The sequence below is a fragment of the Burkholderia sp. AU31652 genome (genome assembly GCF_002223155.1).
Taxonomy (GTDB): Bacteria; Pseudomonadota; Gammaproteobacteria; order Burkholderiales; family Burkholderiaceae; genus Burkholderia.
On the sequence record NZ_NKFG01000003.1, the window covers coordinates 1997496 to 2091623 of the forward strand.

Genomic DNA, 94128 nt, shown 5'->3' on the forward strand with positions numbered 1-94128 from the left:
ATCAGATTCTTCAGAACCATCTGCGTGCTTGTCGCGCCTCAACGGGCCAGAAAAGGAAAATCACGGGAACAAAAAAGGGACGGCTGGACGCCGCCCCTTTCAGACTCCGCCGTTCCCGCCGCAGGCCGCGCGACGGGAACGAACCGGCATGACGGCGCTGAATCGAGCGCCATCGCCGATTAGAGCGAGTAGTACATCTCGAACTCGATCGGGTGCGTCGTCATGCGGAACTTCGCCAGCTCCTGCTCCTTCAGCGCGAGGTACGCGTCGAGCATGCCGTCCGTGAACACGCCGCCACGGGTCAGGAACTCGCGATCCTTGTCGAGCGCTTCGATTGCCTGGTCGAGGCCCGCGCAGACGGTCGGGATCTTTGCATCCTCTTCCGGCGGCAGGTCGTACAGGTTCTTGTCCGCGGCTTCGCCCGGATGGATCTTGTTCTGGATCCCGTCGAGGCCTGCCATCATCAGTGCCGAGAACAACAGGTACGGGTTCGCCATCGGATCCGGGAAGCGCGTTTCGATACGGCGGCCCTTCGGGTTCGACACGTGCGGAATGCGGATCGATGCCGAACGGTTGCGTGCCGAGTAGGCGAGCTTGACCGGTGCTTCGAAGTGCGGGACCAGACGCTTGTACGAGTTCGTCGTCGGGTTCGTGATCGCGTTCAGTGCACGGGCGTGCTTGATGATGCCGCCGATGTAGAACAGCGCCAGTTCCGACAGGCCGGCGTAGCCGTTGCCCGCGAACAGGTTCTGGCCGTCCTTCCAGATCGACTGGTGAACGTGCATGCCCGAACCGTTGTCGCCGACGACCGGCTTCGGCATGAAGGTTGCCGTCTTGCCGTACGAGTGCGCGACGTTATGGATGATGTACTTCGACCATTGCGTCCAGTCGGCGCGCTGGACCAGCGTCGAGAACTTCGTGCCGATTTCGTTCTGGCCCTGGCCCGCCACTTCGTGGTGGTGCACTTCGACCGGGATGCCGAGCTGTTCGAGCAGCAGGCACATTTCCGAACGCATGTCCTGGAACGTGTCGACCGGCGCGACCGGGAAGTAGCCGCCCTTCGTGCCCGGACGGTGGCCCGTGTTGCCGCCTTCGAATTCCTTGCCGGCCGACCACGGTGCTTCTTCCGAGTTGATCTTCACGAAGCAGCCCGACATGTCCGTGTTCCACTGGACCGAGTCGAAAATGAAGAATTCCGGTTCCGGACCGAAGTAGGCCGTGTCGCCGATGCCCGTGCTCTTCAGGTACGCTTCCGCGCGCTTCGCGAGCGAACGCGGGTCGCGCTCGTAGCCCTTGCCGTCGGCCGGCTCGACCACGTCGCAGGTCAGCACCAGGGTCGACTCTTCATAGAACGGGTCGACGAAGGCGGCGGTCGGGTCCGGCATGAGCAGCATGTCCGACGCCTCGATGCCCTTCCAGCCGGCGATCGACGAGCCGTCGAATGCATGGCCGCTTTCGAACTTGTCTTCGTCAAACGCCGAAACCGGCACCGACACGTGCTGTTCCTTGCCGCGCGTATCCGTGAAGCGGAAATCGACAAACTTGACGTCCTCGTCCTTCACGAGCTGCATGACGTCGGCGACGGTTTTACTCATAACCTCTTCTCCTGATTGAACAATTCCGGCGGACTGGGAACCGCCTCGTTTATCGAGCTGACCGGGGTCTTGCTTTGGCGCAGCGCGCCCCGATTCGACCGAATCCTATAAAGCAGCTTCCGTGCCACCTATGCGCGAGATTGGCGCGAATCGCGCCAGCGCTCGTCGCGACGGGGCTGTGCTGCGCAATTCCGGGGCTCGACTGCCCACCGCCTGCCAACCGGAAGCACCGCGATGGTGCAATCATCGCAGCGCGCTCCGTTCGCGGAATCATCTTGGTGCATGCGCACCATTCTGCACTCTTTTGGTGAGCGCGTGTGGGGTGCGCACACCGTACTCCACGCGGACATCCGTGCCGCGACGCCGCGCTAGAATGTTCGTTTGACCGATAGGAGACTCCCTGCCATGAGTACGCTCGACCAGCTTTATGCGAAGGCCGACGAACGCCGCGCACAAGCCGCGCTCAACTACGCCGGGGCGCTGCTGCCGGCCGAGGCGTTCGAACTGCTGCAGCTCGATCCGTCGGCGCGCCTCGTCGACGTGCGCACCCGCGCCGAACTCGACTGGATCGGCCGCCCGCTCGTCGGCGACGGCCAGTACCTGCACCTCGAATGGACGCGCTACCCGGGCGGCGTGCCGAACACCGAATTCGTCAACGAACTGAAGGCGGCCCTCCCGGCCGATACGCCCATCCTGTTCCTGTGCCGCAGCGCCGCGCGCTCGAAGCTCGCCGCGGTCGCCTCCACGCAGGCCGGCTTCACGAAGGCCTTCGACCTGCTCGAAGGCTTCGAGGGCGCGAAGGACGCCGAAGGCCACCGCAAGACGGTCGAAGGCTGGTGCTTCCGGAAACTGCCGTGGATCGGCGCCTGACGGCACGCCGCTCCCGCCGGTTGCGACAACCCCATCGTCGAGCCGGGCGATGACATGCCGATGACGGGCCGCGTTGCGCGGCCCGTGGTTTTTGTGCGGCTGATTGAGGGGCCGCTCAGGCGCGCGGCGTATCGGGTTCGACGACGTCGCCGCCGAGCAGGTGCACGCCTTCGCGCAGCTTCACGTATGCAGCCGCGACCGCTTCCGGCTCACCCTTCACGCCGAGGTCGATGTGGCGGCGCGCATAGATCCCGCCACGCTCCGCATCGCCGACGCTCGGCAGGCTGAACACGCGCACGCCCGGGAAATCGCGCTCGATGCGCTCCATCAGCGGCGTGAGCGTCGATTCCGGCAGCTCGAACACGTACAACGAGCGCTCCGCGTGCGGCGTCGCGTGATGCAGGTGCGCGTACTTCGTGTCGAGCACCCATTCGATCATCGGCCACGCCATCACCGGGAAGCCCGGCACGAAGTGCAGGTCGCCGACCGAGAAGCCGGGAATCCGGTTGTAGCCGTTCGGGATGATCGTCGCGCCCACCGGGAACACGCCCATGTTGAAGCGGTGCTGGTTCTCCGGCGACTCGAAATCGACCGGCTTGGCCGGATCGGTGTGCGTTTCGCGGATCCGCTCGGAAATCAGCACCTTCGCTTCCGGATGCAGTTCGAGCGGCACGCCGAGCGCGGCGGCCGCGCACTGGCGCGTGTGGTCGTCCGGCGTCGCGCCGATGCCGCCCGTCGAGAACACGATGTCGCCCGACGCGATCGCGCGGGCGAGGGTCGCCGTGATGCGCGCCGGATCGTCGCCGACGTATTCGGCCCAGTCGAGCGTGAGGCCGCGCGCGCCGAGCAGCTCGATGACCTTCGCCAGATGCTTGTCCTGTCGGCGGCCCGAAAGGATTTCGTCGCCGATGATGACGATGCCGATGCTCATGCCTGCCCCATGTCGATTGCGGTGGCGCGCGAACTCGCACGCAGGTCCTCCAGCGCGCGCAGGCAGTAATGCCCGAACCACAGCGCCGAGAAGACGAGGATGAAAGCGTATACCCAGATCATGGCCGCCGCGACGAACGGGAACAGCACCATCATCCAGACCGACGATACCCACACGAAGGTCGGCACGGTGCCGAGCAGCCCGGTCGCGACGCCGATGCCGATCAGCGGCCAGCGATGCTGCCGCACGAGCGCCCGGCGCTCGTCGCGGCTCGCGTGCAGCGCGAGCGCGTCGTAGGTCATCACGCGGTAGGTGAGCCAGCCCCAGATCACCGGCGGCAGCAGCGCGAAGAACGGCGGAATCAACCACAGCGGGATCGTGACGACCAGCACGACGACGCCGGCCAGCGCCGCCCACAGCGAATTGAACACGCTGCCGAAGAAGGTGCCGCCCCGCTTCGCCTCGAGCGCCGCGAACTGCCGGTTCGCGAGGTGCTTGATCACGACCGGCATCGAAATCGTCGCGATCAGCAGCAGCACGGTCAGCACGATCAGCGGAATCGCGAGCGACACGACCACGAACGGCGCGACGACGGCATGCAGCTGCGACATGCCGATCGCGTCGAACGCACGGTACAGCATGGCCGTCAGCACGAAGCCGTCGAGCGCGCCGCGTGCGAGGTCCAGCAGCGATTGCCACGAGAACCACAGCACGACGCCCCACAGGACGGCCGAGACGAGAAACGGCATCAGGGTGAGCCACAGCATGCGCGGATGCAGTGCACTCGCCAATGCCCGGACGAAGGAACGCAGCAAGTCGTTCATGCGAGCCTGTATCGACGGAGAAAAACGGGGAAAGGATAAACCACGCGGCCCGCATGCGCCAAAGCACATGCGGGCCGCGTGGGAGAGCCGCTCAACGTGGGAATGGCCGGGTCAGGCCGATGCCGCGCCGCGCTTGGCGGGGAACAGGCGCCGGAAGATCCGCACGAACGCGAGGCCGTGCTGCGCCCAGAAGCCTTCGCCGTAGGACACGCCCTCGACCTGGTCGCGGATCCCGGTCGGCTCGACCGTGCGGTTCCACGACGCGGTGCCGAACATCATGTCCCACCACGGGAACAGCACGCCGAAGTTGCAGCCGTACTTCGTGCCTTCGTGGCCGTAGCCGACCGCGTGGTGGCGCCGGTGGAAGATCGGGCTCACGAGCAGGCGCTCGCCGAGCCAGCCGAACGGCAGCCGCGCATTCGTATGCTGAATGCTCTGCATGAAGTTCGTGAACGCGGTCAGCACGACGAACTGCGACGGCGTCACGCCGATCACGAGCGCGATCGCCGCGAAGAAGCACGACTGGATCACGTCGTCGAGCACGTGGTTGCGGTCATCGCACCACAGCGACATCTGGCGCTGGCTGTGATGCACTGCGTGCAGCTCCCACCAGATGCCGAACTTGTGCTGCCAGCGGTGATACCAGTAGCCGGCGAAATCGAGCACGACGAGATAGATCGCGAACGTGACGATCGGCTTCGAGGTCACGCCCGGCCACAGGTAGTCGAGGTTCAGGTTCGCGACGCCGTGCAGGCGCAGCCACGCCTGGAAGTTGTCGAACAGCGGCTGCAGCGCGAAGAAGAAGAACAGCGAGTAGATGCCGAGCTTCGCGATCGCCGTGTAGATCACGTCGACCCGCACGGCCCGGCGGTTCGTCCAGCGCTCGACGGGCAGCAGGGCCTCGAGCGGGCGCAGCAGCACGAACATCAGCACCATCTGCAGCGCCCCGACGATCACCCAGTACAGCGCGTCGTAGGTGTCCTCGTCATAGTCCATCAGGTTGAACTTGAAGAGGAGCGGCTGCACGACGTCGACGTACAGCCAGGTCTGGATGTCCGAGACGAATGCATCGATCAGGTGCAGCATCGTTCTCCCCCGCCCGTCACGCGCCGTTCGCGGCGCGCCACGGCGCGCGGTCGTAGAAATAGATGCCGTGCGGCGAGCGGCCGACGGCGATCGTCTGCACCAGCTTGCGCGACGCCAGGTCGATGATCCCGACCTTCTTCGCGAAGCGGAACGTCACCCACAGCGTCTTCTTGTCGGCGGACAGCTCCATGTCGTCCGGGCCCGGCAGCAGGCCGGTGATGTCGCCGACGTTGGTGAGCGTGTTCTCGTCGATGATGCTGATCGTGTTCGCGACCCGGTTCGTGACCGCGACGTGCGTGCCGTCGGCGAGCGAGCGGAAGTTGTGCGCACCCTTGCCCGTGTAGATCTGCTTGACGACCTTCTGGTTGCGCCAGTCGACCACCGCGACGTAATCCGCGCCGGTCATCCCGACGAGCAGGTACTTGTCGTCCGGCGTGAGCCACAGGCCGGCCGGCACCTTGCCGACCTTCATCTTCCACTTGACCGTCTGCGTCGGCAGGTCGATCGCCGCGATCTCGCCGGAAACCTGCAGCGACACGAGCAGCGTCTTGCTGTCCTTCGTGAACGCGAGGTGGCTCGGCATCACCGCGAGCGGCACGCGCTTCACGAGCTTCAGGTCGCGGCCGTCGTAGCCGTAGATGTCGACGCGGTCGAGCCGCAGGCCGGCCGCCGCGAACCATTTGCGGTCGGGCGAGAAGCCGAGCTGGTAAGGATCGTCGATTCCCTCGACGGTGCGCTGCAGCTTGCCCGTCTTCGGATCGAGGAACATCAGGCTGTTCGAGACCGAATTTGCAACGATCAGCGACGAATTGTCGGGCGTCGCCATCAGGTGATGCGGTTCCTTGCCGGTCGGCATCGTGCTGACGACTTCGCGGGTCTGCTGGTCGATCAGGGAAAGCGTCGCTTCGGCCGAATTGAGGATGATGACGTTATTCGCGTGTGCGGCGGGCGCCAGCACGGCGGCGGCCAGCGCGAGCGTGCGGCCGAGGGAAAGGAAAGTGCGCATGAAGACTCACGTCGAGGAACAACCGTCATTGTAAAACGTTCAACCGGCCCGGCCGGTTGACCGAAGCCGGCATTGCGCCACTTCGACGCACGCCGCGGCGGCCCGGTCGGCCGGCGCGGCAGGCGCCGCGCGGCCGGCCGGGGCCGGCCACCGGTGCGGGCCCGGGAAACCGCTGTTGCGCTAGCGCTGCATCGACTCCCAGACCTTGTGCAGACGCTTGACAGAGACAGGCATCGGTGTGCGCAGTTCCTGCGCGAACAGCGAAATCCGCAGTTCCTCGAGCAGCCAGCGGAATTCCGCGAGCCGCGCATCGGCGACGCCGCCGCGCTGCGACACCGCGCGCTGGTACTGCTGGGCGAGCGGCAACAGGTCGGCCGACTGCTTCGCGTCGCGCGCCGGGTCGGCCTTCAGCTTGTCGATCCGCAGCGCGATGCCCTTCAGGTAGCGCGGGAAGTGCGCCAGTTGCGCGTACGGCGTATCGATCACGAAGCGCTTGCCGACCAGTGCGGCGAGCTGCTGCTGCAGGTCCGCATGCGCCTGCGCGAACGGTTTCGCCTGCGCGAGCTTCTTCACGAGCCCCGCGTATTCGGCCAGGATCTGCCCGACCAGCCGCGCGATTTCCTGCGCGAGCAGGTTCAGGCGGCTCCGGCCCTCGTCGCGGCGCGCGTGGAAACTCGCGTCGTCGTCGGGCAGCGGGTCCTGCAGGCACGCGCGGTCGAGCGCCGTGTCGATCAGCTGGTCGCGCAGCTCGTCCTGCGTGCCGAGCGACATGTACTGCATCGCCATCTCGCGCAGGCCCGGCAGGTTCTTCTCGAGGAACTTGATCGGCTCCTTCAGCTGCAGCGCGAACAGTCGCCGCAGGCCGGCCCGGTGGATGCGCGCGGCCTCCTCCGGCGAATCGAACACCTCGACGTCGCAATGCGTGCCGCGATCGACGAGCGCCGGGTAGCCGTACAGCGTCTGGCCCCGCCGGCGGATCTCCAGCAGCTCGGGCAGCTTGCCGAAATTCCACGTCGTCAGGTTCTCGTACAGCGCGGTCGCACCGGCTTCCGCCGGCGCGGCCGTCTGCGGCGCCGCGCCCTTGCCGGCCTTCGCGTTGCGGCCGGCGGCGCCCGTCGCGGCAACCGCCGACGGCGCCTGGCCGATGGCCTGGCCGTCGTCGGCATCGCCCCCCGCCGCGATCGTCGACGCCGCCGCGATCTTCTGGAACTGCTGCTGCGCCTGCGCGCCCAGCTCCTGGCGAAGCTGCGCGAGATTGCGCCCCATCGCGAGCTGGCGGCCGTGCTCGTCGATCACCTTGAAGTTCATGAACAGGTGCGCGGGCAGCGTTTCCAGCTTGAAGTCGGCCGTTTTCATCGCGATTTGCGTCTCGCCGCGCACGTCGGCGATCAGCGCCTCGACGAGCCCGCCCGCGCCGAAGCGCTCGCGGCCCATCCGCTCGACGAAGCCGGCCGCGTACTCGGGCAGCGGCACGCAATGCCGGCGCAGCTTCTGCGGCAGCGACTTCAGCAGCAACTGCACCTTTTCCTTCAGCATCCCGGGCACGAGCCACTCGCAGCGGCGCGCATCGACCTGGTTCAGCGCATACAGCGGCACCGCGAGCGTCACGCCGTCGCGCGGCGTGCCGGGCTCGAAGTGATACGTGAGCGCCATCTCGACGCCGGCCATCGTCGCCCGCTTCGGGAACAGCTCGGTCGTCACGCCGGCCGCCTCGTGGCGCATCAGGTCGTCGCGCGACAGGTACAGCAGCCGCAGCTTGTCCTCGGGCTGGCCGCCCTTCTTCACCTCGTCGCGATACCAGCGCTCGAACGCGGCGCCCGTGTGAATCCCTTCCGGAATCGCCTGGTCGTAGTACGCGTAGATCAGCTCGTCGTCGACCAGCACGTCCTGCCGGCGCGACTTGTGCTCGAGCTGCTCGATGTCGGCGAGCAGCTTGCGGTTGTGCGCGAAGAACGCGAGCTTCGTGTCGAACTCGCCCTCGACCAGCGCGCCGCGGATGAACAGCTCGCGCGCCCGCGCCGGATCCTGCTTGCCGAACGCGACGCGCCGGCGGTGGTAGATCGGCAGCCCGTACAGCGTCGCGCGCTCGTACGCGCTGACCTGCGCCGGGCGCTTTTCCCAGTGCGGCTCCGACAGCGATTTCTTCAGCAGGTGCGCGCCGATCTTCTCGACCCATTCGGGCTCGATCTTCGCGAGGCAGCGCGCGTACAGCCGGCTCGTCTCGACGAGCTCGGCCGCCATCACCCAGCGGCCGGCCTTCTTCGCGAGCACGGAGCCCGGCCACAGGTAGAACTTGATCCCGCGCGCGCCGAGATAGTGCGGATCGTCGTCGGCCTTCAGGCCGAGGTTGCCGAGCAGGCCCGTCAACAGGGCCAGATGGACCTGTTCGTAGGTCGCCTCGACTTCGTTCAGCCGCCAGCCGTGCTCGCGCACGACGGTCAGCAGCTGCGAATGGACGTCGCGCCACTCGCGCAGCCGCAGGTGCGACAGGAAGTTCTGCCGGCACGCGTCGACCAGCTGGCGGTTCGACTTCTTGTGCGCGACCGCCTCTTCGAACCACGCCCAGATCTTCAGCCACTGCAGGAATTCGGAGCGCTCGTCGGCAAACCGGCGGTGCGCCTGGTCGGCCTGCTCCTGCGCTTCGATCGGGCGGTCGCGCGGGTCCTGCACGGACAGCGCGCTCGCGATGATCAGCACCTCGCGCAGCGACTGCTGGTCGCGCGCGGCGAGAATCATCCGGCCGACGCGCGGGTCGAGCGGCAGCCGCGCGAGTTCGCGGCCGAGCGGCGTCAGCGCGTTGTCGTCGTCGACCGCGCCGAGCTCGTTGAGCAGCTGGTAGCCGTCCGCGATCGCGCGGCCGGGCGGCGGCTCGAGGAACGGGAACGATTCGATCGCGGTGAGATGCAGCGACTTCATCCGCAGGATCACCGACGCGAGCGACGAGCGCAGGATTTCCGGATCGGTGAAACGCGCGCGCGCCTGGTAGTCGCTTTCCTCGTACAAGCGGATGCAGACGCCGTCGGCCACGCGGCCGCAACGGCCCGCGCGCTGGTTCGCGGCCGCCTGCGAGATCGACTCGACCTGCAGTTGCTCGACCTTGTTCCGGTACGAATAGCGCTTCACGCGCGCAAGGCCCGTATCGACGACGTAGCGGATGCCCGGCACCGTCAGCGAGGTTTCGGCCACGTTGGTCGCGAGCACGATCCGGCGCGCGTTCGACGCCTTGAACACCTTGTCCTGGTCGGCCGCCGAGAGCCGCGCGAACAGCGGCAGGATCTCGGTGTGCGGCGGATGGTGCTTGCGCAGCGCCTCAGCCGCTTCGCGGATCTCGCGCTCGCCGGGCAGGAACACCAGCACGTCGCCGGGGCCTTCGCGGCACAGCTCGTCGACCGCGTCGACGATCGCGTCCATCATGTCGCGCTCGGCTTCGCGCGCGGTCTTCACGCGGTCGCGGCCGCCCGTGCCTTCGGCGTGCTTCACGGCCGGGCGATCCTCGGCCACCGGCCGGTAGCGCATCTCGACCGGATACAGCCGCCCGCTCACCTCGATCACGGGCGCCGGGCGCTCGTCGGTGCCGAAATGGCGCGCGAAGCGATCGGCGTCGATCGTCGCGGACGTGACGATCAGCTTGAGGTCCGGCCGCCTCGGCAGGATTTCCTTCAGGTAGCCGAGCAGGAAGTCGATGTTCAGGCTGCGCTCGTGCGCCTCGTCGATGATCAGCGTGTCGTACGCCTTCAGCAACGGGTCGGTCTGCGTCTCGGCGAGCAGGATCCCGTCCGTCATCAGCTTCACGGACGCGCCCGGCGCGAGATTGTCGGTAAAGCGCACCTTGTAGCCGACCACTTCGCCGAACGGCGTGCCGAGCTCCTCGGCGATCCGGCGGCCGGTGGACGACGCGGCGAGGCGGCGCGGCTGCGTATGGCCGATCAGGCCCGTGCCGCCGGCGCCGAGGCCGCGGCCGAGATCGAGACAGATCTTCGGCAGCTGCGTGGTCTTGCCCGAGCCGGTTTCGCCGCAGACGATGACAACCTGATGACCGGCGATCGCGCGCGCGATTTCGTCGCGCTTGCCCGACACCGGCAGGCTTTCGGGGTACGTGATCGGCGGAACCGGGTTTGGTGCGACGACCGCGCGCGGCGGACGCTCGCGGCGCGGCGCGCGCTCGCCCGTCGCAGCGGACGCATCCTTCGCGGCCGGCTGGCGCGCGTCGCGCGATGCGTCGCCGCGCGGCGCGTGTGCAGGTTTGCCCGCCGGCTGTTCCTGCGGCCGGCGCGGCGGCTGGCCCTGCTGCTGGCGTGCATCGGCCGCACCATCCGGGTGCCGGGCCGACGGCGCTTTGGCCCGCGTCGGCGCGGGACTTTTAGGTACATTCGACATGGGGGCGCATTATAATCCCGCCCATGAATTCCCAAACCGACCTCCCTCCCGCCCAGACCGGCGCCACGACGCCGCCGGCTGCCGACGACTCGACCGCCAGTCACGCGCAGTTCGTCGACTGGATGCGCTCCGTCGCGCCCTATATCCACAAGTTCCGCAACAGCACGTTCGTCGTGGGGTTTGGCGGCGAGGTGGTGCAGCAGGGGCTGCTGAATGCGCTCGTGTCCGACATCGCGCTGCTGCAGGCGATGGGTATCCAGATCGTGCTGGTGCACGGCTCGCGCCCGCAGGTCGAGGAGCAGCTGAGCCTGCACGGTGTCGAATCCGAGTTTTCGCACGGGCTGCGCATCACCGATGCGCGCGCGCTCGAATCCGCGAAGGAAGCGGCCGGTGAAGTGCGTCTCGACATCGAGGCCGCGATCAGCCAGGGTCTGCCGAACTCGCCGATGGCGCACGCGCACATCAGCGTCGTGTCGGGCAACTTCGTGACCGCACGGCCGGTGGGGATTCTCGACGGGGTCGATTTCGCGCATACGGGCATCGTGCGCAAGATCGACGCCGAGTCGATCCGTCATTCGCTCGCGAGCCGCAAGCTCGTGCTGCTGTCGCCGCTCGGCTTCTCGCCGACCGGCGAAGCGTTCAACCTGTCGATGGAAGATGTCGCGTCGGCCGCCGCGATCGCGCTGCGCGCCGACAAGATCATCTTCCTGACCGAAGCGCCCGGCATCGTCGACGACGAAGGCGAGCTGGTGCGTGAAATGTCGCTCGACGCGGCGGCCGAGCTGCTCGATTCCGGCAACGTCCAGGGCGACGACGCATTTTTCTTGAAGCATTCGATCCGCGCGTGCCGCGGCGGCGTGACCCGGGCGCACCTGATCCCGCAATCGCTCGACGGCAGCATGCTGCTCGAACTGTTCCTGCACGACGGCGTCGGCACGATGATCTCGTATGAGAACCTCGAGAGCCTGCGCGAAGCGACGCCGGACGACGTCGGCGGCATCCTGTCGCTGATCGAGCCGCTCGAGTCGGACGGCACGCTGGTGCGGCGCGGCCGCCACCAGATCGAACGCGACATCGACCACTTCTCGGTGATCGAGCACGATGGCGTGCTGTTCGGCTGCGCGGCGCTGTATCCGTACCAGCAGGAGAAGATCGGCGAGATGGCGTGCCTGACGGTCGCGCCGGAAGCGCAGGGCTCGGGCGACGGCGAACGCCTGCTCAAGCGCATCGAGCAGCGTGCCCGCGCGCGCGGCCTCACGCATATCTTCGTGCTCACGACGCGCACCGAGCACTGGTTCCTCAAGCGCGGCTTCGTCAAGGTCAGCGTCGACGACCTGCCGGAAGACCGCCGCAAACTCTATAACTGGCAGCGCAAGTCGCTCGTGCTGATGAAACAGCTCTGAGCGCAGGCACGACTGCCCTCCCCCAGTCCGATTACAGGAGAAGTACACGATGGCTCGAATGATCCAATGCGCGAAGCTCGGCAAGGAAGCCGAAGGCCTCGATTTCCCGCCGCTGCCGGGCGAACTCGGCAAGCGCATTTACGAGAGCGTCTCGAAGGAAGCGTGGCAAGGCTGGCTGAAGCAGCAGACGATGCTGATCAATGAAAACCGCCTGAACATGGCCGACCCGCGTGCGCGCCAGTACCTGATGAAGCAGACCGAGAAGTACTTCTTCGGCGACGGCGCCGACCAGGCGTCCGGCTACGTGCCGCCGACGGAAGGCTGACCGGCATCATTCGCGACGGCCGGCCGCGCCGGTCACTTCGCGGGAAACGACAAACGGCATCGTGTCATCGCACGGTGCCGTTTGCTTTTGGCGCATCCGAACCGCTGCGATGCGACACGGCCGGGGCATGCGATACCGCCGGGCCGCCGGGTCACACCGCCCGATTCAACCCACCGGCTTCAGCGTGCCGCGATCGTCCGGCGGCGGGACCGCACCGGCCGGGGTGTCGGCGGCGGCGCCTTCCGCACCCCATTCGGCCGCGTCGCTGCGTTCGGCCGTCGACAGCTCGTCCGCGCGATACCCGGTGCGATTCAGCAGCGCCAGCATGCACACGAGCGACACGAGCGCGTAAAGCCCCGATGCGACCGCGACGCCGACGATGCTGCCGGTCGAATTGAGGATCGCCTGCGCGAGCACCGGCGTGCCGCCGCCGACGACGAGCGCGCTCAACTGGTACGCGAGCGACAGGCCCGTGTAGCGGATGTTGGCCGGAAACACGCGCGCGAGCACGCCGCCGACCGCGCCATAGAACATCGCCGACGGAATCGTCGAGATGCACATGCCCGCGACGGCCACCCAGTACGAGCGCGTTGCGAGCGCATGGAACATCACGGGCATCAGCACGATTTCCGGAATCAGGATCCAGCACATCGCGCGGCGCATGTCGACCTTCGACACGAACCACGCGCCGACCGGCTGCATCAGGAACTGCACGACGAGCGAGATCGACAGGATGCCGAGGAACGTGCCCTGCGCGTAGCCGAGCTCCTTGGTCGCCCACGACAGCGCGAACGTGCTGCGGAAGTACGTGACGTTGATCACCGGCAGCGTGCCGGCCGCGAGCAGCACGACGACCCAGTGATCGCGCACGACGTCGCGCAGCGGCAGCTTCACGGTGCGCTTGCGCGCGAGCACGCGCTGCATGTCGGCCGACTCCTCGAGCTTCAGCCGGATCACCATGCCGATGATCACGAGCACGGCCGACAGCAGGAACGGAATGCGCCAGCCCCACATCAGGAACGACGGGGTGGGCAGCGCGCTCAGCGCGAAGAATGCGGCCGTGGCCAGCAGGTTGCCGGTGGGCGAGCCCTGCTGCGCGAACGCCGCATACAGGATGCTGCGATGCTTCGGCGCGTTCTCGCTCGCGATCAGCACCGCGCCGCCCCACTCGCCGCCGACCGCGATGCCCTGCAGCACGCGCAGCACGACGAGGCCGGCCGGCGCCCAGACGCCGATCTGCGCATAGCCGGGCAACAGGCCGATGCCGGTCGTCGCCAGCCCCATCATCACCAGCGTGATCACGAGCGCGGTCTTGCGGCCGACGCGGTCGCCGAGATGCCCGAACACGATGCCGCCGAGCGGCCGCGCGGCGAAGCCGGCCCAGAACGTGACGAACGCCAGCAGCGTCGCGACGCCGGGATCCATCGTGCTCGAAAAGAACACCTTGCCGAACACGAGCGCTGCCGCCGTGCCGTAGATGTAGAAGTCGTACCACTCGATCGTGGTGCCGACGAACGCCGCGAAGGCGGCGCGGCCGGGCCGCAGTTGCGGCGCGGCAGTCGGGGATTGCTGGCGGCTCATCGATGTCTCCATGTTGGTGTGTCGGGGGCGCGACTGTCGCGCGCCTTTCCCGGGTGGCCGGCATTGCGCCGCCGGCCGGCGGCGTTGCTTGACGTTGCGTTGCTTGACGTTCCGTTTCGTCGGCCGGCCATGCTCACCGGCGCGCGCGTCGGTCGGTCACGTCTGGTCGGGTGCGATCTTCAGCACGCCGGCGTCGAGCAGTTGCTGCTGGAGCGCGGGATCGACGCCGAGGCGCTCGAGCACCGCGCGCGTATCGCCGCCCAGCGCGGGCGGCGGCGAACGATAGGTGGCCGGCGTGCGCGACAGCTTCACCGGCGACGCCGTGCCGCGATACGCACCGATCTCGACGAACAGGTTCCGGTGCAGCGCATGCGGATCGTGCGCGACGTCGGCGACCGTGCGCACCGGCCCGCACGGCACGCCGGCCGCCATCAGGTCGCGTGCGAGCGGCTCGCAGGCGTGCGCGGCGAGCCGTGCTTCCAGTTCGGCCTTCAGTTCAGGCCGGTGCGCACAGCGGCTGCGGTTGTCGACGAAGCGCGGATCGCCCGCGAGCGCCGGCACGCCGAGATGCGCGACGAGCCGTGCGAACTGCCGGTCGTTGCCGACCGCGAGGAAGATCGGCACGGTCGCCGTACGGTAGCTGTCGTACGGCGCGATGTTCGGGTGCGCGTTGCCGCTGCGCGCCGGCACGCGCCCCGAGCCGAAGAAGTTCGGCAGGTGCGGATGCAGCAGCGACACGCCGCAGTCGTACAGCGCGATGTCGATCGACTGCCCTTGCCCGCTCTTCTCGCGCTCGGCGAGCGCCAGCAGGATGCCGGCCAGCGCGTTGAGGCCCGTGACCATGTCGACGATCGGCAGGCCGATGCGCGTTGCGTCGCCGTCGCGCTCGCCGTTGACGCTCATCAGCCCCGCCATCGCCTGGATCACCGCGTCGTAGCCGGGCAGCCCGCCGAGCGGGCCGCCTTCACCGAAGCCCGTCACCGCGCAGTGGATCAGGCGCGGGAAGCGCGGCTGCAGGTCGCGCACGTAGTCCATTCCCCAGCGCGCGAGCGTGCCGGGCTTGAAGTTCTCGACGAGCACGTCGGCCTCTTCAAGCAGCCGCCACAGGATCGCGCGCCCCTCGTCGCGCGACAGGTCGAGCGCGAGCCCTTCCTTGTTGCGGTTCACGCCCATGAAATACCACGCAGTATCGCCGAGGAACGGCGGCCCCCAGCCGCGCGTCTCGTCGCCGTCCGGCGGCTCGATCTTGACCACCGTCGCGCCGTGGTCGGCGAGCGCCTGCGTGCAGTACGGGCCGCCAAGCACGCGGCTCAGGTCGACGACCTTCAGGCCGTCCAGCGCGCCACGCGTCGTGCTCATCGTTCGACCTCCGGCAGCAGGTCGAGCGCGGTATCGAGCGCGATCGGCGTGCCGCGCAGCAGCGCTGCGTATGCGGGCGATTCGTCGTCGCGTGACGCCGGTGCGAGCGGATCGACCGGCAGCAGCTTGTGGCGCACGACCAGATGCGCGAGCGCGAGCCGCCGGAAATCCGGCGCGAGCCGCACGCCCTCGCACGCCATCAGCACGGCCGCACTCGCGTAGTACAGCGCGGACGCGGCCTGCCGCACGCGCGCGTCGTCACCTTCGTCAGCGACCCGCGCGAGCGCGTCGCAGGCACGCGCGAGGATGCGCCGCAGCGCCGCGCGGCTCGCATCGGGCAGCGGCGCCGCGCCGAGGCGGTCGCCGAGGAACGCGCGCAGCGCATCGAGCGCGTGCTCGCGCTGCGCGGCCCGCGCGACGTCGAGCGCGACGATGTTGCTCGTGCCCTCCCAGATCGAGCCGAGATGCGCATCGCGCACGATGCGCGCGTCGCTCCACTCCTCGATGTAGCCGGTGCCGCCGCGCACTTCCATCGCATCGCCCGTCACGCGCCGCGCATCGCGGCACGCGCGGAACTTGATCAGCGGCGTCAGGATCCGCACGCAGCGCGCGGCCTGCTCGTCGCCCGCATCGGCCTGCGGCAGCAGCAGCGCGATCTGCATGAACATCGCGCGCGCGGCCTCGGCCGGCAGCAGCATCTTCAGCAACTGGCGCTGCATCAGCGGCATCTCGATCAGCTTGCGGCCGAAGGCCTCGCGATGCGCGGCGACGTGCAGCGCCTCGTTCAGCGCGCGCCGCATCAGCCCCGCCGCGCGCACGCCGTTCGACAGCCTCGACATGTTGATCATGTCGGCCATCTGGTGAAAGCCGCGGCCGATCTCGCCGATCAGGTACGCCTGTGCACCTTCCAGCGCGATCTCGCCGCTCGCCATCGAACGGCTGCCGAGCTTGTCCTTCAGGCGCACGATCCGGTAGCGGTTGCGCGTGCCGTCCGGCAGCATCTTCGGCAGCAGGAACAGCGCGAGGCCCTTGATGCCGTCCGGCGCGCCGTCGGGCCGCGCGAGCACCATCGCGAGATCGGCATCCGCGTTCGAGCAGAACCACTTGTCGCCGGTCAGGCGCCAGAGGGCCTCGCCGTGCGCGCCGGTCTCGCGCGTCGCCTTCGTCGCGATCCGGCCGACGTCGGAACCCGCCGCCTGCTCGGTCATGAACATCGCGCCCTGGTACAGCGTGTCGAAGTCGCGTGACGCAAGCATCGGCAGGTAACGCCCGACGAGCGCCGGATCGCCGAAACGGCGCAGCGTGCGTGTCAGCGAATCGGTCATGCTGACCGGGCAGCACAGCCCGAATTCCGCCTGCACGAACAGGAACGTCAGCGCGTACTTGACGAGCGGCGGCACCGAGTCGGATCCGTGGCTCAGCGAAGCGAGCCCGAGCTCGGCATACGCGACGCGTTCGAGCGCGACATACGCGGGATCCTTGTCGATCCGCTGCACGGCCTCGCCACGCCGGTTGCGATGCTCGAGCACGGGCGGGTGCTTGTCTGCACGCGACGCCCATTCGTCGAGTTCGCCCGACACGCGTGCGCCGAGCGCGCGCAGTTGCGGCTCGAGCTCGGCGTAGCGGGCATCGCCGAGATGCAGCTTCAGCAACGCGCCGAGATCGGGATCGATGGTGAAGAAATTGATGCCCCGGCTGTCGGGGATATTGGATGCGCCGGCGTCCGGCGTGCGAGCGGTGTCGTTCATGCGTGCGTCTCCTGGGTTGCCTGCCCGTCGGCTGGAGGGGCGCCGCGGCGCCCGGCCAGTCCCGTGCAAAGCCTTCCGCAGAGCGTAGGCGCGCGATCGATAAGCGTCCAATACAGGATTTATCCGGTACGATAGATATCGCTTATCGATGCCGACGCCGCGAGGAGACACGATGGAACTGAGGCAGTTGCGCTACTTCGTGGCGGTCGCCGAGGAGCTGCATTTCGGGCGCGCGGCGAAACGCCTGTTCATCTCGCAGCCGGCGCTGAGTTTCGACATCCGCAAGTTCGAGGATGCGCTCGGCGTGCAGTTGTTCTCGCGCACCAACAAGACCGTCGCGCTGACCAACGCGGGCGAGGTGCTGCTCGGCGAAGCGCGCCGGCTGCTGCTGCAGGCGGCCGAGGCCGAACGCCTGACGGTGCGCTCCGCGTCGGGGCTCGCGGGCCGGCTGCGGATCGGCTTCGTTCATTCGATGCTGTATCGCGGGCTGCCCGATGCCGTGCGACGCTTCGAGGCCGACTATCCCGGTGTCGAAGTCGTGCTGAGCGAAATGAACACGCAGGCGCAGGTGCAGGCGATCCAGCGCGGCCAGATCGATCTCGGCTACGCGCACTGGGGCCACTTCCCGCCCGAGGTCGAATCGACGCCCGTCTATGCGGAACCGTTCGTGTGCTGCCTGCCGGCCGCGCATCCGCTCGCAAAGCGCAAGCAGGTCGCGCTCGCCGCACTGGCCGCGGAACCGTTCATCCTGTTCCCGCGCGAAGCGGCGCCGCACTACCACGACCTGATCATCGCGCAGTGCGTGAATGCCGGCTTCAGCCCGCTGATCCGCCACGAGGCACGGCTGTGGCAGACGATCCTGTCGATGATCGAGTTCGGGATGGGCATCGCGCTCGTGCCGCGCGTGCTGCAGCAGGTAAAGAGCGAGCGGCTCGCGTTCCGGCCGCTGAAGGATGCGTCGCTCGAATCGCGCACGCTCGCGCTGAAGCGTAGCGGCACCACCGAGCCGGTTGCGCTGCGCTTCGCGGATTACGTGCGCGCGTCGATCGACGCACTGCCCGCACTCGCAGGCTGAGCGAACGGCCGGCTGGCAGGTATGTGCGGGGATCTGAAAAATATTTGCAGAAAGTGCTTTACAGACCCTCAAAGCCCTGACATAATTTCAGCTTCTTTGGGCGGTTAGCTCAGCGGTAGAGCACTGCCTTCACACGGCAGGGGTCACTGGTTCGATCCCAGTACCGCCCACCAAAGAATTCAAGGCCCTGCGTCTCACGACGCAGGGCCTTTTCGTTTTGGTGCCGCGCTTGCTCCTCGGCGCAGCACGCGATGCTGCGCCGGCTTACTTACTCCGCGCGCCCCACCCGCTCCGCCGTCGCATCGAACGCGCGCTTCGCCTTGTCGACGATCTCGTCGACCTCCGCCTCGCGAATCACGAGCGGCGGCGACAGCAGCATGCGGTCACCGGTCGCGCGCATGATCAGGTTGCCGTTGAAGCAGAAGTCGCGGCAGATCGTGCCGATATCGACGTTCGCACCGAACCGCTCGCGCCGCTCCCGGTCGCGCGCAAGCTGAACACCCGCGACCAGCCCCGCTCCCGCAATCTCCCCGACGATCGGATGGTCGCCCAGCGCATCGCGCAGCCGGCGCTGGAAATACGGCCCGATGTCGTTCTTCACGCGCTCGACGATCCCTTCATCGCGCAGCAGCTTCAGGTTCGCGACCGCGACGGCCGCCGCCACCGGGTGCCCCGAGTACGTGAGGCCGTGGTTGAATTCGCCGTTGTCGATGATCGGCCGCGCGACTCGCTCGTGAATGCCGACCGCCCCCATCGGCACGTAGCCCGACGTGAGGCCCTTGGCCATCGTGATGAGATCGGGCTCGAAACCGAAGTGTTGGTGTGCGAACCATTCGCCGGTGCGGCCGAAGCCGCCGATCACTTCGTCGGCCACCAGCAGGATGTCGTACTTGCGGCAGATCCGCTGGATTTCCGGCCAGTACGTCGACGGCGGGAAGATCACGCCGCCCGCGCCCTGGAACGGCTCGCCGATGAACGCGGCGACGTTCTCCGCGCCGAGTTCGAGGATCTTCGCTTCGAGCTGCTGCGCGCGTGCCAGGCCGAACGCTTCCGGCGTTTCGCCGGCCGCCGCTTCACCGAAGAAATACGGCTGGTCGATATGCACGATGTTCTCGACCTTCGACGGCATCTGCTCGTGCATGTAGCCCATCCCGCCGAGCGTGCCGCCGGCGATCGTCGAGCCGTGATAGCCGTTCTTGCGCGAGATCACGTATTTCTTCTGCGGCTGGCCCTGCACGCGCCAGTACTGGTGCACGAGGCGCAGCACGGTGTCGTTGCCTTCCGAGCCGCTGTTGCAATAGAAGAAGTGGTTGAAGCCGGCCGGCGTGACTTCCGCGAGCATCGCGGAGAGTTCGATCACCGGCGGGTGCGTGGTCTTGAAGAACGTGTTGTAGAACGGCAGTTCCTGGATCTGGCGATACGCGGCGTCGGCGAGTTCCTTGCGGCCGTAGCCGACGTTCACGCACCAGAGGCCGGCCATCCCGTCGATCACCTTGTTGCCGTCCGAGTCCCACAGGTAGACGCCGTCGGCCTTCACGATCACGCGGCTGCCTGCACGGTTCAGCGCGCCCATGTCGGAGAACGGGTGGATGTGGTGCGCGGCGTCGAGCGCACGATAATCCGCGGTCGATTGCAGCGATACAGCGTCATTTCTATCGGTCATGTTTCCTCCGGATAACCGCGCCGCACGCTCAGACGTGCAGCAGCAAATGCCTGCGCTCCCACGAGCTGATCACGCGGAAGAACGCTTCGTATTCGGTGTCCTTCAGCGCCAGGTACGCTTTCACGAACTTGTCGCCGAGAATGCCGGCCAGCGGCGTGCAGGCCGCCATCAGCGAGATGCCCTCCTCGAGATTGCGCGGCAGCTGGTACGGCAGGTTGTAGCCGTCCGACGCGATCGGCTCGGTCGGTGCGAGCTGCTGGGTCAAGCCGAGATAGCCGGCTGCGAGCGTCGCGGCGAACGCGAGGTACGGATTGCAGTCGACGCCCGGAATCCGGTTCTCGATGCGGCGCGCCGACGCGCCCGACTGCGGAATGCGGAAACCGACCGTGCGGTTGTCGTAGCCCCACTGCACGTTGATCGGCGCGGCCATGAAGCGCGACAGGCGGCGATACGAGTTGATGTACGGCGCGAAGATCGGCATCAGTGCGGGCGTGTACTTCTGCAGCCCCGCGAGATAGCTGTGGAACATCGGCGACACCGTACCGTCCTCGTTGGAGAACAGGTTGCGTCCCGTGCGCGCGTCGGCCAGGCTCTGGTGGATGTGCATCGCCGAGCCCGGCTCGTCCTGCATCGGCTTCGCCATGAAGGTCGCGTACATGTTGTGGCGCAGCGCCGCCTCGCGCACGGTGCGCTTGAACAGGAACACCTGGTCGGCGAGCGACAGCGCATCGCCATGCACGAAGTTGATCTCCATTTGCGCGGCGCCGACCTCGTGGATCAGCGTCTCGATATCGAGCCCCTGCATCTCGCAGTATTCGTAGATGTCCTCGAACAGCGAATCGAACTCGTTCACGGCCTCGATCGAATACGACTGCCGGCCGGTCTCCGCACGCCCGGTGCGGCCGACGGGCGGACGCAGCGGCAAGTCGGGATCCGCGTTCATGTCGACGAGATAGAACTCGAGCTCGGGTGCAACGACCGGCTGCCAGCCCTTCGCCTTGTACAGGTCGAGCACGCGTCGCAACACATAGCGCGGCGAGATCTCGACCGGCGAGCCGTCGAAGTGCACGCAGTCGTGGATCACCTGCGCGGTCGGATCGACGGCCCACGGAATCAGGCAGATCGTCGACGGATCGGGCACGCACACCATGTCGGGATCGGTCACGCCGGTCAGCGTGCCGTCTTCCGGATAGTCGCCGGTGACGGTCTGCACCATCACGGCCTGCGGCAGGCGCATCGATTCGCCGGATTCGAACTTGTTGCGCGGAATGATCTTGCCGCGCGCAATGCCGGCCATGTCGGGAATGATCGCCTCGACCTCGGTGATGCGGTGCTGTCGCAGGAATTCGCTCAGTTCGGGTTGCATGATCGGCCTCTATCAGTCGACGTCGGATGCGGCCGGCGACGGCATCGCGCCGCCGGCCGCATGAATGCGATGCGTCATGCGCGCGCGACACGCCGCGCCGAATGCCGCGAAGATATCGCGCGACAGCGGCTGCTCCGCGTAGCGCCATTCTGGATGCCACTGCACGCCGAGCGCGAACGCGCGCGCGCCGCGCACGCTGACGGCCTCGACCAGCCCGTCGGGCGCACTGGCTTCGACGACGAGCCCCGCGCCGAGTTGCGCGATGCCCTGGTCGTGCAGCGAATTGACCGTCGCTTCGTGCGCGCCGCGCGCGACCCGCTGCAGCAGGCCGCCCGGCGCGAACTGCACGACGTGCGCGGGGCCGTACTGCCGTTCGAGCGGATCGGCCGGCCGCTCGCGGTGATCGTCGAAGCCGGTCGTCGCGTGCAGCCGCTGGTGCAGCGTGCCGCCGTACGCGACGTTCAGCTCCTGCATGCCGCGACAGATCGCCAGCACGGGCACGCCCGCGTCGATCGCCGCGCGGATCAGCGGCAGCGCGGTCGCGTCGCGCGCGGGATCATGCAGCGTGTCGGCCGCGCTCGCGGCGCCGCCGTAGTGATGCGGCTCGACGTTCGAATAACTGCCGGTGAACAGCACCCCGTCGACTGCCGCGACGATCGCATCGGCCGGCTGGCGCGCGCCGAGCGCGGGCAGCACGAATGCAAGCGCGCCGGCGCCGTCGACGAGCGCGGCCAGGTACTTCTCCCCCGCCGTGTGGTTCGGATGCGCACCGCGCAGGATGCGGTCGGCGGTGACGGCTACGATCGGGCGCGCACGCATGGGCGGCTCTCCGGTAATCGCGCGCGATGCGTCTGCACGCGGGACGTTGAAGGTTCGCGCCGGCGCCGCACGCGCGCGCCACGACGCGGCGCATGTCCATGCGCGATCCTGCCGCGCGGACGATGCGGCAACAGGCGGTGCGACCCGGAACGGAAGTGGAAAACGACGCTAGGGCAACAACGATGCGCTGCCGTCGCACTGCACCGCGCTGAACACATGCGCGGTCACGAGATTGAAGCGGCGCAGGCCGCGATGGGAAATGGCGAAGAAACGAGGCTCGCGCAAAAAGGCGGCACGCGTGCCGCGATCAGCATGCCGGGACGGCCCGGCCTGAGGCGGCGCGCCCGCCGACGGACTTCGCGTCCGGCGTATCGAAGGGCTGGCGGCTTTCACGATCGTACTCGACTGACTGATGAAGGCAGGACACGTGTCGCGATCAAGCGCATGCGGCAATGCCGCGCGGCGACACGTCGGCAAGGTGTCTCGCAGCGCATTCCGGCGGGTTGCGGCCACGATCGATGGCCCCGCCGCAGGTGCGCGCGTGACGACTTCCTGACATTCAGCTTATATCACCTAAAAATTGCGTCAAATTTTCAGGTGCAGATGACGACATCGAACAGACGAAAGCCATACGAAAAAAAACGGCATCGATCCCGTGGATCGATGCCGTGTTGTGCACTGCATCGGTGCGGCATGCCGCGTGCCAGCGGGCCGTGACGCGCCTGTTCCGCCGCGCTGCCGCATCCGTGCGGCCCGCGCTCAACGATGCGCGAGCGCGGTTTCGACGAGCGTCTGCAATAGCGGCACAATCCGCGCCGCACGCGTCTCGTCATACGCGTAAGGACGCGTCTCTTCCATGTACGTGATCTGCGAGAGCTCGAGCTGCACGGCCTCGACGCCGGTATCGGGCACGCCATAGTGACGCGTGATGTAGCCGCCCTTGAAGCGCCCGTTCGCGACCGCCGTATAGCCGCCCTGTTCGAGCACGCGCGCGGCCAGCGCCTCTGCCAGGCCAGGCGCGGCACTGGCGCCGCTCGACGTGCCGAAGTTGAAGTCCGGCAGGCGGCCGTCGAAGAAGCGCGGCACGTGCGAGCGGATCGAATGCGCTTCCCACACGAGCACGCGGCCGTGCTCGCGCTTCAGTCGCGCCACCTCGCCTTGCAGCGCCTCGTGATACGGCAGCCAGTAGCGATCGCGGCGACGCATGATCTCGTCGTTGCCGGGCTGCGCGTTCGCCGGATACAGCGGCGCCTTGTCGAACGTATCGACCGGCACGAGCCCCGTCGTGTCCTGCCCCGGATACAGGTTCTCGTTGTCGGGCGGACGGTTCAGGTCGACGACGTAACGCGCATGCGACGGTACGAGGATCGATGCGCCGAGGTCGGCCGCGAATCCGTACAGCCGTTCGAGATGCCAGTCGCAATCGTCGACGAAGCGCGCGTCGGCCGTCATCGTCGCGGCGATGTCATCGGGAATGTACGTGCCTGCGTGCGGAATCGAGATCAGCAGCGGCAGCGTGCCCTGCTTCAGCGTGAATACAGCCGGTTGTTCAGTCATGTCGCATCACCGTTGGAGGTCTGCCGGCGCACGCTTGCGGCGTGCGCCGGTTGCGCGCGTCAGCGCAGCAGTTGCGCCAGCGCGGCGCGGTAGTCGGCATACGCGACGGCTTCGTCGCGATGACGGCGGCCGCTCACGACGCGCTCGCCGCCCGTGTAGACGTCGAGCACCGGCGTGTCGCCGTGCTCCGCGAACACGATACCCGACAACCACGACGTGCTGTCGTGTTCGGCGATCGCCGGATGATCGGGATCGAGTACGAGCCAGTCGGCGCGGCACCCTTCACGCAGCGCACCGACACGCCGCCCGCTGGCCTGGGCGCCACCGGCGAGCGACGCGTCGAACAGGCGATCGGCGACATGCGCCTGCGACTCGCTCGCCAGCACGTTGCGTGCACGGTGCACGAGCCGTTGGCCGTATTCGAGCAGGCGCAACTCCGAGCGCCAGTCGACCGACGCGTGGCTGTCCGAGCCGACGCCGATCACGCCGCCCTGCGCGAGATAGTCGACAGCGGGGAACACGCCGTCGCCGAGGTTCGCTTCGGTCGTCAGGCACAGGCCGGCGACCGCGCGACGCTTCGCGAGCGCCGCCGTTTCGGCCGCGTCGACGTGCGTCGCGTGCACCAGACACCAGCGTGCATCGACGTCGAAGCGATCGAGCAGCCATTGCACGGGGCGCGCGCCGTACGCACGCACGCAGTCGTCGACTTCGGCCGTCTGCTCGGCGATATGGATATGCACGGGGGCATCGTCGGGCAGCCCTGCGAGCAGCACGCGCAAGCCGTTCTCGGATACCGCCCGCAGCGAGTGCGGTGCAACGCCGTAGCGCAGCCCGCCGTGCTCCGGCGCCACGCGGCGCATCGCGTCGAGCAGTTCGAGCAGGCCGTCGGGCGTATTGATGAAGCGGCGCTGGTCGTCACGCGGCGGCTTGTCGCCGAAACCGGCGAACTGGTACGACACCGGCAGCATCGTGATGCCGATGCCGGCCGCGCGCGCGGCGTCGATCACGCGCGTGCCGAGCTCGGCGATCTGCGGATAGCGCGAGCCGTCCTGCGTGTGATGCACGTAGTGGAATTCGCACACCGACGTGTAGCCGCACTTGAGCATCTCGACATACAGCCAGCGCGCGATCGCGGCGAGCGCGTCGGGCGTGATCTTCAGTGCGAAGCGGTACATCAGGTCGCGCCAGCTCCAGAAGCTGTCGGACGGATTCGCGCGGTATTCGGTGAGCCCCGCCATCGCGCGCTGGAACGCGTGCGAGTGCAGGTTCGGCATGCCGGGCAGCACGGGCCCCGCCGCGCGAGCGACGCCCGCGGGTGCGTCGGTGTCGGGCGTCACGCCGGTCAGCGTGCCGGCCGCGTCCCAGCGCAGCAGGACGTTACGGCGCCAGCCATCGGGCAGGTACGCATGGTCTGCGAACAACGTCGTGTCGGTCATGAGGCTATCCATTCATCCGGCGAAACACGGTCGTGCCGCCGCGTACGACCTGCTCGCACAGCGGCCGGCCGATCCAGTAGGCGAGCTCCGCCAGCGAGCCGACCGACCACGCGGCGAAGTCGGCCTGGCGACCGACCTCGAGCGCGCCGTGGCGATCCGCGCGGCCGAGCGCCGCGGCCGCATGGCGCGTGACGCCCTGCAGCACTTCGGGCACTGTCATGCGGAACAGCGTGCAGCCCATGTTCAACGTCAGCAGCAGCGATTCGAGCGGCGACGTGCCGGGGTTGTGATCGGTCGCGAGCGCGATCGGCACGCCGTGCTTGCGCAGCAGCTCGATCGGCGGCAGTTGTGTCTCGCGGATGAAGTAGTACGCGCCGGGCAGCAGCACGGCAACCGTGCCGGCTGCCTTCATCGCCTCGATGCCGGCTTCGTCGAGAAATTCGAGGTGATCGGCGGACAGCGCGCGATAACGCGCGGCCAGCGCCGTGCCGCCCGCGTTCGACAGTTGCTCCGCATGCAGCTTCACGGGCAGCCCGCGCCGCGTCGCGGCCTCGAACACGCGCTCGGTCTGCGCGAGCGAAAAGCCGATGCGTTCGCAGAACACGTCGACCGCGTCGACGAGCCCTTCGTCGGCCAGCGCCGGCAGCATCCGGTCGCACACTTCGTCGATGTACGCATCCGCACGGCCCGCATATTCGGGCGGTAGCGCGTGCGCGCCGAGGAAGGTCGTGTAGACGGTGACCGGAAAGCGTTCGCCGAGCTGGCGTGCAACGCGCAGCATCTTGCGTTCGCTCGCGAGGTCGAGCCCGTAGCCCGACTTGATCTCGATCGCGGTCACGCCTTCGGCGAGCAGCGGCTGCAGGCGTGCTGCAGCCTGCACGAACAGCGTCGTCTCGTCGGCCGCGCGCGTCGCGCGCACCGTCGACACGATCCCGCCGCCCTGCCGCGCGATTTCCTCGTAGCTCACGCCCGCGAGGCGCTGCGCGAATTCGTCGGCACGCGTGCCGCCGTACACGAGGTGCGTATGGCAGTCGACGAGGCCCGGCGTCACCCACGCGCCGTGCAGATCCTCGCGCTGCCAGTGGGCGTAACCGTGCGGCAGCGCGGACATCGCGCCGAGCCAGACGATCGTGCCGGTTTCGTCGACGGCGATCGCCGCGTCGTCGATCGTCTCGTCAGGATGGCCGTGCGGACACAGCCTCAGGTGATGCCAGACAGTCGGTTTCATGCGTTCAGTCTCGTTCGCCGATGGCGAGCGACACGGCGAGCAACGCGCCGCTCCCGCTCACGACGACGTCAAACGCACGCCGCGGCCCGTCGAGCCGCAGCGTGTCCATTTCTTCCAGGGTGTAGCGTGTGCCGTCGATTTCGACCGCGGCTTCGCCGGCCGCGCAATACAGCAGCACGGTATCGGCATGCTCGATGCGGTGCGCGCCTGCGCGCCATACGTCGAGCGCGCCGCGCGCGGCCGAACGGCGCGTCATCAGGTTGAAGTCGCGCGTCGCGCCGTCGTGCAGCGTCGCGTCGATCGCCGCTTCCCCCACAAAATCCGCGCGGGCCAGCGGCGCGTCGAGCACGTGGCGGGCGCCGCCTGCCTCGGCGAGCGTCATGCCCGCGCCGGACAGCAGCACCAGCGTGCGGTCGATCCCGTTGAAACGCGAGAACGGCCCGGCCGTGCCGACGTCGGCGACGCTCACGCGCCACGCGAACGCGTCGAGCGCGGCGCCCGGCGGGAACGCGCCGATTTCGCGCGTCACGCCGCCACCGTTCTTCCATGGCGACGCGACGAGATCCGCCGCGCGGATCATCGTCGCAATCGCCGGCGCCGGGTGGAGCGCCGTCATGCTCAGCGGCCGAGCATCGGCAGCTTCAGGCCGGCTTCGCGGGCCGTCTGCTGCGCGAGTTCGTAGCCGGCATCCGCATGGCGCATCACGCCCGTCGCCGGGTCGTTCAGCAGCACGCGGCCGAGACGCTCGTGCGCTTCGGCGGTACCGTCGGCGACGATCACGACGCCCGAGTGCTGCGAGAAGCCCATGCCCACGCCGCCACCATGGTGCAGCGACACCCACGATGCGCCGCCTGCGGTGTTCAGCAGTGCGTTCAGCAGCGGCCAGTCGCTCACGGCGTCCGAACCGTCCTTCATCGATTCCGTCTCGCGGTTCGGGCTCGCGACCGAGCCGGTGTCGAGGTGGTCGCGGCCGATCACGATCGGGGCCTTCAGCTCGCCGTTCTTGACCATCTCGTTGAACGCCTGGCCGAGGCGATAGCGATCCTTCACGCCGACCCAGCAGATCCGTGCCGGCAGGCCCTGGAACGCAATGCGCTCACGCGCCATGTCGAGCCAGTTGTGCAGGTGCGGATCGTCGGGGATCAGCTCCTTCACCTTCTGGTCGGTCTTGTAGATGTCTTCCGGATCGCCCGACAGCGCGACCCAGCGGAACGGGCCCTTGCCTTCGCAGAACAGCGGGCGGATGTAGGCCGGCACGAAGCCCGGGAAGTCGAATGCGTTCTCGACACCCATTTCCAGCGCCATCTGGCGGATGTTGTTGCCGTAGTCGAGCGTCGCCGCACCGCGTTCCTGCAGCGCGAGCATCGCGCGCACCTGGACGGCCATCGACTGCTTCGCGACCTTCACGATGCTCTGCGGATCGACCTTCTGCGCTTCGCGCCATTGCGCGACGGTCCAGCCTTGCGGCAGGTAGCCGTTGATCGGGTCGTGCGCGCTCGTCTGGTCGGTCACGCAGTCCGGCGTGATGCCGCGCGTGACGAGTTCGGCGAACACGTCGGCCGCGTTGCCGAGCAGGCCGATCGACACCGGCTTGCCGGTGCGCTTCGCTTCCTCGATCATGCCGAGCGCCTCGTCGAGCGTCGTCGCCTTCTTGTCGACGTAGCGCGTCTTCAGGCGGAAATCGATGCGGGTCTCGTCGCATTCGACCGCGATCATCGAGAAGCCGGCCATCGTCGCGGCCAGCGGCTGCGCGCCGCCCATGCCGCCGAGGCCGCCCGTCAGGATCCAGCGGCCCGACGGATCGCCGTTGAAGTGCTGGTTCGCGACCGAGAAGAACGTTTCATAGGTACCCTGAACGATGCCCTGGCTCCCGATGTAGATCCAGCTGCCGGCCGTCATCTGGCCGTACATCATCAGGCCCTTGCGATCGAGCTCGTGGAAGTGATCCCAGTTCGCCCAGTGCGGCACGAGGTTCGAGTTCGCGAGCAGCACGCGCGGCGCATCCTTGTGCGTGCGGAACACACCGACCGGCTTGCCCGACTGGATCAGCAGCGTCTCGTTCTCTTCGAGATCCTTCAGCGACGCGAGGATCTGGTCGTAGCATTCCCAGTTGCGTGCCGCACGGCCGATGCCGCCGTACACGACGAGCGCATGCGGGTGCTCGGCGACTTCCGGGTCGAGGTTGTTCTGGATCATCCGGTAGGCCGCTTCGGCCAGCCAGGTCTTGCAGACTTTCTCGCTGCCGCGCGGCGCGCGGATCGTGCGCGTCGGATCGAGACGGGGATCGATGTGTTTCGGATGGTTCATGACGACTGCTCCCGAAGGAAAATGACTATCAAATAGGAATCAGAAATGCCCGGTGAAGCGATAACGGCTGCCGGGATGCCACAGATTCGCCACCGAGGCGACGACGCCCTGCGACCAGGTGCGTCGATGTAAAACCAGACACGGCTCGACGTCGTCCATCCGCAGCTGCTCGCGCCGCTCCGGCGCCGGGGCCGCCGCTTCGATCCGGTACTCGACGCGCTGCAGCGGAGCCGCGCGCATCAGGTACAGGTTCGGCGTCGTGTTCGTGAAATCCTGCTCGGCGTAATCCGGCGCGACCGCCGGATTCACCCATCGTTCTTCGAGCTGCACGGGCTCGTCGTTCTCGAAGTGCAGCACCTGCGAATGAAACAGCTTCGTGCGCACGGCGACCTGCATCTCGTCGGCGAGCGCGTCGTCGGCGCGGATCGTGTCGAGGCCGAGCACGCTGGCGTGATACGCATGCCCGCGTGCGCCGACTTCCTCCGAGATGCTGCGGATCGCCACCAGCGTCGACTCGTACTTCGGCCGCGCGACGTAGGTGCCCGCCCCCTTCATGCGCGTGAGCACCTGCTCGGCCGTCAACTCGCGCAGCGCGCGGTTGACGGTCATGCGCGCCACCTTGAATTCGCGCGCCAGCTCGTTCTCGGACGGCACCTGATCGCCCTCCTCCCACTCGCCTGCGTGGATGCGGGCCAGGATGAAATCCTTGATCTCCTGGTAGACCGGCGCGCTCATGGGCTTACTGTTCCGACGCGAACGAGAACGGCGCGACCTTTGCGAACGCGCGCTCGCCGACCAGCTTGGCGATCACGGCGATGTCCGGTGCGAAATAGTGATCGAGCTCGTAGTGCGCGACCTTGGCGCGGATCGTTTCCATCACCGGCGCCAGCTTCGGGCTCGTGTGGTACGGCGCGCGCAGGTCGACGCCTTGTGCGGCGGCCAGCAGTTCGATCGCGAGGATGTGCTTCGTGTTGTCCGCGATGTCGGCGAGCTTGCGCGCGGCGAACGTCGCCATCGACACGTGGTCTTCCTGGTTCGCCGAGGTCGGCAGCGAGTCGACCGATGCCGGGTGCGCGAGCGTCTTGTTTTCCGATGCGAGGGCGGCCGCCGTCACGTGCGCGATCATGAAGCCCGAGTTCACGCCGCCGTCCCGCACGAGGAACGGGGGCAGGCCCGACAGCGTCGCGTCGATCAGCAGCGCGATGCGGCGTTCGGCCAGCGCGCCGATTTCCGCTGCGGCGAGCGCGAGGTTGTCGGCCGCGAACGCGACGGGTTCGGCGTGGAAGTTGCCGCCCGACAGCACTTCGCCGGTATCCGGGAAGATCAGCGGGTTGTCCGACACGGCATTCGCTTCGACCAGCAGCACGTCGGCCGCATGGCGCATCTGGTCCAGGCACGCGCCCATCACCTGCGGCTGGCAGCGCAGGCTGTACGGGTCCTGCACCTTGTCGCAGTCGCGGTGCGACTGGTTGATCGGCGAGCCTTCGAGCAGGTCGCGGTACGACGCGGCCGCGTCGATCTGGCCTTGGTGGCCGCGCAGCTCATGAATGCGTGCGTCGAACGGCTTCACCGAGCCGGCTGCGGCGTCGACCGACAGCGCGCCGGCGACGAGCGCGGTGCGGTACAGGTCTTCGATCGCGAACATGTTGTCGAGCGCCAGCGCGGTCGATGCCTGCGTGCCGTTCAGCAGCGCCAGGCCTTCCTTCGCCTGCAGCGTCAGCGGCGCGAGGCCCGCGACGCGCAGACCGTCGAGTGCGCTCGCACGCTCGCCGCGGATGAACACTTCGCCGACGCCCAGCAGCACGGCCGACATGTGCGCGAGCGGCGCGAGGTCGCCCGATGCGCCGACCGAGCCCTTCACCGGGATCAGCGGCAGCACGTCCGCGTTGAACAGCTTGATCAGCGCGTCCATCACTTCGCGACGGATGCCCGAGTGGCCGCGGCCGAGGCTCGACAGCTTCAGCGCCATCAGCAGGCGCACCGACGAGCGTGCCATCGGCTCGCCCACGCCGACCGCGTGCGACAGCACGAGGTTCTTCTGCAGCAGTTCGAGCTGGTCGTGCGGGATGTGCGTGCTGGCCAGGCGGCCGAAGCCCGTGTTGATGCCGTAGGCCGGCTCGCCCTTCGCAGCGATGTCGGCGACGGCCTTCGCGCCGGCGTCGATCTTCGCGAAGCTGGCCGGGTCGAGCGCGAGCTGCACGGATTCGCGTGCGATCTGGCGCAGTTGCGGGAGGGTCAGATGGCCGGGGGTCAACGTAATCATGTGAGCAATCCTGTCTAGACAAGTTCGGAATGGATTGAAGTGTAGCCACGCCAACTTGTCTAGACAACCCGTTTTTCATCGATTTCGACTCGGGAGTTTCCCTGATGCCCGGCGCGGCCCGCCGCATCGGCCCGTGTGATCCGGCGCTTAACAGTTGTTGCAATTATTTTGTTTTTGGCAACATACGCATCAACATTCGCCATGGAGACCGCCATGCCCTTCCCGTCACGACTCGCCATCCGGTTCGGCCGCCCCCTGCTGTTCGCCGCGTGCGCACTCGCGTGCGGCGCGTCGCTCGCCGCGGAGCCGCTGTCCGGCACGCTCGAGAAGATCCGGCAGAGCAACCTGATCTCGATCGGCCACCGCGAAACGTCGGTGCCGTTCTCCTACACCGACGCGAACGGCAAGGTCATCGGCTTCTCGCAGGACCTGTGCGACCGCGTGATCGCCGCCGTGAAGGCGCGCATCGGCAAGCCCGACCTGCAGGTGCGCTTCATCCCCGTCACGTCGCAGAACCGCATTCCGCTCGTGCAGAACGGCACCGTCGATCTCGAATGCGGCGTCACGACGAACCTCGCCGCGCGTCACGCGCAGGTCGCGTTCTCGACCACCCTCTTCGTCGCGACGACGCGCCTGCTCACGCGCACGAGTTCGGGGATCCGCGACTTCCCCGACCTCGCCGGCAAGACGGTCGTGACGAACCAGGGCACGACGTCCGAACGCCTGCTGCGCAAGATGAACGAGGAAAAGAAGATGAACATGCAGATCATCAGCGCGAAGGATTACGGCGAAGGACGCCTCACGCTCGAATCGGGCCGCGCGGCCGCGTACATGATGGACGACGTGCTGCTCGCGGGCGTGCGCCAGCTCGCTGCGAAACCGGCCGACTGGCAGATCGTCGGCACGCCGCAATCGTCGGAGGCCTACGGGTTCATGCTGCGCAAGGACGATCCGCAGTTCAAGGCGCTCGTCGACGGCGTGCTCGTGCAGTTGATGAAGCACGGCGAGATCGACGCGCTGTACGACAAGTGGTTCATGAAGCCGGTGCCGCCGAAGGGGCTGTCGTTCGACTTCGCGATGAGCGACGTGATCAAGGCGCGCTATGCGGCGCCGACCGACGCGCCGCTCGAATGAGCGCCGCGCGCTGACTGCGGCTCACGCACGCGTCCACGCGACGCATGCCGCATAGCCGGGCGCCGCGTCGAGCCACGCCGCATCGAACGCCGCGACGCCGGCGGCGGGCGCGGCCGGCTCGACGATCGTCGTCGCGGGGGTCGCGCCATCGCGCGGCGGCATGACCGCGAACGCGCTCAGCCCGCCGACGATGCCCGTGCCGAGCGCCTTGAGCAGCGCCTCCTTCGCACTCCAGACGCGCATGAATGCGCCGGCGCGTTCGGCCGGCGGCAGGCTGTCGAGATAGGCGGCCTCGGCGGGCGCGCAGACTTCGCGCGTCAGCGCACGCCAGTCGGTCGCGCGGTTGCAGCACTCGATATCGACGCCCACGCGCCCCGCGGGGGCCCACGCAATCAACGCATGATCGCCCGCATGCGACACGTTGAAGTCGAGCGACGCGCGATGCGCGCCGTCCAGCGACGGCCGACCCGATGCATCAACGACGATCGCCACCGCCCGCGGCGCGATGCCGAGGGCCGTGCCGAGCACGTCGCGCAGCGCGGCGCGCGTCGCGGCGCTGCGCACCGTATCCTCATGCCGCATGAAGCGTGCGGCCCGCGCGCGCTCGCCGTCGCTCAGGGCCGCATACGCTGGCGACGCAAGCGGTACGCACCAGTCGAAATCGACACGCGCGATCTGCACGCCGGCGCGCGCCGCGGCGGGCGGCGCGTCGAGCCGCTGCATGCGCCAGGCGCGGGAGCTTTCAGACGGAGAAACGGAATCGGGCGGGACGAGCATCGACGTGCGGCGGCCTGTGGAAGGAAACGTCCGATGTTAATCGATCAGGCGACATGGCGAACCGTTGCGGCCCGCCGGCGTCGATGCCGAGCGCCGGCGCTTGTCCTCTCGGCATGCGCCAAGCATGACGAGGCCGCCCTATCGCCCGTTCGCTGCAACGCCCGGCACGCCGCTGGCGGGCCCACGCCCGCGCGATGCCGGGTGAATCGCATGCACGTTGCCCGGCGCATCGGCCGGCAGCACGCCATGTTGCAGCCAGTAGAGCGCGAGCGGCCACAGTGTTTCGGTGAAGCGGCTGTGGAAAAACGCGAAATGGCCGATCGCGTCGACGCCGATGTCGGCCGGCGCGATCCGCAGATGCGTGACGTCGCTGCCCGTGTAGTAGCCGACCAGCCGCTCGATCGCCGCGACCGTGCCGAACCCGTCGTCGTCGAGGCCAATCGCGAGCATCGGCGCCGACAGCCCCGCGAAGCGGGCGGGCAACGCGGCGCGGCTCGCGGCGGGTTCGGCGAGCGGGCCGCTCGTATAGCCCTCCTCGAAGCGTGCCTGCGAGCGCACCCACGACAACGCGACGCCGCGCGGCGTGTCCTCCATCCAGCCGAGCCGCTTCGCGGGCACGTAGCCGAACACGGCCGCGAGCACCGGCATCGCGACGTGCCACTTCCACCACATGCGCCGCCGTTCGGCCGGCCGGTAATCGCGCCAGTACGCATACTGCGCGCCGACCGTCACCGCATGCCGCACGTGGACGTTCGATGCGGCGAGCCCCAGCGCGAACCCGCCGATGCTGTGCGCGACGACGTCGATCGGCTGGCCCGGAAACGCGTCGCGTGCGTAGCGCAGCGCGGCTTCGCAATCGAGCCGCCCCCAGTCGAGCCAGTTCGCGCGCAGCTTCGCGAGCTGCGCCGGGCGCGACCCGCCGATGCCGCGATAGTCGTAGACGAGCACGTCGCGCCCCTGGGCGAACAGCCAGGCCGCGAAACGGAAGTAGTAGTCGCAACGCACCGACGTCGCGCAATTGATGACCGTCACCGGCCGCACGACACTGCCGCCGCGATGGCGCCATACATGGCCGCGCAATGCATAGCCGTCGGCCGCGCGCAGCGTCACCGGCTCGGGCGGCAATGCGTCCGCCGCGCGGGTGCCCTGCGTCTTTTCGCTGCCTTCGTTCGAAATCGTCATCGTGTCTCCGGTCCCATGCTTCGCGGTCCGTCCGGGTGAGCGCGTCAGTGCCTGCCCACGTCCATGCTTCGCAGCCGGCCGGGGCGTCGCCCGCCCTATCCTTCACCGCCCGCACCAGCCTCCATTGAACTTGACGTGCCCCGCGTTCTCAACCAATCTTGCTGCTCCGTTCGCATGAGTCACGCGCATGTCAACGCCGCTCGTCCGTCTCCCGTCGCTCGACCTCGTCCGCGGTTTCGTCGCCGTCGGCCGCCGCATGAGCATCACGCTCGCCGCGCAGGACCTCTGCGTCACGCAATCGGCGGTCAGTCGCCAGGTACACGCGCTCGAAGCGCACCTCGGCGTCGCATTGCTGCAGCGCGGCTACCGGAAGATCGCGTTCACGCCGGAAGGCGAGCGGCTGTTTCGCGTCGCGGATGCGGCACTGCACGGGCTGCAGGACACCATCGCCTCGCTCGCGGCCACGCGCGAGCGCCAGCCCGTCACGATCACCGCCAGCATCGGCGTCACCGCGCTGTGGCTGCTGCCGCGGCTCGGGCGGCTGCAGGCGCGCCTGCCGGAGATCGACCTGCGCGTCGCCGCGAACGACAAGGTACTCGATTTGCGCGCCGAAGGCATCGACCTCGGCATCCGCTATTGTCCGCGCGACCGCGCGCCGGCCGGCGCGCTGCGCCTGTTCGACGAGATCGTCGTGCCGGTCGCGCATCCGGCGCTCGCCGCGCGGCCCGTCACGAACGCGGCCGCGATCGCCGACCACGTGCTGCTCGAATTCGACGGGCCGCCGCAGCCGCAATTGCAGTGGCGCGCGCACCTGCACGCGGCCGGGCTCGGCGACGCGCGCCCGAAAGGCGTGCTGCGCTTCAACCAGTACGACCAGGTGATCCAGGCGGCGATCGCGGGCCAGGGCGTCGCGCTCGGCCGGCTCGCGCTCGTCGCGCCGATGCTCGCGGACGGGCGGCTCGCAGTGCTCGGGCCGCACACGCAGGCGCTGACGGATGCGTACGGCTACTGGCTGTTCCAGCACGATCCGGCCCCGCGCCGCGAAGTCGCCGACGTGCGCGACTGGATGCTCGCCGAAGCGGCCGAATGCGATACCGCGATGCGTGCGCACGGCGCGGCGTCAGCGTAAGCCGGCGCGGCCTTTGCGAACAAACCTGACCGCTGCCGGGCGCCTGCGCCCCACTCCGCGCGCCCCACATCGCATTCCTGCCACGCATGCCAACCTGACCGAATGATCGCTTGAGCGACGACGGGCACGATCGTCTAATCGGATCGAGCGCGGCCGTGTTGCCGCGCGCCTTCATCCGGAGACACGCATGACCCCGATCGAGCAGGAAGTCCGCCGCCGCTGGCTGCCCGTCCTGGCCGGCGGCCTGATCATGGGCGCCGCGCTCGGCATCCGCCACGTGCAGGGCCTGTTCCTCGCGCCGGTGTCGCTCGACCACGGCTGGTCGCGCGAAGCGTTCGGGCTCGCCCTCGCGCTGCAGAACCTGATCTGGGGCGTCGCGCAGCCGTTCACCGGGATGGTCGCCGATCGCTTCGGCTCGCTGCGCGTGATCGTCGCCGGGATGCTGCTGTATGCGGCCGGGCTCGTCACGATGGCGCATGCGGCGACGACCGGCATGTTCACGGTCGGCGCCGGGCTCGTGATCGGCATCGCGCTGTCGGGCTCGGCGTTCGCGTCGATCTATGGCGCGCTGAGCCGCCTGTTTCCGCCCGACCGCCGCGGCTGGGCGCTCGGCGTCGCGGGCGCGATCGGCGGGCTCGGCCAGTTCTGCATGGTGCCCGTCGCGCAGACGCTGATCGGCGGCATCGGCTGGCGGCACGCGTTCATCGCGCTGGCGCTCGTCGCGGCGCTGCTTGCACCGCTCGCCCTGCTGCTACGCGACCGACCCGCGCGGGCTGCCGGCGCCGCCGGCCCCGACCAGTCGATCGGCGAAGCCGTGCGCGAGGCGTTCGCGCATCGCGGCTTCTGGCTGCTGAACGCGGGCTTCTTCGCATGCGGCTTCCAGCTCGCGTTCATCGCGACGCATCTTCCCGCGTACCTGCTCGACCACGGGCTGCCGGCACGCCACGCGAGCGTCGCGCTCGCGCTGATCGCGCTCACCAACGTGGCCGGCACCTATGCATGCGGCCATCTCGGCGGGCTGCTGCGGCGCAAGTACGTACTGTCGGTGCTGTACCTCGTGCGGGCGCTCACGATGGCCGCGTTCGTCGCAGCCCCCCTGTCGCCCGCGAGCGTCTTCGTGTTCGCGGCCGTGATGGGATTCACGTGGCTCGGCACCGTGCCGCTGACGAACGGCGTGATCTCGCAGATGTTCGGCGTGCGCTACATCGCGACGCTGTTCGGCTTCGTGTTCTTCGGGCACCAGCTCGGCAGTTTCTTCGGCGTCTGGCTCGGTGCGGTGGTGTACGACGCGACGCATTCGTACATGCCGCTGTGGATCGGCTCGATCGCGCTCGGCATGCTCGCGGCGTTGCTGCACCTGCCGATCAACGACGCGCGCGTCGCGCGCCCGGCATCGGGCAACGCGGCATGGGCATGATCCGCGCGGCGCTGGCCGCCGGCACGCTCGCGTTCGTCGCGTGGTGCGGCGCGGCCTATTTCAGTTCGGGCGTCGTGTACGCGCTGCTCGAACACGTCGCGTTCTGCAATTGATGCGGCCGTCCGGCGCGTGCGGTCAGCGGCGCTTCGGCAACGCCGCCAGCGCATCGAGCGCACGGGCACGCGCGGCCGCATGCTCGACGAGCGGCGCCGGGTAATCGACGCCGAGCCGCACGCCGGCCGCGTCGAGTTCCAGCGGCGACGCTTCCCACGGCGCGTGGATCGATGCGTTGTCGAGGCCGGCAAGCTCGGGCACCCAGCGCCGCACGTACGCGCCGTCCGGATCGAACTTCTGCCCCTGCGCGACCGGATTGAAGATGCGGAAATACGGCGCGGCGTCGGCGCCGCAGCCGGCCACCCACTGCCAGCTCGCCGCGTTGTTCGCGGGATCGGCGTCGACCAGCGTGTCCCAGAACCACGCTTCGCCCGCACGCCAGTCGATCAGCAGGTGCTTGATCAGGAACGACGCGACGACCATCCTCACGCGGTTGTGCATCCAGCCGGTCGTCCACAGTTCGCGCAGGCCCGCATCGACGAGCGGATAGCCGGTCAGCCCGCGCTGCCATGCGCGCAGCGCGGCGGGATCGTCACGCCACGGCATCGCGTCGAACTGCGCGCGGAAGTTGTCGGTCGCGAGCGCCGGGAAGTGGTACAGCAGCGTGTAGCTGAACTCGCGCCAGCCGAGTTCGCTCAGGAATTTGTCGGCGTCCGCGGCAACCGCCGCGCCGCCCGCGCTCGCGGCACCCTGCACCGCGTGCCACACCTGTCGCGGCGACACGTTGCCAAAGCGCAGGAACGGCGACAGCCGGCTCGTCGCGGGACGGTCGGGAAGATCGCGCGCGTCCGCATAGCCGGCGAGCGATGTCGTCAGGAACGCGTCGAGCTGCGCGTGCGCGCCGGCTTCGTCGGGCATGGGCCACGCATCGCGCAGGCCGCCGGCCCAATCCGGCGAATGCGGCCGCAACGCAAGCGCGTCGAGCGCCAGCGCGCGGTCACGCAGGGTTTTCGGCCACGGATGAAACGCGATCCGCTCGGGTTCCGGCAGCGGCGCGGCGACCGTGCGATCCCGTCGCGCCGCACGCCAGTACGCGGTGAACACCTGATACGGGGTGCCGCCGCCCGTCAGCACCTCCCACGGCTCGTTCAGCAGGCTGCCGTTGCTGCTCTCGACCGTGACACCGCGCGCCTTGAGCGAGGCCTTCAGCGCCGCGTCGGCGTCGCGCTGCGGTTGCGCGTAGCGGCGGTTCCAGTACACGGCTTGCGCGCCCGTGTCGTGCACGATGCGCTCGATCTCGCGCGGCGCGTCGCCGCGCAACAGCAGCAGGCGCCCGCCATGACGCGCGAGCGCCGCGTCGAGCCCGGCCAGCGACCCGTGCAGCCACCAGCGCGCCGCGCCGCCGAGCGTTCGTCCGGCGCCGTCGCCCGTGTCGTCGACGAATACGCAGATGAGCGGCCGGCCCGAATCCACCGCGCGCGTCAGCGCGGGCTGATCGGTCACGCGCAAATCGTCGCGAAACCAGACGATCACGGGAGCAATGGACGACTTGGCGGACACGGGCACCTCGAAGACGAAAGCGGAAAGAGACCCGTATTGTCGCGGCTGCGCTGCGTGGTGTCGACGTTCTGCGTGCATGATGCGCCGGCGCGCCCCTGCCGCCGACCGTCGCGGCGATCGCACCACCCTGCCGCCCCGGTGAAACGCCTTAGTCCATTCCGACGATTCTTCGCCGCGTGCGCCGGCCTACGCTCGATGTCGGGTGCGCTGCGCTGCGCGGCACGTGCCGGCGAAAACGCCCCCGCACGTCCCGAGCCACACCCGTCACGCGCGCCGACCGATACCGGCGCGACTCCTTGCGACTGCCGCGACGCGTCCCGCCACCCGGGTAGGCGCGGTTTCATCCGATCCGATACATCGCCATGACCAAACCCTCGAATCTCGTCACCTCGATCACCGTCGACATCGACGCACCGGCCTCCGTCGTCTGGGAAGTGCTGACCGACTTCCCGCGCTACGGCGAATGGAACACGTTCTGCGTCGGCTTCGAAACGACCGGCAGGCTCGGCGATTTCGTGCACATGCAGGTGCGCATCCCGGGCACGGAGACCGTGATTCCCGTCAATGAGATCCTCGTTGCGTACGAACCCGAACGCCTGCTGTCGTGGGAGCAGCGCCCGACCGACGACAACAAGGACGCCGCGCGCCGCGACCAGTACATCGACGCGATCGGCGCGGAGCGCTGCCGCTATTTCACGACCGACCAGTTCCTCGGCATCAACGCGGACACGATCATGCAGAACCACGGCGCTTGGGTGAAACAGGGTTTCGACCAGTGCGCACGCGACGTGAAGCAGCGCGCCGAGGCGCTCCACGCGGCACGCCGGCGCAACGGCGCGTGACCGGGAGCCGCCGATGCCCGATCTGCAAACGCTGTCCGACCATCACGACATCCGCGAGCTGATCGTCGCGTATTCGAGCGCGATCGACACGCGCGACTTCGACGCGCTCGACGCGGTGTTCACACCCGATGCCGCGATCGACTATCGCTCGATGGGCGGCATCGCCGGCCGCTATCCGGAGGTGAAGGCCTGGCTGCGCACCGTGTTGCCGCAGTTTCCGCAGTACCAGCACATGGTCGCCAACCTGTCGATCCGGCTCGACGGCGATACCGCACGCGGCCGCACGATCTGCTTCAATCCGATGGAAGTCGCGCTGCCGGACGGCGGCACGCAGGTGATGTTTCTCGGGCTCTGGTACGTCGACCGTTTCGCGCGCACTGCGCAAGGTTGGCGCATCGCCGAGCGCGTCGAGGAACGCTGCTACGGTCACAACGTGCCGGCCGTGCTCGCGGGCGCGACCGGTTGATCCATTCGCGATGCGCGCGTCGTGCGCAGGTGCACGGCGCACGCATCGTCGCAGCCCGCTGCGTCAATCGAGCCTGAACGCGGCCTCGAATCGCTCGGCAAATGCGTCGAACTCGGTTTCCGGCAGATGGTTGATGCCGCCCGCGCGCTTGCGCCCGCCGCCGGTCGGAAAGCCGCGACAGAATTCGTCGGCGCCGAGCGGCCGGCCATCGGGCACGCGCACGCTGACGACGAGCCCGCCGTCCGCGCGCGGCGACAGCACCGCGAGCGCCGCATGCGGCGCGTTGCGCATCCGTTCGTTCGCGAGCATGCCGGTCGCGCGCCGCGCCCACGGATGATCAGGCATCCGGACCAGCGTCGCACCGGGCACCTCGCGCAGCGGCGCGAGTGCGCACGCGCGCGCCATGTCGTCGCGGTAGCCGTCGCGCAGCGCGGCGAACACGGTTGTCGCGCGCACGAAATCAAGCGGGTCGACGCACGGCAGCATCGCATCGGCGAGCGCGGCCGGGTCGAAATGCAGATCGCCGACACACTCGCCGTACGCGTTGTAGTTCAGGTAGAGCCCGAGTTCGGCGAGCGTGTCGCGTTGCGCCTCGTCGATCCCGTGCTCACTCGCCAGCGCGTGGCCGAGCGCCGGCAACTCGTCGCCGAACGCCGCGACGATCGCCCAGCGCACGTGCCGGCCGTCGAGATAGCGGTTCACGATCGCGCTCGTGCACACGTCGGCCGCCGTGTCGATATGCGCGTCGAAGCGTGGATCGTCGGGCAGTTCACCCGCGAAGTGATGGTCGAAATAGCGGACCGTCGCGCCGTCGCGCAGCAGCCGCGCACACGCGTCGCGATTCTGGTCGTGCGACACGTCGAGCACGGTGACGATGTCGCCCGCCCGCGCGTCGATCCGCTGGAGCAGCTTGATGTCGCGTTTCACGCCGGTCACGAGCGTGCCGTGCACGCCCTCCGCGAGCCGCAGCTGCTGAAGCGCGCACAGCCCGTCCGCGTCGCCGTTGAATGCAAAGAAGTGTCGTGTTTCGTGGTTGTCCTGCATGATCCTTTGCTCCATCGTCAGGGCATGAAATCGCCGCCATTCGCGTCGAGCGTCGCGCCCGTCACCGCATTTGCATAGTCCGACGCGAGGAACAGCGCAGCGCGCGCGCAGTCGTCGTCGGTCGGCAGCTTCGCGAGCGCGATGCTCGACGCGATCGGCGCGATGACCTGCTCTTCCGTCATGCCGTACTCGGCAGCCGCCTGCCGGAAATACGTCTGGGTCGGCACGCCCCACATCCACCCCATGTGGATGCTGTTCGCACGAATGCCGTGCACGCCGAGTTCGCGCGCCAGGTATTTTGCCGCAACCGCGAGCGCCCCCTTCGATACAGCGTAGCCGCCTTCCCCTGCAAACGGCTTGCGGGTCGCCTGCGTGTTGATCATCACGATCGCGCCGCGCTTGTGCCGCTTCATGTGCGGCACGACTTCCTGCGTGAGCGCCATCGTGCCGAACACGTTGGTGTCGAACACCACGCGCCAGCCATCCAGGTCGGCCTCCTCCACCGGTTCCGGAAACGTGCCGTGCACGAATGCGCTGTTCACGAGCGCGTCGATCCGGCCGAAGCGCTCGACGGCCTGCGTCGCGAGCTGGCGGCATTGTGCACGGTCGGTGATGTCGGTCTGCACCTTCAGCACGTCGCAGTCGACGCCGAGTGCGTGGATTCGCGCTTCGGCGTCATCGAGCTTTTCGAGCGTGCGCGCCGCGACGACCACGCCGCGCGCACCCTCGCGCGCGGCCTCGACGGCGAGCTTCACGCCGAGCCCGGGCCCGATTCCGGAAATCACGACGATCTTGTCCTTCAGCAACATGGGTTGTCTCCTGGTTGTCGTTGATCTCGCGAGCAATGGCCGTCAGCCGGCTGCCCGCAGGTGCCGCGCGCGATACGCGGCGAAGTCGCGCGCGAGCTGTGCATCGGTGAAGCCGAAGCGCGCGATCGAATAGTCGTGCGGGGCTCGCTTGTCGCGGCCGTTGCGCGCCATCCAGTCCGTCATCGCCGTGCGCTGCCGTGCATCGAGCGGCATCCCGGCAAACGCGTACACGGCCTCGGCAACGCCGAGCGGATTCGACACCGTGTCCTCGAAGCGCACGTCGAGGAAGCGGTCGGCCGGCAGCGCATCGCGCGCGGCCATCGCCGCACCGATCGCGCGTGCCATCCCCGCGTTCCACTGCGCACCGACGGCAAGCGGATCCGGATCGTCCGCATACATCTGCCACAACGTGTGCGCCATGCTCGCCATCGACGGAATCGTCTGCGCCGGATCGCGATGCGTGAGCACGACCTGCGCACGCGGAAACACGCGGCACAGCACGTCGAGCGCATGCAGGTGCTGCGGCGTCTTCAGCAGCCAGCGCGCAGCCGGCGCGACGCCGCGCTGCGCCTTTTGCCATTGCAGGAACTGCAGCATCCGCCTCAGGTACGTATAGACCGGCGTGAGATCCTGCCGCGCGAGCCACGCGGTGTAGCGCGGCACGTTCGCGTACGAATCCATCGCACACACGAACGCATGCTCCATCAGCATGAACTCCTCGTCCGCGAGCATCGCATCGAGCGGATGGATCGTCAGGATCTGCGGAATGCAGTCGATCATCGTCGCGACCTCGGCCCGCGCACGCGCGATGCGCACCGTCGGCTCGGCGAGCGTCTCGCCTGCAAGCGGCGCCGGGTAGCGGGTTTCCCACCACGCGGCCGCATGGAAGCGCGGGTCGACGGCCAGCAGGCGCTGCAACAGCGTCGTACCGGTGCGCGGCAGGCCGACGATCACGAGCGGATCGTCGATCGCGATCTCCGCGATTTCCGGATGACGCCGGAAGTAATCCTCGATGACGAGCCGGTTCACGAGCTGGCCGACGAGCTTCTCGCGCATCATCTCCGCGCCGCGTGCGGACAGCTTCGCTTCGTCGATCAGCGACGCGCACATCACGTCGAGCGCTTCGCGATACGGCCCGTCACCGAATGCGGTCAGTCCGCCCGCGCGCGACACGGCTTCGGCGATCAGTCCGTCAGGCGCGAGCAGCGTGCGGGTTCGATCCAGCGGTGCGTTCATGCGGCCTCCTTCAGCGTCGCGAGCTTCACCACCCGCGTGCGCGGATGCACCGGCTGCGCGGCGCCCACCCAGCGCCAGCAGATCGTGCCGGTGCGATGCCCGGCCGTATCGAGCCAGTTCGCATCGCCCGGCCGTGCGGCCGCGACGACCACCGTCACGCCGCCGTCCGCATTCAGCCGCGCGCTGTGCTTGTTCACGCAGATATCGAAGTGCCGGTAATCGAGCGATTCCATCCAGTAGTTGTTGAGCTGCACGTTCCAGAAGTCGCAGTCGGGTACCGTGTCGACGTCGATCACGAGTGCTTCGTCATCGGCCAGCGACCAGCACGAGTGGTAGTAATAGATGTTCGGATCGCCGCCGACCGACTGGCACAGCGCCTGGTCGGCGGGCGGCAGCGCATTCACGTGCGACCGGTAGCTCGCGGCCCAGTCCGCGAACAGCTTCGACGTCTGCTCGACGAACTGCGCGGCGCGCGTGAGGCCGCCCTGCAGCACGAGCGGGTCGAGCGGCGCCGGGCGATCGTCGGCGCCGATGCGCTCGATCTTCAGTTGTGCCGGCGTTTCCGCGCGCCGGTCGAGGAAGGTCTGGCGCACCAGCAGCGCGTTGGTGCCCGGCTCCATGCGCACCCAGTTGCCCGCACGCGGCGTTTCGCTCAGCACGATCTCGAAGCTGCCGTCCGGCGCGATATCGAGCTGCTTCGCGTCGAGAAAGCCCGTCTGCAGCATCTTGCCGTCGGTCTCGTAGCCGCCCTTCTGCGTGCCGAAGCTCAGGTAGGCCACCGTGCCGCGCCGCCCCGTCACGCGATATTCGCAGCGGCCGTCGAGACGCGCGTACTGGTACAGGTTGTCGGGATTGTCGGCGCCGATCTTCGCGGTCTCGTGCGACGGCGAGAAAAAGCCGGGCCATGCGCCGTCCGCGAACTCGACGTGCATCTCGAGCGCGATGCGCATCAGCCGGCTCAGGTAGCGGAATCCTTCCGCGCGCGTCAGCGGATCGTCCGGCGCCTCGGCGCGCAGGATCTGTTCTCCGCTGCGTTTCAGGGTGTCGCAGAAGTCGGCCCAGGTCTGGCCCGAAAGCAATTGCGTGGCACGTTTGTCGTCCGTCATGTGTCGTCTCCGCCGATGGTCGAGCGCTCACCTTAAGCGTCGCCGTCGCGCGCCACTTCGTCCGGGTGGACTAAGGAAAGATCCGCGTCACCGCCGTGCCGCGGCTTAGTCCACCCGGACGAAGATCGGCATGCCGATCGCCCGATACCGTCGGTGTCATGCACGAAACGCCGCACATGTCGCGCGGCGCCGGCATGAAACAAGGAGACGAACGATGTTGACCCACTTGGAGCGGCTGGAGGCCGAAAGCATCCACATCATGCGCGAGGTGGTCGCCGAGAGCGAGAACCCGGTGATGCTGTATTCGATCGGCAAGGACAGCTCGGTCATGCTGCATCTCGCGATGAAGGCGTTCTACCCGGCGAAGCCGCCCTTTCCGCTGCTGCACGTCGATACGACCTGGAAATTCCGCGAGATGATCGCGTTTCGCGACGAGACAGCCACGCGCCTCGGCCTCGACCTGCGTGTGCACATCAACCCTGAAGGCATCGCGAACGGTATCGATCCGTTCACGCACGGCTCGGCCGTGCACACCGACGTGTGGAAGACACAGGGGCTCAAGCAGGCGCTCGATCACTACGGCTTCGACGCCGCGTTCGGCGGCGCGCGCCGCGACGAGGAGAAATCGCGCGCAAAGGAGCGCATCGTGTCGCTGCGCTCGGAACAGCACCGCTGGGACCCGAAGCGCCAGCGCCCCGAACTCTGGTCGCTGTACAACGCGCGCAAGCGCAAGGGCGAAAGCCTGCGCGTGTTCCCGATCTCGAACTGGACCGAGCTCGACATCTGGCAGTACATCCAGCTTCACGATATCCCGATCGTGCCGCTCTACTTCGCGAAGGAACGGCCCGTGGTCGAACGCGACGGCGCGCTGATCATGGTCGACGACGAACGCCTGCCGCTGCGCGAAGGCGAAGTGCCGCAGATGCGCAAGGTGCGCTTTCGCACGCTCGGCTGCTATCCGCTGACGGGCGCGATCGACAGCGACGCGACGTCGCTCGACGACATCCTGCAGGAGATGCGCGAGACGCGCACGTCCGAACGGCAAGGACGACTGATCGACAGCGATTCGGCCGGTTCGATGGAAAAGAAGAAACAGGAGGGATATTTCTGATGGCACACGTTCTCACCGTGCCCGAGGCAAGCGCCGCCGGCGAAGCGCACGCACCAACCCAGGACCTGCTGCGCTTCATCACGTGCGGCAGCGTCGACGACGGCAAGAGCACGCTGATCGGCCGCCTGCTCTACGAATCGAACATGCTGTTCGACGACCAGCTCACGCAGCTCGAGGCCGATTCGAAAAAGGTCGGCACGCAAGGCGGCGAACTCGATTTCGCGCTGCTCGTCGACGGCCTGTCGGCCGAGCGCGAGCAAGGAATCACGATCGACGTCGCGTACCGCTTCTTCGCGACCGCGCGACGCAAGTTCATCGTCGCCGACACGCCCGGCCACGAGCAATACACACGCAACATGATCACCGGCGCGTCGACCGCCGATCTTGCCGTGATCCTGATCGATGCGCGCAAGGGGGTACTCACGCAGACGCGCCGCCACAGTCATCTCGTCGCGCTGATCGGCATCAAGCGCGTGGTGCTCGCGATCAACAAGATGGACCTGGTCGACTACGACCGCGCCGCGTTCGAGCGCATCGACGCCGACTATCGTGCGTTCGCGGCCGAGCTCGGGCTGGCGGAGATCGTCAGCATCCCCATGTCGGCGCTGCGCGGCGACAACGTGATCGCGCCGAGCGCGCGGATGCCGTGGTACGCGGGGCCGACACTGATGCAGCATCTCGACACGCTGCCGCTCGCCGCACGCGTGACGCGCGACGAGCCGTTCCGGCTGCCGGTGCAGTGGGTCAACCGCCCGCACCTGAACTTCCGCGGTTACGCGGGCAGCATCGCATCGGGCGAGGTCCGCGTCGGCGAGCGCGTGCGCGTGCTGCCGTCCGGCAAGGAGAGCCGCGTCGCGTCGGTGATCACGCAACGCGGCGAAAGCGACCTCGCGCGCGCCGGCGAAGCGGTGACGCTCACGCTCGCCGACGAGATCGACATCAGCCGCGGCGACATGATCGCGCGCGCGGATGCGCCGCCTGAAGTGGCCGACCAGTTCGAGGCGACGCTCGTGTGGATGCACGACGCGCCGCTGCTGCCCGGCCGCCCGTATCTCGTGAAGCTCGGCACGCAGACGGTCGGCGCGACCTGCGCGACGCCGAAGTACAAGATCGACGTGAACACGCGCGAGCATCTCGCGGCGCGCACGCTCGCGCTCAACGAGATCGGCGTGTGCAACCTGAGCCTCGACCGGCCGGTCGCGTTCGACCCATACGACCGCAACCGCCACACGGGCGGCTTCATCGTGATCGACCGCGTCACCAACGACACGGTCGGCGCCGGGATGCTGCACTTCGCGCTGCGCCGCGCGCACAACGTGCACTGGCAGGCGGTCGACGTCGACCGCGCCGCGCGTGCCGCGCAGAAGGCGCAGACGCCGCGGATCGTGTGGCTGACGGGCCTGTCGGGCGCCGGCAAGTCGACGATCGCGAATCTCGTCGAGAAACGGCTGCATGCACTCGGCAAGCATACGTACCTGCTCGACGGCGACAACGTGCGGCACGGGCTCAATCGCGATCTCGGCTTCACCGAGGCCGATCGCGTGGAGAACATCCGGCGCGTCGCCGAAGTCGCGCGGCTGATGCTCGACGCGGGGCTCATCACGCTCGTGTCGTTCATCTCGCCGTTCCGCGCGGAGCGCGACATGGCGCGCGCGCGGGTCGGCCAGGACGAGTTCGTCGAGGTATTCGTCGACACGCCGCTCGCGGTGGCCGAGGAGCGCGATCCGAAGGGCCTGTACAAGAAGGCGCGGCGCGGCGAGCTGAAGCACTTCACGGGCATCGATTCGCCGTACGAACCGCCCGCGCAGCCCGAACTGCGCGTCGACACGGTCGCCGAGTCGCCGGAAGAAGCGGCCGATCGGATCGTCGCGTACCTGCTGCGCGAGCGCGCGGCATAAGCGCGGCAATCGGGCAGCCCGGCAGTTGGCCGACTGCCCGCGTCGCCTACTCCGTTCGGATGACGCGGGCCGCCGGGCGGCCGGTATGCTGGTCCGGGAATCCTTCATCCCGACCAGGAGAACACGAGCATGCCCATCGCGCTGGCGCCCGGCGACCCGGCCGCGCACGACGGTTTCGACGACGCGGCGTGGACGGCGCGCGAACTCAGCGCGTGGCTCGGGCTCGTCTATCAGGGCCCGTCAGAGACAACCCCGTGGGCCGGCTTCCTCGAAGCGGTTCGCGCACGGCTCGACGCGCGCTTCACGACGCTGGTGCTGCGCAACCCCGGCGGCGCACGGCACGGGCTCATCATCAACGCGTCGGCGCATGGCCCGCTGCTGCCCGGCGAGCCGTCGTACAGCGAGCAGTTCTACGCGCTGTGCCCGTTTCTCGACCAGCCGCCCGGCCAGGTCTTCACGGCCGACCGGCTGTTCGGCGAAACCGCGTGGCGCGCGCACGATTTCTACCGGCAGTACCTGCAGCCGCTCGACCTGCGCTACATCCTCGGCGCGAACCTGCGTGGCGAACGTGGCGTCGAATGCGCGTTCTTCGTGAGCCGCGCGCACGGCGGCCGCGATTTCGACGCGGCCGAGCGCGCGCAGGTCGCGACGCTGCTGCCGCACCTGCAGCGGGCGGTCGAGCTGCACGCGGCGTTCGACGTGCTCGATGCCGAACGCGCGCTGTATGCGGGCACCGTCGACCGGCTCGACGTCGGCACCGCGATCGTCGACGAGGACGGCCGCGTGATCAAGCGCAACCGCATCGCCGAGCGGCTGATCGAGCAGCAGGACGGGCTGTGCGTGCGCCAGGAGCGGCTCCACGCATCGTGCCCGCTCGACGAGCGCCGGCTGCAGAAGGCGCTGCAGGCCGCGCTCGAGCATTTCCGCGCGGGCGCGCTCGCGCGCATCGAAGCCACCACGCTGTCGCGCCCCGGCGGCGCGATGCCGTTGAGCGTGCTGCTGCGCCCGCTCGCGCCCTACCGCGGCGCCGAGGACCGGCAGCATCGGCCAGCCGTCGCCGTGTTCGTCCGCGATCCGGCGTCGTCGCCGCAGACGTCGCGCGACATGCTGCACCGGCTGTTCCGGCTCACGCCGATGGAAACCGAAATCGCACTGCTGCTCGTCGACGGGCTGACGCTCGACGAAGCGGCCGCCGCGACCGGCATCACGAAGAACACCGCGCGCGCGCACCTGCGCGGCATCTTCGCGAAGACGGGCGCGACACGGCAGGCCGTGCTCGTGAAGACGCTGCTCAACAGCGTCGTGTCGATGGCGTAGCAAAGGCGACGGCAGCCGCCGGACGGGCGGCCCGTCCGATGCCCCCCGCGCGCAGTGCGGGCCGCGACCGAAGACGCGGCAATGGGCGCCTACCCGCCTCATGTCATACGTCATCAGACATGAACGAGTCACTGACGCTCCTCATGAAATTCCCCAATTTCTGGGCAATTTCCGGGTAAACCCGCGACGTCTTCATCGACACTCAGGCGTACCATGTCATACGACGACATACTACACAAACCGCCACCCGGATGCCGACGCGGGCCACCGCCCCGTCCGCCGCCGCCCGACCGGAGACACGCTTGAACCCGCCCTCGCCCGCCCTGCCCGGACGCGACCCGCTCGCGTCCGCCGTCTCGAAAGTGAAGTGGCACGTGCTGCCGCTCGTGCTGATCATGTTCATCGCGAACTACATCGACCGCGTGAACGTCGGCTTCGTCGATCGCCACCTCGAGGCGTCGATCGGCATCGGCGCGGCCGCGTACGGCCTCGGCGCCGGGCTGTTCTTCGTCGGCTACGCACTGTTCGAGGTGCCGTCGAACCTGCTGATGCAGCGCTACGGCGCACGCATCTGGCTGGCCCGGATCATGGCGACGTGGGGCATCGTCGCGGCCGCGATGGCGTTCGTGTGGAACGACACGTCGTTCTACGCGCTGCGCTTCCTGCTCGGCGCGGCCGAGGCCGGCTTCTTCCCCGGCGTCGTGCTGTACCTGTCGCAATGGCTGCCGCCGCAGGAGCGCGGCAAGGCGATGGCGATCTTCCTCGGCGGCTCCGCGTTCGCGTCGGTGCTGTCCGGGCCCGTTACCGGCGCGCTGCTGTCGATCCGCGGTTTCGGCCTCGAAGGCTGGCAATGGATGTTCCTGATCGAAGGGCTGTTCTCGGTCGCCCTGTGCGGCGCGAGCTGGCTGCTGCTGAAATCGCATATCCGCGACGCGACCTGGCTCACGGCCGAAGAACGCACGGCGCTCCAGAACGCGCTCGACGACGAGCGCGCGACGCGCGACGTCCGCTCGAACGTGCCGGTGCGCGCCACCGCGCTGCTGCGCGATCCGCAGATCATGCTGTTCTGCTTCCTGTATTTCTCGATCCAGCTGACGATCTACGCGGCCACGTTCTGGCTGCCGACGATCATCCGCAAGATGGGCGGGCTCACCGATTTCCAGGTCGGCCTGTACAACACGATTCCGTGGATGATCGCGATCGGCGCGATGTACGGCTTCGCGGTGCTGTCGTCGAAGTGGAGGCATCCGCAGCGCTGGCTCGCGGTCGCGCTGGTGCTCGCCGCGTGCGGGCTGTTCGCGTCGACGTCGCACGATCCGGTGTGGTCGTTCGCGTCGATCTGCTTCGCCGCACTCGGCTTCAAGGCCGCCTCGTCGCTGTTCTGGCCGATCCCGCAGGGCTATCTCGACACGCGCGTGGCCGCGGCCGTGATCGCGCTGATCAACTCGGTCGGTAACCTCGGCGGCTTCGTCGCACCGACGGCGTTCGGCTATCTGAAGCAACATACGGGTTCGATCACGGGCGGGCTGTATGCGCTCGCGGTCGCTTCGCTCGTCGCCGCGGTCGCCGCGCTGTTCGCGCGCACGCACCGGCGCAGCGATCCGCCGCGCGGCCTGCCGGCCGACGCGTCCTTCACGAACGCTTCGATGCTCCGCCATGCCGAACACTGACCGCCTGACCGTCGTCGTCTCGAATGCCGCCGACGGCGACCTCGCCACCTTCTCGCTCGCGGCCGACGGCACGCTTGCGCCGCTCACCCGCTATCCCGCGGCCGACGTCGCGATGCCGATCGCCGTGCCGGCCGACCGTGCGCGGCTCTACGTCGCGACGCGCGGTGAACAGCCGACGATCGTCGCGTTCCGCGTCGTGCCGGCTACCGGCGCGCTCGTGCGCATCGGCACCACCGCGATCGACGCGAGCCATGCGTACCTGTCGCTCGACCGCAGCGGCCGCTGGCTGCTCGGCGCGTCGTACGGCGGGAATTCGCTGAGCCTCTACGACGCCGCGCGCGTGCGCGACGGCGACGGTACGCCGCTGCAGGTCACGGGCGGCATCGCGAACGCGCACGCGGTGATCGTGTCGCCGGACAACCGTTTCGCGTACGTCAGCTCGCTCGGCTCGGATCGCGTGTTCAGCTTCGCGCTCGTCGAGGACGCAGCCGGCCTGCGTGCGCTCGAACATGGCGAAACGCGCGTGCCGGCCGGGTTCGGCCCGCGTCACCTGCAATTCGCGGATGACGGCCGCACGCTCGTCGTCGTCAGCGAATTCCAGGCCACGCTTGCGACGTTCGCGCGCGACCCCGACACCGGCCGGCTCGGTGATGCACATGTGAGCGCGCGCCATCCGGCCGTCGCCGAACTCGCGCAAGGCCATGCGCGGCCGCCCGCGCCCACCGAACCGTCCGTCTGGGCCGCCGACCTGCACCTGACGCCCGACGAGCGTTTCGCCTATGTCAGCGAACGCACGTCGAGCCGCCTGCTCTGCTATCGCCGCAGCGAAGACGGCACGTTCGAACCCGCGCACGCGACCGCCACCGAAACGCAGCCGCGCGGGTTCGCAATCGACCCGTCGGGACGCTGGCTCGTCGCCTGCGGCGAACAGTCTGAATTCGTGTCGGTGTATGCGATCGCGCCGGACGACGGCGCCCTGTCGCCGCGCGCACGCGTGCCGGGCGGACGTGGGGCGAACTGGGTCGCGATCGTCTGAAGCCGTGACACGGGGCGCATGCCGCAGCAGGCCCGCCACGCAGGCCGGTGCGTAACCGCGTTCAGCGCCGCTCGCTCGGCGCGACGCCCGTCCAGCGCTTGAACGCCCGCGTGAAATTGGCGCGATCCGTATAGCCGACGCGCGCGGCGATCTCGTCGACCGGCAGCCGCGTGCCTTCGAGCAACCGCAGCGCGTCGCGCAACCGGATCTCGTCGAGCAGCGTCGAATAGGTCGCGCCGTACTCGGCGAGCTTGCGCTTGAGCGTGCGCGCCGACACATGCAGCTCGCGCGCGACGTCATCGACCGACGGATAGCCGCCCTCACCGCAAATCAGCAGGTTGCGCACGCGCTCGACGATGCTTTCCGCATAGCCGAGCCGCGCGAGTTCGGCCTCGCACTGCTGCACGATCATCTGCGCGGTGTGCGCGTTCGCGGTGCCGATCGGCTCGTCGAGCAACGCGGCATCGCAGCGGATGCGGTTCGCGCTCGCGTCGAAATGACAGCGCGGCAGCCGCGCGCGATAACGCTCGAACCACGGCGGCTCCGGCCATTCGAAATGGAGTTCGGCACGCGACTGCAGTGTGCGCCCCGGCACCGGATGCAGCAGCGAGTTGAACAGGATCGCCGTCTCGACCAGGAAGTTCTCGACCGCGAACTGGCGCAACCGGCCGAGCGGAAACGCTTCGAACACGTCGATGTCGACGATTCCGTCGAGTTGCGCGAGCCGCACCGAGAAGAACGGCACGCGCGTCGGCAGGTAGCGGATGCCGAGCGCGATCGCCTCGCCGAGCGTCGCGCAGCTCATCAGCCCGAAGCCGATCAGTCCCGCTTTCGTCAGGCTGCTGCGCAGGCCGATCTCGATCGCGATCGACGGGTCGTCCGTCGCGTCGAGCAGGTTGAACACGATCGCTGCCTGCTGCAGCGGCGTGATGCGCGCATCGGGCTGCGCGAGCCGGTCGCGCTCGACGCCCGAGCCGGCCAGCACGCGGCCGCCGTCGATGCCGCGCTCCTCGGCCAGCATCAGCATGAACAGCGCATACGCGGACGACACCGTCGCCTTGTTCAGCTGGCGCGCGGCATCCGGGACGGACAGGACCATGCGGCGGACTCCGGAGCGGTTTCGGCGGATTGTAGCGTCGCTGGCCCGCAATGACACCGGGGCGTGACTCTAGCCGCGCCGGCCGGCCATCGTGGCCCGAAATGACACCACCATTGGCACCGGCGGCCCTCGCGTGCGGTCCGGTGCGCGCCTATGCTTGTCACATCGGCATTGCGCCCCACCCTTTCCGCAGGAATCCCGGTCGATGAGCCAACCCGCACGAACCGCCTTTCGCCACGACGCGGACAAGGTCGCGTACGTCCGCCGCGAGGTCAACGCCGCGAGCGACGCGATTCGCGCGCGCTTTCCGCTGCTCGACAACCAGAACCTCGTCGGCGCGACCGTGATGGCCGTCTCCGTGAGCGCGATGCTCGCGATCGCGTGGCTCTATGCGCGCGGATCGATCGCTTGGTACGTCGCGCTGCCGCTCGCCGCGTTCGTCACGTCGCTGATCCACGAGCTCGAGCACGACCTGATCCACCTGATGTACTTCAAGAAGACGCCGTGGGCCTATCACCTGATGATGGCGCTGTGCTGGCTCACGCGGCCCGGCACGATCAACCCGTGGACGCGGCGGCGCATGCACCTGCATCACCACAAGGTGTCGGGCGGCGAATCGGATCTCGAGGAATACGGCATCACGAACGGCGAGCGCTGGGGCGTGAAGCGCCTGCTGATGATCGCGGACGGCATGCTCGCCGTCGTGCTGCGGCCGACCGCGATGCGCCGCAAGGTGAAGCAGTACGTGGCCGCGCAGCCGGTGCAGGATCCGTCCGAGCGCCTGCAGTTACGCGTCGAGCAGGTGTCGTCGTACATGCCGGTCGGTCACGTGTACTATGTGCTGTGGCATGCGTTCATCGTCTATCACGTCGGCCTGTTCGCGCTGCGTGCGTTCGGCTACCCGGTGACGGTGCCGGCCATGGTCGAGCGCGTGATGAGCGTCGTCGATTTCCTGGCCGTGGTGTGGCTCGGGCCGAACTTCGTGCGCAGCTTCTGCATCAACTTCGTCAGCTCGAACATGCATTACTTCGGCGATATCGATTCACGCAACGTGATCCAGCAGACGCAGGTGCTCAACCCGTGGTGGATGCTGCCGTTCCAGCTGTTCTGCTTCAACTTCGGCAGCACGCACGCGATCCATCACTTCGTGGTGCGCGACCCGTTCTACATCCGCCAGCTGACCGCACGCACCGCGCATGCGGCGCTGCGTGAAGTCGGCGTGCGCTTCAACGACGTCGGCACGTTCGCGCGGGCGAATCGCTGGGGCAGTTATCGTCCGGCGCGCGGCACGCGCCAGGCTCAAGCCGACGCGTAACGCACCACCTCAACCGCCGATCGGCGGCATCGGCCCTTGCCCGCGGATCCACGACCAGTTCGCGAGCTCGGCCATTTCCTTGTCGCCACGGCTGTCGCCGTACGCGAACAATTGTTTCGGCGGCCGGTCGCCCCACCACCCGCGCAGCCGCACGACCTTCTGCGGCCCCCAGCAGTTTTCGCCGTCGAGCCGGCCGGCGAAGGCGCCGCGCTCGAATGCCAGCCGCGTCGCGAGCACCGCATCGAAGCCGGCCGTCTTCGCCCACTTCTCCAGATACAGCGACGGCGACGCGCTCACCAGCACGACTTCGTGCCCGCGTGCCCGATGCTCGCGGATGCGTTCGAGCATTTCCGGGCGCACGAGGCTCGGCAGATAGGTGTCGACGAACGTGCGCGCCTGCGCATCGAGCGCATCCTCGCGCACCGGCCCGAACGCGAACGATGCGAATTTCGCTTTCGCATCACCGCGCGACAGCAGCCCGGCCTTCATCGCAACGATCCACGGCAGCGCACGCAATCCGGCCCACGCGAAGCGCGGCGTGCCGACCGCATAGCGGACGAAATGGCGAAAGCTGTCGGTCGTCGTGATGGTGCCGTCGAAATCGAATGCGGCAACGATGCGGTCAGTCATGGAGAATCGGCGGGAAAGCGATGAGATGCCCGGGAAGATAGCAGACTCGCGCCAGCGCACGTGAAATGGCGTGACGCGACGTGGCCTGCGCAGCGAACACGCGCGCCGCAGCGCACGCGTTCGTGCCCGTCGCGCCGTGTGCTCAGCGCTGCGGCCGCGCCGCCAACGCCGCCGGCAGCACGACGTTCATCAGGTGATCGGCGCGCGACAGCAGATCGGTCACGCGCTCGTCGAGCCCGCGCAATTGCGCGGGTTGCATGCGGATCTGCTGCACCGCCTGCCCGACGATGTTGCGGCGGTCGAACAGCGTGCGCTCGACACCCGCGTCGTCCGGTGCGCGCACGACGTCCGACACCGCGCTCAGCGCCGCAAGCACGACCACGAGGTTTTCTTCCGCATGGCGGACCTTCGCGGCGAGTTCTTCGGTACGGCGCGGGAAGAAGCCGAGCGACTGCTTGAGCGCCCCGATCGCCGCGCGGTAGTCGACATGGCCCGCCGCCGCGCCGAACCAGCGTTCGAACATGCCCGCCTTGCGCGTCGCCTGCGCGAGCATGCCGGCCATCATGTCGGCCGCGCCGAGCTCGTTGAATTCGCGCGTCGTGGCCGCCACGGCCTCGACGAGGTTGCCCGCCGCCTCCAGCGCGCCGTCACCGATCGTCGCGATCGTCGCGAGCTTGAGCGGCACCAGTTGCCGGATGTGCCGCTCGATGCGCGGCGCGTAGTCGGGATAGAGATTCGGGAAACTGGCCTGCGCGGCGCGGAAGCACGCTTCGAGCTGCGGATGGTTCGATTCGCCGAACACCGCACGGCCGACCGCCTCGGCCGGCGCCGTGCGCACGGTCTTGCCGGACGCGGGCGCCGGCCCGAAGTCGAGCGCCTGCGGCGCGGGCCGCTCGGGCCCGCGTGCAACCGGCGCCGCGGCCGCGGGCGGCGCGTCGAACGCAAGACGCCCGGGCGTGCGCTCGGGCGTCGTATCGAACTCGAGCCGCTTCGGCTCGTCGGACGGATTCGTCATCGCTGCTTCCTGCCCGGCGCGGCGGTATCCCGCCGGCCGGGCTGCCGCCAGTCAGACCGCGCCGCCGTACGCGCGCACGAAGTCGCCCAGGCCACGGTTGTAGCCGGCGCCGACCGCCTTGAACATGAAGTGACCGTCGCGGCGATAGAAGCTGCCGACCTGCACCGACGTCTCCATCGAGAAGTCTTCCTCGAGCGCGTACTTCGCGATCACCGCGCCCGACACTTCGTCGGCGATCTGGATGTAGCTGTTGCGCACCTGGCCGAAATTCTGGCGACGCGCTTCGGCCTGGTCGATCGTCACGACCACCGAGATTTCCTCGATGTCCGCGGCCAACTTCGTCATGTCGATGAAGATCACCTCGTCGTCGCCGTCGCCGCTGCCCGTGCGGTTGTCGCCGCTATGCACGACGCCCAGGCACTTCGACGCGGGCATCCCGCGCTTCGGGAAATCGTCGCCCGGCTGGATGAACGTGTCCTTGCGCTCCATCGTGCGCACTTCGCTGTTGTAGAACACGAAGTGCTGATCCGAGATCAGCTTCGGATTGCTCTGCGCGTCGTACTTGCACAGGAACACCGACACGTCGAGATCGAAGTCCGTACCCGTGTCCGTGGCGTTCGCATCCCAACCGAGACCGATGCGGAACTTCTGCGTGCCGGGCGCTTCCTTCGACAGGTTGACGCGACCGCCTTTCGACAAATTGATCATCTGAACCTCTTCTGCTGGAACCGCCGTTGTGCCGGCGGCAATGCCGGGCCGCCCTGCGCGGCCCCTCGTTGATGGTGTTCGACCCGCGCGCGACGCCAGGTCACTCGCCCGCTACAGCCGTGCGGTCTTCCTTGCGTTGCACGACGATCGACGACCACACGGCCGCCGCGATCATCGCCGCACCGACCAGGCCGGTAATGACCTCGGGCACCTCGAACTTCACGCCGAGGAACATGATCGTTGCGAGCGCACCGATTGCCCAGAACGCGCCGTGCTCGAGATAGCGGTATTGCGCGAGCGTGCCCTTCTTCAGCAGCACGAGCGTCATCTCCCGGATATACGCTGCACCGACGCCGAGGCCGAGCGCGATCAGGAAAATGTTGTTCGACAGCGCGAACGCACCGATCACGCCGTCGAAGCTGAACGACGAATCGAGCACTTCGAGGTACATGAAACCCGCGACGCCCTCGCGCACCACGCGCGTACCCGTGTCCTCGCCGCCGATCAGGTCGCCGATGCCGTGCGCGATCACGAAGCTGATCACGCCGAACGCCCCCGCGAGCAGGAAGGCCACCTGCTCGGCTGCCGGCACGTAGAGCGACGCGACGATGACGATGGCGAGCGTCAGTGCCACTTCCAGCGCCGTGATGCGGCCGAGGTGGCTCATCGGGCCTTCCAGGAAGCCGATCCAGTGCTCGTCCTTGCCGGTGTCGAGCATGAACTTGAAGAACACCATCAGCAGGAACGCGCCGCCGAATGCGGATACCTGGTGATGCGCGGACGTGAGGATCGACGCGTACTGCGCCGGCGACTCGATCGCGAGCTTCAGCGCGTCCCACATGCCGATGTGGCCGATCACCGCGACGATCAGCAGCGGGAACACGAGCCGCATGCCGAACACGGCGACCGGCAGGCCGAACACCATGAAGCGGTTGCGCCACTTCTCCGACCAGTTCTTGAGCACCGATGCGTTGACGACCGCGTTGTCGAGCGACAACGAAATTTCGAGCACCGACAGGACCGCGACGATCAGCATGTCCTTCACGCCGCCGAGGAGATAGGCCGCGATCAGCGCGAGCACCGTGAGCGACAACGGGATCTTGAAGTCTTTCAACATGATGGGGGTAATCGAGTTCGGGATAAAAGGCGGGCGGGCTGCGCTTACTTCGCGCGCACCCAGTCGCAGAATTCCTGCGTGATCAGCTGTTCGTAGATCTGTTCGTCGCTGACGTCGAGCGATTCGAGATGCAGGAAGCCGACGTTCGGCATCTCGTCCGCGACTTCCGCGAGGAAGCCGAATTCGCTCGGATCGCCGACGCCGACGAGCGACCAGTACAGCGGGTAGTGCTGCGACTCGGCGAGCAGCTGGCGCACGCGCTTGCGGTCGTTCTTCGGGTTCTGGCCGTCGGTGACGAACAGCACCCATGCGGGCAGATGGCCGTTCACCGGCGCGGCGGCGGCCGGCGCGGGCGCCTCGTCCGCGCCGCCGAACAGCCGGCTCAGGAAGCCGCGCTTCTCTTCGTGCTTCGGCGACGGCGCCGGCGCACGGAAGAAGAAGTCGACGATGTCGTTCATCACCGGTGCGTACTGCGTGCCGCCCCACTTGTCGATCCGCGCGTTGAGCACGTGGTCGGAAATATACGAACCGTAGTTGTCCGGCGTTGCGGTCGGCAGGCGGTCGTAGCCTTCGGTGAAGGTCCACGTATCGACTTCACCGTTGTCGTCGAACTTCAATGCGATGCCGAGAATCCGGTCGTGCGTGTCCTGGATCACGCCCGACTGGTACAGCGGCTTCGCGGAGCCGGAGATGTCGAGCGCCGCGCCGACGCGCACGACGGGCGGCTTCAGGATCTGGCGTTTTTCGAGGACGATCGCGACCTTCGCCGCGCGTTTCTCAAGCGTAATCATGCGGTGTTCTCTCGGTTCTTTCAGTTGTGCTTCGGAGCGAATCGGGTGATCAGGTCCTGTTCGAGCTGGCGCAGGCGCGGTGCGTCCTGCTCACGCTGGCGACGGCCGTCGGCGATGATCTGCGTGATGTCGTCGAATGCGCCGAACAGCTGCTGCTGCGCGTATTCGAACGTGTCGGTCGAGATCACCGGGCGCTGGCTCAGCTTCGCGACTTCCTGCGCGTTCTGGCGGTTCAGGTCGGCCTGCGCGCGGATCGCCTCGTCGGCCGCGTCGTACGTCGCATTGGCGAGCGCCGCCGCGCGCTTCGTGCTGAGCTGCTCGAGGTAGAGCGCGAACGCGTTGGTCCACGCGGGGATCAGCACGGTCTTGATCGTCATGAACTTCGACGTCAGCGTGCGTTTCTGGTCCTGCTCCATCCGGATCTGCGGCGCGAGCTGCTTCGACATCAGCATCGCGCGATCGAGATCGTCGAGCTTGCTTTCGAGCGCGTCGACCTTGCGCTTCACGTCGAGCAGGCGCTGTGCGGCAAACGCGTCGTCCACCGGCTGCTGGCCGGCCGCGAGATGCGCACGCAGCGCCGCGAGCGCCGTTTCGCCGTGCGCCTTCGACTGCGCGAGCTCCTGGTGCAGCGCGTAGTTGTCGTTGTACATCCGCTCGAGCTCGTCGATGCCGGCCTTCTGGCGCTGCGCATGGTTCTCGAGCTCGACGACGAGCGTGTCCATCCGCTTGCTCACCGACTCGTATTGCGACAGCAGCTTCTCCTTGGTCGAGCGGAACAGCCGCGTGACCTGGGTGAGCAGCCCGCCCTTGTCGGCGCCGCGCGGGTCGAGCCCCTTGGCGGTCGCGATCAGTTCGTTGAGCTTGTCGCCGAACTGGTCGGCATCCGACGCGCGGACGCTCGCGAGAATCTGCTGGGAGAAGGCCGCGATCCGCGTGCCCTGCGTCGCGCCGAGCTGGTCGATCTCGTCGACGGTGATCAGGCGGACGTTCTCAGTCGGGCGTGCCGCCGGCGTGGCAACGGCGGCGGCAGGCACGATGACGGGCGCTGCAACGGGTGACGAAGACGGGGTGGAAGGACGATCGCTGACCGCATCGGAATTCTTGTCGTCGAAGAGCGGCTTCATGTGGCTACCACGTTTCCTTTTCTGCTTTCTGCTGCGTGTTGTCATGCGCGCGAGGCGCGCATCCGCGATTGCCGCCGTGCTCTCTCACGGGCGGCAGACGGACAATAAATGGCCCGAGCGCGTTGCGTCAAGGGAAGGAATTCTTTCAATTTCCATTCATTTTGTAATGTGACGGGTAGACGCGAAGCCCGATCGTCGCTGCTTCTGCCGTCATGCATGCAGGCCACGCAAGATTCGCGCACATCGAAACTTACATGTCAGATCAATGTGAAAGAGAAATGAAACCGCCTGTACCGGCGGGTTTCAGACGACGCGCCTACGTGGACGAGACGCGCGCGAGTGCCGATCGCGCGCTACCGGTCCTGCACGCGATTCATCCCGAGCCGAGGCAGCACGATCGGCACCGATCGGTCACGAATCGTGAAATCCCACCGTCCTTCGACGTCCACGAACGTCGCGCTGAAATGGCGGTCGTCGGCCCACGTCATGTCGTCCAGATGGCACGACGCGTACATCGCGCCGACCGTGCGCCGCGCGAGTTCCTTCAACGGATCCTTCGACACGAGCGTGAACGTGACGGCCTCCTCGAACAGGCAGTCGTAGTCGGTGACGAGCAGATAGGCGTCCGGCGTCTCGAACTGGCGAAGCAGCACATAGCCGGAAACGGTGAGGCCGCAACGTTCGCCGTTCACGAGCACATGCGTGCGCGACGGCCACACTTCATACGGACCGTCGTGCGTTTCGAGCGTGAAGCGCTCGATCGGCTTCATCGCCGAGCCAGCTGGTGGAGGGCTTGTTCCCGATGCATCGCCGCGTCAGTTCGCGGCCTTGCGATACAGCGCGACGTAGCCCGCGAGCATCAACAGCAGCGACCCGCTGACACGGTTCAGCCACTTCTCCCCCGCGGCCTTCCACACGCGCACCGAATGCACGCCGAGCAATGCATAGCCGGTCATCCCGATAACGTCGATCGCAACGATCGTCGCCGCAAGAATCGCGTACTGCGGCGCGATCGCATACGACCGGTCGACGAACTGCGGCAGCAGCGCGGACATGAACAGGTAGTACTTCGGGTTGCTCATCGCGACGAAAAAGCTCTTCAGGAACGCGGTCCGGCGATCGGGCGTCGCGTGATCGAGCGCCTGCGCAGCGGCGGAGCCGCCGGATGACAGCAGCATCCGCACGCCGACATAGGCGAGCCACGCCGCACCGGCCAGCTTCAGCGTGACGAATGCCGTTTCCGACGCGTCGAGCAGCATCCCGAGACCGCACCCGACCAGCGCAACGAGCACGACATCGGCCGTGACAGCCCCCAGCATGCCGACCATCGCGTGACGCAATCCGTACCGCGAGCCGTTGCTCATCGCGAGCAACACCGTCGGACCGGGCGTCGCGACGCCGACGGACAGGATCAGGGCAAATGCGAGCAAGGCGGACAGCGACATGGCGGGCGTTCCTGTTGAACGAAGGGCTGGAAAATGCAGGCGGACGGAGCATGATCGCATGATGGTGCGGCCGCCCGCTCGACGGTTGTCCGGCGGGCCGCCGACCTCGCGCCCCGTCCGATTTGCATGGCTCGTCGGACGGGGTGGCGGACTGCCCCCGGAGTTTGCTATACTCTCGGTCTTCCGGAGAGATGGATGAGTGGTTTAAGTCGCACGCCTGGAAAGCGTGTATAGGTTAATCGCCTATCGGGGGTTCGAATCCCCCTCTCTCCGCCAGAATTGACCGCAAACGCTTGATTTACAAGTGTTTTCGGATACGAGAAAAACTCTACATACGTTGCTACATACGCGATGAAATGCGATGTAGCAAAGCAAAAACCCCCGGTGACGCCGGGGGTTTTTGCTTTCAGGGTTGCCCCACCGCGCGCGCGACACGATCACCGAAACTGGCAGCCCCTTCCGCGTTCACGCGGAGGGGCCTCATCTTTCTGCGTTTGCCTCCAGTCTGGCCTGCGCGCTTCAATGATGCCAGCCTGCTGCTGATTGATTTAACTGCCGCCACTATATCGGCCAGTTCTTGGTGCGCCGGTCCCGTGTCCATTGCTGAAAGATCGGAACACGTCGTGATCTCAGTTCGCAAGCGCGCCAAACGAGATTCGATTTCCTCCAAGTCAGTGTTCCATTGCGCCACGGTATCAATTGCAGGTCTGCGCTTCGGCATGTTGGTCCTCAAAGTGATGGCGCCGTCAGTCTGACATACCCCGCCAAAAGCAAAAAGGGCCGCCCGAAGGCAGCCCGTCCGGTTACTGGCTCGCGCCGTCGAACATCGAACTTCGCCGTCGCACGCCGTCGCGCTGATCCAGCTTCCGCACCACCGTGTCGGCGATCTGGTTGTGATCCATCCCAGGTGCAGCGGTAACGTTGATGCTGTAGGACCGGCTATCGTTCATGATGTTTTGCGTCGTGCCGCGCATGGGCGGCACGGACGGCAGCGCACCAGGCTTGTCGAGTTCGCCGGCATCCACGCGCGCCTTCGCAGATGGCGTCAGCTTCGCGCCGCCGTGGTCTTTCACTGCATCGACTTCCGACTGGCTGATCGGCCGGAAGGCGTAGGCCGCTGCCGCCAGCGTGCCGAGCGCCAAAACTGCAATGCCAATCGGGTTCGCGAGTGCCGCGAGTGCCGAGCCAAGGCCACCAACTCCGCCGCCAAGCGCTCCGACCAAGCCGGTTACAGCAGTTTTTGCCAGCCCCGCCGCAGCCAGACCGGAAACGGCAGTCGTCAGGCCCACCACGCCATACGTCACTGCCTTGAACGCGGTGGGCGACTTGTCGGCGAATCGGTTCAGCGCTTCCAGGACCGATGCAGTCTTTTCCATCGCGGTGGCGAAAGCCGGCAGCAGTACATTGCCGACGCGCACCTGGGCGTCGTTCAGGCGGGCGCGTGCGTTGTCGATCTTGCCTTGAGTGGACGCGCGGTTAGCCGCGTCCGACTCGTCAACGCCGTTTGCGATATCGACGTTATGCCGGTCCTTCGCGATGTTGTGCGAGAACCGCAGGCGCTGCATCAGAATGTTCGCCGCGTTCGTGTTCGACGCGATGCTGTTCACGAACTTCGCAATCTGCGCGGGGTCCTCCAAATCGACGCCGCGCGACTTCGCGATGGGCGCAAGGTGCTTGTCTACCCACGCCTGCGGGTCGGACAGGAACAGCGCATTGTCGATAAGCGCGCTGGATGAAACCTTTTTCACCTTGCCGGTTTTGTCGAACTGAACGCCGCCACGATTGAGCAGCCCCAGCTTCATCATTTCATCGAACGCGCCGTGCGTCTGGTGGCCGCCAATCCAGGCGTTCACCAGCGTGCTGGATGCGGTGCCATAACCGTTCGCACCCATCGCTTGCATCAGGAACGTGTCGCCGAAGAACGCGCGGTCGTTCATTGCCGCCACGGCGCTTTTGCCGCGTCGGATCGCCGTCAGCATATCGTCAGCGGTGACGACGCCATTCGAACCAGTCAGCGCCTTGAACGCCCAATTCTGCTTTTCGCGCAGCGCTTCAGGCGACGATGCGCCGCCGCGTTCTTCCGCGATCTTCGCGAGACTGTACGCGGCATCTTCGCTGATTTGGTTCTTGTGGCCGCGATTGTACAGCTGCAGGCCGGAAAGTGCCTTCAGCGTGTTGGGCAGCGCTTCGATGGCGTGGTGCGCATCACCTAGTGCAGTGCGCAGTTCGCTGACGGTTTCGGTTGCCCTGGTGATGGAAACGCCGAACTGCTTTGAGTCCTGCGCGGCCTTCACCATCGCCGCCGCATCTTCCTTCGACACGCCAGAATTGCGAATCACGTTGACGGCGTTTTCGCGCTCGATTGCGGACCCCACCAGCGGACGCGTAATAAGGCCAGCAGCCACGGTGGCCGCCCCTACGCTGCGCAGGATAGTGCCGCCGACGCCCACAATGGTTTCGGTGCGCTTGCGAGCGGCAGTCAAGCGCTCCTGCGCTCGGCGTGCGCGGTCGAGTTCGGTGGTCAGCTGCGAATAGCGGTTGCGCAAGCCGTCCACGTTCATACCGGCGCGGCCCAGGTCGCGAATGCTGCGACCCAGTAGGCGCTGCTTCGATTCCAGCGCGGTAACGTTCTTGCCGACGCCGGAAATGGATTTGTTGATCGTGCCGAACGCATTCTTCAGCGTGGGCGCGATTGCGCCGCCTATCTGAATTGTCGCGTTTAAACGCTGGTTCTTTGCCATATCAGTGAATCACCCTGTCCGTGTGCTGCATTTCGAACATCGCCACTTCGGCTTCCAGGTCGGCCATCAGCTGTTCAGCTGCGGCGACCTCATCCAGGGCTTCCTGCTGCAGCACGCTGATGATGCCGTCTACGTGCTTTTGCAGCGTGGCCGCCCGCTTAGCTGCGCGCTCGGCGCGCTTCGTTTGCTTGCTCATGCGTGCACCAGATTCGGCAGCGACGGGATATGCGCGATCAGGACGGGGAGCAGGGCGTCTGCCAGGCGTTCGCGTGCCGCGTCGTCAATCGGCTGTCCCGCAAACGGTTCGAGTGCATCGGCCGCGTCTTGCGCGAACGCGCGGGCGATATTGTGTGCGAGTGTTTCGATGTGATTGCTCATTTGTGATCTGCGAGTTTGATTTCTTCGGCAGCTTTCATGGCGGCTGCCGACAACGCCAGTGCATCAGCGCGTCGTCGCGCTCTATCCGCTTCGGTGACGATGGGACCAAGCAGTAACGCCACGGCACGGTCCCAAGTATCGGTTTTGTCTCGCGCCCACACCGCGTGCCCGCGTGGCTCGCTGATCTTCATCGCGCCACCAGCTGCTGGGCGCGGCCAAGGGCCACCAGGGCAGCGTCGCGCGTCAGGCCGTTGCGTTCGAACAGCTTGCCGAACGCGGCCACGTCTTCGTCGGATGGCCTGTCCTTGGTTCCAGCAAGCCAACCCAAGGCCACCAGCGTGTCGCGGTTCGGGCGGTTGCGCAGCCCTTCGGCGCGTTCCTCGCCCTTGCGCAGGTAGCAGAAGAACGCAACGTCGAACTTGCCGCGCTCGATAGCGGGAATCAGCTTGTCGTCGCGATACTGGCCGACGCGACGCGGGGTAATTTCGAAAATCTCCGCAATCTCGTTTGCGGTCATCAGGTGGGTGTTCATTGGGTGACTTCTCCGGTCGTTGCGGGTGTCCAGTCCTTCAGGGCGAAGGCAAGCGGGCGCCAGGAACGCAATGCGTCACGCAACCGGCCAGCGGCGGCGCGGCTATCGAGCGGCACGCGCACGTCCTGACTGATTTCGTCAGCCGTTGCGATGGTGCCGGCGAGCATCGCGAACAGGTTGTTCTGGTCGATGCCGCTCATCGACGGTCACCCCGCAAAATCGACTCGTTCCAGTCGGCCTTGCGCGCGCCACGCGGTGCGGGATGGTGGCGCTTGCCCTTGCCGTACCTGCGCTTGCCTGCGCCCTGGCGCGGCGTCGGTTGCGGTTCGTGCGCGATGGCAGGTGCGACTTCGGCAGCGGGCGCCCGTTCGGCGCGACGGCGGAACAGCTTCAGCAGCAGGGCCTTCATTGGCTCGCCCCCTGTGGTGCGCGCTGCGCATTCGCCAGGGCGATGGCCACGCATTCCAGGGCTGTCGCAGTGCGGCGAAGGTCGTTCACTGCGTGCGCCACGACGGGCGCCGTGATGCTGCCTGCCCCTGCCAGCAGGGTGCGATATCGCGCAAGCAGAGCGCTCGTTTCGCCGAGTTTATCGGCGGCTTCGGTAATAGTGTTTCGTGCGTTCATTATCGTATGTGCTTAGTAGTGCGTCACATTTCCGGCCCGACGCTGGCGAAGAAACAGGCCCGTTTGAGATTGCCGGTGGAACCCATACCGCGAGCCAGATCATCAACCGCACGCCTGGTCAGTGCGCCCACGTTCTTTCCATGATGCCGCGTCGTGAGCTACAGCATCCCGCGTTAATTCCCGGCGGGCACGGGGTGAAAATCAGTTTGCCGTGGCTGGCTGACTGTCCAGCGCGCGCCGCAGCAGCGCCGTTGCGGCCTGGTTGAAGCTCAGTTCCGCGCCAACGCGTTGCGACATGGTGCGTCGCTCGGCATCGATGCGTTCGCGCACGTCACGCGGGAGAGTCAATGAGACTTTTTGCTGTTCCATATTCAAAGCTCCAAGGGCCTCCAGTCGGCCCAACGCTCGACACGGCCGACCGCTGCGACCGTCTGCAGCCGCTGAAAGTCCGCGAGGCGCGCGCGCAGCATCTGGAGTGCCTTTGCCCGTTGCGCGTCGTTCAAGCCGAACCGCTCACGCAGCCATACGCTTGCGGTGTCGTTGCCGTAGCGAAACGCACCGCCGCCAGGAAGCGTGACAATGAGGCGGGGATTGCCTTCGTTGTCGGCGCCACGGTCGGCGAACGACACTCCCGCTAGGATCGTGGCGCATTCAGCCGGCAGCGCATCCGTCGCGGCGTTGCTCGCGACGGGCGCGCGCCGTGCGCCGAAAAAAGATGCGAGGCGCGCGAGCATGTCAGGCCACCGTCCAGAAATCAGCTGCTGGGTTCGGGATAACCGGCTGCAGGTTGCCGAACACGATCAGTTCCTGGTCGCCGCTCACGTTGAGGCGCTTCACATGAACGCTCAGTTCGGGGCGTACCGCGACAGCAGCGCGATTGAACAGGCCCACCACCGTCTTGTCGGTCGATGCCGTCAGTTCGGCCGGAATGCCGGGGCCCGCGACGAACACGCCGTCACCACGGAACGACGCCCCTGCGCCCGCCGTGCCCACCAGCGCGCGGGCTTCGTCCAACTTCGCGTGACGGGCCGCCAGTGCGCCGATGCTGAACGCGGCGGGCGTTGCAGCCAGGACGGCAGCCAGGAACAGATGGTCCGCCATCTCACCCAAGCCCAGCGCAATCGCGATCACGAAGTCGTCGGACAGCAGATCGCCGCCCACATCACGACGCTGCGCGCGCGTGATCTTGCTGCGGAAAGCGAAATTCGGCGCATCGCTCCAGCTGAAATCGGCGTCCTCGAAGGAGATAGCGGACAGTGCTGCGTCCTGGCCATCCGTCACGCTGGCGAACGATGCCGGCAGCACGCTTCGGACTTTTGACGGGTTCGTGTAGAAGCCCGGATGGTTGGCGCCACTCTCCGCGCCGAACTGCGGTGCGGGCTTCTCGGGCGCGACGATCAGGCGCGCACCAGCAGCGACGACGCGGCTGTTTTCGCGCATCAGCGCTTCCGGATTCAGGTCGTTCGTCTTGCCGGCGTCCACCAGGTTGAGGCGGTAGTAGCTTTCGAAGCCTTCGCGCATTGCAAACGCGCGGGTCAGGTCGATGCTGCCCGACGAAACTGCCGGCTTCGGCGTGCGGAATACTTCGCCGTTGGGTCGGTCGTGCTCGACGTACCCCAGCGCGCGCTGGGCACCTTCCATCAGTTCGTGAATCGGGTTCGGTTGAGCCATGTTCGGGAATCCTTTTGATGAGTTTTCCCGCATTGTTCAGCTTTTCGATGCGCGGTTCCTCCCGTGGGATTTCCGCGACCAGCGAACGAACGTTCACTGCGTTTCACAATGAGAAATGGAAATGGGGTTTTGGGGCCGCACAGATATCCAGAGCGGCGGGGAAGGTGCCCCCGCCCCCTCCACGGCCCTGGGAAGGACCCAAATGAAAGCCATTCTCATTTGTGCGCGCCATCCCAGCCACGCAGCATCCCCGCCAAGGATGCACGTACCCCGCGCCACCAGCCTCGCCACGCCGCTCGCTGTCACTCGGCAATACCGGCGTAACCACGTAACCATGTAACCGCTGTAACAGCGAAACTTCAAACTTCCTATATATCTCCCGTAGAACTAATCACACTCTTTAAAACTATCGGTTACGGTGGTTACGGTAGTTACTACAGGCTGAAACCATTCAGGGGCGCAGGATTTAGCCGTTACCACCTGGCGGCATATCGTGGTTACGGTTCGTTTGACGGTGGTTGCAAAAAGCCCCGCTCAGTGGCGGGGCTGCTGGTGGGTCGGTTAGATCGGGCGTTCATCGTCGTCAACGTTGCGCACCCATACCCTGGTGGGCTTGCCGCACCGTCTCAGCAGCCGGCGTTCGTAGCCAAGCACCCCCAGGATTCGACAGGCGCGCATCTGCTCGCTCTTACCCTGTCGCGCGGTGTCAACTCCGATGCCGGCCAGCACTTCGGAAACCAGGACTTCGCTGCGACCCAGGCACCACTGGCCGATTGTTTCTTCCCATGCATCCGTTTCGCGCCGCTCGTCAGTCTGCGCCCTGGCAGCATCGGCCGGAACGTCCCACCATGTCGCGCCGCCATTGAACGCGTCGACGGCTTCAGCGAAAAGCTGTTCACGATTGCCCTGCAGCCATTCGTGATCGATGCTCGCAACGGTAAGCGGCCAGAAACGGCGCGCACCGGTCGCATCGCGCAGGTATTCGTGTTCGTTGGTCGTGCCGGCGAACACAACGCGGCGAGGCAGGTTGACGGCGCGCTTTGCATACGGCAGCCGGCAGCGGTCCTGGCACGACGACAATGCTTGCTTGATGCGTGTCACTTCGGTCTTTCGGAACGCGTCGAGTTCTGCGACTTCGATCAGCCACGTGCCCTGGATGGTAACGAAAAAATCCTTCGTATCCATGCCTTCAGAAAGTTCGGAAAAATACTTTCCGCCAAGGATGCCCAGCAGCTTCGATTTGCCGGCGCCCTGGGAGCCTTCGAACACTGGCATGGTGTCCACCTTGCACCCAGGCACAAGGCCACGCGCGACCATCGACAGAATGAAGTTTCGGCCAATGGCGTTGTGATACTCGTCGTCCGGCGCGCCCACCGCGCGTCGAAGCCAACCATCCAGACGCGGCCTGCCGTCCCAGCGCAGTACCCGCAGCCAGTCGCGCAGTTCGTCGCGCTGGTCGGCCTGCGCAACAGCGATGGCCGCCTTGTCGATCAGTTCGTCGCCGAACTTCACCAAGCCGAAGTCGCGCTGGAAAACTGCCGCAACCAGCAAGCGGTCAGCGTCCGTCCACTGGCGTGGCTCGTCGCAGTCCCAGGTCGTGAAAATGTCCTGGTGGAACGTGTCGTAGTAGATTTTTCCGGCGAAGCGCGGATGCCGCTGCAGCACCGCAATGGCTGCATCCAGGTTCGCGTAGGGATCGCCACGCATGTCGGTTGCCAGCGCGATGCCGTGGCGTGCCATTGCTTCGACGGCCTCGATGCCATTCCTCGGCCTGGGCGCGTTGTCGTCTACGGGGGCAGCCTTCCGCTTTTCCCGCTGTTCGGCCTCCCAGGCGAGCAAGCCGGGTGGCTTCTGCGCGATAGGGGGCTTCTATTTCTGGTGGCGCTTGCCAAGCCCCGCATCCGGCTTGGCCACGGGCAGCGTGCCTTCCGCCATCATGCGACGGACTTCCTCGATAGGAATAAGTGCGGTCACTCGGCAGCACCTCCCGCGCGTTCGCGCTTCGACAGCCAGCCGATGGCCTTCAGCGAACGACGCACCATTCCTTTCGTGCGCGTGACGCCGCCACTCGTCCCGTAGTTGAAGCACCGCAAAATCATTTCGCCTGCGTCATCGAACGACAGGCCGCGTTGCATAGCGTCCATCATCCAGCGAATCACCGTGTCATCAACGGCCAGTTGGTGGCCTGCCTCGATAATTTTCAGTGATTGTTCGTTAATCATCTTCCACGCTGCAAAGTCTGCCGGCGTCATGCGGTTGATTTCGCTCACAGCACCCCCCCGTTCGAAATTGCGATCAGGGCTAGCACTGCGAACAGGCCAAAGGGACGGTCGCAGTCGGTGAAGATTCGAGCAAAACGATTGAGCATGGTGATATAATTAGGAATACTGTTTTTGTGGTGAGTGATATCCTTGTGGGAGGCGTTCGGCATGGTCGGCGTCTCCCTTATTTTTGCCCGCGTGCCGCCATGCGGGCAGCCATCCATTCTTCTACTTCGCTCTCAACCCAGGCCGCAGCTTTCGGGCCGATTTTTACCGGTGGCGGGAATCCGCAGCCAGCGTAAACCGAAGATCGAGTCAGGCCGGTTTTGTAAATCACTTCGTGAATGCGCAGGAAGCGCTGTGGGTTTTGGTCAGCCATTTTGGAATTGATCCGGGTGGGGTTGTGATGCGTCCATTAAAACGTACTCGGACGATCAATTCCTCCCGTGGGATTTCCGTTTTCCTCGCGCTCCGTTTAAACGCAAGCAGGCAAGAAAAACCCCGCACTAGGCGGGGTGTTCGTCACGCTGCGATGGCGGTTTGCGGTGATGCCTGCGGTGTCTCGATGTAGGCCGCCCAGTCGTCCATCAGGCTGCGACGCTTCTCAAACAGCGTGCCGCGCTGGTAGGCAGCCTCGGCCTTGTCCTTCAGCTGGTGCGCCAATGCGTGTTCGATGACTTCGCGAGCGTGATGTGTCTGCTCGCCGGCCCAATCGCGGAATGTCGAGCGGAACCCGTGAACTGTCAGGCCAGTGTGACCCATGTCCTTCAACAGCTTCAGCATGGCCATGTTCGACAGCCCCTTGTCGCCGGTCCAGCCTGGGAAAACGAATTCGCAATCGTCGTCCACGTCGCGAGCGGCCTGCATTTCCTTCAGGATTTCGACGGCGCGTGCCGACAGCGGGATGGTGTGTTCCTTGGATGCCTTCATGCGACCAGCTGGCACCGTCCAGACGTTTTGCGCCAGGTCTGCTTCGCTCCACTGCATGCCGATAGTTTCGCCCGTGCGCGACGCTGTCAGAATGGTGAATTCCAGCGCCCGCGCCGCCACGCCTGGCTGTTGCCGCAGTTCCTGGATGAACGCGGCAATGGCGCGGTAGGGCATCGCTTCGTGGTGCTTCTCCTTCTGCACTTTGCCTGGCGGCGGCAGAAGAGTGTCCAGGTGGTGCCTCCAGCGCGCGGGGTTATCGCCGGTCCGTAGGTGCCGCGTCGTCGCCCAGGCCAGGACGCGCTCGATACGGCCACGCACGCGCGACGCGGTTTCGTTTTTCTTCATCCACAGGTCATCGCGCTCCAGGATGCGAACGACGTGCTGGGTGTCAACGTGCGCCACATCTAGGCTGCCGATTACCGGACTGGCGTATGTCGCCAGAGTGTTCGTCCACTGCTCGGCATGCTTCGGGTTCTTCCAGCCGCCCCGGTGCGCCGCGATGTACGCCGCGCTGCACTGGTCGAACGTCATCCGGCTGGCGGCCTGGGCTTTGGCGGCGGCGCGCTCGGCCATCGGGTCCTCGCCACGCGCAAGGGCGGCGCGCAGCTCCGTAGCTTTGTCCCTGGCGGCCTTCAGGCTCACGTCCGGAAATGGCCCCAGGCCAAGGTTGCGCGTCTTGCCGTGCCGCGCGTACCGGAATATCCAGGACTTCGTTCCGGACTGGCTGACCTGCAGCCAGAGGCCGCCGCCGTCACCGTGGTAGCCGCGCCGATCTTCCTTGGTGACCGCGACTGCCGATAGCTTGTGAATTCCCCGACCCATGTTCTCTCCGCCTAACTTTTCTACATACGTCTGTACATACGTTTTGACGCGCGATTTGAACGGACAATGGTAGACGTTCTTGGATTAAAAATGCAAGAAAATCAATGCAATGCGTGACCGGGAGTGATTGCCCGTGAACAGGAATGATAGGCGGAGATAGTCCCTCTCTCCGCCAGTCTTCAAAAATGCCCGCGCCAGCGGGCATTTTCGTTTCCGATGAGAGGCAAGCCGACAGGTCGGCTGGCACGGGGAATTCGAAGGGAGTCGGTCGGCTACAAGAACGGGGCGACCGTCGCTGCAACCTCTCGAAAAGGAACGGACGACGAGGTGACGTTTATCTTCAAACGCGACGGCCTCTGGTCGTGGAAGTTGAGCGCAGTCAATCTGCCGATCGACAAATTCGGTTCAAACTGATCACCAGGAAGCGGCCCCGCCCCTGCGCAGCCGGCTCGCTTCCCTGCTTGATCCGAGCGTGCAGCACACAGCAAATCCCGAACACCCCACGCTAAAGAAGCGTATTCTCCTGACGATATCCAGGGTTTCATCACCGCGAGTCAGATCCATGCGATTGAGTCCACGGTTCGCCATGATGGCTGTTGCTGCGACGATGCTGTCAGCTTGCGCGACGGCATTTTCGCCCGCGTCGATCAGCACGACCATCGCGGTGACCGCTCCCCCGCCGCTCGAAAAATCGCTGCGCGACGGCGGATCGTCGACCGACCTGTCGGTCATCGGTCAGCCCGCCTCCCCATTTCGCACGCTTCTTTCCGTTCGCGACTGCGCCGCAGGCAAATGCGCAGCGGGAATTGCCAAGCCGACGCTCGCGGTCACGGTCCAGCGCGTGTCCGAGGGACAGGCGGCGATACGGTTCTCGGTCAACGGAGAGATCGGCAGCAGCCAGACGCTGACATCGCAAGCCGGGAACGCCACGTCGGAAGTAATCATGTCGATCCCGTCCGGCGTGACACCGATCAACGATCAATTTGCCGTCGATCGGGTCGCGACGATCAAGGTTGGCGAGTTCCGCCACGTGGCCTTGCCGCATGGCATCCGTGCCTATGTCTGCGTCGCCATCCCGAACGCCAAAGGCGTGACGGATGGAAGCTGTGATTTCAACCGGGTGCAGACGACCAAGGGAGCCGAGCTCGGCATTTCAGCGCTCTGACCCACCCGTCATGGCGCCAACACGAACGGGTCCCGGCACTTGAGCAATGCCGGACGACACCCGCGTCACGGATGCCGGATGTAATCCACCAGCGCCCGCGTATATTCATCCGGCTTTCGGTCAAACAGACTCACGACGATCGCCACCGCGAACCCCGCCGGCACCCCGAACACCCCCGAGCTGATCGGCTCGATCCCGAACCACGTGCTCCCCGCGAACCCCGTCAGTTGCGTGAAGTACGGATAGGTCGACACGATGTAGTACACGCACACGGCGAGCCCGGTCACCATCCCCGCGATCGCGCCACGCGTCGTCGTGCGCTTCCAGAACACGCCGAGCACGAGCACTGGAAAGAAGCTCGAGGCCGCCAGCGAGAACGCGGCGCCGACGAGAAACAGGATCTTCCCGGTATTGAGCGACGCGACATACGACGCGAACAGCGCGACCCCGAGCAGCAGCACCTTCGAGATCGTCACGCGCCGCTGGCTCGACGCATCGGGCGCGACCATGCAGTAATAGACGTCGTGCGACAGCGCGTTCGCGATCGTCAGCAACAGCCCGTCCGCGGTCGACAGCGCCGCGGCCAGCGCACCGGCCGCGATCAGCCCCGACACGACATACGGCAGCCCGGCGATCTCCGGCGCGGCCAGCACGACCATGTCCGGCTGCATCTGGATTTCCGACCAGTGTACGATGCCGTCCCGAATCACCTCGACGACGCTGATCAGGTCGGGCTCGAAGTGATGCCATTGCGTGACCCACGCCGGCAATTCGGCGAACGGCCGCCCGACGAGGTTCGCGAGGATCTCGTACTTGATCAGCACCGCGAGCACCGGCACGCTCAGGTAGAACAGCGCGATGAAGAACAAGGTCCACCCGACCGAGCGCCGTGCGGACGCGACCGACGTGGTCGTGTTGTAGCGCGTCAGGATGTGCGGCAGGCTCGCGGTGCCGAGCGACAGGCACAGCAGCAGCGCAAGGAAATTCCGCTCGCGCGGCTTGCGTTCGTCTTCGCTCGCGGCGGGAAACGGCTCGTGCATCGGCACGGGAGGCTCGGCACGGGCCAGCAGATCGTCGCGCGCCTGCGTCCACGCGACGCGCGCCGCCGCCGGATCGCGCGGGAAATCGGCCAGTTCGCGCTCGCGCTGGCTGATCTCGCGCAGCGGCCCGTTGTGGCGGCGCAGGTCGGCCAGCTGGTCGGCGAGATGCCGGCGGGCGTCCGCATGGGATGCCGGCAGCCGGTCGAGCCGCGTCTGGATATCCGCGGCCTGCCGGCGGTACGTGTCGCGCACCTGCTGCTCGTCGAACGCATCGCGCACCTGCGCCTCGCGCGCCGCGACCCGCTCCATCAGCTTGCCGTAATTGAACTGCGGCACGGGGCCGAGCCCGTTCTTCATCGCGATCAGCGACACCGGAATCAGGATCGCGCTGATCAGGATGATGTACTGCGCGACCTGCGTCCACGTGACCGCGCGCATCCCGCCGAGAAACGAGCACACGAGAATGCCCGCGAGCCCGCAGAAAATCCCGATCGCGAAATCGACGCCAATGAAGCGCGTCGCGATCAGGCCGATCCCCTGGATCTGCGCGACCAGGTACACGAACGAACACAGGATCGCCGCACCGGCCGCCAGCGCGCGCACGGCCGTACTCGAAAAGCGCGTCCCGAGAAAATCGGGAATCGTGTAGCGCGCGAGCTTGCGCACATAAGGCGCGAGCAGGAACGCGACGAGGCAGAACCCGCCCGTCCAGCCCATCACGTAGGCGAGCGCATCGTAGCCGGTCGCGTAGAGCGATCCGGCCAGGCCGATGAACGATGCGGCCGACAGCCAGTCGGCCGCGGTCGCCATCCCGTTGAAGGCAGACGGCACGCGCCGCCCGGCCACGTAGTATTCGACGAGATCGGACGTGCGCGACAGCAGCCCGATCACCGCATACACGGCGATCGGCACGAACAGGAACACGTAGCCGATCCAGACGCCGGAGCCGGTGGCCCGCTCGATCCGCCACATCAGCAGCACGAACCCGAGAAACCCCAGCGTGTAGAGCGCGTAGGCGCGGATCAGTCGGCGCGTCAGCATGGATCAGCGCCCACCGTTCGCGTGGCCGGCGCGTGCCGCATGATCGTCGTACGCACGGCGCAGCGTGCGGTCCGCGCGTTGCATCAGCCCGATGTAGACGACGATCAGCACGAGGTACACGAGAATCGCGCCCTGTGCGCCGACGTAGAACGGCAGGCTGAACCCGGCGAAACGGATCCCGGCGAGCGCGGGCCCGAAGAACGGCACGATGAACGATACCGAAAAGCCGATCACCATCAGCACCGCGATCAGCGCGACGTTGAAGCGCCAGTAGCGTGCGTGGGCACGCGCGAGCGGCTCGGGAACGGGAGGGGGCGCGGCAGGCGCGGGACGGGTCGGAACGGTCATGCGGTTATGTAACAAAAAGCCCCTGCGCGGGCAATCGGGATTGCCGCGCAGGGGCTCGTGCGCGTGATGCGCAACCGGTACGATCAGCGCACTTCGGCGAGTTGCTCGAGGATGGCCGGGTTCTCGAGCGTGGACGTATCCTGCGTGATCGCCTCGCCCTTCGCGAGCGAACGCAGCAGGCGCCGCATGATCTTGCCCGAGCGCGTCTTCGGCAGGTTGTCGCCGAAGCGGATGTCCTTGGGCTTCGCGATCGGCCCGATCTGCTTGCCGACCCAGTCACGCAGCGTCTTCGCCAGCGCCGCCGCTTCCTCGCCTTCCGGACGCGAACGCTTCAGCACCACGAACGCGACGACCGCCTCGCCCGTCGTATCGTCCGGACGGCCGACCACGGCCGCCTCGGCCACGAGCTCGTGCGAGACCAGCGCCGATTCGATTTCCATCGTGCCGAGCCGGTGGCCCGACACGTTCAGCACGTCGTCGATCCGGCCCATGATCGTGAAGTAGCCGGTGTCCTTGTCGCGCACGGTGCCGTCGCCGGCCAGATACAGGCGCCCGCCGAGTTCCTCGGGGTAGTAGCTCTTCTTGAAACGCTCCGGGTCGCCCCAGATCGTGCGGATCATCGCGGGCCACGGGCGCTTGACGACGAGAATGCCGCCCTGCCCGTTCGGCACGTCCTGGCCGGTTTCGTCGACCACCGCGGCCATGATGCCCGGCAGCGGCAGCGTGCACGAACCGGGCACGGTCGGCGTCGCGCCCGGCAGCGGCGTGATCATGTGGCCGCCCGTCTCGGTCTGCCACCACGTGTCGACGATCGGGCAGCGCTCCTGGCCGACGTGCTTGTGATACCACATCCATGCTTCCGGATTGATCGGCTCGCCGACGGTGCCGATGATGCGCAGGCTCGACAGGTCGTAGCTCTTCGGATGCACCTTGTCGTCGGCCTCGGCCGCCTTGATCAGCGAGCGGATCGCGGTCGGCGCGGTGTAGAACACGGTGACCTTGTGGTCGCCGATCATCTTCCAGAAACGCCCGGCGTCCGGATAGGTCGGCACGCCTTCGAACACGACCTGCGTGCCGCCGCATGCGAGCGGGCCGTACGTGATGTACGTGTGGCCGGTGACCCAGCCGATGTCGGCCGTGCACCAAAACACGTCGGTGGGCTTCCAGTCGAAGGTCCACTTCATCGTCTGCGCGGCCCACAGCAGGTAGCCGCCCGTGCTGTGCTGCACGCCCTTCGGCTTGCCGGTCGAGCCCGACGTATACAGGATGAACAGCGGGTGCTCGGCGCCGACCCATTCCGGCTCGCACTGGTCGGATTCGCCGGCCGTCAGTTCGTGCATCCACAGGTCGCGCTCGGCGTGCCAGTCGATCTTGCCGCCGGTGCGGCGATAGACGATCACGCTCTTCACGGCCTCGCAGCCGCCCAGCGCGATCGCTTCGTCCGCGATGCTCTTCAGCGGCAGCGTCTTGCCGCCGCGCGCCTGCTCGTCGGCCGTGACGAGCGCGGTCGCGCCGACGTCGACGAGCCGCTCGTTCAGCGACTTCGCGGAGAAGCCGCCGAACACGACCGAGTGCGTCGCGCCGATGCGCGCGCAGGCCTGCATCGCGACGATGCCTTCGATCGACATCGGGATATAGATGACGACGCGGTCGCCCTTGCCGATCCCGCGCTTCTTCAGCGCATTTGCGAACCGCGATACGCGTGCGAGGAGATCCGCATAGGTGACGCGCGTGACGGTGCCGTCGTCGGCTTCGAAGATCACCGCGACGCGCTCGCCGTTACCGGCTTCGACGTGACGGTCGAGGCAGTTGTACGACGCGTTCAGCTCGCCGTCGTCGAACCACTTGTAGAACGGCGCGTTGGACTCGTCGAGCACTTTCGTGAACGGCTTGTGCCACGCAAGACCCTCGCGCGCAAGACGCGCCCAGAATCCTTCGTAATCGTTCTCGGCTTCAGCGGCGAGCGCACGATAGGCCGGCATGCCGGAAATGGTCGCCGCCTGTTCGAGCGCCGCGGGCGGCGCAAACTGACGGGTTTCGTGAAGAACCGATTCAATCGCAGACATCGACTACCCCTTGGTGAACATGAATCCTCTGCATGGCGGCGCGATCGTGCGCACCGCGCGTCTTGGCCGGCGCAAGCGCGCCGCTGTCTCCTACCCACCACCCGCGCACGGCCCGAAGGCCGCTGCGCGATGCTGCGCCGCACCACGTCGCACGAAGGCGACCGGGCGACCCGACAGTTTCCACGATAAGCGCTCGAACTTACCCGTCACTTACGCGGCACGGCCGTTTCGCCCTTCGGGCGGCGCCCGCGTGCAGCTTTACGCTGTAACGAGCGCGACCCTACAATCCTAACTGAACTCGCCTTCCGGATTCCAGCTTGAATCGCTACGCTTTCTTTCTCGTGCTGTCGATGCTGTTCGTCGGCAGCAACGTCGGTATCGGTAAATCGATCGTCGTCTTCGTCCCCGTCGCCATCCTCGCCACGCTGCGCTTCGTGATCGCGATCGCCGTGCTGTGGCCGCTGTTCAGCCCGGTGAAAATGCGCACGGTCAAGCGCGGCGAATGGCTGAACCTGTTCCTGCAGGCGTTCTTCGGCACCTTCATGTTCACGCTGCTGATGCTGAACGGCGTGCAGCGCACGAGCGCGGTCGCGGCCGGCGTGATCACCAGCACGATCCCGGCGATCGTCGCGCTGTTCGCGTGGCTGATCCTGCGTGAAAAACCGAACGGCCGTGCGCTCGTGTCGATCGCACTCGCGATCGCCGGCGTCGTGACGATCAACCTCGCGAACGGCAGCGCGGCCGGGCACGGCACGTCGTCGCTGACCGGCAACCTGCTGATCCTCGGCGCGGTGTGCTGCGAATCGATCTACGTGATCCTGTCGCGCCGCCTCACGCAAACGCTCGCGCCAATCGACATCTGCGCGTACACGCACCTGTTCGGCCTGTGCCTGATGCTGCCGCTCGGCGCGACGGCGATGTGGCATTTCGATTACGCGAGCGTGCCGGCCGGCACCTGGGCGCTCGTCGTCTGGTATGGCCTGTCGGCCAGCATCTTCTCGTTCTGGCTGTGGATGAAAGGCATCCGGCACGTGCCGGGCAGCCTTGCCGGCGTGTTCAGCGCGGTGCTGCCGGTCGCGGCCGCCGCGTATGGCATCGCGTTCCTCGGCGAGCGCCCGACGCTCGCCCACGGCATCGCGCTCGCGTGCGTCGTCACCGGCATCGTGCTGGCCAGCCTGCGCGTGAAACGCGTGCCGGCCGCCGCCTCCTGATCCGTCCCCGGCAGCGCCGGCGCGTCACTGCAGTCGCGCCGGCCGACGCGTTACAATAGCGCGCCTTTTCAAGATTACCCCCGATACCTGCGCACCGCGCCCGACTGTCCACCATGTCTGCCCCGCATTCGCCCGGCCGCCCCGCGCGTCGCCCGCTTCGCCCGCTTCCCGCGCTGATTTTCATGAGCCGCTGGCTCCAGGTTCCGCTTTACCTCGGCCTGATCGTTGCGCAGGCCGTCTATGTGTTCCTGTTCCTGAAGGAAGTCTGGCACCTGCTGTCGCATGCGACGAGCCTCGACGAAATCAGCGTGATGCTCGCGGTGCTCGGCCTGATCGACGTGGTGATGATCTCGAACCTGCTGATCATGGTGATCGTCGGCGGTTACGAGACGTTCGTGTCGCGCCTCGGCATCGAGGGTCACCCCGACGAGCCCGAGTGGCTCGACCACGTGAACGCGGGCGTGCTGAAGGTCAAGCTGTCGATGGCGCTGATCAGCATTTCGTCGATCCACCTGCTGAAGACGTTCATCAACCCCGACCAGCACACGATGCACGCGATCATGTGGCAGGTGATCATCCACGTGTCGTTCCTGGTGTCGGCGCTCGTGATGGCGTGGGTCGACCGCCTGACGACGCACACGCACCCGGCCCATTTCCACGAGCCGCACGCCCACGGCGCGCACGCGCCCGCGGCGAACGAGTCCCGCAAGCCGGCCGACGCAGCCGTCAACGCATAAACGCATTCCCCACTGTCCCCACAGAGTCTCAGCCATGACCGTCATCAAACAGGAAGACCTGATCCAGAGCATCGCGGATTCGCTGCAGTACATCAGCTACTACCATCCGCTCGACTACATCCAGGCCCTCGGCCGCGCGTACGAGCTGGAAGAGAGCCCGGCCGCGAAGGATGCGATCGCGCAGATCCTCACGAACAGCCGCATGTGCGCGGAAGGCAAGCGCCCGATCTGCCAGGACACCGGCATCGTCACGATCTTCGTGAAGGTCGGCATGGACGTGCGCTGGGACGGCGCGACGATGGGCCTCACCGACATGATCAACGAAGGCGTGCGCCGCGGTTACACGCACCCGGACAACGTGCTGCGCGCGTCGATCGTCAATCCGCCGGAAGGCGCCCGCAAGAACACGAAGGACAACACGCCGGCCGTGATCCACTACGAGATCGTGCCGGGCGACAAGGTCGACGTGCAGGTCGCGGCGAAGGGCGGCGGCTCGGAGAACAAGTCGAAGTTCGTGATGCTGAACCCGTCCGACTCGATCGTCGACTGGGTGCTGAAGACGGTCCCGACGATGGGCGCGGGCTGGTGCCCGCCCGGCATGCTGGGGATCGGCATCGGCGGCACCGCCGAAAAGGCGATGCTGATGGCGAAGGAATCGCTGATGGAGCCGATCGACATCCAGGAAATCATCGCGCGCGGCCCGAAGGACTGGGTCGAGGAACTGCGCGTCGAGCTGCACGAGAAGGTCAACGCGCTCGGCATCGGCGCCCAGGGCCTCGGCGGCCTGGCAACCGTGCTCGACGTGAAGATCATGGCGGCACCGACGCACGCGGCATCGAAGCCGGTCGCGCTGATTCCGAACTGCGCGGCGACGCGCCATGCGCACTTCGTGCTCGACGGCTCGGGCCCGGCCAAGCTTGAAGCGCCGTCGCTCGACGCATGGCCGAAGGTCAACTGGGAACCGAACACGGAAACCAGCAAGCGCGTCGACCTCAACACGCTGACGCCGGAAGAAGTCGCGAGCTGGACGCCGGGCCAGACGCTGCTGCTGTCGGGCAAGATGCTCACCGGCCGCGACGCTGCGCACAAGCGCATCGCCGACATGCTCGCGAAGGGCGAGAAGCTGCCGGTCGACTTCACGAACCGCGTGATCTACTACGTCGGCCCGGTCGATCCGGTCCGCGACGAAGTGGTCGGCCCGGCAGGCCCGACGACGGCCACGCGCATGGACAAGTTCACCGAGACGATGCTCGCCCAAACCGGGCTGATCTCGATGGTCGGCAAGGCCGAGCGCGGCCCGGTCGCGATCGACGCGATCAAGAAGCACAAGGCGGCCTACCTGATGGCCGTCGGCGGCGCAGCTTACCTCGTGTCGAAGGCGATCCGCGGTGCGAAGGTGCTCGCGTTCGAAGACCTCGGCATGGAAGCGATCTACGAGTTCGACGTACAGGACATGCCGGTGACGGTCGCCGTCGATTCGTCGGGCACGTCGGTGCACCAGACCGGTCCGAAGGAGTGGCAAGCGAAGATCGGCAAGATCCCGGTCGCAGCCGCTTAAGCGCGATCGAACGAAAGGCCGGACGCGAGTCCGGCCTTTTTACTTCTCATTCTCATTATTGTGTGTGGCCGGTTGTTCGAGGCTGATTCTCATTACACGCAAAAGGCAGGCCCGGCAAGGCTTCGAGGCTTGGCTTTTCTCGTTCGAGCGATTATCGTTCGGTTTCTGAAGCCCCACTGAACAAGGAACAAGCCATGCAAGGCGACAAGAAAGTCATCGAATATCTGAACGCCCAGTTGAAGAATGAACTCACGGCGATCAACCAGTACTTCCTGCATGCGCGCATGTACAAGCACTGGGGCCTCGAGAAGCTCGGCAAGCACGAGTACGACGAGTCGATCGGCGAAATGAAGCACGCCGACTGGCTGATCGAACGCGTCTTCATGCTCGACGGCCTGCCGAACCTGCAGGATCTGCACAAGCTGCTCGTCGGCGAGGAAACCGAAGAGATCCTGAAGTGCGACCTGAAGCTCGAACAGATCTCGCAGTCCACCTGCAAGGAAGCGATCGCCTACTGCGAATCGGTCCGTGACTACGTGTCGCGCGAGATCTTCGAAAAGATCCTCGACGACACCGAAGAGCACATCGACTGGCTGGAAACGCAGATCGACCTGATCGGCAAGGTCGGCCTGCAGAACTACCAGCAAACGATGATGGGGTCGCCGGAGTAAACTCGCTCCACGCTTCCCGTTACCGCCCCCGGCCCGTTCATGTCGACACCCTCCGTTATTCCTGCGACGGCCACGACCGTCGCCCCCATCGGCATCTTCGATTCAGGGCTGGGCGGCCTGTCGGTGCTGCGCGCCGTGCGCGCGCAGCTGCCCGACGAATCGTTCATCTACGTCGCCGATTCGCACCATGCGCCGTATGGTCCGCGCGACGAGGCGTTCATTACGGAACGCACGCTGGCAATCGGCGAGTGGCTGGCCCGCGAAGGGGCGAAAGCGCTCGTCATCGCGTGCAACACGGCGACCGCACGTGCGATCGCCACGGTCCGCGAACACCTGTCGATGCCGCTCGTCGGCGTCGAGCCGGGCATCAAGCCCGCCGCCGCCGTGTCCGCGAGCGGCGTCGCGGGTGTACTCGCCACGCAGTCGACGCTGAACAGCCCGCGCTTCCAGGCGCTGCTCGACCGCTACGGCGCCGGCCGCCGCTTCATCTGCCAGCCCGGCCACGGGCTCGTCGAGGCCATCGAGCGCGGCGATACGAATTCGCCCGCGTTGCGCGCGTTGCTCGACAGCTACCTGCAACCGATGCTCGACGACGGCGCCGATACGCTGGTACTCGGCTGCACGCATTACCCGTTCTTCACGGAAACGATTCGTGACCTTGTGGGCGACCGCCTGACGCTCGTCGACACCAGCGACGCGATCGCGCGCCAGCTCGTGCGGGTACTCGACGAGCGCAACCTGCGCGCACCGGCCGGCACGCGCGCAGCACCGCCCCGCTTCTGCTCGACCAGCGACGGCCGCCAGTTGCAGGTGCTCGCCTCGACGCTGCTCGGCCTCGCCGCACCGGTCGAATCCGTCACCATTTCCTCGCCGAACGCGCGCGCCTGCGCGACCGCCTGATACCGGCCGGCACGCCCACTTCCGCGTGCCGCTCCACCCTCCCGACGTTTCAAGGGTCCGATGCCCTTAAAAAAAGCCTGCCCCAGGCTTGTCAACGTCCACGAATTTAATGATAATAATTCGCATTACCGTTAGCTATCGCAACTCATCATGATCGTCTGCGTGTGCAAGTCTGTTTCCGATCGCAAGATTCGCGCGTCCCTCGCAGAGGGCGTGAACTCTTTCGATGAACTCCAGTTCGAGCTTGGCGTGGCCACGTGCTGCGGCAAGTGCGAGGAGTCCGTACGCGACCTCATGGCCGAACAGGGCGTCTGCGCGAGCCGGTGCGGTGTCGAGCATCACGCTCACCCGATCCCGGTCACGTTCTACGAACGCAAGGCCGCCTGACCGGCGCCGAGTGTGCGCATGCGGCCCAGGCCGCATTTTTTGTTTTGACCGTCAGCAAGCCACCGTCTGCGCGAGCCAGCGGCTTACCTGCCAAGGAGCCTGTCATGGAATTGCTGATCGGATTTGTGACCACCGTTTGCATCTCGCTGCTGATCTTCCGCAAGTGATGCCGATTCACCCGCCGCGCCCCGGGTGCGACATCGTTCTTTCAAGCTAACATGCAGGCTTCGCATCTCGCTCCTGCCGGCGCCGTGCCGGCTGCACCACGTATGAATCCCCGAGTGATCGTCGTCGCGGTCGGTGTGCTTGCCGCACATGCGATCATGCTGACGGCCGCCTGGCTCCATCGCAACGCGCCGCCGCCGCCGAAGGAGATCGAGGTTCAGTCGATCACCGCGCAGCTCATTCCGCCTGCCCCTCCTGCCCAGCCGGTCGCGGTCCAGTCGGCCGCGCAGCAGCCTACGCCGCCCAAGCCCACGCCGCGCGTGAAGCCGAAGGTCGAGCCGAAGCCGGTGCAGAAGGCGGTCCCGACGCCTCAACCCGTCTCGCAGGCACCATCGCCGACGCCCGCGCCGGCAGTGGCCGACCCGACACCGGCTCCGGCCGCGCCGGCGCCTGCTGCACCGGCTGCAGCACCCGGCCCGGCGCGCGAGACGATGCAGGTCAGCGCGCCGAAGAACGTGTCGGCGCTCAGCTGCAATTTCGTCAAGCCGACCTATCCGTCGATGTCGCGCCGTCGCGGCGAAACGGGCACGGCCTATGTTCACTTCATCATCGGCGTGACGGGCAAGATCGAAAGCGTCCAGCTGCAGAAGAGCAGCGGCTACCCGCGTCTCGACGAAGCCGCGCTCGACGCGACGCGCGCCAGCACCTGCCCGCCGTATATCGAGAACGGCCAGGCGATCCGCGCCGCCCATACGCTGCCCTTCAACTTCACGCTTGACGACTAACCCGTCATATTCGGTAGATTCAAAGGAAACAAGAAAATGCAAAGCTACGGTATCGCGCACGTCTGGGCGCAAGGTGATTTCGTCACGCGCGCCATCGCGATCACGCTGCTCGTGATGTCGGTCCTGTCGTGGATCGTGATCGTCATCAAGGGCTGGAACGTGATCCGACTGAACCGCCTGACGAAGAACGCCGAACAGGCATTCTGGCATTCGGACAATTTCGACGACGGCGTCAAGAAGCTCGGCCTCGCCGCATCGACGCCGAACGACAACCCGTTCCTCGCGCTCGCGCTGTCGGGCAAGGAAGCCGCCGATCACCACCACCAGACGCAACCGCACCTGCACGATCGCATGGACGTGTCGGACTGGGTCACGCGCTGCCTGAAGGACACGATGGACGAAGGCATCTCGCGCATGCAGAGCGGTCTCGCGATCCTCGCGTCGATCGGCAGCACGGCGCCGTTCGTCGGCCTGTTCGGCACGGTCTGGGGGATTTATCACGCCCTGCTCGCGATCGGCGCATCCGGCCAGACGTCGATCGACCAGGTCGCGGGCCCGGTCGGCGAATCGCTGATCATGACCGCCTTCGGCCTGTTCGTCGCGATCCCGGCCGTGCTCGGCTACAACGCACTCACCCGCGCGAACAAGGGTGTCGTCAGCAAGCTGCGTCGCTTCGCGCACGGTCTGCATGCGTACTTCGTGACGGGCGCGAGCCTGGCCTCGTCGTCGACGCGCGACGGCCTGCGTCTCGCGACGCGCGCCAGCTGAGGCGGGGTGAACCATGGCAATGAACACCGGTTTCAGCGACGATGACGACGATGCAGTGATGAGCGAGATCAACATGACGCCGCTCGTCGACGTCATGCTCGTACTCCTGATCATTTTCCTCGTGACGATCCCGGCGATGCAGCATGCGGTGAAGATCGACCTGCCGCACGCCAGCAGCCAGCCCGTCGACGAAAAGCCGCAGACGGTCGACGTCGCGATCCAGGGTGACGGCACGATCCTGTGGGACGACCACACGGTCACGCGCGCACAATTGCAGGAACGCATCGCGGAAGCGGCAAAGCGCACGCCGCAGCCGGAGTTGCACCTTCGCGCGGATCGCAAGGTCGCGTACGAACACGTCGCGGAAGTGATGTCGGATGCGCAGGCAGGCGGCCTGACGAAGCTCGGCTTCGTGACGGAGCCGGGCGCGAAAGCGAAGTAACGCGCGCACGTCTTGCGGTAACGCATCGCCGGCGCCTAGCCGGCCGCACCTAGCCGGCCGCGCACAAAGTAAAAGGCCTTCATCGCCAGATGAAGGCCTTTTTTCATGCGCACGCGGGCGCCTTCGGGCGGCGGGCTCTTTGGCGGTATCGGTTGCGCCTCGAGCAACGCAAATGCGACTCTGCCGTGGTCTGCACGGACTGCGCGTTCTGCCCTATCTGGCTCACAATATATGCGGCCACCTGATTTCGCTCAGAACTTCCTTCACGAAATGGGATTTCAATATAGGCCCGCATGCACGCGCATTCAAGGTTCCGGCGATTGAAACTTGCGATTGCAGGCGACGCTTCAATGACAAAACAAATTTGCGTCGCCGTGCACGTCGTGTTCAGGTCGCCGAAACATCGGCCGCCGCTTCCTTCTTTGCGCGTTCCGGGCACCCCGGATCCTTGTAGGCGCCATGATCGAGCTTCTCGACCAGATAGTCGACGAACGCACGCACCGCGGGCGGCATCCCCTGCCGCGACACGAACACCGCGTACAGTTGCGGTACGGGCAACGTCCAGCCCGGCATCACCGGCGACAGTTGCCCCGCGCGCAGCGCGTTGCCGTACATCATCTCCGGCAACGCCGCGATGCCGAGGCCATCGAGCACGGCTTCACGGATCGTCATCAGGTCGGCCGTCACAAGCCGCGGGTCGTGCTCGTGCACGTGACGCGTTCCGTCCGGCGCGATCAGGTTGAACACGTGCCGCCCGTCGACGCTCGGCGTATCGAGTGTCTCGAAGCCGCTCAGGTCGTCCGGTACCAGCGGCGGCGCATTCTGGCTCAGCAGGCTCGGCGCGCCGACCAGCATCTGCTCGGTGCGCCACAGCGGCCGCACGACGATGTTCGCGTTCTGAGGCGGCTCCGAGCGCACGCGCAGCGCGACGTCGATCGAATCCTCGAACAGGTCGATCACCCGATTCGTCACGCGGACGTGCACCTTCACCTCGGGATAGCGACGCAGGAATTCGGGCAGGATGCGCGACAGCATCGTCTGCGACAGCGTCACGGGCACGCTGACGCGCACCGAGCCGCGCGGCGATGAGCGCAACTGCTGCACCGCGTTCATCGCCGCCTGCGCTTCGGCCAGCATCGCCTGGCAATGCTGGTAGAACAGTTCCCCCGCCTCGGTCAGCGCGAGCTTGCGTGTGGAGCGCTGCAGCAGGCGCACGCCGAGCGCCGCCTCGAGTTCGGTCAGGCGCCGCGACAGGCGCGATTTCGAGATGCCCAGCACGCGCTCCGCGGCCGAGAAACCGCCATGTTCGACGACCTGCGAAAAGTACATGAGGTCGTTCAGGTTATGTGCATCGATATTCATGTCATCGTTCCAATTTCAGAACAATCCATTGCGAACCTTCGCGAATTGAACGGTAAAACGCCCAATATAATAGCGCTATGTTTCAAAAATAACGCTATTCCGTTGATTTCGAGGGCTTCCGCATGACGACCGCTCGCTCGCTTGACCGCACCTACCCCGCGCTTCGCACGACCGAAGGCGGCGGCTTCGTGGTTCACCGCCCGTTCCCGACCCGGCTGCTGATGGATTTCGATCCGTTCCTGCTGCTCGACGAAATGGGCCCCGTCGACTACGCGCCCGGCGAAGCCAAGGGCGCCCCCGACCATCCGCATCGCGGCTTCGAGACCGTGACCTACGCGCTCGACGGGCGCTTCCGCCATCGCGACTCGTCCGGCCATGCCGGCACTCTCGGCCCGGGCGACGTGCAATGGATGACGGCGGGCGCCGGCGTCGTGCACAGCGAGATGCCGGACCCGGAATTCGCGCAAACGGGCGGTCGCTCGCACGGTTTCCAGCTGTGGGTCAACCTGCCGCGCCGCGACAAGCTGATCGCACCGCGCTACCAGGAGATCCCCGCCGACCGCATCCCGACCGCGACCTCACCTGACGGCCGCGCACGGGTGCGCGTGATCGCCGGCGAAGCGTTCGGCGTCCGCGCCGCGATCGAGACACGCACACCGATCCTCTACCAGCATTTCACGCTGCAACCGGGCGCAACGGTCACGCAGACCGTCCCGGCAGGCTATCGTGTGTTCGCCTATCCGATCGACGGAACGGGCCTCTACGGGCCCGCCAGGCAGGCGGTCGACGCACGACACATGGTCGTGTACTGCGATGACGGCGACACCGTCACGTTCGCCGCCGGCGACACGCCGCTCGACCTGCTGCTGATCGGCGGCGTGCCGCTCAACGAGCCGATCGTCCGCTACGGCCCGTTCGTGATGAACACCGAGGAAGAGATCCGGCAGGCGGTCGTCGACTACCAGACCGGTCGCATGGGGCGCATCGAAGCATGACGCACGGACGGGCGCGCAGGTGCCGCGAAACCGCCCGTTTTGCGTCACAATGACTTCTTGAACCACGTGGCCGCCCGCCACCAGAAGGAACTCGTCCCCTTGAACTTCGAACATCTGATCCAGATCAATTCCGACGATCCGGCCGTGCCGACCCTCACCCGCGACCAGCTCTGGGAAGGTCTCGTGTTGCGCGCCGAACAGCCGCAACTGTTCGTGCTCGGCCTCGACAGCTGTGTCGTCCACGAACGGACGGACACGACGCTCGAACGCGAGCTGCACTACGGTCACGCGACCGTGCGCGACCACGTCACGTTCACGCCGAACCAGCAGGTTCGCTACGACATCCTCGCCGCCGATGGCGAGATCGGCGGCTCGCTGACGATGACGATCGAGGAGCGCGACGACCACGAGCTGTTCCTGCGTTTCGAATACCGCACGACGCTGGTCGTCACGGACGACAGCGAAGACGCGCGTCAGACGCACGGGATCGTCAAGGAAGCGTACCGCACGTCGGATATCGACACGGTCCGCCTGATCCGCGAATACGCGCAGGGCCGCAAGGACCCCGATCCGCTGCACTGAACCCGATCGCGGCCTACGGGCCGCCCCTTTGACTCAAGCTATCAGGCTCGTCGTTTCGATCGATAAAGAGTTTTTGTAAATGGGAATAGTTATCATTTAGAATTCATTCCATCGTATCGACAGTCACCGATCAACCGAATGACCGACACCATGCGCCCGACCCCGACCACGCTGACCTTGCGCCGCACGACCGGCACCGCAGGCAGCAGCCGTCAGAAGACGGCAGCGGTCACCACGCCGGCGAAACCCGCCGGCAACCGCGAAGCAGGCACGCGGGTCGTCAGCAGCGATGCGCTGCTGCAAGGCCAAAGCCACGTCAGCATCGCGCATAACGGAGAGACCTATCAGTTGCGCGCCACACGGCTCGGCAAACTGATCCTGACGAAGTAAGACAGAGTATTGTGGGGACCACCTCCCTGAGAGGTGTTGGGCAGTAGCCAGCGTAACGGCTTGCACGCGAGATCTAGACCCCTTCGTGCAAACACACTCAAGCAGCCGTTGCAGCAAGCCAAGCCACTTTTTTTGGTTCTCGCACAAGGAAGAAAAAAAGCGACACGTCCTTCGACGTGTCGCTTTTTTGTTTGGGCGCCCGATGCGTGAAGCATGCCGCCCAGGTTCGTTACCGCGTCGCTGCGTGACCGCCGAAGCGGCACGCGATCCGCTTCAGAAACCCCAGAACATCAACCACCAGGCGCTGTCGATGACGGCAAGCGCGACGGCGAACCACGCGAACGCCGCAAGCCGGCGCGGCCAGCCCGCATAACGCCCCGTCACTTTCCACGCGAGCCACGCACTCCATGCGTTGGCGCCGACCAGGATCGCGATGCGCACATCGGTCGCCCAGCCGAGCGGCACATGCTCGGCACGCAGCAGCGACAGTGTCGTGGCCGACAGGCCAAGGAACACCCCCGCTCCTGCAATCGGAATCAACGCCTGTGCAAGATGATGCAGCCGCACGCGATCGAAGCGGCCGAGCATCAGCGTCGCGCCGGCCAGCAGCACCAGCAGTGCCGTGCCGTACACGAGCCCCGTGCCGACGATGTAGCTGATGACCAGCCCGCCGTCGAGCCACGAGAACACGTCGTTACGATCCGGATAGTGCGTGAGCAGGAACCACGGCGCATTGGTGTCGAGCGGCCACGTGATGTCATGGTCGATCAGCCAGCCCGCAAGCCATTGCTTGATCTGCACGAACCACGGGCTGACGGTCCAGTGGAACGCACCGATCGCGACGCCGAGCAGGCCGTACAGGATCAGCGCGGTGTCCCACGGGTTCGCCTGCTGCGCGCCGAGGTTCACGACCTCGTCGGACGGCGAGCGCAACGACAGCGAGATCGCATCCCGGTGCCCGCTGCAGCGGCCGCACATGTGGCAGTCCGCCGCGCCCTTCATGTTGCGCAACGGCACGAGCGGCGCGCAGTTGATCGGAATCACGCGATGCCCATGCTCGCCGTTCTTGTACGACCGGCGCCATGCATCCTCGTCGACCTTGTAGCGCATCGGCGCGAGCCGCGCGAGCAGCCCGAACACGCCGTTGACCGGGCACAGGTACTTGCACCACACGCGCTTTTCGCGGCCGTACAGCACGCCGATCACGATCGCGCCGACGGTCGAGCCGCCGAGCACGAACAGCACCGCGAGCGGGTACTGGTACACGCTCACCATCTGCCCGTAGATCGTCGTGAGCCCGAACGCGACGAACGGCCAGCCGCCCCACCGCATCCAGCGCGGAATCGGGCCACCACGGCCGAACTTGCTCGCGAATTCGGTGAGCGCCCCTTCCGGACACAGCACGCCGCACCAGACACGGCCGAGCATCACCATCGACAGCAGTACGAACGGCCACCAGATGCCCCAGAACGTGAATTGCGCGATCAGCGTGAGGTTGTTCCACAGGTGTGCGGAGTCGTCCGGCAGCGGCAACACCGCCGGCACGATGATCAGGAACGCATAGACGGCGACGACGGCCCACTGGATGCCGCGGATCAGCGCACCGTGGCGCTGCATCCATTGGCCGGCCTGCGCGAGCCAGCCCTGCTTGGCTGCGGCGACAACGCTCATGCCGCGCGACCTGCCGTGACTGCCGGACGACGGCTCGCGCGCTTCATCAGCAGCCAGACCACCGCCCAGTACACCGCATACGCGACCAGGTTGGTCAGCGCCGGGTGGGCACGATAGCCGGTCAGCGTGGCGACGAGCGAGCCGAACGTGCCCGAATCATCGAGGATCGCGGACGTGTCCCACACCTGCGAAATGCCGAGCGGCAGGATTTCCTTGTCGATCAGCTTGTCGACGCCCGTCTGGAACAGGCCGGCGCCGAGGAACAGCAGCATCACTTCCGTGACGCGAAAGAAATGCCGCCACGAGAAATACTTGCCGCCGAGTTGCAGCAGATAGAACGTGAGGAACGCGAGGCCGAGGCCGATCACGACCGCGAGCATCTGGCTGCCGTCGACGTGACCCGACTGGCCGAAACCGAGACCGTACAGGAAGATCACCGTCTCGCTGCCTTCGCGCGCGATCGCGAGCGCGACCAGCACCGCGACACCCCACCAGTTCGAATCGCGCGTGCTCTGCTGCAGCGATTGCTCCATGTCGCGCTTCAGCGTGCGGCCGTGCCGGCGCATCCACAGCACCATCTGCACGATCAGCACGCATGCGATCAGCACCATGGCAGTCTGGAAGTAGTCCTGCGCGTCGCCGGACAGCACTTCGGTGAAACCGACCAGTGCGGCACCGAGGCCGACGGCCATCAGCAAGCCGACACCGACGCCGGCCCAGAGAAAAGGCAGGCCGCGGCGCGCGTCGTCGTCGCCGTTTTTCAGCCATGCATAGAGAATGCCGACGACGAGCAGCGCTTCGACGCTCTCCCGCCAGACGATGAACAAGATCTGACCCATCGATACCTCCTGACGCGCGGTACACCAGGCAGGTGCGCCCGCGCGCAGATAAAACGCATTACTTCGCGACGATCACGCCCTGCGCCTGCTGGTGGAAATCGTCGAAAAACTTGTATTCACCCGGTGACAACGGTGCGACGACCACGAATGAATCGGCGCCCGGCGCGAGCACCTTCTCCTTGCGCAGTTGCACGCTCTCGAATTCGGCGGCGCCCTTGCCGGTGTTCTTGATCTCGATCTTGAAACGCTGGCCGGCCGGCACTTCGATGCGGGCGGGATTCAGCTTGCCGTCCGTCATCTCGAGCTTGAACGTCGGCAGATCGGCAGCGTACGCTGCGCCGGCAAGCCACAACGCAGCGGCTGCGGCAACGATTTTCTGGGGAATTTTCATTCTGGGTTCTCTACGCCGACGGCGCGCCGAAGCGCGCCGTTCGTGATGCCACCGATCAGTAACCGCCCTTCTTGCCGATACCGGCGAACGGGAAGTCGTACTCGAGGGTAATGGGCTTGAACCATGCGCCCACGCCCGTTTCCTTGTCGATGTGACGGCCGAACGCCATGTGGCCCGTCTGCATCGGCGGCTTGACGACCATCGTCAGGTGGTACTTGCCCGGGCCGTTCAGCTTCACGTTGTCGCCGTAGTGCGGACCGTCGCTCGCGACCATGCCCATCAGGTCGCCTTCAGCCTTCCACTTCGTGTCGCCCTGCTTCGTCAGCTTGTACGTGACCTGCAGGTACGGCATCCAGTCGCCTTCCGCGAAACCCGTCGGGTTGTTCTTGACCGCATGGATGTCGGCCTCGAGGTGGATGTCGGAATCCGACGCCTTGCGCATCATCCCTTCCGGGTCCATCGTGATCGGCTGCAGGTACACCGCGCCGATTTCCATGCCGCCCTGGATCTGCTGCTTGCCGATCGGATATTCGGCAGCCGAGGCCGACATCGCGGCAAGCGCCGCCGCTACCGCAACCGTCGTGCGGATGAACGAAGAACCCAACATGGACACTCCTTGTTATTTGATCTGGAACCATGCGAACCGACCGCCAGCCGGCCCACTGAAAACACTAACGCGACAAAGAACGTTAATGCGAACAATTCTCAATAATCACGAAGTTTAGCACCGAACCTGTTTCGGAACAAACGACGAGCCGTGTAAACCCCTGATCCGACAAGGCTTACAGGTTCGTTACGCAGGGTTTCGGTGACGCTTGGAAAGATTTACCGGCCGCCGTTGACGTGATCGCCGACGTTCGCGCCGAACACACGCTCGCGCAGCAGCGCAAGTTGGTCGCGGGTCGCGGCGGCCTTCTCGAACTCGAGATTCTTCGCGTAGTCGGCCATCTGCTTTTCGAGGCGCTTGATTTCCTTGGCGAGCTGCTTTTCCGACATGTCCTCGAATTTCGCGCGCTGCTGCGCCTCCTTCAGCTCCGCGCGTGCCTCGTCCGCGTTGTAGACGCCGTCGATGATGTCCTTGATGCGCTTCACGACCCCGCGCGGCGTGATGCCCATCTTTTCGTTGTGCGCGATCTGCTTCGCACGGCGCCGCTCGGTCTCGCCGATCGCGCGCTTCATCGACTCGGTCATGTTGTCCGCGTAGAGGATCGCCTTGCCGTTCACGTTCCGCGCCGCGCGGCCGATCGTCTGGATCAGCGAGCGCTCCGCGCGCAGGAAGCCCTCCTTGTCCGCGTCGAGGATCGCGACGAGCGACACCTCGGGAATGTCGAGCCCTTCCCGCAGCAGGTTGATCCCGACCAGCACGTCGAACGTGCCGAGCCGCAGGTCGCGGATGATCTCGACGCGCTCGACCGTATCGATGTCGCTGTGCAGGTAACGCACCTTGACCCCGTGATCGGCCAGAAACTCGGTGAGCTGCTCGGCCATGCGCTTCGTCAGCACGGTGATCAGCACGCGCTCCTCGGCCTTGACGCGCGCGTTGATCTCGGCCAGCACGTCGTCGACCTGCGAGCTCGCCGGCCGCACTTCGATTTCCGGATCGACCAGGCCCGTCGGCCGCACGACCTGTTCGGCGATCTGCCCGGTCACGCTCTTCTCGTAGTCGGCCGGCGTGGCCGACACGAACACGACCTGGCGCATCTTGCGTTCGAACTCGGGGAACTTCAGCGGCCGGTTGTCCAGCGCCGACGGCAGCCGGAACCCGTAGTTGACGAGGTTTTCCTTGCGTGCGCGGTCGCCGTTGTACATGCCGTTCAGCTGGCCGATCAGCACGTGCGACTCGTCGAGCAGCATCAGCGCATCGGGCGGCAGGTAGTCGACGAGGGTCGGCGGCGGATCGCCGGGCGCCGCGCCCGAGAAATGTCGCGAGTAGTTCTCGATGCCCTTGCAGAAGCCGAGCTCCTGCAGCATCTCGAGATCGAAGCGCGTGCGCTGCTCGAGGCGCTGCGCCTCGACGAGCTTGCCGTCGTTGTGAAAGTACTCGAGGCGCTCGCGCAATTCGTCCTTGATCGTCTCGACCGCGCGCATCACGGTGTCGCGCGGCGTCACGTAGTGCGACGACGGATACACGGTGAAGCGCGGGATCTTCTGCCGCACGCGCCCCGTCAGCGGGTCGAACAGCTGCAGCGTCTCCACCTCGTCGTCGAACAGTTCGACGCGCACGGCCAGCTCCGCGTGTTCGGCCGGGAAGATGTCGATCGTGTCGCCGCGCACGCGGAACGTGCCGCGCTGGAAATCCTGCTCGTTGCGCGTGTACTGCATCGCGATCAGCCGCGCGATCACGTCTCGCTGGCCGAGCTTGTCGCCGGCGCGCAGCGTCAGGATCATCTGGTGATATTCGGACGGATTGCCGATACCGTAGATCGCCGACACCGTCGCGACAATCACGACGTCGCGGCGCTCCATCAGGCTCTTCGTCGCCGACAGCCGCATCTGCTCGATGTGCTCGTTGATCGACGAGTCCTTCTCGATGAACAGGTCGCGCTGCGGCACGTACGCTTCAGGCTGGTAATAGTCGTAGTACGAGACGAAGTACTCGACCGCGTTGCGCGGGAAGAACTCGCGAAATTCCGAGTAGAGCTGCGCGGCGAGCGTCTTGTTCGGCGCGAACACGATCGCCGGGCGGCCGAGCCGCGCGATCGTGTTCGCCATCGTGAAGGTCTTGCCCGAGCCCGTCACGCCGAGCAGCGTCTGGAACGAGAGGCCGTCCTCGACCCCTTCGACGAGCGTCTGGATCGCGGTCGGCTGGTCGCCTGCGGGCGGATACGGTTGATACAGCTGGAACGGCGACCCTTCGAAGGTCACGAATTTCGATTCGTCGAGCGCGTCGCCGGTTTCGGCTTTATGTTCGGACATGGAATGCGGCCGGAGCGAGGGCAAAGAAAGCATTCTAGCGCTTCGCGGCCTCGCGAACTGCTGCCGGCTCCTGACGCGCGACGGCCGCCCAAAATCGCGATCCCCGGCCGAATTTCGCCGCCGAAACGCCGCCCCCGCCTGCGTGAATTCGCTACAATGTCAGGCTGCTGCGCTTTCCGGCGTCGTGCCTGCCAGCGCGCGGTTCATCCACCGCGCCCGCCCCGCCCGTTGAAAGCCTGACCCTCTTTTCACTACTGCCGAATCATCATGTCGCTCTTCTCCGCTGTCCAGCTTGCTCCCCGCGACCCGATCCTGGGCCTGAACGAAGCCTTCAACGCCGATACGCGTCCGACCAAGGTCAACCTCGGCGTCGGTGTGTACACGAACGAAGAAGGCAAGATTCCGCTGCTGCGCGCGGTTCGTGAAGCAGAGAAGGTGCGTGTCGAAGCCGGCCTGCCGCGCGGCTACCTGCCGATCGACGGCATCGCCGCCTACGATGCGGCCGTGCAGAAGCTGCTGCTCGGCAACGACTCGCCGCTGATCGCAGCAGGTCGCGTGGTCACGGCCCAGGCACTGGGCGGCACGGGCGCGCTGAAGATCGGCGCCGATTTCCTGCGCACCGTGAACCCGAACGTGAAGGTCGCGATCAGCGATCCGAGCTGGGAAAACCACCGCGCGCTGTTCGAAGCAGCCGGCTTCGAAGTCGTTGCGTACCCGTATTACGACGCTGCCACCAATGGCGTGAACTTCGAAGGCATGCTGTCGGAACTGAACAGCTACGCGGCAGGTACGGTCGTCGTGCTGCACGCGTGCTGCCACAACCCGACCGGCGTGGACCTGACCGAAGCGCAATGGCAACAGGTCGTCGACGTCGTGAAGGCACGCAACCTCGTGCCGTTCCTCGACATGGCCTACCAGGGGTTCGGCGAGAACATCGAGGCCGATGCCGCTGCCGTGCGCCTGTTTGCCGCGGCTGACCTGAACGCGTTCGTGTCGTCGTCGTTCTCGAAGTCGTTCTCGCTGTACGGCGAGCGCGTCGGCGCACTGTCGATCATCACGTCGAGCAAGGAAGAAGCGACGCGCGTGCTGTCGCAACTGAAGCGCGTGATCCGCACAAACTACTCGAACCCGCCGACCCATGGCGGCGCCGTGGTCGCAGCGGTGCTCGCTTCGCCGGAACTGCACGCTTCGTGGGTGCAGGAACTCGGTGAAATGCGCGATCGCATCCGCGCAATGCGCAATGGTCTCGTCGAGCGCCTGAAGGCAAGCGGTGTCGATCGCGACTTCAGCTTCATCAACGAGCAGCGCGGGATGTTCTCGTATTCGGGCCTGACCTCGGCGCAAGTCGATCGCCTGCGCGACGAGTTCGGCATCTACGCAGTCGGCACGGGCCGGATCTGCGTCGCCGCACTGAACACGCGCAACCTCGACGTGGTCGCCAATGCGGTCGCAGCCGTCCTGAAGTAACACGGCTTGAGCAGGCGGCAGCCGTCATCGGCCCCGCCCTGCCAAAATGAAAGACGCGCTCCGTGGAGCGCGTTTTTTATGCCATTCACCGGCGGGCAGCGACCCCGCCCGCACCCGCATCACTGCATGAACCAGCCGTGGCTGACGACGACCGACTGGCCCGTGAGCGCGGCGCTCGGGAAGGCCGACAGGAACAGCACCGTCTGCGCGACGTCCTGGACGGTCGTGAACACGCCGTCGACCGTATTGCCGAGCATCACCTTCTTCACCACTTCCTCTTCGCTGATCCCGAGTTCCTTCGCCTGCTCCGGAATCTGCTTGTCGACCAGCGGCGTGCGCACGAAGCCCGGACACACGACGTGCGAGCGCACGTTGTGCTTTGCGCCTTCCTTCGCCAGCACGCGGGCCAGGCCGAGCAGGC

Annotated in this window: 92 protein-coding genes and 2 tRNA genes (1 of these 94 cut by a window edge); 32 read left to right on the forward strand and 62 right to left on the reverse strand. The window is 66.6% G+C overall.

All coding sequences use genetic code 11. The annotated features are described in order from the left end of the window. Together glnL and glnA are read right to left on the reverse strand one after the other, a co-directional pair. Window positions 1-20, reverse strand: partial view of a nitrogen regulation protein NR(II) gene (gene glnL, locus CFB40_RS11830; RefSeq protein ID WP_174975551.1) — the 5' portion only. Its footprint begins 1123 nt before the window's first position; 20 of the gene's 1143 nt are visible here — the first part of the coding sequence; it begins with the start codon at window positions 18-20; its stop codon lies off the left edge, out of view. Window positions 21-179: 159 nt separating this feature from the next. Continuing rightward, window positions 180-1595, reverse strand: coding sequence for a type I glutamate--ammonia ligase (glnA, locus tag CFB40_RS11835; RefSeq protein WP_089425783.1), 1416 nt, complete (start codon window positions 1593-1595; stop codon window positions 180-182). Window positions 1596-2000: 405 nt separating this feature from the next. Here glnA and CFB40_RS11840 point away from each other — a divergent pair, with 405 nt between their 5' ends. Continuing rightward, window positions 2001-2465 (forward strand): rhodanese-like domain-containing protein, encoded by a 465-nt coding sequence (locus CFB40_RS11840; protein ID WP_089431267.1) that lies wholly within the window; start codon window positions 2001-2003, stop codon window positions 2463-2465. Between the two features lie 115 nt (window positions 2466-2580). On the opposite strand, the gene CFB40_RS11845 is transcribed toward CFB40_RS11840, so the two are convergent. The 5 genes from CFB40_RS11845 to hrpA form a co-directional block, all read right to left on the reverse strand. After that, window positions 2581-3396, reverse strand: a complete 816-nt coding sequence (locus CFB40_RS11845; protein WP_089431268.1) for a competence/damage-inducible protein A — start codon at window positions 3394-3396, stop codon at window positions 2581-2583. Then, window positions 3393-4220 (reverse strand): EI24 domain-containing protein, encoded by an 828-nt coding sequence (locus CFB40_RS11850; RefSeq protein ID WP_089425786.1) that lies wholly within the window; start codon window positions 4218-4220, stop codon window positions 3393-3395. The genes CFB40_RS11845 and CFB40_RS11850 overlap by 4 nt, the downstream gene beginning before the upstream one ends. A 111-nt stretch (window positions 4221-4331) precedes the next feature. Next, window positions 4332-5306 (reverse strand): sterol desaturase family protein, encoded by a 975-nt coding sequence (locus CFB40_RS11855; protein ID WP_043190403.1) that lies wholly within the window; start codon window positions 5304-5306, stop codon window positions 4332-4334. 16 nt (window positions 5307-5322) lie between these two features. Then, window positions 5323-6312, reverse strand: a complete 990-nt coding sequence (locus CFB40_RS11860) for a YVTN family beta-propeller repeat protein (protein WP_089425787.1) — start codon at window positions 6310-6312, stop codon at window positions 5323-5325. Window positions 6313-6492: 180 nt separating this feature from the next. Then, the gene (gene hrpA, locus CFB40_RS11865) at window positions 6493-10689 is read right to left on the reverse strand and encodes an ATP-dependent RNA helicase HrpA (protein ID WP_089431269.1); all 4197 of its coding nucleotides are present in this window, start codon (window positions 10687-10689) and stop codon (window positions 6493-6495) included. 23 nt (window positions 10690-10712) lie between these two features. On the opposite strand from hrpA, the gene argA reads away from it, so the two are divergent. Both argA and CFB40_RS11875 read left to right on the forward strand, forming a co-directional pair. Beyond that, window positions 10713-12092 carry an amino-acid N-acetyltransferase gene (gene argA, locus CFB40_RS11870; RefSeq protein ID WP_069248380.1) on the forward strand — a complete coding sequence of 460 codons (1380 nt, stop codon included), beginning with the start codon at window positions 10713-10715 and terminating at the stop codon, window positions 12090-12092. A 49-nt stretch (window positions 12093-12141) separates the two neighbouring features. After that, window positions 12142-12417: an oxidative damage protection protein gene (locus tag CFB40_RS11875; protein ID WP_006478357.1), complete on the forward strand. Its 276-nt coding sequence runs from the start codon at window positions 12142-12144 to the stop codon at window positions 12415-12417. Between the two features lie 165 nt (window positions 12418-12582). On the opposite strand, the gene CFB40_RS11880 is transcribed toward CFB40_RS11875, so the two are convergent. From CFB40_RS11880 to CFB40_RS11890, 3 genes are all read right to left on the reverse strand, one after another. Beyond that, the gene (locus CFB40_RS11880; protein ID WP_089431452.1) at window positions 12583-13998 is read right to left on the reverse strand and encodes an MFS transporter; all 1416 of its coding nucleotides are present in this window, start codon (window positions 13996-13998) and stop codon (window positions 12583-12585) included. A 156-nt stretch (window positions 13999-14154) separates the two neighbouring features. Further along, window positions 14155-15357, reverse strand: coding sequence for a CaiB/BaiF CoA transferase family protein (locus CFB40_RS11885; RefSeq protein ID WP_089431270.1), 1203 nt, complete (start codon window positions 15355-15357; stop codon window positions 14155-14157). After that, window positions 15354-17105 (reverse strand): acyl-CoA dehydrogenase family protein, encoded by a 1752-nt coding sequence (locus CFB40_RS11890; RefSeq protein ID WP_089431271.1) that lies wholly within the window; start codon window positions 17103-17105, stop codon window positions 15354-15356. The genes CFB40_RS11885 and CFB40_RS11890 overlap by 4 nt, the downstream gene beginning before the upstream one ends. A gap of 172 nt (window positions 17106-17277) precedes the next feature. On the opposite strand from CFB40_RS11890, the gene CFB40_RS11895 reads away from it, so the two are divergent. Further along, window positions 17278-18180, forward strand: coding sequence for a LysR family transcriptional regulator (locus tag CFB40_RS11895; RefSeq protein ID WP_089431272.1), 903 nt, complete (start codon window positions 17278-17280; stop codon window positions 18178-18180). A gap of 98 nt (window positions 18181-18278) precedes the next feature. Beyond that, a tRNA-Val gene (locus CFB40_RS11900) sits at window positions 18279-18353 on the forward strand. A gap of 95 nt (window positions 18354-18448) precedes the next feature. Here CFB40_RS11900 and CFB40_RS11905 read toward each other — a convergent pair. The 11 genes from CFB40_RS11905 to hutH all read right to left on the reverse strand — a co-directional run bounded on the left by CFB40_RS11905 (window position 18449) and on the right by hutH (window position 30819). Then, on the reverse strand, window positions 18449-19843 hold the full coding sequence (locus CFB40_RS11905) for an aspartate aminotransferase family protein (protein ID WP_089431273.1): 1395 nt from the start codon (window positions 19841-19843) through the stop codon (window positions 18449-18451). 28 nt (window positions 19844-19871) lie between these two features. Continuing rightward, window positions 19872-21209: a glutamine synthetase family protein gene (locus tag CFB40_RS11910; RefSeq protein ID WP_089431274.1), complete on the reverse strand. Its 1338-nt coding sequence runs from the start codon at window positions 21207-21209 to the stop codon at window positions 19872-19874. A 12-nt stretch (window positions 21210-21221) separates the two neighbouring features. Next, window positions 21222-22028: a gamma-glutamyl-gamma-aminobutyrate hydrolase family protein gene (locus tag CFB40_RS11915; RefSeq protein WP_089431275.1), complete on the reverse strand. Its 807-nt coding sequence runs from the start codon at window positions 22026-22028 to the stop codon at window positions 21222-21224. 168 nt (window positions 22029-22196) lie between these two features. Then, complete coding sequence (locus CFB40_RS11920; protein WP_089425956.1) at window positions 22197-22421, reverse strand: hypothetical protein; 225 nt, start codon at window positions 22419-22421, stop codon at window positions 22197-22199. Between the two features lie 366 nt (window positions 22422-22787). Beyond that, the gene (gene hutG / locus CFB40_RS11925; RefSeq protein WP_089431276.1) at window positions 22788-23585 is read right to left on the reverse strand and encodes an N-formylglutamate deformylase; all 798 of its coding nucleotides are present in this window, start codon (window positions 23583-23585) and stop codon (window positions 22788-22790) included. A 59-nt stretch (window positions 23586-23644) separates the two neighbouring features. Further along, window positions 23645-25021 (reverse strand): formimidoylglutamate deiminase, encoded by a 1377-nt coding sequence (locus CFB40_RS11930; protein WP_089425796.1) that lies wholly within the window; start codon window positions 25019-25021, stop codon window positions 23645-23647. Window positions 25022-25025: 4 nt separating this feature from the next. Next, on the reverse strand, window positions 25026-26249 hold the full coding sequence (hutI, locus tag CFB40_RS11935) for an imidazolonepropionase (RefSeq protein WP_011352606.1): 1224 nt from the start codon (window positions 26247-26249) through the stop codon (window positions 25026-25028). 4 nt (window positions 26250-26253) lie between these two features. Then, window positions 26254-26865, reverse strand: a complete 612-nt coding sequence (locus CFB40_RS11940) for a HutD/Ves family protein (protein WP_089431277.1) — start codon at window positions 26863-26865, stop codon at window positions 26254-26256. A gap of 2 nt (window positions 26866-26867) precedes the next feature. Next, on the reverse strand, window positions 26868-28556 hold the full coding sequence (hutU, locus tag CFB40_RS11945) for a urocanate hydratase (RefSeq protein ID WP_089425798.1): 1689 nt from the start codon (window positions 28554-28556) through the stop codon (window positions 26868-26870). A 39-nt stretch (window positions 28557-28595) separates the two neighbouring features. Beyond that, window positions 28596-29291 carry a histidine utilization repressor gene (gene hutC / locus CFB40_RS11950; protein WP_069248398.1) on the reverse strand — a complete coding sequence of 232 codons (696 nt, stop codon included), beginning with the start codon at window positions 29289-29291 and terminating at the stop codon, window positions 28596-28598. Between the two features lie 4 nt (window positions 29292-29295). Beyond that, a complete protein-coding gene (gene hutH / locus CFB40_RS11955; protein ID WP_089431278.1) occupies window positions 29296-30819 on the reverse strand; it encodes a histidine ammonia-lyase in 1524 nt (507 codons plus the stop codon). A 213-nt stretch (window positions 30820-31032) separates the two neighbouring features. Between hutH and CFB40_RS11960 the strand changes: the two genes are divergently transcribed. Beyond that, window positions 31033-31953, forward strand: a complete 921-nt coding sequence (locus CFB40_RS11960; protein ID WP_089431454.1) for a glutamate/aspartate ABC transporter substrate-binding protein — start codon at window positions 31033-31035, stop codon at window positions 31951-31953. Between the two features lie 21 nt (window positions 31954-31974). Here the strand turns inward: CFB40_RS11960 and CFB40_RS11965 are convergent, their stop codons facing one another. Then, entirely contained in the window at window positions 31975-32730 is a 756-nt protein-coding gene (locus CFB40_RS11965; protein WP_089431279.1) for a 4'-phosphopantetheinyl transferase family protein, read from the reverse strand. 138 nt (window positions 32731-32868) lie between these two features. Beyond that, a complete protein-coding gene (locus CFB40_RS11970) occupies window positions 32869-33912 on the reverse strand; it encodes an alpha/beta hydrolase family protein (RefSeq protein ID WP_089431280.1) in 1044 nt (347 codons plus the stop codon). Between the two features lie 187 nt (window positions 33913-34099). On the opposite strand from CFB40_RS11970, the gene CFB40_RS11975 reads away from it, so the two are divergent. From CFB40_RS11975 to CFB40_RS39055, 3 genes are all read left to right on the forward strand, one after another. After that, complete coding sequence (locus tag CFB40_RS11975) at window positions 34100-35041, forward strand: LysR substrate-binding domain-containing protein (protein ID WP_089431281.1); 942 nt, start codon at window positions 34100-34102, stop codon at window positions 35039-35041. Window positions 35042-35228: 187 nt separating this feature from the next. Then, window positions 35229-36458, forward strand: a complete 1230-nt coding sequence (locus CFB40_RS11980; protein ID WP_089431282.1) for an MFS transporter — start codon at window positions 35229-35231, stop codon at window positions 36456-36458. Beyond that, window positions 36449-36571: a hypothetical protein gene (locus tag CFB40_RS39055; RefSeq protein WP_256976638.1), complete on the forward strand. Its 123-nt coding sequence runs from the start codon at window positions 36449-36451 to the stop codon at window positions 36569-36571. Before CFB40_RS11980 ends, CFB40_RS39055 begins: the two co-directional genes overlap by 10 nt. Window positions 36572-36593: 22 nt before the next feature. Here CFB40_RS39055 and CFB40_RS11985 read toward each other — a convergent pair whose 3' ends face one another. Then, complete coding sequence (locus CFB40_RS11985; protein ID WP_089431456.1) at window positions 36594-38072, reverse strand: cryptochrome/photolyase family protein; 1479 nt, start codon at window positions 38070-38072, stop codon at window positions 36594-36596. Between the two features lie 362 nt (window positions 38073-38434). Between CFB40_RS11985 and CFB40_RS11990 the strand changes: the two genes are divergently transcribed. Both CFB40_RS11990 and CFB40_RS11995 read left to right on the forward strand, forming a co-directional pair. Further along, window positions 38435-38914: an SRPBCC domain-containing protein gene (locus CFB40_RS11990; RefSeq protein WP_089425803.1), complete on the forward strand. Its 480-nt coding sequence runs from the start codon at window positions 38435-38437 to the stop codon at window positions 38912-38914. Between the two features lie 13 nt (window positions 38915-38927). After that, a complete protein-coding gene (locus CFB40_RS11995; protein WP_089431283.1) occupies window positions 38928-39380 on the forward strand; it encodes a nuclear transport factor 2 family protein in 453 nt (150 codons plus the stop codon). 63 nt (window positions 39381-39443) lie between these two features. Here CFB40_RS11995 and CFB40_RS12000 read toward each other — a convergent pair whose 3' ends face one another. From CFB40_RS12000 to CFB40_RS12015, 4 genes are read right to left on the reverse strand one after another with little or no spacing between them, the layout of a single operon-like run. Then, window positions 39444-40424: an acetyltransferase gene (locus tag CFB40_RS12000; RefSeq protein ID WP_089431458.1), complete on the reverse strand. Its 981-nt coding sequence runs from the start codon at window positions 40422-40424 to the stop codon at window positions 39444-39446. Window positions 40425-40441: 17 nt separating this feature from the next. Next, entirely contained in the window at window positions 40442-41233 is a 792-nt protein-coding gene (locus CFB40_RS12005) for an SDR family oxidoreductase (RefSeq protein ID WP_089425805.1), read from the reverse strand. Window positions 41234-41275: 42 nt separating this feature from the next. Continuing rightward, window positions 41276-42469: a sulfotransferase family protein gene (locus CFB40_RS12010; RefSeq protein ID WP_089431284.1), complete on the reverse strand. Its 1194-nt coding sequence runs from the start codon at window positions 42467-42469 to the stop codon at window positions 41276-41278. After that, the gene (locus CFB40_RS12015; RefSeq protein WP_089431285.1) at window positions 42466-43575 is read right to left on the reverse strand and encodes a DUF1214 domain-containing protein; all 1110 of its coding nucleotides are present in this window, start codon (window positions 43573-43575) and stop codon (window positions 42466-42468) included. The genes CFB40_RS12010 and CFB40_RS12015 overlap by 4 nt, the downstream gene beginning before the upstream one ends. A 214-nt stretch (window positions 43576-43789) precedes the next feature. Here CFB40_RS12015 and cysD point away from each other — a divergent pair, with 214 nt between their 5' ends. The 5 genes from cysD to CFB40_RS12045 all read left to right on the forward strand — a co-directional run bounded on the left by cysD (window position 43790) and on the right by CFB40_RS12045 (window position 50607). Beyond that, window positions 43790-44686: a sulfate adenylyltransferase subunit CysD gene (cysD, locus tag CFB40_RS12020; protein WP_089431286.1), complete on the forward strand. Its 897-nt coding sequence runs from the start codon at window positions 43790-43792 to the stop codon at window positions 44684-44686. Beyond that, window positions 44686-46584: a sulfate adenylyltransferase subunit CysN gene (cysN, locus tag CFB40_RS12025; RefSeq protein ID WP_089431287.1), complete on the forward strand. Its 1899-nt coding sequence runs from the start codon at window positions 44686-44688 to the stop codon at window positions 46582-46584. The genes cysD and cysN overlap by 1 nt, the downstream gene beginning before the upstream one ends. A gap of 129 nt (window positions 46585-46713) precedes the next feature. Next, window positions 46714-47901: a helix-turn-helix transcriptional regulator gene (locus CFB40_RS12030; protein WP_089425810.1), complete on the forward strand. Its 1188-nt coding sequence runs from the start codon at window positions 46714-46716 to the stop codon at window positions 47899-47901. Window positions 47902-48203: 302 nt separating this feature from the next. After that, on the forward strand, window positions 48204-49571 hold the full coding sequence (locus CFB40_RS12040) for an MFS transporter (RefSeq protein ID WP_089431289.1): 1368 nt from the start codon (window positions 48204-48206) through the stop codon (window positions 49569-49571). Further along, window positions 49558-50607: a lactonase family protein gene (locus CFB40_RS12045; protein ID WP_089431290.1), complete on the forward strand. Its 1050-nt coding sequence runs from the start codon at window positions 49558-49560 to the stop codon at window positions 50605-50607. Before CFB40_RS12040 ends, CFB40_RS12045 begins: the two co-directional genes overlap by 14 nt. A gap of 61 nt (window positions 50608-50668) precedes the next feature. On the opposite strand, the gene CFB40_RS12050 is transcribed toward CFB40_RS12045, so the two are convergent. Further along, the gene (locus CFB40_RS12050) at window positions 50669-51706 is read right to left on the reverse strand and encodes an AraC family transcriptional regulator (protein WP_089431291.1); all 1038 of its coding nucleotides are present in this window, start codon (window positions 51704-51706) and stop codon (window positions 50669-50671) included. A gap of 205 nt (window positions 51707-51911) precedes the next feature. Between CFB40_RS12050 and CFB40_RS12055 the strand changes: the two genes are divergently transcribed. Then, entirely contained in the window at window positions 51912-53021 is a 1110-nt protein-coding gene (locus tag CFB40_RS12055; protein ID WP_089425815.1) for a fatty acid desaturase, read from the forward strand. A gap of 9 nt (window positions 53022-53030) precedes the next feature. Here the strand turns inward: CFB40_RS12055 and CFB40_RS12060 are convergent, their stop codons facing one another. From CFB40_RS12060 to CFB40_RS12095, 8 genes are all read right to left on the reverse strand, one after another. Continuing rightward, window positions 53031-53651, reverse strand: a complete 621-nt coding sequence (locus CFB40_RS12060) for an HAD family hydrolase (RefSeq protein WP_089431292.1) — start codon at window positions 53649-53651, stop codon at window positions 53031-53033. A 142-nt stretch (window positions 53652-53793) separates the two neighbouring features. Next, the gene (locus CFB40_RS12065; RefSeq protein ID WP_089431293.1) at window positions 53794-54666 is read right to left on the reverse strand and encodes a hypothetical protein; all 873 of its coding nucleotides are present in this window, start codon (window positions 54664-54666) and stop codon (window positions 53794-53796) included. A gap of 51 nt (window positions 54667-54717) precedes the next feature. After that, complete coding sequence (locus CFB40_RS12070) at window positions 54718-55374, reverse strand: TerD family protein (RefSeq protein WP_089425818.1); 657 nt, start codon at window positions 55372-55374, stop codon at window positions 54718-54720. Window positions 55375-55474: 100 nt separating this feature from the next. Further along, the gene (locus CFB40_RS12075) at window positions 55475-56491 is read right to left on the reverse strand and encodes a DUF475 domain-containing protein (RefSeq protein ID WP_089425819.1); all 1017 of its coding nucleotides are present in this window, start codon (window positions 56489-56491) and stop codon (window positions 55475-55477) included. Window positions 56492-56535: 44 nt separating this feature from the next. Beyond that, window positions 56536-57282: a VWA domain-containing protein gene (locus CFB40_RS12080; RefSeq protein ID WP_089431294.1), complete on the reverse strand. Its 747-nt coding sequence runs from the start codon at window positions 57280-57282 to the stop codon at window positions 56536-56538. A gap of 20 nt (window positions 57283-57302) precedes the next feature. Then, complete coding sequence (locus tag CFB40_RS12085) at window positions 57303-58406, reverse strand: toxic anion resistance protein (RefSeq protein WP_089431295.1); 1104 nt, start codon at window positions 58404-58406, stop codon at window positions 57303-57305. Window positions 58407-58759: 353 nt separating this feature from the next. Continuing rightward, window positions 58760-59176: a hypothetical protein gene (locus CFB40_RS12090; protein ID WP_089431296.1), complete on the reverse strand. Its 417-nt coding sequence runs from the start codon at window positions 59174-59176 to the stop codon at window positions 58760-58762. A 45-nt stretch (window positions 59177-59221) separates the two neighbouring features. Then, window positions 59222-59851, reverse strand: a complete 630-nt coding sequence (locus CFB40_RS12095; RefSeq protein ID WP_089431297.1) for a LysE family translocator — start codon at window positions 59849-59851, stop codon at window positions 59222-59224. A gap of 185 nt (window positions 59852-60036) precedes the next feature. Here CFB40_RS12095 and CFB40_RS12100 point away from each other — a divergent pair. After that, window positions 60037-60127 (forward strand) — tRNA-Ser (locus CFB40_RS12100). 527 nt (window positions 60128-60654) lie between these two features. Here the strand turns inward: CFB40_RS12100 and CFB40_RS12105 are convergent. From CFB40_RS12105 to CFB40_RS12160, 15 genes are all read right to left on the reverse strand, one after another. After that, complete coding sequence (locus tag CFB40_RS12105; protein ID WP_089431298.1) at window positions 60655-62592, reverse strand: hypothetical protein; 1938 nt, start codon at window positions 62590-62592, stop codon at window positions 60655-60657. Between the two features lies 1 nt (window position 62593). Then, window positions 62594-62788, reverse strand: a complete 195-nt coding sequence (locus CFB40_RS12110; RefSeq protein ID WP_089431299.1) for a hypothetical protein — start codon at window positions 62786-62788, stop codon at window positions 62594-62596. Beyond that, the gene (locus CFB40_RS12115; protein ID WP_089431300.1) at window positions 62785-62970 is read right to left on the reverse strand and encodes a hypothetical protein; all 186 of its coding nucleotides are present in this window, start codon (window positions 62968-62970) and stop codon (window positions 62785-62787) included. Before CFB40_RS12115 ends, CFB40_RS12110 begins: the two co-directional genes overlap by 4 nt. Next, window positions 62967-63161, reverse strand: a complete 195-nt coding sequence (locus tag CFB40_RS37935) for a hypothetical protein (RefSeq protein WP_143329839.1) — start codon at window positions 63159-63161, stop codon at window positions 62967-62969. The genes CFB40_RS12115 and CFB40_RS37935 overlap by 4 nt, the downstream gene beginning before the upstream one ends. Then, window positions 63158-63502, reverse strand: a complete 345-nt coding sequence (locus CFB40_RS12120) for a hypothetical protein (protein WP_256976640.1) — start codon at window positions 63500-63502, stop codon at window positions 63158-63160. The genes CFB40_RS37935 and CFB40_RS12120 overlap by 4 nt, the downstream gene beginning before the upstream one ends. Further along, a complete protein-coding gene (locus CFB40_RS12125; protein ID WP_089431302.1) occupies window positions 63499-63702 on the reverse strand; it encodes a hypothetical protein in 204 nt (67 codons plus the stop codon). The genes CFB40_RS12120 and CFB40_RS12125 overlap by 4 nt, the downstream gene beginning before the upstream one ends. Next, the gene (locus CFB40_RS12130; RefSeq protein ID WP_089431304.1) at window positions 63699-63911 is read right to left on the reverse strand and encodes a hypothetical protein; all 213 of its coding nucleotides are present in this window, start codon (window positions 63909-63911) and stop codon (window positions 63699-63701) included. Before CFB40_RS12130 ends, CFB40_RS12125 begins: the two co-directional genes overlap by 4 nt. A 416-nt stretch (window positions 63912-64327) precedes the next feature. Next, window positions 64328-64495, reverse strand: a complete 168-nt coding sequence (locus CFB40_RS38620) for a hypothetical protein (protein WP_179255268.1) — start codon at window positions 64493-64495, stop codon at window positions 64328-64330. A 2-nt stretch (window positions 64496-64497) separates the two neighbouring features. Then, window positions 64498-64860, reverse strand: coding sequence for a hypothetical protein (locus tag CFB40_RS12135; RefSeq protein ID WP_089431306.1), 363 nt, complete (start codon window positions 64858-64860; stop codon window positions 64498-64500). Window position 64861: 1 nt separating this feature from the next. After that, complete coding sequence (locus CFB40_RS12140) at window positions 64862-65797, reverse strand: hypothetical protein (RefSeq protein WP_089431308.1); 936 nt, start codon at window positions 65795-65797, stop codon at window positions 64862-64864. Window positions 65798-66358: 561 nt separating this feature from the next. Next, window positions 66359-67636, reverse strand: coding sequence for a virulence-associated E family protein (locus CFB40_RS12145; RefSeq protein ID WP_143329840.1), 1278 nt, complete (start codon window positions 67634-67636; stop codon window positions 66359-66361). Between the two features lie 131 nt (window positions 67637-67767). Further along, a complete protein-coding gene (locus CFB40_RS12150; RefSeq protein WP_089431312.1) occupies window positions 67768-68067 on the reverse strand; it encodes a hypothetical protein in 300 nt (99 codons plus the stop codon). Then, complete coding sequence (locus CFB40_RS38625; RefSeq protein WP_179255269.1) at window positions 68064-68228, reverse strand: hypothetical protein; 165 nt, start codon at window positions 68226-68228, stop codon at window positions 68064-68066. The genes CFB40_RS12150 and CFB40_RS38625 overlap by 4 nt, the downstream gene beginning before the upstream one ends. A gap of 14 nt (window positions 68229-68242) precedes the next feature. Further along, window positions 68243-68437: a helix-turn-helix transcriptional regulator gene (locus tag CFB40_RS12155; RefSeq protein ID WP_081076545.1), complete on the reverse strand. Its 195-nt coding sequence runs from the start codon at window positions 68435-68437 to the stop codon at window positions 68243-68245. A 143-nt stretch (window positions 68438-68580) separates the two neighbouring features. Next, a complete protein-coding gene (locus tag CFB40_RS12160) occupies window positions 68581-69810 on the reverse strand; it encodes a tyrosine-type recombinase/integrase (RefSeq protein ID WP_089431314.1) in 1230 nt (409 codons plus the stop codon). Between the two features lie 562 nt (window positions 69811-70372). On the opposite strand from CFB40_RS12160, the gene CFB40_RS12170 reads away from it, so the two are divergent. Beyond that, window positions 70373-70975, forward strand: coding sequence for a hypothetical protein (locus tag CFB40_RS12170; protein WP_089425823.1), 603 nt, complete (start codon window positions 70373-70375; stop codon window positions 70973-70975). A 65-nt stretch (window positions 70976-71040) separates the two neighbouring features. On the opposite strand, the gene CFB40_RS12175 is transcribed toward CFB40_RS12170, so the two are convergent. The 3 genes from CFB40_RS12175 to acs form a co-directional block, all read right to left on the reverse strand. Next, window positions 71041-73056: a sodium:solute symporter family protein gene (locus CFB40_RS12175; RefSeq protein ID WP_089431318.1), complete on the reverse strand. Its 2016-nt coding sequence runs from the start codon at window positions 73054-73056 to the stop codon at window positions 71041-71043. Window positions 73057-73059: 3 nt separating this feature from the next. Then, entirely contained in the window at window positions 73060-73404 is a 345-nt protein-coding gene (locus CFB40_RS12180) for a DUF4212 domain-containing protein (RefSeq protein WP_089431320.1), read from the reverse strand. 83 nt (window positions 73405-73487) lie between these two features. Next, window positions 73488-75470 (reverse strand): acetate--CoA ligase, encoded by a 1983-nt coding sequence (gene acs, locus CFB40_RS12185; protein WP_069248434.1) that lies wholly within the window; start codon window positions 75468-75470, stop codon window positions 73488-73490. 317 nt (window positions 75471-75787) lie between these two features. Here acs and CFB40_RS12195 point away from each other — a divergent pair, with 317 nt between their 5' ends. The 9 genes from CFB40_RS12195 (at window position 75788) to CFB40_RS12235 (ending at window position 83094) form a co-directional block, all read left to right on the forward strand. Further along, on the forward strand, window positions 75788-76681 hold the full coding sequence (locus CFB40_RS12195; protein WP_071333524.1) for a DMT family transporter: 894 nt from the start codon (window positions 75788-75790) through the stop codon (window positions 76679-76681). Between the two features lie 113 nt (window positions 76682-76794). Then, complete coding sequence (locus CFB40_RS12200) at window positions 76795-77418, forward strand: TIGR00645 family protein (protein ID WP_089425827.1); 624 nt, start codon at window positions 76795-76797, stop codon at window positions 77416-77418. A 34-nt stretch (window positions 77419-77452) separates the two neighbouring features. Next, on the forward strand, window positions 77453-78976 hold the full coding sequence (locus CFB40_RS12205) for a fumarate hydratase (RefSeq protein WP_069248436.1): 1524 nt from the start codon (window positions 77453-77455) through the stop codon (window positions 78974-78976). Between the two features lie 194 nt (window positions 78977-79170). Beyond that, complete coding sequence (gene bfr, locus CFB40_RS12210; RefSeq protein WP_011352652.1) at window positions 79171-79647, forward strand: bacterioferritin; 477 nt, start codon at window positions 79171-79173, stop codon at window positions 79645-79647. Window positions 79648-79686: 39 nt separating this feature from the next. Next, on the forward strand, window positions 79687-80547 hold the full coding sequence (murI, locus tag CFB40_RS12215) for a glutamate racemase (protein ID WP_089425828.1): 861 nt from the start codon (window positions 79687-79689) through the stop codon (window positions 80545-80547). Window positions 80548-80697: 150 nt separating this feature from the next. After that, window positions 80698-80934: a (2Fe-2S)-binding protein gene (locus CFB40_RS12220; protein WP_039370093.1), complete on the forward strand. Its 237-nt coding sequence runs from the start codon at window positions 80698-80700 to the stop codon at window positions 80932-80934. Between the two features lie 218 nt (window positions 80935-81152). Continuing rightward, window positions 81153-81884 carry an energy transducer TonB gene (locus CFB40_RS12225; RefSeq protein ID WP_089425829.1) on the forward strand — a complete coding sequence of 244 codons (732 nt, stop codon included), beginning with the start codon at window positions 81153-81155 and terminating at the stop codon, window positions 81882-81884. 36 nt (window positions 81885-81920) lie between these two features. After that, the gene (locus CFB40_RS12230; RefSeq protein ID WP_085043642.1) at window positions 81921-82652 is read left to right on the forward strand and encodes a MotA/TolQ/ExbB proton channel family protein; all 732 of its coding nucleotides are present in this window, start codon (window positions 81921-81923) and stop codon (window positions 82650-82652) included. A 13-nt stretch (window positions 82653-82665) separates the two neighbouring features. Next, the gene (locus CFB40_RS12235) at window positions 82666-83094 is read left to right on the forward strand and encodes an ExbD/TolR family protein (RefSeq protein WP_039370086.1); all 429 of its coding nucleotides are present in this window, start codon (window positions 82666-82668) and stop codon (window positions 83092-83094) included. Window positions 83095-83481: 387 nt separating this feature from the next. Here CFB40_RS12235 and CFB40_RS12240 read toward each other — a convergent pair whose 3' ends face one another. Then, window positions 83482-84456, reverse strand: a complete 975-nt coding sequence (locus CFB40_RS12240) for a LysR family transcriptional regulator (RefSeq protein ID WP_011352658.1) — start codon at window positions 84454-84456, stop codon at window positions 83482-83484. Window positions 84457-84578: 122 nt separating this feature from the next. Here CFB40_RS12240 and CFB40_RS12245 point away from each other — a divergent pair, with 122 nt between their 5' ends. The 3 genes from CFB40_RS12245 (at window position 84579) to hemP (ending at window position 86423) form a co-directional block, all read left to right on the forward strand. Beyond that, complete coding sequence (locus tag CFB40_RS12245) at window positions 84579-85451, forward strand: pirin family protein (RefSeq protein ID WP_089431322.1); 873 nt, start codon at window positions 84579-84581, stop codon at window positions 85449-85451. A gap of 99 nt (window positions 85452-85550) precedes the next feature. Then, window positions 85551-86033: an SRPBCC family protein gene (locus CFB40_RS12250; protein ID WP_039370078.1), complete on the forward strand. Its 483-nt coding sequence runs from the start codon at window positions 85551-85553 to the stop codon at window positions 86031-86033. A gap of 138 nt (window positions 86034-86171) precedes the next feature. Next, window positions 86172-86423 (forward strand): hemin uptake protein HemP, encoded by a 252-nt coding sequence (gene hemP, locus CFB40_RS12255; RefSeq protein ID WP_039370075.1) that lies wholly within the window; start codon window positions 86172-86174, stop codon window positions 86421-86423. A 273-nt stretch (window positions 86424-86696) separates the two neighbouring features. Here hemP and CFB40_RS12260 read toward each other — a convergent pair whose 3' ends face one another. The 5 genes from CFB40_RS12260 to uvrB all read right to left on the reverse strand — a co-directional run bounded on the left by CFB40_RS12260 (window position 86697) and on the right by uvrB (window position 92240). After that, a complete protein-coding gene (locus CFB40_RS12260; RefSeq protein WP_089431324.1) occupies window positions 86697-88094 on the reverse strand; it encodes a 4Fe-4S binding protein in 1398 nt (465 codons plus the stop codon). Then, entirely contained in the window at window positions 88091-88933 is an 843-nt protein-coding gene (locus tag CFB40_RS12265) for an FTR1 family iron permease (RefSeq protein WP_089431326.1), read from the reverse strand. Before CFB40_RS12265 ends, CFB40_RS12260 begins: the two co-directional genes overlap by 4 nt. A 58-nt stretch (window positions 88934-88991) precedes the next feature. After that, complete coding sequence (locus CFB40_RS12270) at window positions 88992-89324, reverse strand: cupredoxin domain-containing protein (protein ID WP_027786891.1); 333 nt, start codon at window positions 89322-89324, stop codon at window positions 88992-88994. A gap of 55 nt (window positions 89325-89379) precedes the next feature. Continuing rightward, the gene (locus CFB40_RS12275; protein ID WP_021163417.1) at window positions 89380-89931 is read right to left on the reverse strand and encodes an iron transporter; all 552 of its coding nucleotides are present in this window, start codon (window positions 89929-89931) and stop codon (window positions 89380-89382) included. 218 nt (window positions 89932-90149) lie between these two features. Beyond that, window positions 90150-92240: an excinuclease ABC subunit UvrB gene (gene uvrB, locus CFB40_RS12280; RefSeq protein WP_089425833.1), complete on the reverse strand. Its 2091-nt coding sequence runs from the start codon at window positions 92238-92240 to the stop codon at window positions 90150-90152. 267 nt (window positions 92241-92507) lie between these two features. Here uvrB and CFB40_RS12290 point away from each other — a divergent pair, with 267 nt between their 5' ends. Continuing rightward, on the forward strand, window positions 92508-93707 hold the full coding sequence (locus CFB40_RS12290) for an amino acid aminotransferase (RefSeq protein ID WP_089431328.1): 1200 nt from the start codon (window positions 92508-92510) through the stop codon (window positions 93705-93707). 119 nt (window positions 93708-93826) lie between these two features. Here CFB40_RS12290 and CFB40_RS12295 read toward each other — a convergent pair. Next, window positions 93827-94128 (reverse strand): SDR family oxidoreductase (locus CFB40_RS12295; RefSeq protein WP_141661953.1); only part of this gene is annotated, 302 nt, incomplete at its 5' end.

Coding starts and splice junctions, on each gene's coding strand:
- CFB40_RS12265 (WP_089431326.1), bottom strand. CDS start 88,933: ATGGGTCAGATCTTGTTCATCGTCTGGCGGGAGAGCGTCGAAGCGCTG.
- glnA (WP_089425783.1), bottom strand. CDS start 1,595: ATGAGTAAAACCGTCGCCGACGTCATGCAGCTCGTGAAGGACGAGGAC.
- CFB40_RS11855 (WP_043190403.1), bottom strand. CDS start 5,306: ATGCTGCACCTGATCGATGCATTCGTCTCGGACATCCAGACCTGGCTG.
- CFB40_RS12200 (WP_089425827.1), top strand. CDS start 76,795: ATGTCTGCCCCGCATTCGCCCGGCCGCCCCGCGCGTCGCCCGCTTCGC.
- cysN (WP_089431287.1), top strand. CDS start 44,686: ATGGCACACGTTCTCACCGTGCCCGAGGCAAGCGCCGCCGGCGAAGCG.
- CFB40_RS12000 (WP_089431458.1), bottom strand. CDS start 40,424: ATGCAGGACAACCACGAAACACGACACTTCTTTGCATTCAACGGCGAC.
- CFB40_RS12180 (WP_089431320.1), bottom strand. CDS start 73,404: ATGACCGTTCCGACCCGTCCCGCGCCTGCCGCGCCCCCTCCCGTTCCC.
- CFB40_RS12140 (WP_089431308.1), bottom strand. CDS start 65,797: ATGGCTCAACCGAACCCGATTCACGAACTGATGGAAGGTGCCCAGCGC.
- CFB40_RS38620 (WP_179255268.1), bottom strand. CDS start 64,495: ATGGAACAGCAAAAAGTCTCATTGACTCTCCCGCGTGACGTGCGCGAA.
- bfr (WP_011352652.1), top strand. CDS start 79,171: ATGCAAGGCGACAAGAAAGTCATCGAATATCTGAACGCCCAGTTGAAG.
- CFB40_RS39055 (WP_256976638.1), top strand. CDS start 36,449: ATGGGCATGATCCGCGCGGCGCTGGCCGCCGGCACGCTCGCGTTCGTC.
- CFB40_RS11845 (WP_089431268.1), bottom strand. CDS start 3,396: ATGAGCATCGGCATCGTCATCATCGGCGACGAAATCCTTTCGGGCCGC.
- CFB40_RS12225 (WP_089425829.1), top strand. CDS start 81,153: ATGCAGGCTTCGCATCTCGCTCCTGCCGGCGCCGTGCCGGCTGCACCA.
- hutH (WP_089431278.1), bottom strand. CDS start 30,819: ATGATTACGTTGACCCCCGGCCATCTGACCCTCCCGCAACTGCGCCAG.
- CFB40_RS12245 (WP_089431322.1), top strand. CDS start 84,579: ATGACGACCGCTCGCTCGCTTGACCGCACCTACCCCGCGCTTCGCACG.
- hrpA (WP_089431269.1), bottom strand. CDS start 10,689: ATGTCGAATGTACCTAAAAGTCCCGCGCCGACGCGGGCCAAAGCGCCG.
- hutC (WP_069248398.1), bottom strand. CDS start 29,291: ATGAGCGCGCCGGTCTACCAGGAGATCAAGGATTTCATCCTGGCCCGC.
- CFB40_RS12090 (WP_089431296.1), bottom strand. CDS start 59,176: ATGAAGCCGATCGAGCGCTTCACGCTCGAAACGCACGACGGTCCGTAT.
- CFB40_RS12115 (WP_089431300.1), bottom strand. CDS start 62,970: ATGAGCAATCACATCGAAACACTCGCACACAATATCGCCCGCGCGTTC.
- CFB40_RS12270 (WP_027786891.1), bottom strand. CDS start 89,324: ATGAAAATTCCCCAGAAAATCGTTGCCGCAGCCGCTGCGTTGTGGCTT.
- hutU (WP_089425798.1), bottom strand. CDS start 28,556: ATGAACCATCCGAAACACATCGATCCCCGTCTCGATCCGACGCGCACG.
- CFB40_RS12260 (WP_089431324.1), bottom strand. CDS start 88,094: ATGAGCGTTGTCGCCGCAGCCAAGCAGGGCTGGCTCGCGCAGGCCGGC.
- CFB40_RS11960 (WP_089431454.1), top strand. CDS start 31,033: ATGCCCTTCCCGTCACGACTCGCCATCCGGTTCGGCCGCCCCCTGCTG.
- CFB40_RS11940 (WP_089431277.1), bottom strand. CDS start 26,865: ATGACGGCGCTCCACCCGGCGCCGGCGATTGCGACGATGATCCGCGCG.
- CFB40_RS12240 (WP_011352658.1), bottom strand. CDS start 84,456: ATGAATATCGATGCACATAACCTGAACGACCTCATGTACTTTTCGCAG.
- murI (WP_089425828.1), top strand. CDS start 79,687: ATGTCGACACCCTCCGTTATTCCTGCGACGGCCACGACCGTCGCCCCC.
- CFB40_RS11970 (WP_089431280.1), bottom strand. CDS start 33,912: ATGACGATTTCGAACGAAGGCAGCGAAAAGACGCAGGGCACCCGCGCG.
- CFB40_RS11975 (WP_089431281.1), top strand. CDS start 34,100: ATGTCAACGCCGCTCGTCCGTCTCCCGTCGCTCGACCTCGTCCGCGGT.
- CFB40_RS12055 (WP_089425815.1), top strand. CDS start 51,912: ATGAGCCAACCCGCACGAACCGCCTTTCGCCACGACGCGGACAAGGTC.
- hutG (WP_089431276.1), bottom strand. CDS start 23,585: ATGACTGAACAACCGGCTGTATTCACGCTGAAGCAGGGCACGCTGCCG.
- CFB40_RS11995 (WP_089431283.1), top strand. CDS start 38,928: ATGCCCGATCTGCAAACGCTGTCCGACCATCACGACATCCGCGAGCTG.
- CFB40_RS12290 (WP_089431328.1), top strand. CDS start 92,508: ATGTCGCTCTTCTCCGCTGTCCAGCTTGCTCCCCGCGACCCGATCCTG.
- CFB40_RS12205 (WP_069248436.1), top strand. CDS start 77,453: ATGACCGTCATCAAACAGGAAGACCTGATCCAGAGCATCGCGGATTCG.
- CFB40_RS12170 (WP_089425823.1), top strand. CDS start 70,373: ATGCGATTGAGTCCACGGTTCGCCATGATGGCTGTTGCTGCGACGATG.
- CFB40_RS12130 (WP_089431304.1), bottom strand. CDS start 63,911: ATGAAGGCCCTGCTGCTGAAGCTGTTCCGCCGTCGCGCCGAACGGGCG.
- CFB40_RS11965 (WP_089431279.1), bottom strand. CDS start 32,730: ATGCTCGTCCCGCCCGATTCCGTTTCTCCGTCTGAAAGCTCCCGCGCC.
- CFB40_RS12045 (WP_089431290.1), top strand. CDS start 49,558: ATGCCGAACACTGACCGCCTGACCGTCGTCGTCTCGAATGCCGCCGAC.
- CFB40_RS12175 (WP_089431318.1), bottom strand. CDS start 73,056: ATGCTGACGCGCCGACTGATCCGCGCCTACGCGCTCTACACGCTGGGG.
- CFB40_RS12135 (WP_089431306.1), bottom strand. CDS start 64,860: ATGCTCGCGCGCCTCGCATCTTTTTTCGGCGCACGGCGCGCGCCCGTC.
- CFB40_RS12010 (WP_089431284.1), bottom strand. CDS start 42,469: ATGAACGCACCGCTGGATCGAACCCGCACGCTGCTCGCGCCTGACGGA.
- CFB40_RS12050 (WP_089431291.1), bottom strand. CDS start 51,706: ATGGTCCTGTCCGTCCCGGATGCCGCGCGCCAGCTGAACAAGGCGACG.
- CFB40_RS11930 (WP_089425796.1), bottom strand. CDS start 25,021: ATGACCGACACGACGTTGTTCGCAGACCATGCGTACCTGCCCGATGGC.
- CFB40_RS11860 (WP_089425787.1), bottom strand. CDS start 6,312: ATGCGCACTTTCCTTTCCCTCGGCCGCACGCTCGCGCTGGCCGCCGCC.
- CFB40_RS12230 (WP_085043642.1), top strand. CDS start 81,921: ATGCAAAGCTACGGTATCGCGCACGTCTGGGCGCAAGGTGATTTCGTC.
- CFB40_RS12155 (WP_081076545.1), bottom strand. CDS start 68,437: ATGGCTGACCAAAACCCACAGCGCTTCCTGCGCATTCACGAAGTGATT.
- CFB40_RS12080 (WP_089431294.1), bottom strand. CDS start 57,282: ATGATTACGCTTGAGAAACGCGCGGCGAAGGTCGCGATCGTCCTCGAA.
- CFB40_RS12095 (WP_089431297.1), bottom strand. CDS start 59,851: ATGTCGCTGTCCGCCTTGCTCGCATTTGCCCTGATCCTGTCCGTCGGC.
- CFB40_RS12160 (WP_089431314.1), bottom strand. CDS start 69,810: ATGGGTCGGGGAATTCACAAGCTATCGGCAGTCGCGGTCACCAAGGAA.
- CFB40_RS37935 (WP_143329839.1), bottom strand. CDS start 63,161: ATGAAGATCAGCGAGCCACGCGGGCACGCGGTGTGGGCGCGAGACAAA.
- CFB40_RS38625 (WP_179255269.1), bottom strand. CDS start 68,228: ATGCCGAACGCCTCCCACAAGGATATCACTCACCACAAAAACAGTATT.
- CFB40_RS12105 (WP_089431298.1), bottom strand. CDS start 62,592: ATGGCAAAGAACCAGCGTTTAAACGCGACAATTCAGATAGGCGGCGCA.
- acs (WP_069248434.1), bottom strand. CDS start 75,470: ATGTCTGCGATTGAATCGGTTCTTCACGAAACCCGTCAGTTTGCGCCG.
- CFB40_RS12070 (WP_089425818.1), bottom strand. CDS start 55,374: ATGATCAATTTGTCGAAAGGCGGTCGCGTCAACCTGTCGAAGGAAGCG.
- CFB40_RS11850 (WP_089425786.1), bottom strand. CDS start 4,220: ATGAACGACTTGCTGCGTTCCTTCGTCCGGGCATTGGCGAGTGCACTG.
- CFB40_RS12235 (WP_039370086.1), top strand. CDS start 82,666: ATGGCAATGAACACCGGTTTCAGCGACGATGACGACGATGCAGTGATG.
- argA (WP_069248380.1), top strand. CDS start 10,713: ATGAATTCCCAAACCGACCTCCCTCCCGCCCAGACCGGCGCCACGACG.
- CFB40_RS11915 (WP_089431275.1), bottom strand. CDS start 22,028: ATGCGTGCGCGCCCGATCGTAGCCGTCACCGCCGACCGCATCCTGCGC.
- CFB40_RS11885 (WP_089431270.1), bottom strand. CDS start 15,357: ATGAGCACGACGCGTGGCGCGCTGGACGGCCTGAAGGTCGTCGACCTG.
- hutI (WP_011352606.1), bottom strand. CDS start 26,249: ATGAAACCGACTGTCTGGCATCACCTGAGGCTGTGTCCGCACGGCCAT.
- CFB40_RS11890 (WP_089431271.1), bottom strand. CDS start 17,105: ATGAACGACACCGCTCGCACGCCGGACGCCGGCGCATCCAATATCCCC.
- CFB40_RS11905 (WP_089431273.1), bottom strand. CDS start 19,843: ATGACCGATAGAAATGACGCTGTATCGCTGCAATCGACCGCGGATTAT.
- CFB40_RS12085 (WP_089431295.1), bottom strand. CDS start 58,406: ATGAAGCCGCTCTTCGACGACAAGAATTCCGATGCGGTCAGCGATCGT.
- cysD (WP_089431286.1), top strand. CDS start 43,790: ATGTTGACCCACTTGGAGCGGCTGGAGGCCGAAAGCATCCACATCATG.
- CFB40_RS12060 (WP_089431292.1), bottom strand. CDS start 53,651: ATGACTGACCGCATCGTTGCCGCATTCGATTTCGACGGCACCATCACG.
- hemP (WP_039370075.1), top strand. CDS start 86,172: ATGACCGACACCATGCGCCCGACCCCGACCACGCTGACCTTGCGCCGC.
- CFB40_RS12015 (WP_089431285.1), bottom strand. CDS start 43,575: ATGACGGACGACAAACGTGCCACGCAATTGCTTTCGGGCCAGACCTGG.
- uvrB (WP_089425833.1), bottom strand. CDS start 92,240: ATGTCCGAACATAAAGCCGAAACCGGCGACGCGCTCGACGAATCGAAA.
- CFB40_RS12075 (WP_089425819.1), bottom strand. CDS start 56,491: ATGTTGAAAGACTTCAAGATCCCGTTGTCGCTCACGGTGCTCGCGCTG.
- CFB40_RS12125 (WP_089431302.1), bottom strand. CDS start 63,702: ATGAGCGGCATCGACCAGAACAACCTGTTCGCGATGCTCGCCGGCACC.
- CFB40_RS12275 (WP_021163417.1), bottom strand. CDS start 89,931: ATGTTGGGTTCTTCGTTCATCCGCACGACGGTTGCGGTAGCGGCGGCG.
- CFB40_RS12120 (WP_256976640.1), bottom strand. CDS start 63,502: ATGAACACCCACCTGATGACCGCAAACGAGATTGCGGAGATTTTCGAA.
- CFB40_RS11895 (WP_089431272.1), top strand. CDS start 17,278: ATGGAACTGAGGCAGTTGCGCTACTTCGTGGCGGTCGCCGAGGAGCTG.
- CFB40_RS12220 (WP_039370093.1), top strand. CDS start 80,698: ATGATCGTCTGCGTGTGCAAGTCTGTTTCCGATCGCAAGATTCGCGCG.
- CFB40_RS12030 (WP_089425810.1), top strand. CDS start 46,714: ATGCCCATCGCGCTGGCGCCCGGCGACCCGGCCGCGCACGACGGTTTC.
- CFB40_RS11990 (WP_089425803.1), top strand. CDS start 38,435: ATGACCAAACCCTCGAATCTCGTCACCTCGATCACCGTCGACATCGAC.
- CFB40_RS11880 (WP_089431452.1), bottom strand. CDS start 13,998: ATGAGCCGCCAGCAATCCCCGACTGCCGCGCCGCAACTGCGGCCCGGC.
- CFB40_RS11910 (WP_089431274.1), bottom strand. CDS start 21,209: ATGCAACCCGAACTGAGCGAATTCCTGCGACAGCACCGCATCACCGAG.
- CFB40_RS12065 (WP_089431293.1), bottom strand. CDS start 54,666: ATGACGAATCCGTCCGACGAGCCGAAGCGGCTCGAGTTCGATACGACG.
- CFB40_RS11840 (WP_089431267.1), top strand. CDS start 2,001: ATGAGTACGCTCGACCAGCTTTATGCGAAGGCCGACGAACGCCGCGCA.
- CFB40_RS12005 (WP_089425805.1), bottom strand. CDS start 41,233: ATGTTGCTGAAGGACAAGATCGTCGTGATTTCCGGAATCGGGCCCGGG.
- CFB40_RS11875 (WP_006478357.1), top strand. CDS start 12,142: ATGGCTCGAATGATCCAATGCGCGAAGCTCGGCAAGGAAGCCGAAGGC.
- CFB40_RS11980 (WP_089431282.1), top strand. CDS start 35,229: ATGACCCCGATCGAGCAGGAAGTCCGCCGCCGCTGGCTGCCCGTCCTG.
- CFB40_RS12110 (WP_089431299.1), bottom strand. CDS start 62,788: ATGAGCAAGCAAACGAAGCGCGCCGAGCGCGCAGCTAAGCGGGCGGCC.